At 65.1% G+C, this 115,343-nt stretch carries 92 protein-coding genes (2 of these 92 running past the window's edge); 53 read left to right on the top strand and 39 right to left on the bottom strand.

The window, feature by feature from the left end:
• Positions 1–256, top strand: partial view of a divergent PAP2 family protein gene (locus AACH87_RS21460; RefSeq protein ID WP_338796589.1) — the 3' portion only. Its footprint begins 176 nt before the window's first position; the window shows 256 of its 432 coding nt (coding positions 177–432); the start codon falls outside the window, past its left edge; the stop codon is at positions 254–256.
• A gap of 75 nt (positions 257–331) precedes the next feature.
• Here the strand turns inward: AACH87_RS21460 and moaC are convergent, their stop codons facing one another.
• Positions 332–844, bottom strand: a complete 513-nt coding sequence (gene moaC, locus AACH87_RS21455; RefSeq protein WP_338796588.1) for a cyclic pyranopterin monophosphate synthase MoaC — start codon at positions 842–844, stop codon at positions 332–334.
• A gap of 214 nt (positions 845–1,058) precedes the next feature.
• Between moaC and AACH87_RS21450 the strand changes: the two genes are divergently transcribed.
• Entirely contained in the window at positions 1,059–2,513 is a 1,455-nt protein-coding gene (locus AACH87_RS21450) for a M48 family metalloprotease (RefSeq protein WP_338799054.1), read from the top strand.
• On the opposite strand, the gene AACH87_RS21445 is transcribed toward AACH87_RS21450, so the two are convergent.
• The 3 genes from AACH87_RS21445 to AACH87_RS21435 form a co-directional block, all read right to left on the bottom strand.
• Positions 2,481–2,834 carry a phage holin family protein gene (locus AACH87_RS21445; RefSeq protein WP_338796587.1) on the bottom strand — a complete coding sequence of 118 codons (354 nt, stop codon included), beginning with the start codon at positions 2,832–2,834 and terminating at the stop codon, positions 2,481–2,483. The genes AACH87_RS21450 and AACH87_RS21445 overlap by 33 nt on opposite strands.
• 225 nt (positions 2,835–3,059) lie before the next feature.
• Positions 3,060–3,539, bottom strand: coding sequence for a hypothetical protein (locus AACH87_RS21440; protein ID WP_338796586.1), 480 nt, complete (start codon positions 3,537–3,539; stop codon positions 3,060–3,062).
• Positions 3,540–3,629: 90 nt separating this feature from the next.
• Positions 3,630–4,364, bottom strand: coding sequence for a TerC family protein (locus AACH87_RS21435; RefSeq protein WP_338796585.1), 735 nt, complete (start codon positions 4,362–4,364; stop codon positions 3,630–3,632).
• Positions 4,365–4,888: 524 nt separating this feature from the next.
• On the opposite strand from AACH87_RS21435, the gene AACH87_RS21430 reads away from it, so the two are divergent.
• From AACH87_RS21430 to AACH87_RS21420, 3 genes are all read left to right on the top strand, one after another.
• Positions 4,889–5,581 carry a TerC family protein gene (locus AACH87_RS21430; protein WP_338796584.1) on the top strand — a complete coding sequence of 231 codons (693 nt, stop codon included), beginning with the start codon at positions 4,889–4,891 and terminating at the stop codon, positions 5,579–5,581.
• Positions 5,582–5,898: 317 nt separating this feature from the next.
• The gene (locus tag AACH87_RS21425; RefSeq protein ID WP_338796583.1) at positions 5,899–6,327 is read left to right on the top strand and encodes a DUF3717 domain-containing protein; all 429 of its coding nucleotides are present in this window, start codon (positions 5,899–5,901) and stop codon (positions 6,325–6,327) included.
• Between the two features lie 244 nt (positions 6,328–6,571).
• Positions 6,572–6,877 carry a hypothetical protein gene (locus AACH87_RS21420; RefSeq protein ID WP_044395146.1) on the top strand — a complete coding sequence of 102 codons (306 nt, stop codon included), beginning with the start codon at positions 6,572–6,574 and terminating at the stop codon, positions 6,875–6,877.
• Between the two features lie 73 nt (positions 6,878–6,950).
• On the opposite strand, the gene AACH87_RS21415 is transcribed toward AACH87_RS21420, so the two are convergent.
• Positions 6,951–7,511: a YaeQ family protein gene (locus tag AACH87_RS21415; protein WP_338796582.1), complete on the bottom strand. Its 561-nt coding sequence runs from the start codon at positions 7,509–7,511 to the stop codon at positions 6,951–6,953.
• 101 nt (positions 7,512–7,612) lie between these two features.
• Positions 7,613–8,992: an adenylosuccinate lyase gene (purB, locus tag AACH87_RS21410; protein WP_338796581.1), complete on the bottom strand. Its 1,380-nt coding sequence runs from the start codon at positions 8,990–8,992 to the stop codon at positions 7,613–7,615.
• Between the two features lie 127 nt (positions 8,993–9,119).
• Between purB and AACH87_RS21405 the strand changes: the two genes are divergently transcribed.
• The 6 genes from AACH87_RS21405 to aroQ all read left to right on the top strand — a co-directional run bounded on the left by AACH87_RS21405 (position 9,120) and on the right by aroQ (position 14,406).
• Positions 9,120–9,737 (top strand): glutathione S-transferase N-terminal domain-containing protein, encoded by a 618-nt coding sequence (locus tag AACH87_RS21405; protein ID WP_338796580.1) that lies wholly within the window; start codon positions 9,120–9,122, stop codon positions 9,735–9,737.
• Positions 9,738–9,830: 93 nt separating this feature from the next.
• Positions 9,831–10,556 (top strand): TetR/AcrR family transcriptional regulator, encoded by a 726-nt coding sequence (locus AACH87_RS21400; protein ID WP_338796579.1) that lies wholly within the window; start codon positions 9,831–9,833, stop codon positions 10,554–10,556.
• Positions 10,557–10,731: 175 nt separating this feature from the next.
• Positions 10,732–11,343, top strand: a complete 612-nt coding sequence (locus AACH87_RS21395; RefSeq protein WP_338796578.1) for a TRAP transporter small permease — start codon at positions 10,732–10,734, stop codon at positions 11,341–11,343.
• A gap of 68 nt (positions 11,344–11,411) precedes the next feature.
• Positions 11,412–12,692, top strand: coding sequence for a TRAP transporter large permease subunit (locus tag AACH87_RS21390; protein ID WP_338796577.1), 1,281 nt, complete (start codon positions 11,412–11,414; stop codon positions 12,690–12,692).
• A gap of 84 nt (positions 12,693–12,776) precedes the next feature.
• Positions 12,777–13,781: a TRAP transporter substrate-binding protein gene (locus AACH87_RS21385; RefSeq protein ID WP_338796576.1), complete on the top strand. Its 1,005-nt coding sequence runs from the start codon at positions 12,777–12,779 to the stop codon at positions 13,779–13,781.
• Positions 13,782–13,962: 181 nt separating this feature from the next.
• Entirely contained in the window at positions 13,963–14,406 is a 444-nt protein-coding gene (gene aroQ / locus AACH87_RS21380) for a type II 3-dehydroquinate dehydratase (RefSeq protein WP_338796575.1), read from the top strand.
• A 38-nt stretch (positions 14,407–14,444) separates the two neighbouring features.
• On the opposite strand, the gene AACH87_RS21375 is transcribed toward aroQ, so the two are convergent.
• From AACH87_RS21375 to AACH87_RS21310, 14 genes are all read right to left on the bottom strand, one after another.
• Positions 14,445–14,906: a nuclear transport factor 2 family protein gene (locus AACH87_RS21375; protein WP_338796574.1), complete on the bottom strand. Its 462-nt coding sequence runs from the start codon at positions 14,904–14,906 to the stop codon at positions 14,445–14,447.
• A gap of 24 nt (positions 14,907–14,930) precedes the next feature.
• Complete coding sequence (locus tag AACH87_RS21370; protein WP_338796573.1) at positions 14,931–15,713, bottom strand: SDR family NAD(P)-dependent oxidoreductase; 783 nt, start codon at positions 15,711–15,713, stop codon at positions 14,931–14,933.
• Positions 15,714–15,721: 8 nt separating this feature from the next.
• Positions 15,722–16,264, bottom strand: coding sequence for a DUF3833 domain-containing protein (locus AACH87_RS21365; protein WP_338796572.1), 543 nt, complete (start codon positions 16,262–16,264; stop codon positions 15,722–15,724).
• Positions 16,265–16,311: 47 nt separating this feature from the next.
• Positions 16,312–17,619: an MFS transporter gene (locus AACH87_RS21360; RefSeq protein WP_338796571.1), complete on the bottom strand. Its 1,308-nt coding sequence runs from the start codon at positions 17,617–17,619 to the stop codon at positions 16,312–16,314.
• 15 nt (positions 17,620–17,634) lie between these two features.
• On the bottom strand, positions 17,635–18,189 hold the full coding sequence (locus tag AACH87_RS21355) for a chalcone isomerase family protein (protein WP_338796570.1): 555 nt from the start codon (positions 18,187–18,189) through the stop codon (positions 17,635–17,637).
• Between the two features lie 5 nt (positions 18,190–18,194).
• Entirely contained in the window at positions 18,195–19,448 is a 1,254-nt protein-coding gene (locus AACH87_RS21350; protein ID WP_338799053.1) for a cyclopropane-fatty-acyl-phospholipid synthase family protein, read from the bottom strand.
• 35 nt (positions 19,449–19,483) lie between these two features.
• Entirely contained in the window at positions 19,484–20,290 is an 807-nt protein-coding gene (locus AACH87_RS21345; protein ID WP_338796569.1) for a DUF1365 domain-containing protein, read from the bottom strand.
• Positions 20,287–21,594: an FAD-dependent oxidoreductase gene (locus AACH87_RS21340; RefSeq protein ID WP_338796568.1), complete on the bottom strand. Its 1,308-nt coding sequence runs from the start codon at positions 21,592–21,594 to the stop codon at positions 20,287–20,289. The genes AACH87_RS21345 and AACH87_RS21340 overlap by 4 nt, the downstream gene beginning before the upstream one ends.
• Positions 21,595–21,855: 261 nt before the next feature.
• Entirely contained in the window at positions 21,856–22,488 is a 633-nt protein-coding gene (locus AACH87_RS21335) for a glutathione peroxidase (RefSeq protein ID WP_338796567.1), read from the bottom strand.
• Between the two features lie 302 nt (positions 22,489–22,790).
• Positions 22,791–24,005: a phosphohydrolase gene (locus AACH87_RS21330; RefSeq protein ID WP_338796566.1), complete on the bottom strand. Its 1,215-nt coding sequence runs from the start codon at positions 24,003–24,005 to the stop codon at positions 22,791–22,793.
• 153 nt (positions 24,006–24,158) lie between these two features.
• The gene (locus AACH87_RS21325; protein ID WP_338796565.1) at positions 24,159–27,278 is read right to left on the bottom strand and encodes an efflux RND transporter permease subunit; all 3,120 of its coding nucleotides are present in this window, start codon (positions 27,276–27,278) and stop codon (positions 24,159–24,161) included.
• A gap of 11 nt (positions 27,279–27,289) precedes the next feature.
• Positions 27,290–28,459, bottom strand: a complete 1,170-nt coding sequence (locus AACH87_RS21320) for an efflux RND transporter periplasmic adaptor subunit (protein WP_338796564.1) — start codon at positions 28,457–28,459, stop codon at positions 27,290–27,292.
• Between the two features lie 53 nt (positions 28,460–28,512).
• Positions 28,513–29,943: an efflux transporter outer membrane subunit gene (locus tag AACH87_RS21315; RefSeq protein ID WP_338796563.1), complete on the bottom strand. Its 1,431-nt coding sequence runs from the start codon at positions 29,941–29,943 to the stop codon at positions 28,513–28,515.
• 74 nt (positions 29,944–30,017) lie between these two features.
• Entirely contained in the window at positions 30,018–30,677 is a 660-nt protein-coding gene (locus tag AACH87_RS21310; RefSeq protein WP_338796562.1) for a CerR family C-terminal domain-containing protein, read from the bottom strand.
• Between the two features lie 186 nt (positions 30,678–30,863).
• On the opposite strand from AACH87_RS21310, the gene AACH87_RS21305 reads away from it, so the two are divergent.
• Complete coding sequence (locus AACH87_RS21305) at positions 30,864–32,663, top strand: methyl-accepting chemotaxis protein (protein WP_338796561.1); 1,800 nt, start codon at positions 30,864–30,866, stop codon at positions 32,661–32,663.
• 187 nt (positions 32,664–32,850) lie between these two features.
• Here AACH87_RS21305 and glnE read toward each other — a convergent pair whose 3' ends face one another.
• Positions 32,851–35,610, bottom strand: a complete 2,760-nt coding sequence (gene glnE, locus AACH87_RS21300) for a bifunctional [glutamate--ammonia ligase]-adenylyl-L-tyrosine phosphorylase/[glutamate--ammonia-ligase] adenylyltransferase (protein ID WP_338796560.1) — start codon at positions 35,608–35,610, stop codon at positions 32,851–32,853.
• A gap of 259 nt (positions 35,611–35,869) precedes the next feature.
• Between glnE and AACH87_RS21295 the strand changes: the two genes are divergently transcribed.
• The 4 genes from AACH87_RS21295 to AACH87_RS21280 are packed head-to-tail and all read left to right on the top strand — an operon-like array spanning position 35,870 to position 43,576.
• The gene (locus tag AACH87_RS21295) at positions 35,870–40,087 is read left to right on the top strand and encodes a YhdP family protein (RefSeq protein ID WP_338796559.1); all 4,218 of its coding nucleotides are present in this window, start codon (positions 35,870–35,872) and stop codon (positions 40,085–40,087) included.
• Positions 40,087–40,905 carry a carbon-nitrogen hydrolase family protein gene (locus AACH87_RS21290; RefSeq protein WP_338799052.1) on the top strand — a complete coding sequence of 273 codons (819 nt, stop codon included), beginning with the start codon at positions 40,087–40,089 and terminating at the stop codon, positions 40,903–40,905. The genes AACH87_RS21295 and AACH87_RS21290 overlap by 1 nt, the downstream gene beginning before the upstream one ends.
• On the top strand, positions 40,902–42,941 hold the full coding sequence (locus AACH87_RS21285; RefSeq protein ID WP_338796558.1) for an ATP-binding protein: 2,040 nt from the start codon (positions 40,902–40,904) through the stop codon (positions 42,939–42,941). The genes AACH87_RS21290 and AACH87_RS21285 overlap by 4 nt, the downstream gene beginning before the upstream one ends.
• A 5-nt stretch (positions 42,942–42,946) precedes the next feature.
• Positions 42,947–43,576 carry a response regulator gene (locus AACH87_RS21280; protein WP_338796557.1) on the top strand — a complete coding sequence of 210 codons (630 nt, stop codon included), beginning with the start codon at positions 42,947–42,949 and terminating at the stop codon, positions 43,574–43,576.
• 27 nt (positions 43,577–43,603) lie between these two features.
• On the opposite strand, the gene AACH87_RS21275 is transcribed toward AACH87_RS21280, so the two are convergent.
• Positions 43,604–44,248 (bottom strand): OmpA family protein, encoded by a 645-nt coding sequence (locus AACH87_RS21275; protein WP_338799050.1) that lies wholly within the window; start codon positions 44,246–44,248, stop codon positions 43,604–43,606.
• A gap of 168 nt (positions 44,249–44,416) precedes the next feature.
• Positions 44,417–44,572 (bottom strand): hypothetical protein, encoded by a 156-nt coding sequence (locus AACH87_RS21270; protein ID WP_338796556.1) that lies wholly within the window; start codon positions 44,570–44,572, stop codon positions 44,417–44,419.
• Here AACH87_RS21270 and AACH87_RS21265 point away from each other — a divergent pair.
• Positions 44,571–45,728 (top strand): MltA domain-containing protein, encoded by a 1,158-nt coding sequence (locus AACH87_RS21265; RefSeq protein WP_338796555.1) that lies wholly within the window; start codon positions 44,571–44,573, stop codon positions 45,726–45,728. The two genes, AACH87_RS21270 and AACH87_RS21265, sit on opposite strands and share 2 nt — an antisense overlap.
• A 49-nt stretch (positions 45,729–45,777) precedes the next feature.
• Here AACH87_RS21265 and AACH87_RS21260 read toward each other — a convergent pair whose 3' ends face one another.
• The 4 genes from AACH87_RS21260 to AACH87_RS21245 form a co-directional block, all read right to left on the bottom strand.
• Positions 45,778–47,040, bottom strand: coding sequence for a hypothetical protein (locus AACH87_RS21260; RefSeq protein WP_338796554.1), 1,263 nt, complete (start codon positions 47,038–47,040; stop codon positions 45,778–45,780).
• On the bottom strand, positions 47,037–48,755 hold the full coding sequence (locus AACH87_RS21255; protein WP_338799049.1) for a DUF4384 domain-containing protein: 1,719 nt from the start codon (positions 48,753–48,755) through the stop codon (positions 47,037–47,039). Before AACH87_RS21255 ends, AACH87_RS21260 begins: the two co-directional genes overlap by 4 nt.
• 255 nt (positions 48,756–49,010) lie before the next feature.
• Positions 49,011–49,451 carry a hypothetical protein gene (locus tag AACH87_RS21250; protein ID WP_338796553.1) on the bottom strand — a complete coding sequence of 147 codons (441 nt, stop codon included), beginning with the start codon at positions 49,449–49,451 and terminating at the stop codon, positions 49,011–49,013.
• 172 nt (positions 49,452–49,623) lie between these two features.
• Positions 49,624–50,097, bottom strand: a complete 474-nt coding sequence (locus AACH87_RS21245) for a hypothetical protein (protein WP_338796552.1) — start codon at positions 50,095–50,097, stop codon at positions 49,624–49,626.
• A 526-nt stretch (positions 50,098–50,623) separates the two neighbouring features.
• Between AACH87_RS21245 and AACH87_RS21240 the strand changes: the two genes are divergently transcribed.
• The 3 genes from AACH87_RS21240 to AACH87_RS21230 all read left to right on the top strand — a co-directional run bounded on the left by AACH87_RS21240 (position 50,624) and on the right by AACH87_RS21230 (position 54,277).
• Positions 50,624–51,292 (top strand): response regulator transcription factor, encoded by a 669-nt coding sequence (locus tag AACH87_RS21240; protein WP_338799048.1) that lies wholly within the window; start codon positions 50,624–50,626, stop codon positions 51,290–51,292.
• 62 nt (positions 51,293–51,354) lie between these two features.
• A complete protein-coding gene (locus AACH87_RS21235) occupies positions 51,355–52,197 on the top strand; it encodes an ATP-binding protein (protein WP_338796551.1) in 843 nt (280 codons plus the stop codon).
• Between the two features lie 121 nt (positions 52,198–52,318).
• The gene (locus AACH87_RS21230; RefSeq protein ID WP_338796550.1) at positions 52,319–54,277 is read left to right on the top strand and encodes a phosphatase PAP2 family protein; all 1,959 of its coding nucleotides are present in this window, start codon (positions 52,319–52,321) and stop codon (positions 54,275–54,277) included.
• Between the two features lie 523 nt (positions 54,278–54,800).
• Here the strand turns inward: AACH87_RS21230 and AACH87_RS21225 are convergent.
• The 3 genes from AACH87_RS21225 to AACH87_RS21215 form a co-directional block, all read right to left on the bottom strand.
• Complete coding sequence (locus AACH87_RS21225; RefSeq protein ID WP_338796549.1) at positions 54,801–55,313, bottom strand: hypothetical protein; 513 nt, start codon at positions 55,311–55,313, stop codon at positions 54,801–54,803.
• Positions 55,314–55,370: 57 nt separating this feature from the next.
• Positions 55,371–57,149, bottom strand: coding sequence for an MFS transporter (locus tag AACH87_RS21220; protein WP_338796548.1), 1,779 nt, complete (start codon positions 57,147–57,149; stop codon positions 55,371–55,373).
• Between the two features lie 150 nt (positions 57,150–57,299).
• Complete coding sequence (locus AACH87_RS21215; RefSeq protein ID WP_338796547.1) at positions 57,300–57,788, bottom strand: Lrp/AsnC family transcriptional regulator; 489 nt, start codon at positions 57,786–57,788, stop codon at positions 57,300–57,302.
• A 334-nt stretch (positions 57,789–58,122) separates the two neighbouring features.
• Here AACH87_RS21215 and AACH87_RS21210 point away from each other — a divergent pair, with 334 nt between their 5' ends.
• From AACH87_RS21210 to AACH87_RS21190, 5 genes are all read left to right on the top strand, one after another.
• The gene (locus AACH87_RS21210; protein WP_338796546.1) at positions 58,123–61,701 is read left to right on the top strand and encodes an indolepyruvate ferredoxin oxidoreductase family protein; all 3,579 of its coding nucleotides are present in this window, start codon (positions 58,123–58,125) and stop codon (positions 61,699–61,701) included.
• Positions 61,702–62,090: 389 nt separating this feature from the next.
• Positions 62,091–62,423, top strand: coding sequence for a preprotein translocase subunit YajC (gene yajC / locus AACH87_RS21205; protein WP_338796545.1), 333 nt, complete (start codon positions 62,091–62,093; stop codon positions 62,421–62,423).
• A 104-nt stretch (positions 62,424–62,527) separates the two neighbouring features.
• Positions 62,528–64,414 carry a protein translocase subunit SecD gene (secD, locus tag AACH87_RS21200; RefSeq protein WP_338796544.1) on the top strand — a complete coding sequence of 629 codons (1,887 nt, stop codon included), beginning with the start codon at positions 62,528–62,530 and terminating at the stop codon, positions 64,412–64,414.
• An 11-nt stretch (positions 64,415–64,425) separates the two neighbouring features.
• On the top strand, positions 64,426–65,379 hold the full coding sequence (gene secF, locus AACH87_RS21195; RefSeq protein ID WP_338796543.1) for a protein translocase subunit SecF: 954 nt from the start codon (positions 64,426–64,428) through the stop codon (positions 65,377–65,379).
• Between the two features lie 55 nt (positions 65,380–65,434).
• Positions 65,435–67,813, top strand: a complete 2,379-nt coding sequence (locus AACH87_RS21190) for a DUF1631 family protein (protein ID WP_338796542.1) — start codon at positions 65,435–65,437, stop codon at positions 67,811–67,813.
• 133 nt (positions 67,814–67,946) lie between these two features.
• Here AACH87_RS21190 and dprA read toward each other — a convergent pair whose 3' ends face one another.
• Positions 67,947–69,161 (bottom strand): DNA-processing protein DprA, encoded by a 1,215-nt coding sequence (gene dprA / locus AACH87_RS21185; protein ID WP_338796541.1) that lies wholly within the window; start codon positions 69,159–69,161, stop codon positions 67,947–67,949.
• Positions 69,162–69,250: 89 nt separating this feature from the next.
• Positions 69,251–70,462, bottom strand: coding sequence for a LysM domain-containing protein (locus tag AACH87_RS21180; RefSeq protein ID WP_338796540.1), 1,212 nt, complete (start codon positions 70,460–70,462; stop codon positions 69,251–69,253).
• Positions 70,463–70,660: 198 nt separating this feature from the next.
• Here AACH87_RS21180 and def point away from each other — a divergent pair, with 198 nt between their 5' ends.
• The 11 genes from def (at position 70,661) to AACH87_RS21125 (ending at position 79,623) form a co-directional block, all read left to right on the top strand.
• On the top strand, positions 70,661–71,170 hold the full coding sequence (gene def / locus AACH87_RS21175) for a peptide deformylase (protein ID WP_338796539.1): 510 nt from the start codon (positions 70,661–70,663) through the stop codon (positions 71,168–71,170).
• Positions 71,170–71,724, top strand: a complete 555-nt coding sequence (locus AACH87_RS21170) for a hypothetical protein (RefSeq protein WP_338796538.1) — start codon at positions 71,170–71,172, stop codon at positions 71,722–71,724. Before def ends, AACH87_RS21170 begins: the two co-directional genes overlap by 1 nt.
• Positions 71,725–71,787: 63 nt before the next feature.
• Positions 71,788–72,849 (top strand): methionyl-tRNA formyltransferase, encoded by a 1,062-nt coding sequence (locus AACH87_RS21165; protein ID WP_338796537.1) that lies wholly within the window; start codon positions 71,788–71,790, stop codon positions 72,847–72,849.
• 50 nt (positions 72,850–72,899) lie between these two features.
• The gene (locus tag AACH87_RS21160; RefSeq protein WP_338799047.1) at positions 72,900–73,673 is read left to right on the top strand and encodes an AzlC family ABC transporter permease; all 774 of its coding nucleotides are present in this window, start codon (positions 72,900–72,902) and stop codon (positions 73,671–73,673) included.
• Positions 73,670–74,005 (top strand): AzlD domain-containing protein, encoded by a 336-nt coding sequence (locus AACH87_RS21155; protein WP_338796536.1) that lies wholly within the window; start codon positions 73,670–73,672, stop codon positions 74,003–74,005. The genes AACH87_RS21160 and AACH87_RS21155 overlap by 4 nt, the downstream gene beginning before the upstream one ends.
• Before the next feature lie 83 nt (positions 74,006–74,088).
• Complete coding sequence (locus AACH87_RS21150) at positions 74,089–74,232, top strand: hypothetical protein (protein WP_338796535.1); 144 nt, start codon at positions 74,089–74,091, stop codon at positions 74,230–74,232.
• Positions 74,229–75,425: a phosphoglycerate kinase gene (locus tag AACH87_RS21145; RefSeq protein WP_338796534.1), complete on the top strand. Its 1,197-nt coding sequence runs from the start codon at positions 74,229–74,231 to the stop codon at positions 75,423–75,425. The genes AACH87_RS21150 and AACH87_RS21145 overlap by 4 nt, the downstream gene beginning before the upstream one ends.
• A gap of 217 nt (positions 75,426–75,642) precedes the next feature.
• The gene (gene pyrF, locus AACH87_RS21140; protein WP_338796533.1) at positions 75,643–76,473 is read left to right on the top strand and encodes an orotidine-5'-phosphate decarboxylase; all 831 of its coding nucleotides are present in this window, start codon (positions 75,643–75,645) and stop codon (positions 76,471–76,473) included.
• Positions 76,474–76,518: 45 nt separating this feature from the next.
• On the top strand, positions 76,519–77,415 hold the full coding sequence (locus AACH87_RS21135) for a LysR family transcriptional regulator (protein ID WP_338796532.1): 897 nt from the start codon (positions 76,519–76,521) through the stop codon (positions 77,413–77,415).
• A 205-nt stretch (positions 77,416–77,620) separates the two neighbouring features.
• Positions 77,621–78,634 carry a tripartite tricarboxylate transporter substrate-binding protein gene (locus tag AACH87_RS21130; protein ID WP_338796531.1) on the top strand — a complete coding sequence of 338 codons (1,014 nt, stop codon included), beginning with the start codon at positions 77,621–77,623 and terminating at the stop codon, positions 78,632–78,634.
• Positions 78,635–78,636: 2 nt separating this feature from the next.
• Entirely contained in the window at positions 78,637–79,623 is a 987-nt protein-coding gene (locus AACH87_RS21125) for a succinylglutamate desuccinylase/aspartoacylase family protein (RefSeq protein ID WP_338796530.1), read from the top strand.
• Positions 79,624–79,649: 26 nt separating this feature from the next.
• Here the strand turns inward: AACH87_RS21125 and AACH87_RS21120 are convergent, their stop codons facing one another.
• The 4 genes from AACH87_RS21120 to adh form a co-directional block, all read right to left on the bottom strand.
• Positions 79,650–80,096 (bottom strand): hotdog domain-containing protein, encoded by a 447-nt coding sequence (locus AACH87_RS21120; protein WP_338796529.1) that lies wholly within the window; start codon positions 80,094–80,096, stop codon positions 79,650–79,652.
• Between the two features lie 216 nt (positions 80,097–80,312).
• On the bottom strand, positions 80,313–80,747 hold the full coding sequence (locus tag AACH87_RS21115; RefSeq protein ID WP_338796528.1) for a DUF779 domain-containing protein: 435 nt from the start codon (positions 80,745–80,747) through the stop codon (positions 80,313–80,315).
• A gap of 12 nt (positions 80,748–80,759) precedes the next feature.
• Positions 80,760–81,914: an L-threonine dehydrogenase gene (gene yiaY / locus AACH87_RS21110; protein ID WP_338796527.1), complete on the bottom strand. Its 1,155-nt coding sequence runs from the start codon at positions 81,912–81,914 to the stop codon at positions 80,760–80,762.
• Between the two features lie 127 nt (positions 81,915–82,041).
• The gene (gene adh, locus AACH87_RS21105; RefSeq protein WP_338796526.1) at positions 82,042–83,565 is read right to left on the bottom strand and encodes an aldehyde dehydrogenase; all 1,524 of its coding nucleotides are present in this window, start codon (positions 83,563–83,565) and stop codon (positions 82,042–82,044) included.
• Positions 83,566–83,871: 306 nt separating this feature from the next.
• Between adh and AACH87_RS21100 the strand changes: the two genes are divergently transcribed.
• Positions 83,872–85,947 (top strand): sigma-54-dependent Fis family transcriptional regulator, encoded by a 2,076-nt coding sequence (locus tag AACH87_RS21100; RefSeq protein ID WP_338796525.1) that lies wholly within the window; start codon positions 83,872–83,874, stop codon positions 85,945–85,947.
• Positions 85,948–86,017: 70 nt separating this feature from the next.
• Here AACH87_RS21100 and AACH87_RS21095 read toward each other — a convergent pair whose 3' ends face one another.
• Both AACH87_RS21095 and ompR read right to left on the bottom strand, forming a co-directional pair.
• A complete protein-coding gene (locus AACH87_RS21095) occupies positions 86,018–87,406 on the bottom strand; it encodes an ATP-binding protein (protein WP_338796524.1) in 1,389 nt (462 codons plus the stop codon).
• The gene (ompR, locus tag AACH87_RS21090; protein ID WP_338796523.1) at positions 87,403–88,146 is read right to left on the bottom strand and encodes a two-component system response regulator OmpR; all 744 of its coding nucleotides are present in this window, start codon (positions 88,144–88,146) and stop codon (positions 87,403–87,405) included. Before ompR ends, AACH87_RS21095 begins: the two co-directional genes overlap by 4 nt.
• Before the next feature lie 209 nt (positions 88,147–88,355).
• Here ompR and AACH87_RS21085 point away from each other — a divergent pair, with 209 nt between their 5' ends.
• Together AACH87_RS21085 and AACH87_RS21080 are read left to right on the top strand one after the other, a co-directional pair.
• Positions 88,356–88,952: a hypothetical protein gene (locus AACH87_RS21085; RefSeq protein ID WP_338796522.1), complete on the top strand. Its 597-nt coding sequence runs from the start codon at positions 88,356–88,358 to the stop codon at positions 88,950–88,952.
• Between the two features lie 53 nt (positions 88,953–89,005).
• A complete protein-coding gene (locus AACH87_RS21080; RefSeq protein ID WP_338796521.1) occupies positions 89,006–89,977 on the top strand; it encodes an alpha/beta hydrolase in 972 nt (323 codons plus the stop codon).
• A gap of 66 nt (positions 89,978–90,043) precedes the next feature.
• Here AACH87_RS21080 and uvrA read toward each other — a convergent pair whose 3' ends face one another.
• On the bottom strand, positions 90,044–93,100 hold the full coding sequence (gene uvrA / locus AACH87_RS21075) for an excinuclease ABC subunit UvrA (RefSeq protein ID WP_338796520.1): 3,057 nt from the start codon (positions 93,098–93,100) through the stop codon (positions 90,044–90,046).
• Between the two features lie 290 nt (positions 93,101–93,390).
• On the opposite strand from uvrA, the gene cysC reads away from it, so the two are divergent.
• From cysC to AACH87_RS21005, 14 genes are all read left to right on the top strand, one after another.
• Positions 93,391–93,948 carry an adenylyl-sulfate kinase gene (cysC, locus tag AACH87_RS21070; RefSeq protein ID WP_338796519.1) on the top strand — a complete coding sequence of 186 codons (558 nt, stop codon included), beginning with the start codon at positions 93,391–93,393 and terminating at the stop codon, positions 93,946–93,948.
• A 78-nt stretch (positions 93,949–94,026) separates the two neighbouring features.
• On the top strand, positions 94,027–94,884 hold the full coding sequence (locus AACH87_RS21065) for a choice-of-anchor U domain-containing protein (protein WP_338796518.1): 858 nt from the start codon (positions 94,027–94,029) through the stop codon (positions 94,882–94,884).
• A 322-nt stretch (positions 94,885–95,206) separates the two neighbouring features.
• Positions 95,207–98,647 (top strand): Ig-like domain-containing protein, encoded by a 3,441-nt coding sequence (locus AACH87_RS21060; protein ID WP_338796517.1) that lies wholly within the window; start codon positions 95,207–95,209, stop codon positions 98,645–98,647.
• A 93-nt stretch (positions 98,648–98,740) separates the two neighbouring features.
• Positions 98,741–99,796 (top strand): helix-turn-helix domain-containing protein, encoded by a 1,056-nt coding sequence (locus AACH87_RS21055; protein WP_338796516.1) that lies wholly within the window; start codon positions 98,741–98,743, stop codon positions 99,794–99,796.
• 280 nt (positions 99,797–100,076) lie between these two features.
• Complete coding sequence (locus AACH87_RS21050; RefSeq protein ID WP_338796515.1) at positions 100,077–100,847, top strand: choice-of-anchor U domain-containing protein; 771 nt, start codon at positions 100,077–100,079, stop codon at positions 100,845–100,847.
• 211 nt (positions 100,848–101,058) lie between these two features.
• Positions 101,059–102,249: an MFS transporter gene (locus AACH87_RS21045; RefSeq protein WP_338799046.1), complete on the top strand. Its 1,191-nt coding sequence runs from the start codon at positions 101,059–101,061 to the stop codon at positions 102,247–102,249.
• Positions 102,250–102,328: 79 nt separating this feature from the next.
• The gene (ssb, locus tag AACH87_RS21040; RefSeq protein ID WP_338796514.1) at positions 102,329–102,883 is read left to right on the top strand and encodes a single-stranded DNA-binding protein; all 555 of its coding nucleotides are present in this window, start codon (positions 102,329–102,331) and stop codon (positions 102,881–102,883) included.
• A 137-nt stretch (positions 102,884–103,020) separates the two neighbouring features.
• A complete protein-coding gene (locus AACH87_RS21035; RefSeq protein WP_338796513.1) occupies positions 103,021–104,169 on the top strand; it encodes a VWA domain-containing protein in 1,149 nt (382 codons plus the stop codon).
• A gap of 24 nt (positions 104,170–104,193) precedes the next feature.
• On the top strand, positions 104,194–106,338 hold the full coding sequence (locus AACH87_RS21030; RefSeq protein WP_338796512.1) for an SWIM zinc finger family protein: 2,145 nt from the start codon (positions 104,194–104,196) through the stop codon (positions 106,336–106,338).
• Between the two features lie 204 nt (positions 106,339–106,542).
• On the top strand, positions 106,543–110,355 hold the full coding sequence (locus AACH87_RS21025) for a DUF4132 domain-containing protein (RefSeq protein ID WP_338796511.1): 3,813 nt from the start codon (positions 106,543–106,545) through the stop codon (positions 110,353–110,355).
• Between the two features lie 256 nt (positions 110,356–110,611).
• Entirely contained in the window at positions 110,612–111,184 is a 573-nt protein-coding gene (locus AACH87_RS21020) for a hypothetical protein (RefSeq protein WP_338796510.1), read from the top strand.
• 76 nt (positions 111,185–111,260) lie between these two features.
• On the top strand, positions 111,261–111,977 hold the full coding sequence (locus AACH87_RS21015) for a Bax inhibitor-1 family protein (RefSeq protein WP_338796509.1): 717 nt from the start codon (positions 111,261–111,263) through the stop codon (positions 111,975–111,977).
• 131 nt (positions 111,978–112,108) lie between these two features.
• Positions 112,109–113,227, top strand: coding sequence for an AAA family ATPase (locus AACH87_RS21010; protein ID WP_338796508.1), 1,119 nt, complete (start codon positions 112,109–112,111; stop codon positions 113,225–113,227).
• Positions 113,224–115,343 carry the 5' portion of a DUF5682 family protein gene (locus AACH87_RS21005; RefSeq protein ID WP_338796507.1) on the top strand. Its footprint extends 616 nt past the window's final position, so only the first 2,120 of its 2,736 coding nucleotides appear in the window; it begins with the start codon at positions 113,224–113,226; its stop codon lies off the right edge, out of view. Before AACH87_RS21010 ends, AACH87_RS21005 begins: the two co-directional genes overlap by 4 nt.

The following is a 115,343-nucleotide window of genomic DNA, read 5'->3' as shown; positions in this document are numbered from 1 at the left end:
GGCTTTGAGGGAAGGGATTGGCCATCCTGCCTTTGGGGTGGCTCTGACGTTGGCATTTGTTGTCATGCTGGACGCCGCGAGCCTGCGTAGGCAGGTAGGAAAGCATGCCGAAGCCATCAACAAGCTCGCGCGCGAGCACCAACTCAAGCCCCTGCGCGAACGTGTAGGACACCACAAGATTGAAATCGCCGCAGGAGCGCTTGTGGGAATGTGCGTTGCGCTAGCAATAGATTGGATATCGCGGTATGGGTGGTGATGCTACCGACACACATTTACGCGTACAAAAATATCCCTAGGTTCACTTCTGTACATGCAGAATCTATTTGGCGCTTTAAGCAATAGAGTAATCTCCTGACTTCCCCCCCCGCTTCTCCCTCACCCTCACATCCCTTACCACCATCCCCCTGTCCGCCGCCTTGCACATGTCATAAATCGTGAGCAAAGCGATCTGCACTGCGGTCAGGGCTTCCATCTCCACGCCGGTGGGGCCTACGGTCTCTACCGTGGCTGAGCAAAATATGCCTGTAGCGCCCGGGATATGGGCGCTGGCAGCTTCAAATTCGATAGCAACGCGCGTCAGTGCCAGGGGGTGGCACAGCGGGATCAGATCGCTGGTCTTTTTGGCGGCCATGATGCCTGCGATGCGGGCGATGCCCAGCACGTCGCCTTTCTTGGCTGTGCCCGATTCGATCAGTGCCAAGGTTTCGGGTTGCATTTCGATGTGGCCTGTGGCTACGGCCACACGGTGGGTGGCGGCTTTGGCGCCTACGTCCACCATGTGGGCTTGGCCTTGTGCGTCGAAGTGGGTGAGGGGGCTGGTGGGGTGATCTGGTGTGTCGGACATGGCGAAATTCGGTGTGGTCTGGCACGCTTTGATGCAAGCCGTGCGAAACAATCTGCGGGTCAGGGCATCATACGGCTGCGCGCGCCGGGGTGGCGCTGCGGGGCCGGGCATTCTGGCCGGGAGATGATACGTGCTTAGATTCTGGAAGAAAAAGCCTCTGGCGCAGGTTGCTCAAGCGCTGGCAGCTACTTTTTTGATAGCTAATGGCGCAGTGTTGCCTCTGCCCGTGGCAGCCCAAGCCAGCCTTCCCACGCTGGGGGATGGCAGCGATCTGACCAGCAGCCAAGAGCGGCGCTTGGGCGACCGCATCATCCGCGAACTGTATCGGGACCCGGATTACATCGACGACCCGGTGATTGCCGAATACGTCCAAGGCATCTGGCAGCCTTTGATTGCCGCATCGCGTTCACGCGGGGAGCTGTCGGCTGAGCTGGATGAGCGCTTTGCCTGGGAGGTGCTGCTCGGGCGTGACCGCACGGTCAATGCCTTTGCCCTGCCGGGGGGCTATCTGGGCCTGCACCTGGGGCTGGTGGGAGTGGTGGGAACGCGGGATGAGTTGGCTTCGGTGCTAGCGCACGAACTCAGCCACGTCACGCAGCGGCACATTTCCCGCCTGCTGACCCAGCAAAGCAGGCAGACACCGCTGCTCTTGGGGGCGATGGTGCTGGGCGCATTGGCGGCCAGCAAGAACCCCGGGGCCACGCAGGCGCTGGTGGTGGGCGGCCAGGCTTTGGCGGTGCAGAACCAGCTCAACTTCTCGCGTGACATGGAGCGCGAGGCTGACCGTGTGGGCATGAGCCTGATGGAGCCCGCTGGCTTTGCGCCTCAGGGGTTTGTGGGCATGTTTGAAAAGCTGCAGCAGGCCAACCGTATCAACGACAACGGAAGCTGGCCCTACCTGCGCAGCCACCCCCTCACCACCCAGCGCATTGCCGACATGCAGTCACGCTTGCCTTCCGGCGGTCTGGCTGCCCACCCCCCGGCCCCCTTGCAGGCAGAGCACGCCATGGTGACGGCGCGGGCCCGGGTGCTCTCCAACCCCGGTGTGGATGTGCTGCGGCAATGGATGGCGGAGCCGCAGGGTACGGGTTTTGCGGCACTGCCTTCCGCCCGCAAGGCCGGGGTGCTGTATGCCGCAGCGCTGGCCAGCAGCCAGCTGCGCGATGCCGCAGGAGCCCGGCGCCTGGCACAGCAACTGCAGGGCGTCGTCAAGGGGGATGCGCCAGCCGCGCGTTTGGCGCAACTTCTGCTGGCAGAGGTGGAGCTGGCGGACGGCAACGCAGCCGCTGCCCGGGCCGCCCTGCCTGCGGGCGACACCCGCCGCCCTGAGCTACTGTTGCACACGCAGATTGCCTTGCGCACAGGGCAGGCGCAGGAGGTGACGGGACCCCTGCAGACCTGGCTGGCGGTGCATCCGCGCGATGCTGGCGCATGGCAGGCCATGGCCGGGGTGTGGAATGCGCAGGGCCAAGCCTTGCGCGCCGTGCGTGCCGAGGCCGAAATGCAGGTGGCTCGCTATGACTACGCTGCGGCGGTGGATCGCTTCAAGGCGGGGCAGGACCTGGCGCGGCGCAGTACCTCGGCAGAGGACCATTTCGAGGCGTCCATCATCGACACCCGCTTGCGCGACGTGCAGTTACTTCTGAGAGAACAGACCGCCGAGCGCTGATTCGATGACCAGCCCGACGGCGGAGTACAGCAGCGAGCCCAGCAGCGCAGCCCCGAAGCCGTTGACGTGGAAACCATCGAGCACGCTGGCCGCGGCCCAGAACATCAGCGCATTGATGACAAAGAGGAACAGGCCCACGGTGACGACGGTTACCGGCAAGGTCAGGATGACCAGCACGGGGCGTAGCACCACGTTGAAAAGCCCGATGACGAAGGCTGCAATCAGTGCGGAACCAAAGCTCTGCACCTGCACACCGCTGTAGACGTAGGCCACAAACAACAGCGCCGCGGCACTGAGCAGCCACTTCAGGAGGAGTTTCATCCGCACAGGATAGCACTGCAGGGTGTCAGCAGGGCTTCGCAGCCAAGGGTGGGAGTGTGTGATCCGGCTTTCGCCTGCCGAACCGCTCAGGCTGAGCCTACTGAAGTGCCGTGCAGGGTTTCGACAGGCTCAACCGGAACGGATGTTTCGGTTTCAAGCCTGCCCCGCAGCGTTTGGTCAGGCGGTATCCCCGCTGTGCGGAGTGCACTGCAGAGACCGCACCGTTCAATCCAGGCCCAGGGCCCAGAGGGTGCCGCAGCCTGTAATCACACTCCCCAGCATCCGAGGCCATGTAGACAGGCGAGGTGCGTGCTCCGCGCGCACGCTGGCGGGCGATGCCGTGTTGGCGGTATCCGTGCGTGGCTTGCGGGCGTCCACCACGGGGGCGGGTTGGGCCCCGGTGGCGCGGATCTGGGCCTGCAGCTCTTCCGTCAGCTCGGGCAAAGGGGTTTTGGCCAGCACGGTGGTGAACTGGCCTGAGCGCAGCCCTACGGCGGGCACCAGCTGGTCAAACAGCCGATCTGCCCACTTGCCGCGCCAGCTTTCACGGGCGCTGTGACTTACCCATTTGCTGATGCGGTGGGTCATCCGCGGGGCGCAGGCCACCAGCACCCAGTGCCTGCCAGCAGCTTGCTGGGCCACGAGGGGGGTGAGCAGCTGCTGTGCATGCTCGGCGTCGTCCACGTACACAATGATTTTGTCCATGTTGCAAACCACCTCGAAGCGTTTGGAAGGAAATGGTGGGCAGGCCCTCTGTCGGGCCCACCCATCCCGCCGTTGGCAGGGCAGAACCGATCAGCCGTGGGCCGCGCCACCACCGGCCGCAGCACGGCGGGCCAGGATGAGTTTGCCCACTGCCAGCACGATCAGAGCACCGGCTGCGCTGGCTGCGTACTTCACCACGTCAGACTGTGGCAGCTTCAGCATCCACTGCCACTTGTCGGGGTTGGCCAGTGCGGGGTCGGACACCAGCATGCCACCGGCAATCCAGCCCAGCAGCATGCCGCCGAGCGTGATGATGAGCGGGAAGCGCTCCATCAGCTTGATGACCAGCTGGCTGCCCCAGACGATGATGGGGATGGAGATCAGCAGACCCAGCACCACCAGCAGGAAGGAGTGTTCGCCCGAGTTCTGGGCAGCGCCTGCAATCGCGATCACGTTGTCCACGCTCATCACCAGATCCGCCACGATGATGGTCTTGATGGCGGCCAGCAGCCGGTCGCTGCCTTGCACATCGCCGTGGCCGTCTTCTTCAGGGGCCAGCAGCTTCACGCCAATCCACACCAGCAGCAGGGCACCCGCAAACTTCAGGAATGGCAGGGCCAGCAGGGTCATGGCAAATGCAATCAGCACTACCCGCAAAACGATGGCACCTGCCGTGCCCCAGATGATGCCCTTGGCCCGTTGCTCGGGCGGCAGCTTGCGGCATGCCAGCGCAATCACGACAGCGTTGTCGCCGCCGAGCAGGATGTCGATGATGATGATCTGGCCCAGGGCCAGCCAGAATTCGGGAGATGCCAAAAAGTCCATAAAGTCCTCGGTTTTCAGGGCTGCGGAATTTCCTGAGGCCAGCAGCCAGCAGGTCCGTCCGTGTCAATCGGTCCTGGAGCGAGGGGATCAGGGAGTGGGGTGGTCCGCAGGATCTGCGGGCGACAGACGACCTTGATCACCCCGCAACGGGGCCATCAAAGGTCTTGCCCAGCACACGCCGTACGTGTGCCCAACAGGCCGGGTGGCTGTGAACCACCGTACTGACGACCTGTTGTCAGTGCCCCAACCTTGGCAGGCGGTTGTGGGCATCTGGAGCTACTCCCCTTTGGAGTGGAGGGCATTGTAAGAATTTCCCTTCAGGTCTTGGTATTTTTCAAATACCCATTCCTGTCAAAGGGAAAAAGTTCCCGCCTGTACGAACAATTACGCATAGGTCAAAGGGATTTACCTGCCTACACTCACCGCCCATGGCGGCGAAGGTGCCGCCTTCCTCTTTTCTGGGGTCCGGATGTCTGTTTGTGACCTGGGCGCCTGGAATGCCACCTCTCAGGACGGAGACAACCATGGAAATTCTTTCGAGCCAGGAATTCTGGATCGGCCTGGCCCAGATCATCTGGATCAACATCATCCTCTCGGGCGATAACGCGGTGGTGATCGCGCTGGCCGCCCGCAGCCTGGAACCCCGCCAGCAGAAGCTGGCCATTTTCTGGGGCACGGCCGCAGCGGTGGTGCTGCGCGTGGTGCTGACGGTGGTGGCAGTCAAGCTGATGCAGCTGCCCTGGTTGCAACTGGTGGGCGGCGTGCTGCTGCTGTGGATTGGCGTGCAGCTGCTCAACGAGGGTGGCGACGAAGAAGGCGAGGAAGACCACAAGCAAAGTGGCCTGATGGCCGCCATCCGCACCATCCTGGTGGCTGACCTGGTGATGAGCCTGGACAACGTGATCGGCGTGGCCGCTGCTGCCAACGGCAACATGGTGCTGCTGGTGCTGGGCCTGGCGATCGCCATCCCCATCGTGATCTTCGGCAGCACGCTGATGATCAAGGTGATGACCCGTTTCCCCATCATCGTCACGCTGGGTGCGGCGCTGATCGGCTGGGTAGGTGGCGAAACCATCGTGTCCGACAAGATCATCGAGCCCATGATCCCTCACCATTCCGTGGGCTTCTACGCCGCCGCCGTGGTGGGTGCTGTGCTGGTGGTGGCGATTGGCAAGTTCCTGCAAAGCCGCAAGGAAGCAACGGCCACCCCAGCCTGATCAGGTAGAACCCTTGGGCGGGCCATGGCCCGCTGCCCCCATCCCCGCCCGGCCTCGGCCCCGGCGGGGATTTTCTTTTGGGGGCCCAAAGCTTGGAAAACGAATGGGCTCAACGCGCCATTGGGCGTCTCACGCCTTGTCGGAGCCTGATTTCCGTATTTGGGCAAAAAGTAGGCGCGTGCCAACTTTCGGATAAAGGCCATGTGCGCCACAGGCCGGTGGGTGGCGGCTATCATCCACCCCCCGTTATCGCGCCGCCTGCTCGGCGGCCCGGCTGCTGGCATTTTCCGGCGGCAATGCGGTGTGCCTCCCCTCCCATGACTGCCATCCACATCACTGACATCGAAGCTGCCATCAACCACTGGCGCCAGCGTGCGCCCGCTTGCGATCGCATGGGCCTGTCGCCCCAGGTGCAGGCGCTGGCCGAGGTATATGCGCTGATGGTGTACCGCCACGAGGATGCGGTGGAGGAGGATGCCCTGCCGCTGGATGCGCTGTCGGCATGGATGGGCTGGTACGACACCACGCCCGACACACCTTGCATCGCCATTTGCTCTACCAGCCAGGGGGACGACCTGTGCAAGGGCTGTGGCCGTACCTTTGATGAGGTGCAGCACTGGCCTGCCATGAGCCCGGCGGACAAGCGCCAGGTGTGGCGGCGCATCACGCTGGAGCACTCGGCCTGGCGCTTCAACCGCTATGCCGAGCGCGCGGCGGAAGGCGCTTCCAAACCGCCCGCGGTGTAGCCCGCTGCCCCTCTGCGGGGTTCCCTAGGGATGTCCTGCAGATGTCCTGCATAACCCTCGCGAGGCGGTGGTAGTGCGGATCGGGAGGGGCCGCAAGGCGTCTTTGTGCGGCCAATTGCCGAGCTATTGGCAAGAAAAGCAACGCAGCGGACTGCCCGAGACCGCGCTATCACAGACCGCAGGGAGCTATGCAGGTCATCCCCAGGGGCTGTACGCGAGGCAATCAAACCGCTATGGTGATCCCATGCTGCGCCTGACCCAAGCCCCCAACATCGCCATCGCCACGCTGTGGGCCGATTTGCTGTGCGAAGCGGGCATGACCGCCTCGGTGCAGCGGCAATATTTAGGGGCTGCGGCTGGGCACCTGCCCCCGGACCAGTGCCTGCCTGAAATCTGGCTGGATTACGACGAGCACGCCCCCCGTGCACGCGCGCTCCTGCAGGAGCTTCAGGACTTGCCACAGCGCCGCTGGGCATGCCGGTGCGGGGAGATTGTCGAGGGCGGGTTTGAGCAGTGCTGGCAATGTGGCGCGCTGATGCCGCGCGACTGAGTTATTGCTATTGATTCGATAGCTGCTGGCGCTTATCTGTAGGGCGCTAAAAGGCTTTTTGACTGATATTACGTCACTTCCAGCGCACAGGCTCCAGATGCACACTGCCCAGGTTGCTGCTCAGGGTCAGCGCGCCTTCTTGCACGGTGGCCTGCAGTTGCATGCTGCGTTCGGCCATGGCGGCCATGGCTTGCGATGCTTCGGTGGGGATGCGCCACACCTGCAGCTTGTCCAGCCGCGTCAGCTTGGTCTCGATGCCCTTCCACCACACTTCCGAGGCGTGGTTGAAGCAATACACCAGCACCGAGTCCGCCTTGCTGCAGGCCTTGGTGAGAGGTTTGTCTTCGGGCTGGCCCACTTCGATCCACACGCGCTTGCGGCCCGTGAAGTCGGTCAGCGATGCGTCCGGATCGTCCGGGTCTGACAGGCCCGCGCCAAAGGCCAGCGTGCCATCGCCCTTGCACAGCGTCTGCAGCTGGTGTGCCTGCAGGGCCAGTGCGGCCAGCCGCACCATCATGCGCTCGTCGGTCTCACTGGGGTGGCGCGCCAGCGTGAGGGCGTGGTCGGCGTAGTAGCCGTTGTCGATGTCGGCGATGGACAGGTTCGCCTTGAAGATGGTGGATTTGAGGGCCATGGCTGTATCAAAAACAAGAGCTGCCAGCGCAAGCTTTTGCTTGCTTTGGCAGCTCTGGAGGTGTCAAAAGCCCGTGCAACAAGCGCAGGCAGCTATCATTTTTATACGCGGCGTGCCAGCTCGGCCGCCTTGCCGGTGTAGCTGCCGGGCGTCATGACCAGCAGGCGGTCTTTCTCGGCCTGCGGGATTTCCAGCGACTGGATCAGCGTGTGCAGGGCTTCGGCGGTCACGGTCTTGCCGCGGGTGACTTCCTTGAGCTTTTCGTACGCACCGGGCACGCCAAAGCGGCGCATCACGGTCTGGATGGGTTCGGCCAGCACTTCCCACGAGGCGTCCAGGTCGGCCTGCAGGGCTTCTTCGTTCAGCTCCAGCTTGTTCAGACCGGTGAGCAGGGAGGCATAGGCCAGCGCCGCGTAGCCCAGCGCCACGCCGATGTTGCGCAGCACGGTGCTGTCGGTCAGGTCGCGCTGCCAGCGGCTGATGGGCAACTTCTCGGCCAAGTGCTTGAGCAGCGCGTTGGCCAAGCCCAGGTTGCCTTCGGCGTTTTCAAAGTCGATGGGGTTGACCTTGTGCGGCATGGTGGACGAGCCTATCTCGCCCGCCTTGAGCTTTTGCTTGAAGTAGCCCAGGCTCACATAGCCCCAGATGTCGCGCGAGAGGTCGATCAGGATGGTGTTGGCGCGGGCCACCGCGTCAAACAGCTCGGCCATGTAGTCGTGCGGCTCGATCTGGATGGAATAGGGCTGGAAGGTCAGGCCCAGGCCCAGGGGCTCGGGGGTCTCTACCACCTTCTTGCTGAAGGCTTCCCAGTCAAAGTCAGGCCAGGCTGACAAGTGGGCGTTGTAGTTGCCCACCGCGCCGTTCATCTTGCCCATGATCTTGACGGCGGCGATCTTCTCGCACGCGGTTTGCAGGCGCACCAGCACGTTGGCCATTTCCTTGCCCACGGTGGTGGGGCTGGCGGTCTGGCCGTGCGTGCGGCTGAGCATGGGCACGTCGGCGTAGTTGTGCGCCATCTCGCGCAGCTTGAGCATGATGCGGTCCAGGCCCGGCAGGATGACCTGGTCGCGGCCGGAGCGGATCTGTAACGCGTGGCTGGTGTTGTTGATGTCTTCGCTGGTGCAGGCAAAGTGCACAAATTCGGCCGCTTTTTCCAGCTCGGGGCGGGCTTCGAACTTGCTCTTGATCCAGTACTCCACGGCCTTCACGTCGTGGTTGGTGGTCTTTTCGATTTCCTTGATGGCGGCGGAGTCGGCCTCGGAAAAATTCTTGACCAAACCCAGCAAGTAAGCGCGTGCTCCGGTGGTCAGGGGCTTGAATTCGGCAAAACCCGCATCGGACAGGGCAATGAACCACGCCACCTCAACCTGCACCCGGCGGTGCATGTAGCCGTGCTCGCTCATGATGGGGCGCAGCGCGGCAAGTTTGGGGGCGTAACGGCCGTCAAGCGGCGAGAGGGCGGTGATGGTGGACAGGCTCATGGCGCGTCATTGTAGGTGGATGGCTGGCGCAACACCCGTCAGGCACGGGTGAGCGGGTGTCGATAGAATCGCGTCCCCGGCCGGTGCGAGCGGTTTTGCGTGCCGGTATTCACTTCCTGCCTTACCCATGAAACTGATCGGATCCACTACCAGCCCCTACGTGCGCAAAGTCCGCATTGTGTTGGCCGAGAAAAAGCTCGACTACCAGTTCCTGCAGGACAACGTCTGGGGAGATGACACCACGGTGTCGGCCTCCAATCCGCTGGGCAAGGTGCCTTGCCTGGTGATGGAAGGGGGCGAGGCCGTGTTCGATTCGCGGGTGATTGTGGAATACCTGGACACGTTGTCACCCGTCGGCAAGCTCATTCCTGCCTCGGGCCGCGAACGTGCCGAAGTCAAGACCTGGGAAGCCCTGGCCGACGGTGCCATGGACGCAGCCATCCTGGCCCGCATGGAGTCCACCTGGGCGCACCGCACGGACGAGCAGCGCTGCCAGGCCTGGATCGACCGCCAAATGGGCAAGGTGAACGCGGCGCTCAAAGCCATGAGCCAGGGCCTGGGCGACAAACCTTATTGCAGCGGCATCCACCTGAGCCTGTCTGACATTGCCGTGGGCTGCGCCCTGGGCTGGCTGGAGTTCCGCTACCCCGACATCGCCTGGCGTGCCGAGTACCCCAACCTGGGCAAGCTGCTGGACAAGCTGATGCAGCGCCCCAGCTTTGCGGAGACCAAGCCCGCAGTGTGACGGGGGCTTCGTATGGCGGCTCCGTACAGGGGCCGCGCCTTCGGGTAACCCGGTAGGGGCCGGCCGCAGATATTGCCTTATGCTATATCTGCTATGAACGAACTGGTTAGAACCCCCTCTGCGCCCGAGACGGCTGTGCCCCGGCGCAGGGCTGCGCGGTCGGCTGCGGCTGCAGCTTCCGGCCCAGCAGCGCCCGAGCGCGTCCGCGTCAACGACCCGGACCGCACCATGGCCAACATCCTGGAAGTGGCCACCGCCGAATTTGCCGACAAGGGGCTGGCCGGAGCGCGTATTGATGAGATTGCTGCGCTGACACACACCAGCAAGCGCATGATCTATTACTACTTCGAGAGCAAGGAAGGCCTGTATCTGGCCGTTCTTGAAGAGTCGTATCGCCGCATCCGGCAGATTGAAACCTCCCTGCGCCTGGAAGACATGGAGCCTGAAGCCGCTCTGCGCGCCCTGGTGGGTTTCACTTATGACTACCAGCTGGGCAACCCGGACTTCATCCGCCTGGTGATGAACGAGAACATGCACCGGGGCGAGTTCATCCGCCGCTCCACCACCATCCAGGAGCTGAACGTGCCCGTCATCAACGCGGTGCAGGCGGTGTACGAGCGGGGTGTGGCTGCAGGCGTGTTCAGGCCGCACATGGACCCGATTGATCTGCACATGTCCATTTCAGCCCTGTGCTTCTTCAACGTGGCCAACCGGCACACCTTCAGCGCCATCTTCAAGCGCTCATTTGACGAGGCAGAGGCCATTGCCAAGCGGCGCGAGTCCATCATCGAGATGGTGGTGCGTTTTGTGCGCTGCTGACGTGATGTCCGTGTGACCACCCGAGGCCAGTTCCATGCTGGCCTTTTTTGTTTCTGAACATCGGATTTCCCTGAAGGCTGGGCCTACCCCAACCCAAGGGTTTGCACCGATGATTAAAACTAACCAGTTCGTACAAAATTCCTCCGGCAAACGATAACGTTGACTGGAGACAAAGATGTTCGATATCGCAGACCGCCTGTTGCGAGGCTACACGCGGGTACTGGACGTGCTCGGTGGCCTGTTCCTCGCCATCATGGTGGTGCTGGTCTTTGGCAACGTGGTGCTGCGCTATGCCTTCAACTCGGGCCTGACCATGTCGGAAGAGGTGTCGCGCTGGCTTTTCGTCTGGCTGACCTTCATGGGGGCCGTGGTGGCCCTGCGCGAACACGGGCACCTGGGCACGGATGCCTTGGTTTCGCGCCTGCCCCGCGCGGGCAAGAAAGTGTGCCTGGTGATGGCCCAGGTGGCCATGCTGTACGTGTCCTGGCTGCTGCTCAAAGGCAGCTGGATACAGGCCGAGATCAACTGGGACACCGAAGCCCCGGTCACGGGCGCTTCCGTGGCCATCTTCTACGCCAGCGGGGTTCTGCTCGGTGCGTCTTCCATGGCCATCCTGCTGCGGGACCTGCTGCGCACCCTGTTCACCCAGACGAGCGACGGTGAACTCGTCATGGTGCAGGAGAGCGAAGAGGTTGCGGCCCTGGAGCAGCGCAACCTGGGCGACGTTGCACCCCACTTTGCCCATGGCCCTGGTGAGTCAGACGAAGCCAGGAAAGACCGTTCCTGAACCCAGGTTCGGCACGCCCCCGCCCCTTCTCTTTCTCAGCCCTGTTTCACTTTTCCGGATCGCACGCCATGACCGTCGCCATCTTCCTCGGATCTTTGCTCGTGGCCATGGCCATTGGCATCCCGATTGCCCACTCCCTTCTCATCAGCGGCATTGCCCTGATGTGGCATCTCGATCTGTTTGACGCGCAAATCCTGGCGCAGAACGTCATCAACGGGGCCGACAGCTTCCCGTTGCTGGCCGTGCCCTTCTTCATGCTGGCGGGCGAGATCATGAACGTGGGCGGCCTGTCCAAGCGCATCGTCAAGCTGGCGCTGGCCGTGGTGGGCCATGTGCCCGGCGGTCTGGGCTACGTGGCCATCATGGCAGCCGTGATCCTTGCTGCCGTGTCGGGCTCAGCTGTGGCTGATGCGGCCGCCCTGGCCTCTCTGCTGCTGCCCATGATGGTGGCTGCAGGGCACGACAAGGCGCGCTCTGCGGGCCTCATTGCCTCGGCCGGGATCATTGCACCCGTGATCCCCCCTTCCATCGGTTTCGTGATCTTTGGCGTGGCCGCCAACGTGTCCATCAGCAAGCTGTTCCTGGCAGGCATCGTGCCCGGCATCATGCTGGGCGTGGCGCTGGCGGGCACATGGTGGTGGCTGGTGCGCCGCGAAAAAGTGGCCCCACCACCCCGCGCCAGCCGGGCAGAAATCTTCAAGGCCTTGCGTGAGTCCGTCTGGGCCCTGGGCCTGCCTGTCATCATTCTGGTGGGGCTGCGCATGGGCGTCTTCACACCGACCGAGGCCGCGGTGGTGGCTGCCGTCTACGCCCTGTTTGTGGCCATGGTGGTGTACCGCGAACTGAGCCTGGGCCAGCTGGCCGAGATCTTCCAGGCATCGGCCCGCACCAGCGCGGTGGTGATGTTCCTGGTGGCGGCCGCCATGGTGTCGGCCTGGCTGATCACCGTGGCCGATCTGCCCAGCAAGGTGATCGGCATGCTGGAGCCCTTCATGGGCAACCAGACCCTGTTGCTGGTCGCCATCATGGTGCTCGTGATGATTGTGGGCACCGCCATGGACATGACCCCCACCATCCTCATCATGACCCCCGTGCTGATGCCGGTGGTCAAGGCTGCAGGCATCGACCCCGTCTACTTTGGCGTGCTGTTCATCATCAACAACGCCATCGGTCTCATCACCCCGCCGGTCGGTACGGTGCTGAACGTGGTGGCGGGCGTGGGCCGCGTCAGCATGTCTGATGTGACCCGTGGCGTCATGCCCTTCATGCTGGCCCAGTTTGCGGTGATGTTCCTGCTGGTGGCCTTCCCGTCCCTGGTGATGGTGCCGCTGCGCTGGCTGGGCGGCTGAGAAGCGGCTCGCTGACGTCTTCTCACTCCAACGCCTTCCCCTGTTTACCCATGGCCCCACGGCCATACTTTCAAGGAGCCTTTCATGACCCTGTTGAAATCCCTGCTGGCCACTGCACTGGTCGCTGCATCGCTGATCTCGGGGGCGCACGCCCAGGAGCGCACCATCAAGTTCGCCTTCCAGAACCAGAAGGACCATCCCCAGGCCCAGGGCGCGCAAAAGTTTGCCGACCTGGTGGCTGCCAAGAGCGGCGGCAAGATCCAGGTCAAGCTGTTCCCTGGCGGCACGCTGGGTGGGGACCTGCAAACCGTGTCGGCCCTGCAGGGCGGTACGGTGGAGATGACGGTGCTCAACGCAGGCATTCTTTCGGCACAGGCCAAGGAATTCGGCATCTATGACTTCCCCTTCCTGTTCGCCACGCCGCAAGAAGCCGATGCTGTGACCGACGGCCCCTTCGGCAAGAAGCTGCTCGACAAGCTCAAGGCCAAGAACCTGGTGGGCCTGGCCTACTGGGAGCTGGGTTTCCGCAACGTCACCAACAGCAAGAAGCCCATCACCAAGGCCGAAGACCTGGCGGGCCTGAAGATCCGCGTGATCCAGTCGCCCATCTACATCGACATGTTCAACGCCCTGGGTGCCAACGCCGTGCCCATGCCTTTCCCCGAGCTGTACACGGCGCTGGAGCAGAAGGCGGTGGACGGACAGGAGAACCCTGTCACCACCATCCTCTCGTCCAAGCTCAACGAAGTGCAAAAGCACCTGGCCATCACGCGCCACATGTACAACCCGCAGGCGGTCATCGTCAGCAAGAAGTTCTGGGACGGCCTCTCGCCCGCAGAGCAAAAGCTGATCAACGACGCCATGGCCGAAGCCACCACCTTCCAGCGTGGTGTTTCGCGTGTGCAGTCCGATGTGGCGCTGGACCAGCTCAAGAAGTCGGGCATGCAGGTGACAGAGTTCCCGGCTGCAGAGCTGGACAAGCTGCGCGCCAAGATGAAGCCCGTGATTGAAAAGCACAGCGAAAAAGTGGGGGCCGAAACCGTGAAAGAGGTGTACGACACCCTGGCCAAGCTGCGCGCAGCGAAGTAAGCCTGCGTCAACGGCCAGCCGCAGCGAGCCTGCGGCGGGGCCCTACCCCTACTCCTACCCCGACACCAGAGACAGCGCACCCTGCCTTCTCTGGTGTTGTCGTTTTTGCTGCAGCAGCACTGGCAGTTGCACTGACAATGCAGTATCCCTGCGTCTCACCCTTCACTTCAATCCACACGCCATGAGCATTCTTCTTCTGAACGGCCCCAACCTGAACCTGCTGGGCACACGCGAACCCCATATCTACGGCGCAGACACACTGGCAGATGTAGAGCGCCACTTTGCGGCAGAAGCTGCCAGGCTGGGCACCACCGCCACCTGCTTTCAAAGCAACCACGAAGGCCACCTGATTGACCGCATCCATGCCGCCCGGCTGGACGGCACGCGCGGCATCGTCATCAACCCCGGTGGTCTCACCCACACCAGCGTGGCGCTGCGTGACGCGCTGTCAGGCGTGGCGCTGCCCGTGGTGGAGGTGCACATCAGCAATGTGCACAAGCGCGAAGAGTTTCGCCACCACTCCTACATCTCGGGCATTGCCGACGGCGTGATTGCAGGCCTGGGCATTCAGGGCTATGAAATGGCGCTGCACTACCTGGTGCGCAAGCTCGCCAAAGCGGGTTGACGCCAAGGCAGCGTTGGCACTACGGCGCTTTTCGTGATCTAGCTGTTGGCGCGCCGCTTGAGCCAGCGCATCAGCCCGCCCACCACAGGCAGCTTTTCGTACAGCTCCTCGGCGGCGTCCCAGTAGTCGCGGTGCAGGGTGATGCGCCCGGCATCGTCCAGCACCAGATGCGATGCGCCGCGCACGGTTTGCGTCACGCCGGTGTGGAAGTTCTTGAAGGCGAACAGAAAGTCCCAAGTCAGAAAGCACTGGCTGCCCTGCACCACGCGGCCTGTGACCACAAAGCGCGGCTGCTCCAGCGCCTCAAACATGTGGCCGAAGATGCCCTCGATGGACGCAATGCCCTGCACATCGTTGAATGGGTCCTTGAAGCGTGCGCCGTCTGCGTAGAAGTCGCCAATGCGCCCAAGGTCTGCGGGCGACAGGGCTTCAAAAAACGCGACGATGCGGGTGACGGCGTCTTCCGTCGATAAGGCGGCGGTGGAGGCGGAAGGTGGCATGGCAAAAGGGCCTTGAAAAGGTTCTCACAGCCCGGTAAAGCGGCGTACTGCCGGAAAGTACCACCGATAGGGCAGCAGGCGCAGCAGTTTCATCACGCGCGTGAAGCGCTTGGGAAAGTGGATGTCAAAGTGGCCACGTTCCCAGCCCTGCACGATGGCGGCTGCGGCGGCCTCGGGGGTGATGAGGGCGGGCATGGTGAAGTCGTTGCCCGCCGTGAGCGGTGTGGCCACAAAGCCGGGGTTGATCACGCTCACACCCATGCCCAGTGCGTGCAGGTCCATGTACAGCGCCTCGGCCAGGTTGATGAGAGCGGCCTTGGTGGGGCCGTAGGCCAGGCTTTTGGGCAGGCCTCTAAAACCCGCCACACTGCTGATCACGCTCAGGTGCCCCGGCTTGCCTGCGCGGGCGGATTCGATCATGGCGGGCAGCACGCCTGCCAGCACCCGCAGTGCGCCGGTGTAGTTCACTTCCTCGTGCCGCAGGGCTTCCGTCAGGTCGAAATCGGTGGCGCGCATGTCGCGGTAGTGGCCCGCGCAGTAGCACACCAGGTCCAGCGTGCCGGTGGCCAGCACCTGCTGGGCTGCGCTACGCACCAAGGCCGCATCGGCCGTGTCCAGCGGCACGGCCATGCTGCCGGGGTGGGCGGCCACAAAGTCCTGCAGCGCCTGCGCATTGCGGGCAGAAACGATGACCTGCGCACCCCGTGTATGCAGCAGGGCCGCGGTGGCGCGGCCAATGCCGCTGGACGCGCCCACCAGCCAGACGCGGCGGCCGTGCCAGTGGGAAATGGGGGGGTTGAGGCTCATGGCGTGGCTCAGGTGCGTTTGGTGAACGACAGCGTGATCTCGCCCAGGCGAAAGCCGAACTTGCTCATGGTGGCGCGGTTAAGCATCACGCGCTCGTCGATCAGGTACATCCAGTCGTCCAGGTCCACGTGGTAGACGGTGCCGTCCACCGGCAAGGCCAGGGTGTAGTTCCAGCGAAAGGCGTTGCCCTGCGTCTGCCCGCTGGCCGTGCCGACCACATCGTCGGCGGTGCCGGTGTAACGGCCGTCGGCATGTTTGGTCAGCCGCCAGATGCGCCGCTGTGTGGTGCCGTCCGAATAGGTGAAGGCTTCGTCCAGCACGCCTTCGTTGCCCTTCCAGCTGCACTCCATCACCACCGTGAAGCGTTTGACGATCTGGCCGCTGCGGTCCTGGAAGATGCCGTAGGCATCCACCGTGCCGTTGAAGTACTGCGCCAGGTCCAGCACGGGCTTTTCGCTGGCATAACCGGCCAGGTTCTGGCTGGCGCATCCGGTCAGTGCCACCAAGGGCGTGGCCGCAGTGGCGGTCAGAAGGGTTCGGCGTTGAATCATGGGAATGCCTTGGCGATGGATGGGAAGCAGGATGGGATGAAGAACGGTCACGGGGCCTGAAACGCTGCGCTGCCCGGCGTGCGGCGCACCACCAGCACATACAGCGCGGCCGCCGCCGCCAGCTTGAGGGCGCAGGGCAGCACGGCGTAGGCCAGGCTCAGCGTCTGCAGGCCCGCCTCGCTGCGGGTGCCGGGGGTGTAGCCCAGCAGGGCCAGCAAGGGCAGGGCCAGCCCGGCAGCCAGGGCCAGGTTGAGCTTGGTGGCAAAGTTCCACCAGCCAAAGTAGGCACCTTCGTGGTGTCCGCTGTCGCCCTCGTAGGCAATCACGCCCGCCAGCAGCGCGCTGGGCAGGGCCAGGTCGGTACCCAGCGCCACACCGGAGAGCGCGCACACCACGGCAAACGCGATGGCATCGCCTGCGCCCAGAGCGGCCGTCCAGGCAAACACGGCCACGGACAGCACCATGCCCGCCAGCCAGGTGCGCGCCAGCCCCAAACGGCTCACCGCCCGCAGCCACAGCGGTATCGACAGGGCTGCGCAGACAAAGTACGTGCCCAGAAACAGCGGCTCTTGTGCCGCCGGGGCCTGCAGCCGGTCTTGCACAAAGAACAGCACCAGCGTGGCCGGTATGGCGCTGGCAATGCCGTTGAGCATGAACACCGCGAGCAGCCGCCTGAACGCGGGCCTGCCCCAGGGCCGCCACAGGCTGGCGTGCTGGGCGGGGTGGTAGATGCCGGGGGGCTCGCCCCCCTGGGCACCTGGCCGGGGCGCGCACGCCCAGGCCCACCACCCCAGCAGCAGTGCCACGGCAAAAGCGCCCAGCATGGCAGGCAGGCCCAGCAGCGTGGGCAGCAGCGATGCCAGCACCACCCCCACCAGGGCCGCCCCCTCGCGCCAGGCCACGATGCGGCTGCGCAAGGCCTCGTCTCCGCCCAGGCGCGCCCCCCACGACTGGTGGGCAATGCTGAGCTGGCTGTAGGCCAGATAGGTGACCAGCAGGCACAGCAAGGCCCACCAGGCCAGCGCCTGCTCACCCCGCACGGGCGGGAAGAACAGCGCCGCCATGCCCAATGCCAAGGCCACTGCAGATACTGCCCCCACGCCCAGCACGGTGCGTGCAGAGTGGCCAAAGAGTCGGTCACTCAGCCGCCCGAGCAGCGGGTCGGTCGCCGCATCGAACAGCCGTGCGGCCAGTAACACCGCCCCCAGCGTGGCCAGGGGCATGCCGTAGGCGCGTGCGTAGTGGTTGGGCAGCAGCACATACAGCGGCAGCGCCACAAAGGCCAGCGGCAGGCCCAGCAGGCCATAGGCCAGGCCCTCGCGTGCGGGCAAGCGGCTGGCGGCTGGGTGGTTCATGGCGATCATGGCGATCTATTGGCCACCGCTGGTGGTGCGGCTGGCCACCAAGGACTGGCGCAGCGCAGGTTCTGACGTGTTGGGCGAGAGCCAGATGCCGAAGAACAGGCGGGCAAACTCGGGGTCTGCCACCTCACCCACCACCTTGCTGCCCAGGCGGAAGACCGCACCGCTGCCCGGCTGGTACAGGCCCGTCAGGGTGTCGCCCGGCTTCACATCGGGCAGGGCCGTCTGCAGGGCGGCCTGCCAGCGCTCGGCCTGCTCGGCGCTGAAGGGGCCTACACGGCGCATTTCTTCGATGGAGCGCTTGGCAATGGCCTGCGCGGTGAAGTTGCGCTGGTAGGTCAGTGCCAGCGCCAGGGGCTGCTCGGCATAGCGCTCGGGCGCAAAGCCGGGGCTCACCCACAGCCGGGCCTGGTACACCTCCAGCCCAAAGAAGCGCATGGTGCCCTGGCCTGCCAGCACGGTGCCGGGCAGGGGCGGGGCATCGCTGCCCTGTGCGGCCACAGGGTTTACATAAAAAATGGCTGTAGCGCACGTCAATAAAGCGCGGGCAGCTATCTTTTTCATAGTATTCACCTGATGGCCGTGGCGTTCCAGGCAGCGCTGTCGTTGACCAGCGTGTACTGCACCAGGTCGATGTTCTGCATGGCGAACGCGGCTTCGCAGTAGGCCAGGTAGAACTCCCAGATGTGCATGAAGCGCTCGTCAAAGCCCAGCTTCAGGATCTCAGCGCGCTGCGCCAGAAAGCGCTCGCGCCAGCGCTTGAGGGTTTCGGCGTAGTCCTGGCCAAAGGCAAACTCGTCCACCACGCGCAGGCCCGCGGCCTCGGCCTCGCGGCGGAACTCGCGCGGGCACGGCAGGCAGCCGCCGGGGAAGATGTATTGCTGGATGAAATCGGTGGAGCTGATGTAGCGCGCAAACAGGTCGTCATCAATGACGATGCTCTGGATGCAGGCCTTGCCGCCCGGCTTGAGCAGGCGCTTGATGGAGGCAAAGTAGGTGGGCCAGTATTCGCGCCCCACGGCTTCCACCATTTCAATCGAGCAGATGGCGTCGTACGGGCCGTCGTGGATGTCGCGGTAGTCCTGCAGGCGCAGGTCGGCGTGCTGGGCCACCCCTTGCTGTTCCATGCGCTTTTGCGCGAAAGCGAGCTGCTCGGTGGAGAGCGTCACGCCCGTGAGGTCTGCGCCGAATTCCACCGCGGCCATCTCGGCCAGTGCGCCCCAGCCGCAGCCAATCTCCAGTACCCGAGAGCCCGGCTGCACGCCCGCCATGCGCAGCGCGCGGCGCACCTTGGCGTGCTGGGCGGTGCTCAGGTCGCCACCCGCATCGCCCTCAAACCAGGCGGACGAGTAGTTCATCGTGTCGTCCAGCCACAGCTCGTAAAACGCATTGCCCAGGTCGTAGTGGGCATGGATGTTTTTCTGGCTGTTGGCCTTGGTGTTGCGGTTGAGCAGGTGCTTGATGCGGTACAGCAGCCGCCCGGCCCAGGTGCCATAAATCACGGCCTCGACCTGCTGGCGGTTGGCAATGAAGAGCTTGAGCAGGTCGGTCAGGTGCGGCGTGGTCCAGTCGCCCGCGATGTAGCTCTCGGCAAAGCCGATGTCGCCCGACTTGAGGGCGGCGCTGCACACGTTCCAGTTCTTGAGTGTGATGGCAGCAGACGGGCCGCCGCCTTGGCCAAAGTGCTGCAGCGTGCCGTCGGGCAACTGCACCGTGAGGTGGCCGTGCTGCAATCGTTGCAGCAGCTTGAACGCAGTGCGCGCTGCGGCGGGGGTGCCTGCGGGCAGGGTCAGGGCAGAGCGTGGGGCGGTGGTGGAGTTCATGGCGGCGTTCTCGCGGGACAAGGTCGGCATGGAGGTCAACGGGTCACGATCGAGGCCGGGGCCTCGGGCTTGCGATGAAAGCGCACACGCTTGAGCCACAGCTGCAGCGCGTGCCAGTGAATGCGGGCGATGATGGCCAGCGTCATGGCCGGGTAGCCCCACAGGGCCTGGCGCAAGGTGCGGGCGGTGGCGGGTTGCAGGGTGCCGCTCACGCTGGTCTGGATGAGCGGGCCACTGGCGTCGTCATAGTCAATGCGCACCACGGTGCGGCCTGCGTCCTGCGGGCTGGGGGCTGTGCGCATGAAGCGGAAACGGTAGCCGCCCGTCACCTCGCAGAACGGTGACACATGGAACACCTTGCGCGCCCGCTGCTCCACGCCGTACTGCGGGGCGTCGAGCAAATAGCAATGGCGCTCGCCAAAGGTGTTGTTCACCTCGACCAGAATGGCGCGCAGGCTGCCGTCAGCGCGGTGGCAGTACCAGAAGCTCACGGGCTTGAAGGTGTAGCCCAGCACGCGCGGGTAGGTGTGCAGCCACACCTCGCCCGTGGCGTCGTTAATGCCTTCGGCGCGCAGCAGGCCATCGAGCCACGCCAGGGCACCGCCTTGCTCTGCACTGCGTCCGTCGCCATGGTCCACGTCGTGAAAGCTGATGGCACCGCGCCGGTTCACGGCCAGGGCGCACTCCCGCCCGCCCTGCGCCAGCGCACGCATGGGCAGCATCAGGAAGAATGTGCCGTAGGCAAACGCATGCTGGCGGGGGCGCAGCCGGGTGTGGCGCACCTGGCCAAAGCCCAGCAGTGGCTGGGCCGGGGTGGTGGTGGCGCGGGGCTCGGTGGTCATGCGGCCAGCCTTTGCGGTGCCTGCAGCAGTGGTGCCAGCTGGCGTGCCACGGCCAGGCCGGACTTGAGCCCGTCTTCGTGGAAGCCGTAGCCCGTCCACGCGCCGCAGAACCAGGTGTTGTGCTGGCCTTGCAGTGCAGGCACCTGCTGTTGCGCCGCAATCGCGCCCAGGTCAAACACAGGGTGGGCGTATTCGTACTCGCCAAGGATCTGGCGCGGGTTAATGGGGCGCACCGGGTTGAGCGACACCACCACGGGCTGTGCAAACGGAATCGGCTGCAACTGGTTGAGCAGGTAGTGCAGGCACACGCGTGCGCTCTCGCGGTCGGTCTGCTGGGCGCGTTCGTAGTTCCAGGCGGCCCAGGCGGCACGCTGCTGCGGCAGCACCGTGGTGTCGGTGTGCAGCACGGCTCGGTTGGGCTGGTAGCGGATGGCCCCCAGCACGGTGCGCTCTTGCGTCGTGGGTTCGGCCAGCAGGGCCAGCGACTGGTCGGAATGCGTGGCCAGCACCACATGATCGAAATGCTCGGTGCCCTGGTCGGTCACCACACGCACGCCTGCGGCGTCGCGCTCGATGCGGCGCACGGGGGTGTTCAGGCGCTTGTCGGGCAACCCGGCCAGAATCTTTTCCACATAGTTGCGTGCGCCCCCGCTCACCGTCCACCACTGTGGGCGGTTGGCCACCTGGATGAGGCCGTGGTTGTGGCAGAAGCGGATCATCGTCGCCACCGGAAACTTCAGCATCTGGTCCGTAGGGCAGCTCCAGATGCAGCCCAGCATGGGCAAAAAGTACCAGTCGCGGAAGGCCTCGCCAAAGCGGTGTTCCTTCAGAAAATCGCCCAGCGGCTGCATCAGCGCCTGCTCGGCATGGGCCTGGGCAATGCGGGTACACAGTTTGTTGAAGCGCAGCAGATCGGCCAACATGCCCAGGAAGCGGGGGTTGACCAGATTGCCGCGCTGCACGAACACAGTGGAGAGGTTGGTGCCGCTCCACTCCAGTGCCCTGCCCCCGCGCGCACCGGGCACCTGCACGGAGAACGACATGTCCGACTTGGCCGTGGCCACGCCCAGCTCGGCCAGCAGCGCAATCAGGTTGGGGTAAGTGCGCTCGTTGAAGACCAGAAAGCCGGTGTCCACGCCGTGCGTGACGGGCTTGCCCGCTGCGTCGGGCAGGGTCACGTCCACGGTATGGGTGTGGCCGCCAAAGTAGCTGCCGGATTCAAACAGGGTGACTTGCGCCTGGCTGCGCAGCTGGTGCGCCACCGAAAGTCCGGAAATGCCGGAGCCGATGATGGCGACTTTCATGGCCGACCCCCTCTGGTCGACTCAGCGAATAAAAAAGTTGCGAAGCGTCCCGAAACGAATAAGAGAGGGAGGGAGGAGAAGCGCTCCAGGAGGTCAGTCGGAACCAGAGGACCCGAAAGGCTTCGCAACGTTAAACCGGGTGAGCGCTCATTGCGCTCGTGCAGTAGATAGAGTGGGGACTCTATCCAGAAGTTCCAGAGCTTGTGGCGCATTTTTTTCAAAGAAAGGTAAAGAAAATTTTCAGTCAGCGTGTCGGCAAGCTCAGCGCGGCGTGGGCTGCGCCAGTTGCTGCTCAATGGCGCTGACCAGGCTCTTGCTGTCGGGGGCCGTCATGCTGGAGTAGTTGTCCACCACGCGTCCGTCGCGGCCCAGCAGGTATTTGTGGAAGTTCCACTTGGGCGCCGTGCCCGAGAGCTGGGCCAGTTGCCGGTACAGGGGCGAGGCATCGGCCCCGCGCACGGCGGTCTTGGCGAACATGGGGAACTTCACGCCGAAGGTGTTTTCGCAAAAGTCGGCAATTTCCTTGTTGCTGCCTTTTTCCTGGGCAAAGTCGTTTGACGGAAAGCCCAGCACCACCAACCCCTTGTCCTTGTAGCGGCTGTACAGCTCCTCCAGCCCCTTGTACTGACCGGTAAAGCCGCAGTAGCTGGCGGTGTTGACCACCAGCACCACCTTGCCCGCGTACTGGCACAGCGACTGGGGCTTTTCGTCCTGCAGGCGCAGGTAGGTGTGCTGGAGCGTGGCCGGGCAGGCGCTGCTGACAGGGGCAGCGGTGGGTGCCGGGGCGGGCGCGTCTGCAGCCTGTGCGGGCAGACAGGCCAGAGCCAGGGCTGTGCCCCAGGCTGGGAGTGCCAGCGGCGCCAGGAGAAAACGATGAACAAAGACTGCGGGCATGAAGCTCTCCCCGATGTGGTGGGCACAATTTAACCGCTTAATCATGTTTTGTCCATTGCGGTATTTATTTGTACTGATCGGTATACGGACGCCGTGCCGTATCGGATTCACGCTTTTTGTATCAAAGCGTGCGGGAGAGCAAGCGGGGAAACGTGAGGTCTAAAAATGGCTGTACCGCACATTCAGAAAGCGGTAGCAGCTATCAAATCAGGAGTGATCCGGCCGAGATCACTCTCCGTACGAAGGGCGTTCAGACTCGCCGTTCAGGAGTCGCTTGGCGCCAGCGTTCTCAGACGCTGCCGTCAGACCAGCGGAAGCAGCCGGTCCAGCGAGATCTTCACGCGCACGTCCTTGTGGGCGACCACGCCAGTGATCTTCCACTGCGGCACCCCTGTGTCGCGGGGAATGAGTTCGCCCGTGGGCATGCCCAGCCGGTTGGTGACCACGGCCACGCGCGGTGTGGTGGCGCTGACGCCGCGGCGCAGCACCACGCCCACCTCCTGGCTGGCCAGGCGCACAAAGGCACCGGGCGGGTACACCCCCAGCCCTTTGACCAAGGCCGCACCGGCCTCGTCCACCTTGTTTTCCTCGTCGTAGTAGCTGGCCTGCATGGCTGCCGTGACCGGCATGGGCCAGCGCGATGCGCGTGGAGAGATGCGGGCGCCGAACACATCGGCGCGCTGGATGAGGCGGGCCATCTGCTGGCCCTCGGTTTTCTCGTTGAAGGGGCCGGGCTTGCGGTGGTGGTGGTGGCGCACGGCCTCCAGCCACACCTCGTCCGTCACTCCCAGTTCTGCCAGCAGCAGGGCGGAGCGGTTGGCATGGTCTTCCACCGCGGCAATCTGGCGGGCGGTCAGCGGCTGGGTTTGCTGGGCGAGCTGGTCCTGCAGCTCGGTCATGGCAATGTTCATGCTCAGCCCGGCGCCGCCCAACTGGCGCACTTTGGCCGGAGGCCAGCGCAGCATCTCGCGCCCCACGATCATGCAGATGCAGCTCACCAGCATGGCATGGGTGGCGCTGTACATGCGCGTTTCCTGGGCAGAAAGAAAGATCAGCGCCAGCAAGGTGGCATCGGGGGCCTGCTCGCAGCGCTTGGCCAGGTCTTCATGGAGCTGCGCGAAGCGCTCCTTGAAGTCGAACGCCTTGGGCGCGCGCAGCACCTGCGTCATGCGCAGCTGCAATTCCGACCAGTCCAGGGGCCCGCGCTCTTCCCGCGCCCGGGCTGGCGGCGGCGCAGGGGCCGGGCCCGACATCTTGACGGCCGCCAGCTGGCCGAGGGAGGTGTCTGACGACAGCAGCATCTGCTGCAGCCGCCCCACAAAGGCGCGGTAACTGTCGCCCGACTCGTCCACATCCACGCACAGCTGAATCCCGCGCCCGACCATCTCCGACAGTTCCTTGGCGGTCTGCACCACAAAGCCCTTCTGGGCCAGCAGTGCGCCATTGGCAGCCCGCAGCGCAAATGGCAGGGGCTCACCCAGCGGGACGGATTCTGAATTGATGGGAACGAGGTTCATACGGTGCGTGTGTGCCGTCCCAGGAAAGGTGGTTTACAAAAACAAAGGCAAACCATTGCAAACCAATGCGGAACAGCACAGGGGGGCATTATCCAGACAACGCCCCCCTCTAAAAGCCAGCTAACCCCCGGGCTTGCCCGGTAGTTCCACGGTTTAAGACTCTGCTGAGCTCACCTTTTGGGCGGACGTTGCCGGGTCGGCAGGTTGGGCAGGCCCGCCCATCACGCGCCGCCAGAGCTTTCCGAACTTCAGCCCCAGGTCGTCCACCCCGGTGAACACGGCGGGAATGACCAGCAGACTCAGGAAGGTGGAGGTAATCAGCCCGCCAATCACCGCCACCGCCATGGGCGAGCGGAAGCTGCCGTCCGCTGCGCCCAGCCCCAGGGCAATGGGCATCATGCCCGCTCCCATGGCCAGGGTGGTCATGATGATGGGGCGCGCGCGCTTGTGGCAGGCGTCCATCAGCGCTTCAAAGCGCGTCATGCCCTGCTCGCGCCGCGCCAGGATGGCGTATTCCACCAGCAGGATGGAGTTCTTGGTGGCAATGCCCATGAGCATGATGAGCCCGATGAGCGAGGGCATCGAGAAGCTCTTTTGCGCAATCAGCAGGCCCACGAAGGCACCGCCCAGTGACAGTGGCAGCGCCACCAGGATGGTGGCCGGGTGCAGGAAGTCCTTGAACAGCAGCACCAGCACGATGTAGATGCACAGCACGCCGGTCAGCATGGCCAGGCCAAAGCTGGCGAACAGCTCGCCCATCATCTCGGCGTCGCCAATGGTGATCTGGCGCACGCCGGGTGGCAGGTTCTGGATGGAGGGCAGCGCAGCCACGGCTTGCGTCACGTCGCCCAGCGGCAGGCCCGAGAGTTCAATCTCGAAGTTGACGTTGCGGGCACGGTCGTAGCGGTCCACCACAGCGGGGCCGCCGCTGAACTCGAGCGTGGCCACCTGCCCCAGCATGACCGGGCCTTTGGCACCGGGCACCGACAGGCGCTCCAGCACCGACAGGTCCTTGCGAGCATCGTCTTCCAGCTTGACCACAATGGGCACCTGACGCGAGGCCAGGTTCAGCTTGGGCAGCGACACATCGTAGTCACCCACGGTGGCGATGCGCAGCGTCTCGGCAATGGCACTGCTGGTCACGCCCAGGTCGGCGGCACGGGCAAAGTCGGGCCGCACGGCGATTTCAGATCGCACCAAGCTGGCGGTGGACGAGATGCTGCCCAGGCCGGGAATGGTGCGCAGGTCTTTCTCTACCGCCAGCGCGGCCGTCTGCAGCGCCTGCGGGTCGTCGCCAGTGAGCACCAGCACGTACTTCTCGCCCGAGCCGCCCAGGCCGACCTTGGTGCGCACGCCGGGCAGGGTCTCCAGCGCGGTGCGGATGTTGGCCTCAATGCCCTGCTTGCGCGGGCGCTCGCCACGGGCGTCCAGGGTGATGGTCAGCGTGGCCTTGCGTGTTTCTGCGTTGGAGCCGCCCATGAAGGGGTCAGAACCCGCCGTGCCGCCGCCAATGGTGGTGTACACGCTTTTCACATGCGCTACTCCGGCGACGCGCAGGCGCGCATCTTCGGCCACAGAACGGGTCTGGGCCAGTGTGGCACCGGGGGGCAGCTCCAGGTACACCTGGGTCTGCGAGTTGTCGTCCGGCGGGATGAAGCCCGTGGGTAGCAAGGGGATGAGCGCGAGCGAACCGACAAAGAACGCAATGGTGGCGGCAAAGGTGATCCAGCGGTGCTTGATGCACCATGCCGCCCAGCGCAGGTACACGCCCATCCAGCGGGGCTCGTCGTGGGCGGTGACGATGGGCTTCAGGAGATACGCCGCCATCATGGGCGTGAGCACCCGTGCCACCACCAGGCTGGCAAACACCGCCAGCGATGCCGTCCAGCCAAACTGCTTGAAGAACTTGCCCGCAATACCGCTCATGAACGCGGTAGGCAAAAACACGGCAATCAGCGTGAAGGTGGTGGCCACCACGGCCAGGCCAATTTCGTCGGCGGCTTCCATCGCGGCCTGGTAGGGCGTCTTGCCCATGCGCAGGTGGCGCACGATGTTCTCGACCTCGACGATGGCGTCGTCCACCAGAATGCCCACCACCAGCGACAGCGCCAGCAGCGTGATCACGTTGATCGAGAAGCCCAGCCACTGCATGCCGATGAAGGCCGGAATGACCGACAGCGGCAGCGCCACCGCCGAGACAAAGGTGGCGCGCCAGTCGCGCAGGAACAGCCATACCACCACCACGGCCAGCAGTGCACCTTCGTACAGCAGGTGCATGGAGCCGTCGTATTCCTCCTGCACGGGCTGCACAAAGTTGAAGGCCTCGGTGATCTCCAGATCGGGGTGCGCGGCCCGCAGTTCGGCCAGCGCCACCTGCACGGCAGCACCCACCTCCACTTCGCTGGCGCCCTTGCTGCGCGAGACTTCAAACCCCACCACCGGTTTGCCGTTGAGCAGCGCCATGGCGCGGGGTTCGGCAATGGTGTCGGTCACGCTGGCCACCTGGTCCAGTCGCACATGGCGGCCATCAGACAGGGCCAGCGTCAGGCCTGCCAGCTCCTGCGCGGTCTGCACGGTGGCCAGCGTGCGCACGGGTTGCTCGCTGCCACCCAGATCGGTGCGGCCACCGGCGCTTTCGGTTTGCACCAGGCGCAGCTGGCGCGACACATCGGCCGCCGTGGCGCCCAGCGCCTGCAGCTTGAGCGGGTCGAGCGCCACCTGTACCTGGCGGGTAACGCCCCCCACGCGCGAGACCGCGCCGACTCCGCGCACGGTCAGCAGCTTCTTGGCAATGTCGTTGTCCACAAACCAGGACAGGGCTTCATCGTCCATGCGCGGTGACGCCACGGTGAAGGCCAGCACGGCCTGCGCCGCCAGATCCATTTTGGTGATGATGGGGTCGCGCACATCGCCGGGCAGGTCGGCACGCACCCGCGCCACGGCCGAGCGCACGTCGTCCAGCGCCTCTTGTGTGGGCTTTTCCAGGCGGAACTCGGCGGTGATGGTGGCGCCGCCGTCCTGCACCTTGGTGTAGATGTGCTTGAGGCCCTGCAGCGTGGCGATGCTGTTTTCGACCTTGCGGGCCACATCGTTTTCGAGCTGCGTGGGCGAGGCTCCGGGCAGGCTCACCGTCACCGAGATGGTGGGCAGGTCCATGTCCGGAAAGTTCTGCACCTTCATGGCGTTGAACGCGATCAGGCCGCCGAAGGTCAGCAGCACAAACAGCATCAGCGCCGGTATCGGGTTCTTGATCGACCAGGTAGAGACATTCATGCAAATGCTCCTTATTTGCTAGCTGCCTGCGCTTGCGGGGCGGGCGCTGGAGCCTGTTTTGGCTTGGAATCTGCGGTGTCGTTGGAAACCCGCACCAGATCGCCATCGTTCAAAAAGCCCGCGCCGCGCACGGCCACGGTGGCGCCCGCGTCCAGCCCGGCGGTGATCTCCACCCGGTCGGCCACGCGGCGGCCGGGCTGCACCTTGCGCTGTTGTGCGCGCTGCTGGCCGTCCACCACAAACACGTAGAAGAAGCCGTCGCGCACCACCACCGCCTCTTGCGGCAGGGTCAGCGCCTGGCCATCGCCCAGCGCAAAGTCACCGCGCGCAAACATCCCGGCGCGGATGTCGGCGTGGGCGGGTAGGTCCACATAGACCAGGGCATTGCGCGTTTGCGTATCTACCGTGGGCGCCACCATGCGCACGGTGCCTTCCACCGCCGCGCCGCTGGCTGCGGTGACCTGGACTTTGGCCCCGGGGCGGATGCGCGCCAGCTCGGCCTGGGTGACTTCGGCACGCCACTCCAGCCTGCCCTTGCGCACCATGCGGAACAGCTCGGTGCCCGAGCCCACCACCGCACCCACGGTGGCGGTGCGGGCGGAGATGACGCCGCTGTCGGGCGCCAGCACCTGGGTGTGCTTCAGCCGCAGTTGCTGTGCGTTGAGCTGTGCACGGGCGGCCTCCACGCGCGCCTTGGCGGTCTGCTCGGCGGTGGTGTATTGCTGGATCTGCTGCTGGCTCAAGGCGCCCGAGGCTTGCAGGCCGCGTGCGCGCTCGGCGTTGGCGGCGGCTTCGGCTGCGTTGGCCTCGGCTTCCATCACGCTGGCGCGGGCCTGGGCCACGTCGGCCTGCGCGGTGTCGGCGGCAAAGGTAGCCAGCACCTGGCCTGCCTTGACCACATCGCCTACGTTCACGTTCACGGCCGTCAGGCGCAGGCCGTTGCTTTCAGCGCCCACGCTGGCCTCTTGCCAGGCGGCCACGTTGCCGTTGGCCGACAGGCGCTGGGGCACGCTGGTGCGCTGGGGCTGGGTGGTGGTCACCGTGAGGGCCGGGCGGGGTTGCGCGGCGGCAGGCTTGTCGGCAGCGCGCGAGGCATCGGTGTGCAGCAGCGCGGCACCGCCGGTCAGCACGCACAGGGCCGTGAGGGCCAGGGCCACGGGAGAGAGTTTGAATGCGGGCATGTGCATCGTCCGTTTCTTCAAAAAGGGGTGTTCAAGCGCTGGGGCTGGTGTGCTCAAAGTGCCGGGGCGGCGGCGGGTGTTGTCTGGGCTGTGGGCTGGGCGGCATCAAAACCACCCCCCGCTGCGCGGTACAGCGCCACCCAGGCCGACTGGCGCTCGTGCTGCAGGGCCACCAGCGTGGTCTGCGCGGCCAGCAGCGTGCGGCGGGCGTCTTCCAGCTCGACCAGGCTGGCCAAGCCACCGCGCCAGCGGGCCTCGGTGGCGTCAAACGATGTCTGGTAGCCCTGCACGGCGGCGCGGGCACTGTCGGCGCGCTCGGCCGTGCTTTGCAGGCGTACCAGGGCCTGCTCCACCTCGCTCACGGCCTGGCGCACGCGGCCCTGGTACACGGCCACGGCTTCGTCGTAGCGGGCGCGTGCGGCATCCACCTGGGCCGTGCGGCGGCCACCGTCCAGCAGCGGCAGGCTCAGCGCCAGCGGGCCAAAGGACCAGGTGGTCAGGTCGGTGGTGGTGCCCGCAGCGCGGCTCCAGGCCGTGCCCACGGTGCCGGTGAGCGACAGGCGCGGCCAGCGCTGGGCCTGGGCGTTGCCCACTTCGGCACTGGCGGCAGCCACTTCGCGCTCGGCGTTGTACACATCGGGCCGCTGTGACACCACCTGCACCGGCAGCGCGGCAATGGTGAAGCGTGCCTCGTCATACCGGGGTGCGGGGGCGGCGGTGATCTGGCTGCGCAAGGCGGGCTCGGGCTCGCCGGTCAGCGCCACCAGGGTCTTGAAGTCCACATCGCACTGCATGCGCTGCTGGGCGGCGCGGGCCGTGGCCTCGGCCGCGCTGGCGCTGGCCAGGGCGGCGGTGGCGGGCGCGGTGAAGCCTGCGCGCTGGCTGTCTTGTGTGAGGCGTGCGGTGGCCGCGCGTGACTGGGCATCGCGCTCGGCCACATCCAGCTGCTGCAGGCAGGTGCGCAGGCTGCTCACCTGCAGCGCCACCTCGGCGGCCACGCTCACGCGGGCCTCGTGCCACAGGGCCTGGGCACCGGCCAGGCGCTCGGTGGCAGCATCGCGCGTGGCTTGGTTGGCGCCGAACAGGTCAATCTCCCACCCCGCCTGCAACCCGGCCTGGGCGGTAGTGGCGGGCGTGGTCACGGGGGCGGTCACGCCCCGGCTGGCGCTGGCCTGCGCATCCAGCGTGGGCAGCAGGGCAGCGCGGGCGGTGGTCTGCGTGGCGCGGGCCTGCTCCACCCGGCTGCGTGCCTGGGCAAGGCTGGGGCTGATGCGCTGGGCGGATTCAATCAGCCCCACCAGCACCGGGTCGTGGGTGCGGCTCCACCAGTCGGCGAGGTACTGCAGTTGCCCCTCGTGCGGCAGCGGGGCTTGCCATGCAGCGGGTGTGGGCGCGGCCACTTGCTCTGGGGGGCGCAGGGTGGTGCAAGCTGCCAGGGGCAGCACCAGCCACAGGCTGCGCAGCGCGCGGGCTGTGCGGCGCATGGGTTGGGATGGCTGGCGGGGTCGCGCCGCAGGTGCGCAGGCATCAGACAGACCGGTATGGGGCATGGGTGGGATCACGAGGCATCTCCTGCAAGGGCTTGGCGGCGTCGGGCTTCGCCAGCAATCAGGTGGTGGGCAAAGTCGATCAGCCTGCGGGTGGTGGCTTGCAGGCATTCAGGGTCGTCCAGCAGCTGCGGGGCCATCTGCTGGATGAGTTCGCGGTTGGCGTAGTACTGCAGCGGCAGGGCCGATATGGCCAGCGCCAGGCGGTGCACATCCTCATCGGGGCTGGCCGCGCCCACCGCCCGGCACAGCAGCCGCGCCAGCGTGGCATGCATGGGCTTGATCTCTTCCTCCAGCTCCTGCTGCCACAGGCCGGTCGGGTCGAGCATCTCGCGAAAGTGCAGGCGCATACACAGCTCCACCTGGTCGCCCATGTCCAGCGGGCGCATGAAGGCGGTAAGGAACTGCTCCAGAAAGATGTCCAGCGAGTCGCCGTCCGGCCCTGCGTCCACCTGCATGGGGCCGCCCAGGGGCTCGGCATAGGCCGCGTTGTACAGACCTTTCTTGTCGCCAAAGTAGTAGCTGATCAGGGCCGTGTTGGCGCCCGCCGCCTCGGCAATCTGGCGGATGGACGTCTTGGCGAAACCGTTTTCGGCAAACAGCCGCAGCGCGGCACTGAGCAGCCGCGCGCGCGAGTCGGCCGCTTCGGGGGTAAGAGGGGCAGGAACCATAGGCGCGGATTACACCACGATTTAATCAACCGATTAATTAACTTTTTGTATCGGAAGATGTCGCTGGTGTTTCGCACGCGTTGCGAGGGTGTTGCAGATGTCGTACAACACCGTTCGCCCGGGTCGCTTTCTGGCAGACTGGCTCGCTTCAACACGGACAAGCCCGGGCGGGCTGGAGGGGACCTTATGCTGCGCAATCTCTCGGTCAAGGCGGGCTTGCTCGCCGTCATGGGCGTTTTCACGCTGGCTTTGCTGCTGGCGGTGGCCGTCGGTTGGCAGGGCACCCGCACGGGGGCACTGGCTGCAGAGAGCCAGGAGCGCTTTGGCGATGCCATGCTTGCGCTCAAACAGGCTGAAATCCGCATGTGGGACAACCGCGTGGCCCTGGCCGTGGGGCACCGCAACCTGCTGCGGGGTGACCCGCCCGCCAGCGTGAAGGGGCAGACGGACCGTGCCGAGAAGGCCATGGTCGATGCCGAGAAGATTCTGGTCTCCGTGACCCAGAATCTGCCCCCCGAACTCGTCCAGCAACGCGCTTTGGCCGACTCCATGCTGACCAAGTTCCGCGCCTACACGGTACTGGTCAACCGCGGCGGTGCTGGGCTGGTGGGCGGCAATGAAGCCGAATACAGCGGCAAGGACATCGTGGCCGAACGCAACAAGCTGCTGGCGGAGATGGAGGAGCTGATGCAGCAACTCTTCAAAGCCGCCAAGGACCGCAGCGCGGAGCTGCGCGACGCCTCGGCCAGTCTGCTGCAGCGGTCGCTCTACCTTGCCTTTGGTCTGGTGGGGCTGGCCGTGGTGCTGATTGCCGCCAGCTGGACCTTCATCAACCGCGGGGTGGTGGCACCCCTGGGTGAGGCGGGTGAGTTGATGGACCGGGTGGCGCAGGGCGACCTCACGGCCCGCATTGACACATCATCCAACAACGAGATTGGCCGGCTGCTGCGCTCTGTCAGCACCATGCAGGCGGGCCTGGCGAGCATGGTGACCGAGGTGCGGCAGGGCGTGGAGGAGATCAACACCGGTGCGCGTGAGATTGCGCTAGGCAATGCGGACCTGAGTGGCCGCACCGAGCAGCAGGCAGCGTCTCTGGAGGAGACCGCCGCCAGCATGGAGGAGCTGTCATCCACCGTCAAACAGAATGCCGACAACGCCCGCCAGGCCAACCAGCTGGCCAGTGGCAGCATGTCGATGGCGGAGCGAGGCGGGTCGGTGGTGGGCGAGGTCGTGGTCACCATGAAGGCGATTTCCGAAAGCTCCGACAAGATTGCCGACATCGTCAACGTCATCGACAGCATCGCCTTTCAGACGAACATCCTGGCCTTGAACGCTGCCGTGGAAGCAGCGCGCGCCGGTGAGCAGGGCCGCGGCTTTGCGGTGGTGGCATCCGAGGTGCGTGCTCTGGCCCAGCGTTCTGCCACTGCTGCCAAGGAGATCAAGGGCCTGATCGCCGACTCGGTGGGCAAAGTGGGTGCGGGCTCGGAACAGGTGGAGCGCGCAGGCGCGGCGATGACCGACATCGTGGCCTCGGTGCGCCGCGTCACGGACATCATGGGCGAGATCACTGCAGCATCGCAGGAGCAGTCTTCGGGCATCGATCAGGTCAACCTCGCCATCACGCAGATGGACCAGGCCACCCAGCAGAACGCGGCCCTGGTGGAGCAAGCCTCTGCCGCTGCCTCTTCGCTGGAAGAACAGGCCCGCCGCCTGAACGCTGCGGTGGCAAGGTTCAAGGTGGACATGGGCAGCCAACCCGCCGCAGCCCCCCGACCTGCGCCCCGGCCTCGCGCGGTGACGGCACCTCAGCCCGCCATAAGCCCCAAGCCTGCCAACAAATTTGCGCCGAAACCCATCGACAAGGTCGCTGTGTCGGCACCCCCCAAGCCTGCTGCCCCCGCGCTGGGCCGCACGCCTGCCAAGCCCACGGCCTCTGCACCTGCCGCCAAGGCGGGGGGCGACGATGGGGACTGGGAATCTTTCTGAGCGCTGGGAGGGGGCGCGGTGGCGACGGCGTGCTGGCTGGAGTGGGGTGTATTACTCCTGATTTGATAGCTTTCTGCGCTTATCCATCAAGCGCCAGGCATTGATTTCATTGCAAGCCTCGCATTGACGGCGCAGGGAGCCTGCGCGGCCCGGCACCGCTGCCGGTGCCGTGTCGCAGAACAGGTTCTTAGCGCGCCGCCCCAAACACCGCCTGCCACAGCGCCAGCACTGCATCGCGTTCGGCCTGCAGCGCAGGGGGCTCTACCTGGGTGGGGGCTTCGTCCAGCCGGGCGCGGTGCTGCACGCGGCGCAGCTCGCGGTAGGCGTTGGCTGCGGCATGGCCCACGCCTGCGGGCAGCAGGCCGACTTGCTCGGCCCGCTCCAGCAGGGCGATGTTGCCCACGTTGGCGCGCAGCTCGGGGTGGGCGGCGGATTGCGACAGCACCAGGTACTGCACGGCAAATTCGGCATCGACCATGCCACCAGTGCTGTGCTTGACCTCGAACAGCCCCGCAGGCACGGGATGCGCGGAGCGCACCCGCTCGCGCATGGTCACAATCTCTTCCTGCAGCGCGCTGGCGTTGCGCGCCGAGGTGATGACGGCCTCGCGCACGGCATCAAAGCGGGCTTGCAGTTCAGGGCTGCCCAGCACAAAGCGCGCGCGCGTCATGGCCTGGTGTTCCCAGGTCCAGGCGGTGTTGCTGCCGCGCTGCTGCTGGTAGTTGGCGTAGGCCTCAAAACTGGTCACCAGCAGGCCGGAGTTGCCGTTGGGGCGCAAAGCGGTGTCGATCTCGTAAAGATCGCCCTCGCCGGTCTTCACGGTGAGCCAGTTGATGAGCTTGCGCACAAAGGCGGCGTAGACCTCGGGGGCGCGCTCGTCGTCATCGTCGAACACGAAGACAATGTCCAGGTCGCTGCCGTAGCCCAGCTCCTTGCCGCCCAGCTTGCCGTAGCCAATGATGCCGAAGCGGGGCTCGTCGCGGTGGCGGTTTTTCAGGCGGCTCCAGCACCACTGGGTGGTCACGCGCAGCACGCTGTCGGCCAGCGCACTCAGGTCATCGGCCACCTGCTCCACGGTGATGCGCCCACCCACGTCGCGCGCCAGGGTGCGGAAGGTTTCTGCGTGCTGGGCGCGGCGCAGCAGGTTCAGCAGGGTTTCATCGTCGTCTTCGCCGGTGGATTGCAGGGACTTGAGCCGCTGGGCCAGCTCGCGTTCAAAGTCGGCCGCCACAAAGCGCTCGGCCATCAGCACATCGCCTACCAGTTCGTCGATCACGCCGGGGTGCTGCAACAGGTAGCGCGCAGGCCACTTGGCCGCGCCCAGCAGGGCCAGCAGCTGCTGGTGCACGGGCGGGCGCTCGAGCAGCAATGCCAGGTAGCTCTCGCGGCGCATCAGGGGTTCGAGCCAGTTGGTCAGGCGCGCGGCGGCCTCCAGGGTGCAGCGGCCCTCGCCCAGCCACTGCGCCGTGCGCAGCACGATGCGGAACAGCCGCGCCCGCGCCTCGTCACGCAAATTGGCCACGCGCGGGTTGTTGCGCCACTCGGCCACCCGTTCGCGAAAGCCGGGGGGCAACTGCTCCAGCAGGCTCTCCAGCTCGGGGGGCGGCGGGGGCGCAGCCTTGGGACCGCCGCAACCTCCGCCGGAGCATTGCTTTTTCTCGTTGCCGCCCAGCAGGGTGTCAAATTCTTGTGCCACCAGTTCGCGGTGGGCGTCCAGTTCGTGCAGAAAGGCGCAGCAATCGGGGTAACCCATGGTGCTGGCAATCCAGGCCAGGTCGTCATCGCGCGTGGGCAGCACATGGGTCTGCTGGTCGTCCAGGTACTGGATGCGGTGTTCCACCCGGCGCAGGAACACGTAGGCGCGGGCCATGGCGTCGGCCGTTTCCTGGGGCATCAACCCGGCCTGGGCCAGGCGCTGCAGGGCGTCCAGTGTGGGGCGGCGGCGCAGTTCGGGGAATTGCCCACCGCGCACCACCTGCAGCAGCTGCACGGTGAATTCAATCTCCCGGATACCGCCGCGCGAAAGCTTGACGTCGTTGGCCCGCTCGGGGTGGCCCGCGCTGCGCTTGGCCGCATGGTCGCGGATCTGCCGGTGCAGGGACCGCAGCGCATCAAACACGCTGTAGTCCAGATAGCGGCGGAACACAAACGGCAGCACCACGTTGCGCAGCGCCTGCACTTCAGGACGGGCGATGCATTCCGTGGGGGCCACCACCCGGCTCTTGAGCCAGGCAAAACGCTCCCACTCGCGCCCTTGCACCTGCAGGTATTCCTCCAGGGCAGCCAGCGAGATCGCGGCCGGGCCCGAGTTGCCGTTGGGGCGCAGGGCCAGGTCCACGCGGAACACAAAGCCATGCTCGGTGGTGTCGCCCACCAGGCTGTAGATGGCCTTCACGGCCCGGGCAAAGTATTCGTGGTTGGAAATGCGGCCGCGGCCCCCTTCGATGCCCGCCGTCTCGCCGTCGTGCTCGTAGACGTAGATCAGGTCGATGTCGCTCGAAACGTTCAGCTCCCGTGCCCCCAGCTTGCCCATGCCGATGATCCACAACTGCACCGGCTGGCCCTGTGGCCCCTGGGGTGCGCCGTGGCGGCTGTCCAGCTCCTCGCGGGCGTGGCGGCAGGCATGGTCCAGCGCCAGTTCGGCCAGCTCGGTCACGGCGCGGGTCACTTCTGCAAGGCTGGCCTGCTGTTCGCATTCCAGCCGTATCAGCCGTTCCATGACCAGCTGCCGCACCATGCGCAGCGCACTGGGCACATCGGTGCCCCGGGCGCGCAGGGCGGCCAGTGCTTCTTCCATCAGGGCCCGGGTTGGCGCGCCGGGCGGCAGCAAAGGCAAGTCCTGTTCGTAGCGGCGGTGCAGACGCTGGAAAAACCGGGAGTGTTCGGCCAGACCCTCACTGGGTGCAATGGTGTGGCAGGGGGAAGATTCGGTGCTGGGGTTCTGCATGGCAGCCAGGGCAGTCAGGAGAGGCGAGAGATCGGAGCGGGGTCGTTACGGGCTATTGGATACAAAGCGCCATTCAGTGCAGGCAGGCGGGGCATTTGCCCCTGCACGCCCAAGGGAGTTGCGGCAGCGGGGCATGCCGCGCACCGCAGTTCAGTAATCTTGTATGAGTAACAGGTGATAACACCCTGGGAAAACCCGGCAAAGCTCGGAACCGCGCCCTGGAGGGCGGGTCATAATTCCGGCCATCTTCACGCGAAAAATGACCGAACCGACTCCTCGCCCTTCCCGCTTGCTCAAGATCGTTGCCGGGTTTGCGCGTTGGTCGTTGGGTTTGTTGCTGGCCTTCTGGTTGTTGCTGGCCTTGGCCTGGGGTGCCCTTCATGGCTGGATTGTGCCGCGAATCGGCGAGTTTCGCCCCCAGATAGAAAGCCGTGCCAGCAAAGCGCTGGGCGTTGCGGTCCGCATTGGCGACATCACGGCCCGCTCCGAAGGGCTGATCCCCTCCATCGAACTGCTGGAAGTCGCCCTGCTGGATGCGGAGGGCCGCGCCGCATTGCGCCTGCCCCGGGTGGTGGTGTCCCTGTCGCCCCGTTCATTGCTGCATTGGGGGTTTGAGCAGCTTTACATTGATTCACCCGACTTGGACGTGCGTCGCGGAGCCGACAGCCGCTTGTACGTGGCGGGCCTGCCGGTGGCGCAGAGCGCATCCGGAGACAGCAGTGCCGCGACCGACTGGCTGTTTTCGCAGGGTGAGGTCGTGATCCGCGGCGGCACCCTGCGCTGGAACGATGAGCTGCGCGGCGCCCCGGAGCTGGCCCTGAGCAAGGTGGATCTGGTGCTGCGCAACGGCAACTGGCGCCACAGCCTGCGCATTGATGCGACCCCGCCCGAGGCCTGGGGCGACCGTTTCACCCTGGTGGGAATGTTCCGTGCCCCCTTGCTGCGGGTTCGGGACAGCAACTGGCAGCACTGGAACGGCCAGCTGTACGCCAACTTCTCCCGCGTTGACGTTTCGCGTTTGCGCCACCACGCTGACGTGGGCATTGATGTAGCCCATGGCCACGGGGCACTGCGCGCCTGGGCGGACGTGCAGCGCGGCCAGATTGTGGGCGGCACGGCCGATCTGGCGCTGGCCGATGTGCAGGCCACGCTCGGCCCCGACCTGCAGGCGCTGGAGTTGCCCTCTGTTCAAGGTCGCTTGGGCGGGCGTCGTCTGCAGGGCGGGTTTGAGTTTTCCACCCAGGCGCTGCAGTTTGTGGCCGACGATGGGCTGCACTGGCCGGGGGGGAACCTCAAGCTGCAATACACCGAAGGTGCAGGCAAGACGCCTGCGCAGGGCGATTTCCGGGCCGACAAGCTGGATCTGGCAGCCCTGGCCCAGATTGCGAGCCGCCTGCCCTTGGGCAGCACAGCCCATGAAGCCATTACCCAATTTGCTCCCAAAGGCATGGTGCAGGAGATTCAGGCCAGCTGGAAAGGCCCGCTGGAAGCCCTGCAGCAATACCAGGTGCGGGGACGTGTGCAGGGCCTGACTCTGGCAGGTGCCACCCCCACCGAAAGTACCCGCACGCCTGGCCTGCGCGGTGCAGACGTGGACTTTGACCTGACCCAGACAGGCGGCAAGGCCAGTGTGTCCATGGCCTCAGGCGCGCTGGTATTGCCACGGGTGTTTGAAGACCCTGTGCTGCCGCTGGATGAGTTCAACGCCAGCGTGCGCTGGCAGATCGAGGGCGACCGGATTGCCGTGCAGGCCAACGACATCCGCTTTGCCAACGCGGACGCGCAGGGCCATGCCCGCCTTTCGTGGCACACCAGCGATCCGGCGCGGGTTCCCCATGCCTCCCGGTTTCCGGGCGTGCTGGATTTGTCCGGTGTGCTGACCCGAGCCGATGGCACGCGGGTCTACCGTTACCTGCCCTTGAGCGTTCCCGCCGAGTCTCGCAGCTATGTGCAGCAATCGGTGGTGGCAGGCGTGGCCAGCCACGTGGACTTCAAGGTGCGGGGGGACCTGCACGACATGCCCTTCAACGATCCGAAGCAGGGCGACTTCCGCATTGCGGCCAAGGTCAAGGATGTGACCTATGCCTATGTGCCGCCTGGCTTGCTGCCCAACGAAGCCCTGCGCTGGCCTGCGCTGACCAAGCTGAACGGCGAACTGATTTTTGAGCGTTCTTCCATGCAGGTGCGGGGAGCCAGCGGCACCTTCATGGGCCTGCCGCAAACCCGCCTGACCAAGGTGGAGGCCCAGATTCCCAACCTCGCTCACACCGTGGTGGGTGTGCATGCCGAAGCGCGTGGTCCCCTGCCGGAAATGCTTGGCCTCATGGCGACGTCGCCCCTGGCCCGCATGACAGGCAATGCCCTGGCCCAGGCCAGTGGTAGCGGCAATGCAGACTTGCAATTGCGGCTGTCCCTTCCCATCAGCGAGATCGACAAGTCCAAGGTGCAGGGCAGTGTCACCCTGTCGGGCAACGATGTGCGCATCACGCCTGACACACCTGCCCTGAGCCGCGCACGCGGGGTGGTGCAGTTTTCGGAAACGGGCTTTGCGCTCAGCGGCGTGCAGGCACGCGCGCTGGGGGGGGATGTGAAACTGGAAGGCGGCATGCGTTCCCTGCCTGCAGGGGCTCCCGCCACCGAATCCGCCATCCAGGTGCGTGCGCAGGGTGTCGCCACGGCTCAGGGCCTGCAGCAGACCCCCAGCCTGGGTTTTGTGGCGCAGCTGGCGCGCAGTGCCACCGGCAGCGCGCCTTACACGCTGGCCCTCACGTTCCGTCGTGGCGTTCCGGAGCTGCAGCTCACCACCAGCCTGCAAGGCATGGCATTGGACCTGCCGGCCCCGCTGGGCAAGTCGGCCGAGTCCGCACAACCGCTGCGCTACGAGCAGATGGTGGCGCGCGAGTCCCTGGTCAATGGCGGGGCGGGCCCATCAGCGCTGCCACTGCGTGACCAGATCACGGTGGATGTGGCGGGGGTGGGCAATGCCATGTACCTGCGTGACATTTCGGGCACCCAGCCCCGGGTGCTGCGGGGCTCCATCGCCGTGGGCCTGGGGGCGGGTGAGGCGGCTGCCTTGCCCGCGGAAGGCGTGGCAGCCAATCTGCGGCTGGGCAAGGTCGATGTAGATGCCTGGGAGCGGTTGCTGGACACATCGACCCGTGGCTTGGCCATTGCGGGGCCTGCAGCGCCCGCAGCATCTGCAGCGCCCAAACCTGTGCTGGGCCCGGGCCCCGCTTCGCATCCCGCCATGGAGTACCTGCCCAGCACGGTGGCCTTGCGTGCAGCCGAGTTGACGGCCCAGGGACGCACGCTGCGCAACCTGGTGGCAGGCGGTTTGCGTGAAGGCAGTCTGTGGCGCGCCAACCTGGATGCGGCGGAATTGAGTGGCTACGTGGAGTACCGCCCCCCCGCCGCCAGCGATGCAGGCAGTGGGCGTTTGTTCGCGCGCCTGTCGCGTCTGTCCATGCCTCAAAGCGAAGCGACCCAGGTGGAGGCATTGCTGACAGAGCAGCCCGGCGCCTTGCCCGCAGTGGATGTGGTGGTCGATGATTTTGAGCTGCGGGGGCGCAAGCTGGGTCGCATTGAAATCGAGGCACAGAACCGCAATGCCGAAGGTGCGCAGCGCGAATGGCGTCTGAACAAGTTCAACATCACCACCCCAGAAGCCAGCATGACGGCCACTGGCAACTGGGCCTTGCTCAACCAGAGCCGCGGCGGTGCGGGAATGCCGCGTGCGCAGGAACGCCGCACGGTACTCAACTTCAAGCTGGACATCCGCGACTCGGGCGACCTGCTGGGCCGCTTTGGCATGGTGAATGTGGTGCGCCGCGGCAAGGGCCGCATGGAAGGCCAGGTGGGCTGGATTGGCGCACCCTTCAGCCCCGACTACCGCTCCATGGCAGGCCAGGTCAACGTGAACATCGAGGCAGGGCAGTTCCTCAAGGCCGACCCAGGGCTGGCCAAGCTGCTCAGCGTGCTCAGCCTGCAGTCGCTGCCGCGGCGGTTAACGCTGGACTTCCGGGACGTGTTCAGCGAGGGCTTCGCCTTTGATTTCATTCGGGGTGACATGCACATCGAGCAGGGAGTGGCCTCGACCAATAACCTGCAGATGAAGGGGGTGAACGCGGCTGTGCTGATGGAAGGCAGCGCGGACATCGACAAGGAAACACAGAACCTGCGCGTGGTGGTGGTGCCAGAGATCAACGCCATGACGGCCTCGCTGGTGGCCACGGCCATCAACCCGGTGGTGGGGTTGGGCAGCTTCCTGGCGCAAGTGTTTTTGCGCGGGCCTCTCATCGAAGCGGCTACGCAAGAGTTTCATATTGACGGAGGCTGGGCTGATCCGCGCGTGGTGCGCGTTCCGCGCCGGGGGCGCGATGCCCCGCCTGCCGGGCAGAGCCCCGGCGGTCCCGGTGCCGCAGTGCCAGAGCCGCAAAATACCCGGTCTGAGCCCACCCGATCTGGAGACCCCTCATGATGAAAGTCGCTGCCATTCAGATGGTGTCCTGCCCCCGGCCCCTGGATAACCTGGCGCTTGCATACCAACTGCTCTCACAGGCTGCGCAGGCGGGGGCTGAGCTGGCGGTTCTGCCTGAATACTTCTGCATCATGGGCCTGCGCGACACAGACAAGCTGGCGCACCAGGAAGACTTCGGCAGCGGCCCCATTCAGGACTTTCTGGCCCGCAGCGCCCGTGAACTGGGCCTGTGGATTGTGGGCGGAACGCTGCCCCTGCGCACCCATGATCCGCAGCGGGTGCGCAACACCACCCTGGTGTTTGCGCCGGATGGGCGCTGCGTGGCCCGCTACGACAAGATCCACCTCTTCTGGTTTGACAACGGAAAAGACCAGTTCCACGAAGGCCGTGTCATCGAGCCCGGCGACAACGCCCCGGTGCAGTTTGACTTGCCCGCGCGTGATGGGCATTGCTGGCGTGTGGGGCTTTCGGTCTGCTACGACCTGCGTTTTCCGGAACTGTTTCGTGCCCATGCCAAGGCCGGAGCGGATCTGCTGCTGGTGCCCAGCGCCTTCACGCACACCACAGGCCAGGCCCACTGGGAGGTGCTGCTGCGCGCCAGGGCCATCGAAAACCTGGCCTATGTGGTGGCTCCTGCGCAGGGCGGTGTGCATGAGAACGGCCGCCACACCTGGGGACAGAGTCTGGTGGCTGACCCGTGGGGGCTGGTGCTGGCGCAACAGGCCCAGGAGCCGGGCGTAGTGCTGGCCGATCTGGAGCCTGAGCGTGTGCGCAGCGTGCGCCAGCAGTTGCCTGCTCTTTCGCACCGCATCCTGTGAGCGCCACATCCCGAGCCCTGTGGCGCCGCTGGCGCAGTGCGTGGCGGCGCTGGTCGCTGTGGACGGCGCTGATTGCACTGGTGGTGTCCATGCTGGTCACCATGGTGTGGCTGGCGGGGCGCTACGAGGCAAGCCAGGTGCAGGCCCGGCTGGAGCGGGACGCCGCTGATGCGGTGTCGGACATCCGCGCGGCGCTGAGCCGCAACCTGCAGAGCCTGCAGGCGCTCAACGCCGGAGAACCCGGCCTGCTGGCCTGGGAAGTGGAGGCTTCTGACGTGCTGCGCAACCAGCGCGAACTGGTGCGCATTGAGTGGCGCGACAGCGCGATGCGCCTGCGCACCCATGTGCAGTCGCCCTACCGGTCGGTGCTGTGGGACCGGGGCCTGCGTGACAACAACAATTCGGAAGCCAGCCAGGCCTGCGCGACGGCCAAACGCCTGAGCAGCCCGGCCTACTCGGCCAGCTATTACCAGCCGCATGTGGACGGACTGGGGTCGGAGCTGATGGAGCTGTGCCTGCCGCTGAGCAACAGTGGCCGCACCTCGGGTTATCTGGTGGCCACCTATGCCCTGCAGTCAGTGCTGGCAGACATGGTGGGTGCCAGCCTCACGCGCAGCCAGGAGGCCTCTTTTACGGAACCCGATGGCACTCGACTGGCGGTGCTGGGGGCATCGCGCCGCGGCACGCGCATGTTCACGGCGCAGCAGTTGCTCGATTTGCCGGGCACGACCCTGGTGTTGCGCATGGACAGCTGGCACACCGCGCCCAGCGTGTTTCCCAACGTGCTCACCGCCCTCGTGACGGCCATGTCGATTGCCCTGGTGACCGTGATGGTGGTGCTGGTGCGCGACAACCGCCGCCGCCTGCGGGCGGAGCGGGACCTGGGCGATGCGCTGGCTTTTCGCAAGGCGATGGAGGATTCCCTGGTCACCGGCCTGCGGGCGCGCGACCTGCAGGGCCGCATCACCTACGTCAATCCGGCGTTCTGCGAGATGGTGGGCTTTACCCCGCAGGAGTTGCTGGGGCACAGCGTGTCGGCGCCCTACTGGCCACCGGAGCGTGTGGAGGAATACCGCCAGCGCCAGGCCATCCGCTTTGCGGGCAACATGCCGCCGCGGGAAGGCTTTGAATCAGAGTTCATGCGCAAGGACGGCACCCGCTTTCCGGTGCTCATCATCGAGGCTCCACTCATCAACGCGCAGGGCCTGCACACGGGCTGGATGAGCGCGTTTCTGGACATCAGCGAGCAGCGGCGGGTGGAAGAACTCTCGCGCGCCTCGCAAGAACGGCTGCAGGCCACGGCGCGCCTGGCCACGGTGGGAGAGATGGCCTCGCTCCTGAGCCATGAGCTGAACCAGCCTCTGGCCGCCATCTCCAGCTACGCCACCGGTTCGCTCAATCTGCTGGACCCTTCTGCGGGGGGGCAGACACCTCCCAGCCCGCAAGACCTGGAAGATGTGCGCATGGCCATGCGCCAGATTGCGCGCCAGGCCGAGCGCGCAGGCCGTGTGATCAAGAGCGTGCATGACTTCGTGCGTCGGCGCGACCAGGCGCGTGAGGCCGTACCAGCCCAGCAGCTCATCGATGCCATCCTGCCTCTGGTCAACCTTCAGGCCCGCAAGCTGGGGGTGCGTGTGCACACCCTGGTGGAGCCCGGCCTGCCATCGGTCTATTGCGACCGCACCATGGTGGAACAAGTGTTGCTGAACCTGGCCCGCAACGCCATGCAGGCGATGGATGATCCTTCCATCCACACGCGGCTGCTGGACATTCGCGTCCGGCGTGCAGCCTCCAATCGGCACAACGGGTGGCTGGAGTTTTCTGTGACCGACGGCGGCGCGGGCATTCCCCCGGAGGTCGGAGAAAAGCTGTTCACACCGTTCTTTACCACCCGCAGCGAAGGCATGGGCCTGGGCCTGAGTCTGTGCCGCACCGTGGTGGAACAACACGGTGGATACCTTGGCTTTGCGCCCCACGAGCCGCGTGGTACGGTATTCACTTTCACCCTGCCCGCTTACCAACCTGCCAAACACTGATTCAGATGGAACCCGTATCCAACGCCACCGTGTACATCGTGGACGACGACGCAGGGGTGCGTGAAGCACTGGCCTGGTTGTTGCGCTCACGCAGGCTGCCCAGCGAGTCGTTCGAGAGCGCTGAAGCATTTGATGCGATGCTGCAGACCCGCACCGCGCAGCGCCAGCCCTGCTGCCTGCTGCTGGATGTCCGCATGCCTGGCATGAGCGGCCTGGCCCTGTTTGATCTGCTGGCTGCCCGGGGTGCCCTGCAGACCATGCCTGTGATCTTTCTTACCGGCCATGCGGATGTACCCACCGCGGTGGACGCCGTCAAACGCGGTGCCTTTGACTTTTGCGAAAAGCCGTTTTCGGACAATGCACTGGTAGACCGTATCGAGCAGGCGCTGGCGCAGTCAGAGGAACGGCTGGCCCAATTGCGTGAGCGCAGCGGCCTGCAAGAACGCCTGCGGGAGCTGACCGACCGTGAGCGCGACGTCATGGACCTGGTGGTGGCAGGCCTGCCCAACAAGCTCATTGCCGACCAGCTCGACATCAGCGTGCGCACGGTAGAAGTGCACCGCTCCCGCGTGTTCGACAAGATGCATGTCAAGTCCGCGGTAGAGCTGGCCAACCTGCTGCGGTCCGCGCAGTGAGCGCAGGTCGCTTGGTGTTGCCAAGGGTTAGCGCGCCCGCTCTCCCATAAAGATCTCCACCCGCCGGTTGCGGGCGCGCCCATCGGCCGTGTCGTTGCTGGCGATGGGATAGCGCGAGCCCACGCCGTCAATGGCAATGCGCCGTCCATCTACACCCCGCGCTACCAGATAGCTGCGGGTGCTGGCGGCGCGGTCCACCGACAAGGGGTTGTTCACCGCGTCGCTGCCAGTGCTGTCGGTATGCCCGACGATGCGCACGTCGGTGTTCGGGTTGTTGCGCAGGCCGGCAGCGAACTGGTCCAGCACCGGGGCAAAGTTGGATTGAATGTCCGAGCGGCCCACCGCGAAAGAGATGTCGCTGGGGATGTTGAGCATGAGCTGGTTGTCGGGCGTCTGCGTGACTGCGATGCCTGTGCCGCGCGTGGCCTGCTCCATCTCGCGCTTTTGGCGTTCCATGTTCTGCGACCAGATGTAGGTGCCCAAGGCGCCAACGCCCGCACCCACGACCGCTCCTGTGCCTGCGCTGCCACCCGTGGCTGAGCCAAGAACGGCGCCAGCTACGGCGCCAATACCCGCCCCAGTGGCGGTGCGCCTCTGGGTATCGTCCATGCTTGCGCAGCCTGTGGCCAGTATCACGGCGGCTGTCGCGCCCAGAAGAAGGTGTTTGCGGATGTGGAAAGACCTGTGTGGCATGTGTGCTCCTTGCGCTCTTGCGTTTCGTCATGCCGGTGGTGCAAAGCCTGCACACACCGTGATGGCTGCATCGTGAGCCACGCCGGTCCATCGCGCTATCGGCCTTCACGCTCCGCTGCTGTAGGACGGAAGCCGAAAAGCAAGGTCTCAGGATGAGGGCGATGAGGGAGGGCGTTTATCGTCGGGGTGGTCCTGCGGTGGCAGGTCCAGCTCTCCCCCCTTGCGGCCGGAAAACATCGTCCACCACACAATCGCAATCAGCACCACCAGCGCCAGCAGCGCTTCAAGCAAAATCAGCCCCATGAAATTGACACTCCTGCGCCTGGTTGCAACGGCGCTGATTGTAGGAACGCTTGTTGCGTGCTCCACCCCTCCTGCGCCATCCCCTTCGTACCCTGGGGGCTTGCCTGCACCTTTGCCCACCACGCCTTACGCAGTGCCCGGTGACACGGGGCCACTGCCACCTCCTTTGGCCCAACCCAAGAGCCGGTGGACTCCTGTGCGCTGGGCCGAACTGCCAGGCTTTGGCGACGATGCCTTGCATGAGGCCTGGAATGCCTGGATCAAGAGCTGCGAGCGCCCCGTGGCTCCGTTCACTGCGCTGTGCAGCGAGGTGCGCCAGCTCAGCATTGCCACGGCCGACGAGCAGCGTGCCTGGATGGTGGCGCGCCTGCAGCCCTACCGCGTGGAGGCCGTCGATGGCAACCCGGATGGCCTGCTGACCGCTTACTACGAGCCCATGATGGAGGCCTCCCGGGTGCCGGGCAATGGCTTCACCGTGCCCATCTACCGCCTGCCCGCAGGCTTTGGCGCCCGCAAGCCCTGGTACACCCGCCAGCAGATCGAGACCCTGCCCGAAGCCCAGGCCGCGCTGCAAGGCCGTGCCATTGCGTGGCTGCGAGACCCGGTGGAGTCCATGGTGCTGCACATCCAGGGATCGGGCCGCCTGCGCATCACCGAGGCGGACGGTTCCACCAGCCTGGTGCGGGTGGCCTATGCGGGCACCAACGACCAGCCCTACGGCAGCATTGGCCGCTGGCTGCTGGACCAGGGCTACACCCGCGACGCCACCTGGCCCGGCATTCGCGCCTGGCTGGCTGCCAACCCGCAGCGCACCAATGAGTTGATGTGGACCAACCCGCGCTATGTGTTCTTCAAAGAGGAACCGCTGGTGGGCATGGACGCGGCCTTTGGCCCGCGTGGCGCGCAGGGTGTGGCCCTCACGCCCGGTCGTTCGATCGCCGTGGACCGGCAGAGCATTCCCTACGGCACGCCGGTATGGCTGGCCTCCAGCGGCCCGCAGCTGCAACTCAATCGCCTTGTTCTGGCCCAGGACACGGGCAGCGCCATTCTGGGCGCGGTGCGCGCAGACTACTTCACCGGCTGGGGGCCTGAGGCTGGTGATATTGCCGGGCGGCTCAAGCAAAACCTGCGTCTGTGGGTGCTGTGGCCGCGTTGAGCGCCCGACCGCGGTTCTTCTTTGCCGTGTAGCGCAGCGTCCTGCGCTGTCATCGGTCTGCCATCCGTTGCCACTGCGGGGGAATCAGGTGGTATAGCGGCGTGGGGTCTTGCTGCCAGCCCTGCGGGCTCAGTGGTAGCGGAGCCGTGCGTGTGAGTCCCTGCGCCTGCATGGGCAGACTGGCGAGCTGCTGCATCCACGCCGGGTCCAGGCCGCCTCCGGGGGCGGGGCGGGAGAAGATCAGCTCCAGCATCTTGCGCGCACGGGCATCCCCGCGGCTTGCTGCAGCCTGGTACAGCCGCACGGCCTCGGTGTAATTCGACGGCACCCCGTCGCCCCGGTGATAGCGCTGGGCCTGGGTGTAGAGGTCTGCCCCGGAAGAGGCCCGGGCTTCCGTCCCAAGCTCTTTTTCGGATGCATTCGGTGCGGGTGGTTGTCCCGTGGTCGGCAGTGGCCCGCGGCGCTGCTGCATCTGGTCGGCCAGCATCTGGGCATTGGCAGCTGCAGCGCTGGATTGCTTGGCCGCAGCGCGAAACTGCTCCAGCGCCTTCTCGGTCTGCCCGCTGGCCAGGTATTCCAGGCCCAGCGCGTTCATGGCCTGTGCGTTGCCCGCTTGCGCCGCGGACCTGAGCAGCGGATGCGGTTCGGCGGCGGTGCGCGCAGCCCCTGCAGGGTTGCCCTGCACATTGCGAGGATTGGGGGTGCTGCCTGTGGTGGCTGTGGTGCCAACGCTCAGCGGCGCCAGGGCGCGGGCAACGTGCCAGTCCAGGTACTTGGCCAGACCAGGGGCCGTGCGCGCCAGCAGAGCAGTCCATCGCCCGGCAGCCGCAGGGTTCGGGGCGGTGACGCAACCGCTGATGTCGCACCACGCCAGCCCAGCCGGAGCCATGGGGTGCCCCAGCGCCTGTGCACGCTCAAACCAGTGCTGTGCCTGGCTGGTGTCCGGGCCCATGCCGATGCCGTGCAATGCCAGCAAACCCAGCCGCCACGCCGCCGTTGCTGCAGCAGAGGGCGGTGCTGCCGCCGATGAAGAAGAGAATGAAGGAGTTGGCGGGCGCTGAGGAGCCTCTGACTGCGCTGTGGCTCGCAATATCCGCAGCGCCTGGGCCAGGTCGCCCTCGTCGGCAGGTGTCCACTGCGGCGAGTGGACCCGAGCCTCGGATGGCTCTATGGCGGTGTGCGAGGGCTCCGCGACGGCCGCGGCTCCCGCATGGGCATCCGCGCCAGAAAAGGCCCACAAGCTCACCGCGAGTATCGCTGCCTGCACAACCCGGGCGCTGGGGTCAAAGGCAGGCACTGCCAGCGTGTTCATGGGCGTGCGGCAGGAGGGCCAGACTTGCCTGGTGCTGGCTGGGCCGCCGCACTGGCGCGCCGGGGCACCACGTTCCAGTAAATGGCGTTGCCGGTATAGCCGTTCGCTCCCAGGCTTGCCGCGAAGGCTTCGTTGATCTTCTCCAGGGTCCGGTACTTCTCGATGGGCTTGAGCGGCGGGCCGCGCAGGTCTTCCGGCAGCCTGGAGACGCTGTCTTCATCGGTCGCAAAGCAGGCCACTCCTTCGCGACCGGGGCTGGCGGCGTCCATCACAAATCCGGGGTTGGGGCTCATCCAGTCTGGAATGCGCAGTGCCTGGTTGGCCGAGACCCATCCGGTGGTGTTGGTCTGGTTGGGCAAAAGGCGCAACACCGTGCCCGTGGCATCTGCCAGGAAGCACTGCAGGTAAGAGGCCCGTGACACGGTGGCCGACAGGAATATCTGCTCGCCCACTTCAAAGGCCGTGCGGTCCAGCAGCACGTTTTCAATCTGCAGGTCAATGCTGCGCTCAACCGGTGCAGCCCCGTACATCAGGCTGCTGGTGGACACGGGCGGCAGCACAGCCTCTGCAGGGGGCACCGATGCGGTGGGAGCAGCGTGGGTGGAATCCCATCCGATGCGCGCCAGGGTGCCATCCGGCGAGAGGCCGACAAAGTTGCGCAGCGCGCGCTCGTAGGTGGGAAAGTCCACCACCCCCGTCACCACCATGCCATGGTCGGCCTGAAAGCGCGAGAGCGCGGTGCGCAAGGCTGCGCTGTGTGTGGCCGCGGGTTCTGCCCCGGCGCCCACGCCCGCCATGGCACCGGCGGGCAGGTAGCCCTGGCTGATGAGCGAGCGTGTGACCAGCTGCAGGCGTACTGCCGGCGATCCCTCGTTGAACCAGTCCCGCAGCTGGCGCTGGAAGTCGGGGTGGTTCTGCTCCAGCGTGAGGCATTGCCAATAGGGAATGCGCGCCCATTTGCCCACGAGTTCGATGGTGGCCAGATCGACCAGCGTGCGCACCGCGCTGCCAGAGCCCTGGGTGTAGTCGCGCCCCACGTTGAACTGCACGCCGTAGGTGCCGATACGCCCGGCCAGGTCCAGCCCCTGCCCGCCCGTGCTGACAATGACTTCATTGGCCGAGTCCAGCCCAGGGATCAGCGTGCGGGTGCGGAAGTCGCCCAGATGCATTTCCAGCCCGATGATGGTGGCATTGCGGCTTTGGCTGTAGCCCAGGTCCACGCGGGGGCCAGAGATGCCACTGTCAAACCGGTTGCTGGTGACGTTCTGGTCCACAAACGAGATGGCTCCGGAGATGTACAGCGCGGGCCGCTGCAGCTGGATCTGGTTGTTGTTCAGCAGGATGGTGGTGAGGTTTTGCACCGTGTCCTGGCGGGCAATGTCCACTTCGTAGTCCACATAGCGGAAGGCATTGCTCAGGCGGGACATCTGCGACAGCGCGGTGATGACCATGTCCTTGCTGCCCACTGCCACGCGGCCCGAATAGTCGGGAATCTGCTTGCTGGTGATCAGCGTGGTGGGCACCTGGGCGGCGCGCAGCATGTGGTCCATGCACATGAGCGAGTCGGAGAAGCTGGAGAACGACCGGGTGGGGCGCACCGTAGGCCGGTCGGTCACGGAAGCCTGCTCTGCAAAAGCCCTGTCGCGCCGTGGGTCCATGGGCGTGCTGCAACCGCTGAGTGCAAGCGCGCCGAGCACGAGCAGCGAAACTGTCATGCGCAGGCGGTGTGGTCGGGCCGCGCGGTGCGAGGGAGGGCAAGGCATGGAATCTCTCCTGCGGCGGGTGCCGATGACAGGGCGAATGACGGGGCGAATGACAGGGCCAGTGAACGGAAACAGTGAAGCCAGCGCAAGCAGCGCAGTGCGCCATGCGCGCAGGGCACGCGCTGTGGGGTGGGAAGCCAGAAATGCCATGGGTGCCAGGAACGATGCCCTCGGGTGCCGCACGGGGTGCACCTTTCGGGGTGATGCCTATCTGCAGATATTGACCAGATCTCCGCGCAACACCACCACCTGGGCGGTCTGGTTGGGACCGTATTTGGATGTGCCGGAGCCTGCCCCTGCCACCGTGTTGCTGCCCACTTCCTGCACGCATGTCTTTTGCATGCCTTGGGCGCTGGCGGTGGTCACCACATCGTTGTCGCTCAGGACACCGGAGGAGCCGTCGGTGGAAAAGGCTTTGGCTTCGTAGCGGGCGATGCGTGCGCGCAGCCACGAAGGCATGGAGCCATTGCCCTCGAGCTGGCCTGAGGTGGCTGCCGTGCCGGTGGGCTGCATCTGCACGGTGAGGTGTTTGGTCAGCACCACGGGGTCTTCGCCGGGTGCCTGGGCTTGTGCCAGGGGCCCGTGTGCCAGGCCCGCCGCAAGGGCTGCCATGGCGGCAAGGCCACGCAGAGCGTTGTGTGGGTTCATGGAGACGCCTCCTGGGGAATCAAAAACTATGGAGCGAGCCTGATCGGGCGCCGTGCGTGGCCCGTCAGGTGGACTCCTGTGTGAGAGCCTGTTCACGATCCCCTGTGAGATCGTGGACAGGCTCTCAAAGACCTTGCGGGGCTGGCTGGTGGCCAGCCCGGGCAAGAAGAGCTCAGTGAGGCCAGCCGCTGGTCTTGGTGGGCTGGCAGGTGAAGCAGGCGTTGTTGGTCGCCACGTTCTGAACGGCCTTGCTGTTGCTGCCAGCGGAGACGTTGGCGACGAATGCGCCGGCCAGCGTAGTGTTTTGCAGCGACAGGCCAGTCACGGTGACTTCGCCCACGTTGGTGGACAGGTTCTGGCTGGCGTAGGCATCGCTGCCGCTGGCAGTGTTGTTGATGTTGCTGCCAAAGCTGGTCACGACCTGTGCCGAATCACCGCGGATGGTGACGTTGCCCGTGTTGGTGGCCAGGTTCTGGAAGGCCTCGCTCTTGGAGCCAGTCGAGTGGTTGGTGGCTGCTGTGGAAGTCAGCGATGCGGACTGCAGAGACTTGCCAGAGATCGTGATGTCTGGCGTGGAGGACACAGGGCCGGTGGCCATGGCAGCGGAGGCGACGATGCTCAGGGCGATGAAAGCAAGGGTTTTCATGACAGATCCTTCAGGTATGTGGGTCTACAGGTCCGCCTTGCAGAAATGATGTTCTGCAAGGCAGTGGAGGGACATCACACAGCGGGTGGATCAGGCCCCGCGGGCCGCTTTCCGATCACCGCTGCGTGGTGTCTGACTGCAGTGTCTGTGCGGTGCGCCAAGTCACGAATACATCGCGTGCGCTACCTGAGAAAGTGGAGATGTTTGTTACCGATGTCTGTGCCAGCCCGCACCAGGACTGGCGTTGCGCCGCATTGTGCTGATGGCGCCCCAAAAAGAGCTTGGTAGTAACTAATTGTGAGATTTGCAAATTTTGTGCGATGCTGAATGTGAAACACACGTTTTGTTGCATCGTCAGGCCCGGAGAGCGGACACACGCCCCCGCAAAGATGGGGCATCGCAGGAGTTTGTAATCGTGAGCAACCTCGAACCACTTGATCTTTCTCAAGCAACCCCCTTGCAGCCCGGCCTGCCCGGGCAGTTCTCAACCTATGAAAACCCACCTTCCGTATGGCCTGCCTTCCTGATGGGCCAGGAGGCCAGCCCGGTGCGCGTGCTGCTGATTGATGACGATCCGCACATCCGCCGCGTGATTGCGCAGGAACTGATGGCCGACCCCCGCACCTTGCTGGTGGCACAAGCCTGCAGCGTGCGTGAGGGGCGGCGCGCCATTCGGCAGCATGAGTTCGATGTGCTGCTGGTGGACCTGAATCTGGGGGATGGCGAGGCGTTTGAAGTGCTGGAGTTCTTCAAGTCCTACCGCCCCACCGCGCAGGCCGTGGTGATCTCGGTGATGGAGAACGACGAGCAGGTGCTGCGCGCCTTTGAACTGGGAGCCGCAGGCTTTGTGGGCAAGAACTCGTGGTTTGGCAACTATGCGCAGACGGTGCTGCAGGTGGCCAACGGCGGGGCTTCCATCACGCCCCATATTGCGCGACGGCTGCTGCAGCGGTTTGACCGCTCCAACGCTCCGCAATCCAAGCGCCGCACGCCCGACGACGCCGACAAGCTCTCTGCCCGCGAGAAGGAAATCCTGCGCATGGTGGCCAGTGGCTACACCAGCACCGAGATTGGCGCCCGCCTGTTCATCAGTGCCATGACGGTGAACACCCACCTGCGCAACATCTACCGCAAGCTGCAGGTGCGCACCCGCGCCCAGGCGGTGCGCTTTGCTTCGCTGCGAGGCCTCTTTTGAGCCGTCGCTGTGGTGGCCATTCCATGATGGGATGGCTGTGGTTCTGAAATGAAGCGCTTCGCATGTTCGTAACCCGCCCGGCCTTGTTTGCCACGGCCTGCACCGGGCTGTGGCTGCTGCAGATGACTTTGCTGGGGGTGATGGTGGCAGGCTGGTGGGGGCCACTGGCGCTCAGCGGGATGGAGCTGGGCTGGTGCGGGGCCGCCCTGGCGGGGGTGACGCTGGTACTGGGGGTACTGCTGCTGGTGCAGTTGCCCCGTGCCTTGCGCTGGCAGCCGCGGCGGGCCCCCCGGGCCAGTTCTGAGCTGCGCATGGAGCGCAAACGCATTGCCCGCGATTTGCATGACAAGCTCGGCTCCCAACTCGTGAATGTGCTGGTGCTGCTGCATGCCCGCCCGCAGCCAGACCGTGAGGCCTTGTCCGCCCTGGAGCAATGCATGCTGGACTTGCGGCTCATCGTTGATTCGATGGACGCGCAGGACGAGCCGGTGACTGCCCGCCTCGCGCGCCTGCGCCACCGGGTGCAGCCCGTGCTGGAGCGCCGAGGCATCCACCTTGCGTGGGAAATGACCCTGCCCGAGCACCCACCCGAGCCCAATCCCCATAACGCCCAGCAACTGGTGGCCGTGGTGCAGGAGGCGCTGAGCAACGTGCTGCAGCATTCCGGGGCCACACAGGTGGGCATCAGTATGCGCTACCTGCCTGCCACCGACATCTGGCAGGCAGAGGTGTGCGACAACGGCCGCGGGGTAGACCCGCAGCAACTCACCACCTCCACGGGCATGGGCATTGCGGGCATGCACCAGCGCGCCCGGCTGGTGGGGGGGCAGTTGGTGCTGTCGCCCCAACCCGGCGGCGGCACACGCGTGCAGGTGAGCGTGCCTGGCGGCGAGCCAGTGGTCTGATTCTCCCTCTGCAACGCCACGCTGCGGCGTGGCGGCCCTGACCGCTCTCTGCGGTCTGTCACGCAGTTTTCACAACGGCTTTCTAGCATCCTGCGCTTTACTCTCTGACAGGTTGCCCTCCATGTTGCTCGCTCGTTTTGCTCCCGCCCAGACACCTGCCGGTGGCCGCTTGCGCTATACCTCGCTGGCCGTTCTGGTTGCCCTGGCTGCCTGCGGCGGCGGTGGGGGAGGAGACGAGCCTGCCACCCCCGCCATGCCCCAGGCGCTGGGCACGGTGGACACGGCCCCTGTGCCCTCTGCCACCGCCTTCGTAGACACCGCCGCCACCAACCAGCGTGGCGATGCCCGCTATGCCACCGTGGACACCAACGCCGGTGTGCGCGTGCTCTCGGGCTTTCTGGACATCTGGGAGCCCAGCACCCGTCTGGTGGATGCCGGGCAGACAGCGTCCGCAGCCAATGGCTTTCCAGCGGTTGTGGCCTCTACCTGGACAGGCATCCCCGGCGACGCCACCGATGGCAAGGTCAAGAACGCCGCTGTGCACAAGGAAAACATCGACTTTGTGGTGCGCACCACTACCGCCCGCACTGCAGCCCAATCGCAGGCCGCCTACTTTGACGACCGCCGCGGCAAGAACTACAGCGTGACCGATGGCATGGGCCCGCTCACCGATGCCTGGCGCAAGGCCGCCCGCCAGACCACCACCATCACCACCGTGCCCGCAGATGCCTCCACCACGCTCTACAACGACGGGGGCAACAACACGGGTGTGTCCGGCGATGCCAACCCCGAGTTTGGCCGCGTGATTGCCTTTGTGGAGAGCATGGGCGCCAACGCATCCACCGAGCCCGCCAAGCGCTTCTACAAATACGCGCGCCCCTGGCGCTGGAGCAGCGACGTGAAGGTGGAACCCACGCTGCTGCCCGCGCGCAGCACCACCCCCGCCACCGACGGTGGCTACCCCAGCGGCCACAGCGCCGAAGCCGTGCGCAATGCTGTGGCCATGGCCTACCTGGTGCCCGAGCGCTTCCACGAAATGCTCTCCCGTGGCCTGGAGCTGGGCGAAAACCGCATCATGGCGGGCATGCACTCGCCGCTGGACGTGATCAGCGGCCGCATCCTGGGCCAGGCCTCGGCGCTGGGCAACATTGCCGCAGCCAGCAAGGAAACCCGCCAGGCCACCTATGACCAGGCCCACCAGACCCTGATGGCCGCCGTGGGGGCCAGCACCCCCGCCCAGTTCGCGGCCTTTGCGCGTAGCCAGGGTGCGGACAAGGACCGATTTGCCGACTACGCCACCAACCAGCTCAACTACCAGCGCCGCCTGGTCTTCGGCTTCACCCCCATCGGCAGCACCACCCTGCCCGCCGTGGTGCCCAAGGGGGCCGAGGTGCTGCTGGAAACGCGCCTGCCCTACCTGAGCGACGCGCAGCGCCGCGTGGTGCTCAAAACCACCGCCCTGTCATCCGGCTACCCCGCCATGGACGATGCCGAGGGTTTTGGCCGCCTCAACCTGTTTGCTGCGGGCAGCGGTTACGGGGCTTTCAACGGGGATGTGGACGTGACCATGGACGCAGCCTTGGGCGGCTTTCATGTCCTGGACGTGTGGCGCAACAACATTGCCGGTGCGGGCAAGCTGACCAAGCGCGGCACGGGCACGCTGGCCCTGGCGGGCACCAGCACCTACAGCGGCGGTACTGAAATTGCCGGCGGCACCGTGCGCGCCGACGCCGCCAAGGCCCTGGGCACGGGTGCGGTGTATGTGGCCGGTGGCACGCTGCTGACCAACACCACCGCCCCTGTGGAACTGCCCGGTGGCCTGACCCAAACCGCCACTGGCACCTTGGCCCTGCAACTGGGCGCAGGCGATGCAGGTACGATCAGCACCGCAGGCGTGGCCACTTTGGCAGGCCCTCTGTCCGTCACTTTCCGCGCCGGTTACACGCCCAAGGCGGGCGACACGCTGACGCTGCTGCGCGCCAAGCGCGTGCAGGGCACGTTCAGCACCATCACCGTGGCGGGCTTCAAGGCGACCGCTGTGTACAACGGCGACAGCGTGCAGCTGGTGTTGAGCAACTGAGGGATCTCACGCGCCGGGGGGCTTGGGCTCCCTGGGCCTGCAGGTGGGGTGGCTGGCCCCTGCGCTGTTGGCGTCTTGAGGGCTGCTTGCCTGTGCAGGTGTGATGGTTTTTCAGTGTTTGTGGCTGTGGTGCTTATGAAATAAGCGTAAGCAGCTATGAAATTGATAGTGATTGCGTGGTTTTTCTGCCTCGGCCACCTCCAATCCGTTCGGGCTGAACCTGCCGAAGCCGGGGAGTGCGCCCGGCGGCGCAGTAACTTTCTTTCGCGTCGCCGAAAGAAAGTCACCAAAGAAAGGGCGACCCCACTGTCTGCGTCCCCTGCGCTTCGCTACGGGGCAACCTGCGGTGCTCGCGTCCAGCGGGGTCTCGCTCAAACTCGCTGCGCTCAGACAGTCGCGAGCCCTGATCCGCTGGCCGCTGCGCTCCTCGGCGCATACAGAGGGGAGGGGACAGCCGGACAGCCGAACAGCCATTCGGGCCATCGCTGGGCTCGGCCTGGCGGGGGGCAGGCTACACCGGTGCTCAGGGACAAGCTACCTTGGTGGCGTCGGCTTCTGTGCGTGCGGTGGCTGCTGATGCTGCCGGTGCCACCGTCGGGGGCGCGGTTTCGGTGTGCAGCTGCTCGCCTTCGATGCGGTAGGCGTACTCGCGCGTTGCGCTGGCCATCTCCGTCCTGACCGTGCTGGCAGCCAAGGTGGTGGCGTACACCTGTGGGCGTACGACCTGGTAGCGGTACGTGGTGGTTGCCAGGCCCTGGGTGGTTCTGCAGGTCGATTCGAGCTGCTCCTCTTTGAACTGCAGGGTACAGCGGCCCGATCGGTCTTCCAGTTTGGCACCGTCTGCCGTATGCAGCACGATGGTGTCGGCGCGCCAGCAGCCAAGCAATGCGGGTCTGGGGCTGCGGCGTGCGCCCAGGATGCGGTGCACAAAAGGCTGATGAGCCAGGGTGTGTATGCGAGGCGGTTCATGGGCCGTGATTTTCAACGGGGTGTCGGTGCTCAATCCATCCGACGAGGCAGATACTTTGCTATGCAATCCATAGCTGCTTGCGCTTGCTGGATAAGCACTAGAGCCGAAAAACCTTGAGTCCCTTCACCGCTCCACCGTCCACCGCGTCACCTTGGGTGGCGCGTCCCCGGTGTGGAAGGCCAGCTTGCGCTCGCGCAGGGCCACGTCCGATGCCGTGACGCGATCAAAGCGGCGCAGGTGTTCGGTCCACGATTCGTCTTCAATGCGTTCCACATAGCGCGTGGGGTTGCTGATGTCGTGCAGCAGCTGCCAGTCCAGCGCGCCCTGGCGCAGGCGGCTGCGGCGGCTTTCCTGCATCACGGCGCGGAACTCGGTGGCGCGGGTGGGGTGGATGAAGTACTCGATGGTGACGACCACATGCCCGGCCTCGGGCGGTGTGTGGGCCACGGGCCGCTTGAAGGCGCTGGAGGGGCTCAGGTCCTCCTCGATGGCGCGGTCGGCCACCAGATGCTGCACCACGGCCATCACCACGCCACCGCTCACGGCGGCCATGGCCAGGCTGGCATGCACATTGGTGAGTGACGCCACCTGCCCCCACAGCGCGGCCCCGGCCGCCGTGGCACCCATGATGCTCATCTGGTAGATGGACATGCCGCGTGCCCGCACCCAGTTGGGCAGCGCCAGCTGGGCCGACACGCTGAGCGTGTTGGCCGTGGTGATCCACGCCATGCCGCCCAGCACCATGGCGGGCACGGCCACATACACATTGGGCGCCCAGGCGATGACGCCGGTGGCAGCGGCCTGCAGCAGCGTGCCGCGCAGCACCAGCACATCGCGCGGCATAGCCTGGCGCAGCCGGGGCAAAAACATGGCTGCCACGATGGCGCCTGCGCCCATGCTGGCCAGCAGCAGCGTGAAGGTGCCCGCGCCGCCGCCCTCCAGCCCCTTGGCCACCAGCGGCAGCAGCGCCATGAGGGCCGTGGCGTGCAGGAAGAACACGGCAATGCGCCACAGCACAGCCCGCATGCGCGGCGACTGGCGCACAAACTGCACGCCGACGCGCATGGCGCTGGGCAGGCGCTCGCGCCCGAGCGGGCTGGGCACATGCTCGCGCTTCCAGCGCATGATGACCAAGCCCGAAAGCACCGACAGCACGGCGTTGAGCACAAACACCCAGGCGCTGCCCGCGCTGGCGATGATGGCGCCCGCCAGCAGCGGGCCCATGATGCGCGAGGCGTTCATGGCCACGCCGTTCAGGGCCAGGGCCGCAGGCAGTTGCGGGCGGCTGACCAGCTCCGGCACGATGGCGGCAAACACCGGCCAGCGCATGGCCAGCCCGATGCCGTTGGCAAAGGTAAGCGCCAGCAGCAGCGGGGCCGACATGCCGCCCGAAACGATGGCGATGGATAGCACCACGGCCACCGCAGCCACCCAGAACTGCGTGGCCATGAAGTAGCGGCGCCGGTCCAGGATGTCGGCCAGCGCGCCGCTGGGCAGGCCCAGCAAGAACACGGGCAGGGTCGAGGCCGATTGCACCAGCGCCACCAGCACGGGTGAGGTGGTGAGCGTGGTCATCAGCCAGGCGGCGGCCACGTCATTCATCCACATGCAGGTGTTGGCCGCCACCCAGGTCAGCCACAGCATGCGAAACACGGGCACCGACAGCGGGGCGAAGGGCGAGAGCGAATGGGCCGTTTGCGCTGCGTGGGCAGCTTCGGCGCTTTGGTCCAGGCTGTGCTGTGCGGCTTCTTCGGTGCCCTGCGCCAGCGCTGCGCGCTCGGCGGCGCTGGGGCTTGGGGTGGGAGGTGGGGCGGCGCTTGCAGGATGTGCGGGGGGCTCGGTGCCTGCCGTATCCGCAGGCGTGATGCTGTGGGGGCTGTCGTGGTGGGGCTGGGGTGGCATGTGCGCTGATTGTGCGATGTCTGACCTCATTGTGCCCGGCCCGCATAGCGCAACCCGGTTTGCACCATGGGCTCTGGTTGGGTTGAAAACCGTCGCTAGCGTCCGTCCATCCAGCGCAAGAAGCTATAAAAATAGGAGCAAAAAGATCGCTCAGCGCGGCTTGAGCGGCGACAGGTGCGCCAGCGGCAGCGCCCCGCTGGCCTTGACCTCGCCCAGCGAGAAGCTGGTGTGCATGTCTTTCACGTTGGGCAGGTTCAGCAGCACATCGCGCGCAAACTGCGAAAAGCTGTCCAGGTCGCGTGCCACCACCTGCAGCTCGAACGTGCCGGTGCCGCTGATGTAGTGGCAGGCCACCACTTCGGGAATCTGGCGGATGGCTTCTTCCATGGCGCGGGTGAGGTTGCCGGTGCTGCGGTCGGCATCCAGCCGCACAAAGGCCAGCACGCCCAGGCCGATCTTGTGGCGGTCGATTTCAGCGCGGTAGCCCTTGATGAAACCGGCTTCTTCCAGCGCCCGCACGCGCCGCCAGCAGGGCGCGGCCGACAGGCCCACGCGCTGGGCCAGTTCGGCATTGGTCAGACGCGCATCGGCCTGCAATTCTTGCAGGATCGCGACGTCGTATTTATCAAGATTGTTCATTTTTCGGTCATTTTAAGAAAGATCCTTTCTAAAACAAGGGTAAACACGGCATAACAACGAAAGCACATATCCGGCGCGCGTGCCTAAACTGCCTGCAAGGGATGTCCTGCATCACCCTCGCGAGTCGGTGGTAGTGCGGATCGGGACAGGCCGCAAGGCGTCTTTTTGCAGCCAATAGCGGGGCTATTGGCAAGAAAAGCAACGCAGCGGATGGCCCGAGGCCGCGCTATCACAGACCGCAGGGAGTGATGCAGGACATCCCAAAACATCCATTTCGACGCCCGCTGCTGCCCACAAGGCGGTGGCAGGGCCGCCATTCCCCACGGAGACAGCCATGAACGCCCCCTTGCCCGAATCGATCCGCAAAGCGCTGGAAACCGTCACGCTCGACGACAAATACTCTTTAGACAGTGGCCGCGCTTTCATGAGCGGTGTGCAAGCCCTGGTGCGCCTGCCCATGCTGCAGCGCCAGCGCGATGCGGCAGCGGGGCTGAACACCGCGGGCTTCATCAGCGGCTACCGCGGATCGCCCCTGGGCACCTACGACCAGGCCCTGTGGGCTGCCAAGAAGCATCTGGCTGAAAACCACATCGTCTTTCAGCCCGGTGTTAACGAAGAGCTGGGTGCCACGGCAGTGTGGGGTACGCAGCAGCTCGACCTGTACCCGCAGAGCAAGAAGTACGACGGCGTGTTCGGCATCTGGTACGGCAAGGGCCCAGGTGTGGACCGCTGCTCGGACGTGTTCAAACACGCCAACATGGCCGGCACCGCAAAACACGGCGGCGTGATCGCGATTGCGGGCGACGATCACATCAGCAAGAGCAGCACGGCCGCGCACCAGAGCGATCACATCTTCAAGGCCTGCGGCACGCCGGTGTTCTTCCCCAGCAGCGTGCAGGAGATTCTGGACATGGGCCTGCACGCCTTCGCCATGAGCCGTTTCTCGGGCGTGTGGTCGGGCATGAAGACCATTCAGGAGGTGGTGGAGTCGTCCAGCAGCATCAGCGTGGACCCTGACCGCGTGAAGATCATCCTGCCGGAAGACTTCGCCATGCCGCCGGGCGGCCTGCACATCCGCTGGCCTGACCCGCCGCTGGAGCAGGAAGCGCGCCTGATGGACTACAAGTGGTATGCGGCCCTTGCGTATATCCGCGCCAACAAGCTCAACTACAACGTGGTGCAGGGCCCGCAAGACCGCTTTGGCCTGATTGCCAGCGGCAAGGCCTACAACGACATGCGCCAGGCGCTGGTGGACCTGGGCCTGACCGACGACGTGTGCCGCCAGCTTGGCATCCGGGTGCACAAGGTCAACGTGGTGTGGCCGCTGGAAGCCACCATCACCCGCGACTTTGCCGAAGGCCTGCAAGAGATTCTGGTGGTGGAGGAAAAGCGCCAGGTCATCGAATACCAGCTCAAGGAAGAGCTGTACAACTGGCGCCCCGATGTGCGCCCCAACGTGCTGGGCAAGTTCGACGAGCCCGAGGGCGATGCCACGGGCGGCGAATGGAGCATGCCCAACCCCAGCCAGAACTGGCTGTTGCGCGCCAAGGCGGACCTCACGCCCGCCCTCATTGCCAAGGCCATTGCCAAGCGCCTGAAGAAGCTGGGCGTGCCGGATGATGTGGTGGCCCGCATGGATGCGCGCCTGGCCGTCATCGAGGCCGCAGAACGCGGCATGGCCGAGCTGAAGGTAGAGACCGGCGACCGCACCCCCTGGTTCTGCAGCGGCTGTCCGCACAACACCAGCACCCGCGTGCCCGAAGGCTCGCGCGCTGTGGCGGGCATTGGCTGCCACTACATGGTCAACTGGATGCCCGACCGCCGCACCAGCACCTTCACGCAGATGGGGGGCGAGGGCGTGACCTGGGTGGGCCAGCAGCCCTTCACGACCGACGCGCACATCTTTGCCAACCTGGGCGATGGCACCTACTTCCACAGCGGCCTGCTGGCCATTCGCCAGAGCATTGCGGCGGGGGTGAGCATTACCTACAAGGTGCTCTACAACGACGCCGTGGCCATGACCGGCGGGCAGACGGTGGGTGAGCGGCCCGAGGGGCACAGCGTGCTGCAGATCATGAACAGCCTGAAGGCCGAAGGCGTGGCCAAGCTGGTGATCGTGACGGACGAGCCGCACAAGTACGACGGCGTGGCCCTTGCCAATGGCGTGACCGTGCACCACCGCGACGCGCTGGACGATATCCAGCGCCAGTTCCGCGAGATCAAGGGCTGCACGGCCATCATCTACGACCAGACCTGTGCGACGGAAAAGCGCCGCCGCCGCAAGCGCGGCAAGCTGGCCACGCCCGACAAGACCGTGGTCATCAACGACCTGGTGTGCGAGGGTTGCGGCGATTGCTCCACCAAGTCGAACTGCCTGAGCGTGGAGCCGGTGGAAACCGAGTTTGGCCGCAAGCGCCGCATCAACCAGAGCACCTGCAACAAGGACTATTCCTGCGTCAACGGCTTCTGCCCCAGCTTTGTGACGGTGGAAGGCGGCCAGCTCAAGAAGCCCAAGAAGGAAAAGAAGGGCGACCTGTCGGCGCTGCCGAACATTCCTGAACCCGTGCTGCCCGTGGCCGAGAGCGCCTGGGGCATTGTGGTGGGCGGTGTGGGCGGCACCGGGGTCATCACCATCGGTTCGCTGCTGGGCATGGCCGCGCATCTGGAGGGCAAGGGCGTCATCACGCAGGACGCAGGGGGCCTGGCCCAGAAGGGCGGCGCCACCTGGAGCCACATCCAGATTGCCAACCGGCCCGACGCCATCTACACCACCAAGGTCGACACCGCCAAGGCCGACCTGGTGATTGGCTGCGACGCCATCGTGGCCGCGCACAAGTACACCCTGGGTGTCATGCAGCCGGGCCGCACCTTTGTGGCGCTGAACACGCACAGCACGCCCACGGCCACGTTTGTGAACAACCCGGACTGGCAGTTTCCAGGCGGCAGTTGCAACGCCGCCATCGCCGCTGCTGCAGGGGCTGCGGGTGTGGGCAGCTTTGACGCCGAACAGGTGGCTACCCAGTTGCTGGGCGACAGCATCTACACCAACCCGCTCTTGCTGGGCTACGCCTGGCAAAAAGGGCGCGTGCCGCTCAGCCATGCATCGCTGATGCGCGCCATGGAATTGAACGGCGTGCAGGTGGAGAACAACAAGGCCGCGTTTGAATGGGGCCGCCGCTGCGCGCACGATCTGGCGGCCGTGCAGGCGCTGTTCCAGGCTGCGCAGGTGATTCAGTTCGTCAAGAAGCCATCGCTGGCCGAGATGGTGGCCAAGCGCGTCGAGTTCCTGACCGGGTACCAGAACGCGGCCTATGCCGCGGACTACCAGGCCTTTGTGCAGAAGGTGCAGGCGGCCGAGGCGCGGGTGGGCTCCACCACCCGTCTGACTGAGGCCGTGGCCCGCTATCTGTTCAAGCTCATGGCCTACAAGGACGAGTACGAAGTGGCGCGTCTGCACACCGACAAGGCCTTCACCGACAAGATTGCTGCCCAGTTCGAAGGGGACTACAAGCTGGTGCACCACCTGGCCCCGCCCATGATGGCCAGGAAGAACGCCAAGGGCGAACTGGTCAAGCAAAGCTACGGCCCCTGGATGCGCAAGGCGTTTGGCCTGCTGGCGCGCATGAAGGGCCTGCGCGGCACCGCGTTGGACATCTTTGGACGCACCGAAGAGCGCCGCACCGAACGCGCCCTGATCGTGGAATACCGCGCCTGCATCGAAGAACTGCTGGCTACGCTGAACGCGAGCAATTTGGCTCTGGCGGTGGAGATCGCGCGCATCCCTGAGGGCATCCGTGGTTACGGCCACGTCAAGGAACGCCATCTGAAGACTGCTCGCACCCAATGGAGTGGCCTGATGGCCCAGTGGCGCACCCCCGGTGCGCCCGGACAGGTGCAGCGGCGGGCGGCGTAAAAGCGGCTGACACAGCCCCCGGCGTCGTTGTCCCGTCTTGTCGTACCTGATGTACTGCCTGCGACGGAACGCCCGGCCAGGGCCGCTTCGCTGGGTCGTGTTAGGGCTCTAAAAGCCTGTTATCCCCACCTGCTGCTTAATGGGTAGGCGGGGTTCGCTCTTCATTTGATAGCTTCTTGCGCTTATAGGATGGGCGTAAGAGGCTATTTTCTTGGGGTATCCAAGTCGCGCTCTTTTCCGTTCGCAGGGGTTCCAACTCCCCCATGCACATCAGGTCTTGGGGCTGGGCAGGGGTGCCGCATACAATGCCCGGTTACCCCACGGCGGGCGCTTGCCGCTGGCCGTGTGGATTTCGACTGTTTTGACCATCCGCTTGTGGAGTCCCTGCCGTGTTTATTTCTTCTGCTTTTGCCCAGACCGCTCCTGCCGCTGCAGGTGGTGGCGACCTGATGTCTTCGCTGACCGGCATGCTGCCTCTGGTGCTGATGTTTGTGGTGCTGTACTTCGTCATGATCCGCCCCCAGATGAAGCGCCAGAAAGAGCACCGCGCCATGATCGACGCCATCGCCAAGGGTGATGAAGTGGCCACGGCCGGCGGCATCATCGGCAAAGTGACCCGCCTGTCTGAAGGCTTCCTGCACATCGAAGTGGCCAACAACGTGGAAGTGCAGATCCAGCGCAGCGCTGTGGTGCAAGTGCTCCCCAAGGGCACGATCAAGTAAGTCAAAAACCGGCCCTGGGCCGTTGTTGGGGCTGCTGCCGCTTGCCTGCCGTTGTGGGGTAGGGGGCCGGTCCCGCAAGCTTTCCGTGAGGTAAGAGCGCGATCATGAACCGATATCCGGTCTGGAAGTGGGCGATCCTGGTGGTCGTGCTGCTGGTGGGTGCCTTGTACAGCCTGCCCAATTTCTTTGGTGAAACGCCTGCGGTGCAGGTCTCCGCCGTCAAGAGCAGCGTCAAGATCGACGCCGACGTGGTGCAGAAGGTGGAGCAGGCCTTGCAGGCCGCCAGCCTGACCGCCGAAAAGGTCGCGGTGGAGGGCACTTCGGTGCGCGCGCGCTTTGAATCGCTGGAAACCCAGCTCAAGGCCAAGGACGTGATCCAGAAGGCCCTGGTGCCCGACGCAAGCGACCCGAATTACGTGGTGGCGCTCAACCAGATCTCGCGCACACCGGCCTGGCTCAGCGCCATCCATGCCCGCCCCATGTTCCTGGGGCTGGACTTGCGCGGTGGCGTGCACTTCATGCTGCAGGTGGACATGCAGGCGGCTCTCACCAAGAAGGCCGAGGCCTATGCCGGTGACATCCGCACCGCACTGCGTGAGAAGAATGTGCGCCACAACGGCATCTCGCGCGACGGCCAGATGATTGACATCAAGGTGGCTGACGAGGCCACGCAGACCACGGTGCGCAACATCATCAGCGACCAGTTTGCTGACCTGCAGGTGGTGAGCCAGCCCGATGGCGATGGCTTGCGCCTGCGCGCCAGTGTCAAGCCCGAGGCGGCCCGCAAGGTGCAGGAGCAGGCCGTCAAGCAGAACATCGTGACGCTGCACAACCGGATCAACGAACTGGGCGTGACGGAGCCCGTGATCCAGCAGCAGGGCCTGGACCGTATCGTGGTGCAGTTGGCAGGCGTGCAGGACACCGCCCAGGCCAAGGACATCCTGGGCCGCACGGCGACGCTGGAAGTGCGCATGGTGGACGAAAGCACCGAAGCCCGTGCTGCCGAGCAGGGCCGGGGCCCCGTGCCGTTTGGTACCGAGCGCTATCCCGAGCGCAGCGGCCAGTCCGTGATCGTGAAAAAGCAGGTCATCCTGACCGGTGAAAACCTGACAGACGCGCAGCCCGGCTTTGACAGCCAGACGCAGGAGCCCACGGTGAACCTGACGCTGGACGCCAAGGGCTCGCGCATCTTCCGTGACATCACCCGCGAGAACATCGGCAAGCGCATGGCCATCGTGCTGTTTGAAAAGGGCAAGGGCGAAGTGGTGACTGCGCCTGTGATCCGCTCTGAGATTGGCGGTGGCCGTGTGCAGATTTCGGGCCGCATGACCACGGCAGAGGCCAACAACACTGCGCTGCTGCTGCGCGCCGGCTCGCTGGCAGCTCCCATGGAAATCATCGAGGAATACACCATTGGCCCCAGCCTGGGTGCAGACAACATTGAGCGCGGTATCCACAGCGTGGTGTGGGGCCTGGCTGCCATTGCGGCATTCATGTGCGTGTACTACCTGCTGTTCGGCGTGATCTCCAGCATCGCGCTGGCGGTGAACGTGATGCTGCTGGTGGCGATTCTGTCCATGTTGCAGGCCACGCTCACGCTGCCGGGCATTGCCGCCATGGCGCTGGCCATCGGTGTGGCCATTGACTCCAACGTGCTGATCAACGAGCGTGTGCGCGAAGAACTGCGTGCCGGAGTCTCGCCCCAGGCGGCCATCCACACGGGTTATGACCGTGCCTGGGCCACTATTCTGGACTCCAACGTGACCACGTTGATTGCCGGTCTGGCGCTGCTGGCCTTTGGTTCGGGCCCCGTGCGCGGTTTTGCTGTGGTGCACTGCATCGGCATTCTGACCAGCATGTTCTCGGCCGTGTTCTTCTCGCGCGGCTTGGTGAACCTCTGGTACGGCCGCCAGAAGAAGCTCAAGAGCGTTTCCATCGGTCAGGTCTGGAAGCCTGAGTCAGACGCCACTGCCGTGGCCAAGTCGCAATAAAGGAGGAAGACATGGAGTTCTTCCGCATCAAAAAAGACGTTCCCTTCATGAAGCACGCGTTGGTTTTCAACGCGATCTCCTTCATCACCTTTGCGCTGGCTGTCTTCTTCCTGTTGACGCGGGGCCTGCACCTGTCGGTAGAGTTCACGGGTGGCACGGTCATGGAAGTGGCTTACAGCCAGCCCGCAGAACTTGCCAAAGTGCGTGAGACGGTGGCGGGCCTGGGTTATGCCGATGTGCAGGTGCAGAGCTTTGGTACGCCCCGCGATGTGCTGATTCGCCTGCCCGTACAAAAAGGGGTGACATCGGCCCAGCAAAGCGAACAGGTACTACAGGCCCTGAAGTCCTCGGATGCGAGTGTCACCCTGCGCCGCACCGAGTTTGTGGGCCCGCAGGTGGGTGATGAGCTGGTGCATGGTGGCCTGATGGCGCTGGCCTTTGTAGTGCTGGGCATCGTCATCTACCTAGCCTTCCGCTTTGAGTGGAAGTTCGGTGTGGCTGCCATCATCGCCAACCTGCACGACGTGGTGATCATCCTGGGCTTTTTCGCCTTCTTCCAGTGGGAGTTTTCGCTGTCGGTGCTGGCGGCGGTGCTGGCGGTGCTGGGTTACTCGGTCAACGAATCGGTCGTGATCTTTGACCGGATTCGCGAGGCTTTCCGCAAGTACCGCAAGATGACCACGGTGGAGGTGATTGACCACGCCATTACCAGCACGATGAGCCGTACCATCATCACCCACGCCTCGACCGAGGCGATGGTGCTGTCGATGCTGTTCTTTGGCGGCCCCAGCCTGCACTACTTTGCCATGGCGCTGACCATCGGCATTCTGTTCGGTATCTACTCCTCGGTGTTCGTGGCTGCCGCCATCGCCATGTGGCTGGGGGTGAAGCGCGAGGATCTGGTGTCTGCTCCGCGCAAGGATGCCGGTGATCCGAACGACCCCAACGCCGGGGCCGCTGTCTGATCTCCGCTGTGTGAACGGGACCATCCGATCCGGTAATACCCGGTAATATCTACGCATGCAGACCAACGCCCCGCTTGTAGCGCAACGTCGTCTGGCGCGCCAGGCACGCCAGAACTTCGTTGAGGGCCTGTGCTCAAGTCTGCCGGACCTGGACAAGACGGTCACCGAGTTTCTCTCCGCGCTGCTGGCCCAGGTGGGCACCCAGCGCGAAATGCAGTCCCGGCGCGACGCCTGGCTTACTTATCAGAACCACCACACGGCCTGGCTGGAGCGCACGGCCAAGGTCTGGCGTGACGCTCTCGCCGCTCATTCGAGCACCAGCCAGACCCAGCCTGTACTGGGGGGCAGCCTGGAGCTGCTGAGCGACGATGTCGTCGAAAACAAGATTGTTGCTTCCCGCATGGCACTGACAGTGGCCGAGCAGGTCGGCCCCCAATTCGACTCTGTGCGCCAGCGCACGCAGGTGCTCGAAGGCCAGGATATGGACAGCACCGACATCCTGCGGGTGGAGACGGTGTGCCTGAAGCTGGTGGAGCAGTGGGTGGAGTCGGGGTTGCCCCGCACGGACCTTTTGACGGTGGTCGACCCACTGCAGCGTGAGTTGGCCAAGCAGGTCCAGAAGCACTATCAGGCCGTGAACGTGTTCTATGTGGAGCAGGGTGTGTCCGCTCCTACAGACTTGCGAGGGCGGGTACGTCGCACGGCTTCAGGGGGCGTGGGCGCCTCAGCATCTGGGGCTGAATCGGGTGCTGCAGGGTTGGCGTCCCAGGCTCTGGCACAGTCCCGGGACGCGGTGGCTGCTGCAGCTGCGCAAGGCCGATGGGGTGGATCTGGCCCTCCATCGGGGCGTGGTGCACCGATGCCATCGGCAGGCTACATGGCGGGCCCCCGTCCTGCCATGGCGGCTGGAGGTTACGGTGCGGCGACCGCCATGACGCCGTTGCTGCGCGCGCGCCAGCGTGCACAAGGGGTGATGGGCCAGCTGCGTCGCCTGCTCACGCAACCCGCAACTGGTTTCGATATGGTGAAGGCGCCCCCTGCTTCGGCTGCGTTGGCCCACGCCCTGTCCGCGCACCGGGTACAGGCAGATACTTTTTACAGCGGTGTGGCAACCCTCATGGAAGATTACAGTCCTGCCGCTGTGGTGCAGGTGGCCGGTGCGGTGCGGGATCGCTCGGCAGAGCTCAAGAAAAAGGCTGCAACGCCAGGTGAGAAAGCCATCATTGAAGTGGTGGCCCTGATGTTTCAGAGCATTCTGGCGGAGGATCGGATTCCTTCGGCAGTGCGGGTATGGTTTGCGCGTCTTCAGGTGCCTGTGCTGCGGGTCGCTTTGGCAGAGCCCGAGTTCTTCAGCAATCTGGACCATCCTGCGCGCCAGCTGATCGACCGCATGGGGGCGTGCGTCATGGGGTTTGACTCCACGGCCATCAATGGCAGTGCCCTGGAGGCAGAAATCCGCCGGGTCGTGCAGGTGATTGAGCAATATCCCGAGACGGGTCGGCGTGTTTTCCAATTGGTGTACGAGGAGTTTGAGCGCTTCCTCTCCAAGTTCCTGACCGAGAAGCAGGCCACTTCGCGTCTGGTGAGCGTGGCCCAGCAGGTGGAGCAACGCGAAACCCTCGCCATTCAGTACACCATCGAGTTGCGCACCATGCTGCGTGATATGCCAGTGCGCGACGAGATCCGCGAGTTCCTTTTCAAGACCTGGGCTGAGGTGTTGGCCTTGTCTGCCGTGCGCGATGGTGCGCAGCATGCAGACACGGCCATGTTCAAGCAGACGGCTGCGGATCTGGTGTGGGCGGCCAGTGCCAAGCCTAATCGCACCGACCGCGCGCTGGTGATCCAGCAACTGCCGGGCCTATTGCAGCGCCTCCGTCAGGGTCTGACGCTGATCGGGGTCACGGACACTGAGCAGGATGCTCGCATCAAGGTGCTGACAGATACGCTGGCCGAGGCATTCCTTTCCAAGACCGCCAGCATCCCGCAGGCCCACATCGATGCGATGTCCAGGCGCCTGGCGAATCTGGAAGACTTCATCAACGATGCCACGCTGGGCGATATGCCGCTCAACTCCGAGAGCATTGAGATGATGCTCGGTATTGATGCGTCGTCCATCCACGTGATTGCCGACAACGGGGCACCCGTGCAGGACGATATGGTGGTCTGGGCCCAGGAGCTCAAGCCGGGCACCTGGTACACGCTTGACCACAATGGGTCCTCTGCGCAAGTCCAGTATGTGTGGCAGAGCAAGCGCAAGCAGTTGCATCTGTTTGCCGCCACGGATGGCAGCAGCTACCTGATCCAGCTCCATCGCCTCGCGGCCTACCTGCAGACGGGCTTGCTGGTGGCCCAGGACGAAGAGGGTCTCACCATGCGCGCCACCCGGGATGCCTTGGCCAAGCTGGATGCCAACCCTGAGCGCTTGCTCGATTGAGAGCACTTCACATCACTCTCTTGGCTACGTTGTTCCCCTTTTCATCGCATCGGCATTGCTTTCTTCGGAAAGTTCAATCAGTCCTCAAAGGGTGGTTTTTCAATGAAGGCTGTGCGCATCAGCCCGCATGCCATCAGCTACGCCCCATGCGCTGGAACAAGCTGCCTGGCAGCCGGGCGATAGCGCCGTCCAGCTCCAATTCCAGAAGCTGAACCTGCAGGCTGGCTGTGTCCATGCCGGTACGCTCTACCAAGGTGTCGAGACCCACGGGGTCGTAACCCAGGGCCTTCAACAGGGGATGGTCTGAAGGGGCTCCGGATGTGGTGTCGGCTGGAGTGTCTATGGTCTGGACTACGGGCCCATTGAGGACATTTGTGAGCACAGACTTATCAGCAGAGTCAGGGCCGATGGCCCAGCAGCATTCTTCCAGCACGTCCTGAGCCGACTCGACAAGCTTGGCCCCCTGCTTGATGAGCGCGTGACATCCGCGGGACTGAGGTGCATGAATGGAGCCTGGGATGGCAAATACCTCGCGGCCCTGTTCCACCGCCATCCGCGCCGTGATCAGTGAGCCTGACGCCAAGGCTGCTTCTACTACCAGTGTGCCTTGCGATAGCCCCGAGATGATGCGGTTGCGCTTGGGAAAATTGGCGGCCAAAGGGGGTGTCCCCAGCGGGTATTCACTCACGAGCAGACCATGTCGCGCAATCCTGTGGGCCAATGCCAGATGTTTGCCGGGATACACCCGGTCAAGCCCCGTGCCCACCACGGCAATGGTGGCTGCGGGTTGCTCAGCAGCAGCTTCTGGACCGCAGGCTGCCAATGCTCCTTCGTGGGCTGCGCCGTCCACTCCCAGTGCCAGCCCAGACACGATGGTCAGACCGGCAGTTTGAAGGGCCTTAGAAAACTCATAGGCGTGGTCTGCTCCTTGGGCCGTGGGGTTGCGGCTGCCGACGATGGCCAGACAACGCCCTTCACAGAAAGGTTTGCCATGCACTCGTTCAGGGGAGCCCACCACATACAGCATCAGCGGAGGGTCTTCAGTATCCAGCAGCAGCCTGGGATAGCGAGGGTCGCCCAAGGTCACGATATCGCGCGCAGTGCCTGCCGGGGTGTCCGCGGCATGCAGCCATTGCCAGGTGGTTTCCAGCAGGGTCTGCCACTGCGGCGGGGGTGTGAGCAGTGCCTGTGCCTGCTTGGGTGTGATGCAGCGTGTCAGACTGGCTTCGCTCTGCGTGAAGATGGCAGAGGGCCATTCGAAAGCTGCCAGCAGTTTGCGCGCGGCCAGGTTACCCACCCCTGGCGTGGTGGCCAGTCGCAACCAAGAGCCCAGTTCGTCCCGGTCCATGGGAATCGATCACAAAATGAAAAGATCTGAAAAAAAGGGGCCTCTGGGGCCCCGTTGCGCAGTGGTCGCCAAGCGCCTTCGCGGCGTACTTATTGCGGGTTGACGAGGCGATCGCCCACACGCACGCCGGTGCGCACTTCCAGCAGAAGCGCGTACGACACGCGTTCAAACGTCAGAAACACCATGGCCAGGCCATTGTGTTCGCTGGGCAGCTTGATCGTGTCACGATTGCCATCCGCAGTGGCGTCCTTGACGCGGTCACCCTGGGTCAGCAAAGTCAGCACGTGGCCTGGCTCCATACCCTGTGCGCTACCCATGTTGATGGCAACCACCTGGTGCTGGCCGGCCATGGCAATGGGCGATGAACCGTAGATGGAGACGACACGCGCATTGACGTTGGTCTGAGGTTCGTGCGGAATGTAATTCTTGAAGCCGCGAGCAGGCTCGGGCAGCATGCGGTCGCCAGCACGGATTTCTTCCTTGTTGGCCGTGATGTCAACCGTGGCGGGCACGGGCTCCTGCTTGAAGTTGCCCTTGCCATCGCTGGTTTCTTCCGTGGTCTCGCTGCGTGCCAGCTCGGCGTTGCCCAGGTAACGGGCTTCGTAGCCCAGCACTTCGCCCGTCACGGGGTCCTTGAGCGCGATGGCATCACGGAAGATGCGGTAACTGCGGGGCTGGCCCGCCTGGGTGCTCAGCTTGGGCCCGCCTTCGGTGCTGCGGGCGTATACCCGGTCGCCGGTGGCCATCAGCACCCGTTGGTCTGGCGTGGCCACCAAGCGGGGCGCTTTTTCGATGGTGGCGGCATCTACCACCAGGGGCTCCACCAGGAACGGCGCAATCAGATGCGTTTTCAGAGTGGGCAGTGCCAGACTGGCCACAGAGTCGTTGCGGGTGCGGGGCGACAGGCGTACGGTGTCCGATCCACCAGCCGTGGACGTGGTGCGGAGCTTCGCGTAGCCATCCGTCTTGTCGAGATAAAGGGTCTGTCCGGGGAAGATCAGGTGCGGGTTGGGCAGCGCCTTCAGGTTCATGCCCCACAACTCGGGCCAGCGCCATGGGCTCTTGAGGTACATCTTGGAGATGTCCCACAGTGTGTCGCCGCGCTTGACGACGTATGTGTCGGGCGCATTGGGAGCCAGTTCAGAGACAGGAATACCCTTTTCAGAAACTTGCTGGGCAGTGCTGCGCTGTGCATCGGTAATGGGATATTTCTGCGCCATGGCGGGCGTGCATGCCAAAGCGGCGGCCACAATTGTCAGCGCGCCCACGGCGGTGCGCTGCACGCTGGTAATGGCCATCATGTTTTTCCTTTTTTGATGCATTGAGAAACGCCCCCTCACTGACGTCGGCCGCATTGAATCCATGCACAAACCGACAAGTACATTACAAACCATCTCAGATTCTCTGCTCAAGCCCTTGATTCGGCAATGAATATTGGCTTGAGGGGCGACGCGTTTGCCCAAAAGTGGCGAAAATAGCGACACTTAATATCTGGTTACATGGCAATCCTTCCTATTCTCTGTTATCCCGACCCACGGCTTCACAAGGTGGCAAAACCGGTGGCGGCTGTGGATGAGCGCATCCGTACCCTGGTGGCTGACATGCTGGCCACCATGTATGACGCCCATGGCATCGGCCTTGCCGCCACCCAGATCGATGTGCACGAGCGAGTGGTGGTGATCGATGTTTCGGAAGAGCGCGATCAGCCCATGGTGTTGATCAATCCGGAAATTACCTGGGCCAGCCCGGAAAAGCAGGTGGGAGACGAGGGATGTCTTTCTGTGCCGGGTATTTACGACGGTGTTCAGCGTTCTACTTCCGTGCATGTCAAAGCCCTGAATGAAAAAGGCGAGACATATACGATCGAAGCCGAAGGTTTGCTGGCGGTCTGCATTCAGCATGAGATGGACCACCTGCTGGGCAAGGTGTTTGTCGAATATCTTTCCCCACTCAAACGCAACCGCATCAAAACCAAAATGGTCAAGCAGCAGCGGGGAAATCGGGAGTGATGTTCTCCCGGTCTGGTTCTCTCTCCGGGGGGCTGTTCAGGGTCTCTGGGTTGCTGGGCTTCCTTGCCCGCCCCGTTCTGCTTGTGGCCACGGGTCTCGTTGCGCTGGCGATGGCGGGATGCGCCATGCCGGGGCGCGCACCTCTGGGCGCTTCCAGCCAGGACATTGCGCACCGCCTGGGCAAGCCCACCTCGGTCTACCCTCGTGCTGAGGGCGGCGAGCGCTGGCAGTATTCCGAGCTACCTGCCGGGGTGCAGGTATACAACCTCGATTTCGACGCTTCGGGGCGTCTGGTGGCTAACGCTCCGGCCCTGACGCCTCAATGGCTGGAGCAGATTCCCGTTGACCGCTGGACGGTGTACGACGTGCGCTACTGGCTCGGTGCGCCACAGCGTGTGGAGCGCGTAGCCCTGTTTGATGGAGAAGTGTGGACTTATCGCTTCCTGCAGATGTCAGATCCTCGGCTGGCCTACATCCATATCGACACGGCAGGCGTGGTGCGCAAGGTTCTCTTCGCCGACGATATTCCCAACACCCAGGACGACCGCCCCTGAGCCGCCTGGGCACTGCTGTGCAACGCCAGGCGCGCCGGGCGTTCTGCTTTCAAGAGATTGCCGATGAGAGTCATTTTTGCCGGAACCCCCGAATTCGCCCGCGTGGCCCTGGCCCGCTTGCTGCAGGCGGGGTTCACGGTGCCGCTGGTGCTGACCCAGCCCGACCGCCCCGCAGGCCGGGGCATGAAGCTGCAGGCGTCCCCCGTCAAGCAATGCGCTCTGGAGCATGGCATTGCCGTTGCGCAGCCGCGCAGCCTCAGGCTGGACGGCAAGTACCCGGAAGACGCCGCTGCCGCGCGCGATGCCCTGCTGGCCGCGCAGGCCGATGTGATGGTGGTGGCCGCCTACGGGCTCATCCTGCCCCAGTGGGTGCTGGATGAGATGAGCGCCGCACGGCCGCCCGAAGGCGCGAAGGCCCCCTTGGGGGGCAGCGAACCACGCGCAGCGGGGAGCGTGGGGGCCCATAGGTGGGGTTGCCTCAACATCCACGCCAGCCTGTTGCCCCGCTGGCGTGGCGCTGCGCCCATCCACCGCGCGATTGAGGCGGGCGATGCCGACACCGGCGTCACCATCATGCAGATGGATGCGGGCCTGGACACCGGCGACATGCTGTTAATGGAAAAGACCCCCATCCAGCCCACCGACACCACCGCCAGCCTGCACGACCGTCTGGCCGAGCTGGGCGGGCGCATGATCGTGGAGGCGCTGGAGCTGGCGGCCTGCGGCGGGCTGCGGCCTGTGCCCCAGCCTGCGGAAGGTGTCACCTACGCGCACAAGATCGAGAAAGCTGAGAGCGAGATCGACTGGTCTTTGCCTGCAGCCGTGATCGGCCAGCGCATCCGCGCGTTTGACCCCTTCCCGGGTGCCAGCACCCATCTGCAGGGTGAGGCCATCAAAGTCTGGTGCTATGAAATTGATAGCTGCTCACGCTTATCCAATGAGCGCTATGGCCAGATTTTGGCATCAGGCCCCGAGGGGGTGACGGTGGCCTGTGGCGCAGGCACGGCCCTGCGGCTCACCACCTTGCAGCGCGCTGGTGGCAAGCGTTTGCCTGTGGCAGATTTTGTGCGGGGCTTTCCTTTGCCGGTGGGCCAGGTGCTGGGCGCTGGCGCGGTGGCTTCGTGAGCGACAGCCAATCGCCCTTGCGGGCCATCGTCCGCCACCCGCACTTTCGCATGGCTGGCAAAGACATGCTAGGCACCTCTCTGGGCATTGGGGCCTGGGGCCTGGTGACCGGCGTGGCCATGATCAAGAGCGGCATGTCCCTGCCCATGGCCGTGTTCATGTCGCTTGTAGTGTATGCAGGCAGCGCCCAGCTGGCCGTCATCCCGCTGCTCACGGTGGGCGCACCCCTGTGGGTGATCTGGCTCACGGCGGCCTGCGTCAACCTGCGTTTTGTCATCTTCAGCAGCATGTGGCGCAACTACTTTGCCCATCTACCCTTGCGCTGGCGACTGGCCACGGGCTACTTCAGTGGCGATGTGATCTTTGTCGCGTTCATGAAGCGGTTTCCGCAGCAGACGCCCGAGCCTGAGCAGGTGCCGTACTTCTGGGGCGCAGCCTGCACCAATTGGCTGTCGTGGCAGGTGCCCTCGCTGCTGGGCATTGCGCTGGCCAACGTGGTGCCACTGTCGTGGGGCCTGGGCTTTGCGGGTGTACTGGCGCTTTTGGGGGTGTTGCTGTCCCTGCTGTTTGACCGCGCTACCTGGCTGGCCACAGGCGTGGCCGCCACGGCAGCCATCGCGGCTTTTGCGTTGCCGCTCAAGCTCAACATCCTGGTCGCCATTGCGGCGGCGGTGGCGGTGGGCTTGCTGATCGAGGCGGTAGAGCACCACCGCAACCCCCCTGAGCTGCTGCTGGTGCCCGCCGACGAACAGCTCCCGGCCGACGAGAAACAGCATGTGCGCGACGGCGATGTGGTGCCGGTACGCGAGGAGCGCCATCCATGAACTGGTCCTGGGTTGAGCCCGTCATTGCCATCCTGGGGCTGGCGGTCATCACCGTCATCTCCCGCTCGTTCTTCATGATCCCTGAGCGCGAAATGTCCATGCCCGACTGGCTCAAGCGCGGGCTGAAGTACGCACCCCTAGCCGCGTTGACCGCAGTCATCGCCCCCGAAATCCTCATGACCCAGGGCGAGCTGATCCACACCCTCAAGGACGCACGACTGCCCGCAGTGCTTCTGGCCAGCAGCTACTACTTCTGGAAGCGCGGCATTCTGGGCACGATCGTGGTGGGCATGTGTGTGTACCTGCCGCTGCACATTGGCCTGGGGTGGTAGAGCGGACACCAGAGTTGCCCTTGGCACTTCCCCCCTCCAGCGAAGCCAGTCGCACAGACCTCGCTCACCAGGGAGTGGGCCTCATGGAAATTGAAACCACCGCTCGGGCTGAGCCTCTCGAAGCCTCGCGCGGCGCTTCGGCCCAGGTGAGCGGCTTCAAGTCGATGGCTGCCGAATCCATAAAATGGCGGGCGACAAGACCGATTCACTCCACCCTCTCGCCATGAACATCCTTCGCTTTTCCGATCTGTGCGCCCAGGGCAAGGCCCGCAACCAGCGCGTCTTCATCCGTGCCGACCTGAACGTGCCGCAAGACGACGCAGGCAACATCACCGAAGACACCCGCATCCGCGCCTCCATCCCCGCCATCCGCATGGCACTGGACGCCGGTGCCGCCGTCATGGTGACCAGCCACCTGGGCCGCCCGACCGAAGGCGAATTCAAGCCTGAAGACTCTCTTGCCCCCGTGGCCAAGCGCCTGGCCGAGCTGCTGGGCCGTGAGGTGCCTCTGGTGGCCAACTGGGTGGATGGCGTGCAGGTCGCGCCCGGCCAGATCGTGCTGCTGGAAAACTGCCGCCTCAACGTGGGCGAAAAGAAGAACAAGGAAGAGCTGGCCCGCAAGATGGCCCAGCTCTGCGACATCTTTGTGAACGACGCGTTTGGCACCGCCCATCGCGCCGAAGGCACCACCTATGGCATCGCGCAGTTCGCCCCCATAGCCTGCGCAGGCCCGCTGCTGTCAGCCGAGATTGACGCCCTGACCAAGGCCCTGGCCCAGCCCCAGCGCCCCCTGGCCGCCATCGTGGCGGGCTCCAAGGTGTCCACCAAGCTCACTATCCTGCAAAGCCTGTCCAGCAAGGTGGACCAGCTCATCGTGGGGGGCGGCATTGCCAACACCTTCATGCTGGCGGCGGGCCTGCCCATCGGCAAGAGCCTGGCCGAGCCCGACCTGCTGGACGCCGCCAAGGCCGTGATGGCCGCGATGAAGGCCCGTGGTGCCGAAGTGCCCATCCCCACCGATGTGGTGGTTGCCAAGACCTTTGCAGCCGATGCCCCCGCCACCGTGAAGGCTGCCACCGACGTGACCGCCGACGACATGATTTTGGACATTGGCCCCGAGACGGCAGCCCGTCTGGCAGCCCAGCTCAAGTCGGCAGGTACCATCGTCTGGAACGGCCCCGTGGGCGTGTTCGAGTTTGCGGCCTTTGAAAACGGCACAAAACAGCTTGCCAAAGCCATCGCTGAGTCTTCGGCTTTCAGCATTGCGGGCGGTGGCGATACGCTGGCGGCCATTGCCAAGTACGGCATCGAAAAGCAGGTGGGCTATATCTCCACTGGGGGCGGCGCTTTCCTGGAAGTGCTGGAGGGCAAGACCCTGCCCGCGTTCGAGATTCTGGAAAAGCGCGCAGCCGGAAACTAAGAGCGGCCAACACAACCCCCCCTGGCGTCGTTGTCCCGTCTTGTCGTACCACTCGTACTGCCTGCGACGGAACGCCTAGCCAGGGCCGCTTCGCTGGGTCGTGTTAGCCGCTCTAAGCGCCTTCTGTGCTCGCTCAAGGCCGCCCGCGGGGTGGCCTTTTTCATGGGCGGCTTCATCCGCGGCCTGTTTCTGCAGCACCCACCTAAAATCACCCCTCATGACCTTCATCGACACACTGCGCGCTGCCACCACGCAAAACCAATCCATGCTGTGCGTGGGCCTGGACCCTGAGCCCTCCCGCTTTCCCGCCCATATGAAGGGTGATGCCAGCAAGATCTACGACTTTTGCGCAGCCATCGTCGATGCCACGGCCGATCTGGTGTGCTCCTTCAAGCCGCAGATTGCCTACTTTGCCGCCTACCGGGCCGAAGACCAGCTCGAACGCCTGATGGAGCACATGCGGCGCACGGCCCCGCAGGTGCCTGTCATCCTGGACGCCAAGCGTGGCGACATCGGCTCCACCGCCCAGCAATACGCCAAAGAGGCGTTTGAGCGTTACGGCGCAGATGCGGTCACGCTCTCGCCCTTCATGGGTTTTGACTCCATCGAGCCCTACCTGGCCGCTTACCCCAGCAAGGGGGCTTTCTTGCTCTGCCGCACCTCCAACCCCGGTGGCGACGACCTGCAAAACCAGCGCCTGGCCAGCATTGAAGGCCAGCCCCTGATGTACGAACACATTGCCAGACTGGCCCAAGGCCCCTGGAACCTGAACGGCCAGCTTGGGCTGGTGGTGGGTGCCACTTATCCGCAAGAGATCGAGCGCGTGCGCAGCATTGCGCCCACGCTGCCGCTGCTGATTCCCGGTGTGGGTGCGCAGGGCGGTGATGCGGTGGCCACCGTGCGTGCGGGGCTGCGCAGTGATGGGCCCATCATCGTGAATTCTTCGCGTGCGGTGCTGTATGCATCACAAGGGGAAGACTTTGGCGCCGCAGCCCGCACTGAGGCGCTGCGCACCCGCGCCGTGCTGGAGGCTGCGCGCAGCGCCTGAGCGCTGATGAAAGGCGCATGAGCTGTTGAGCAGGCCCGCCCCACCATGCAGCTCAAATGGCTTGAAGACTTCATTGCCCTGGCGCATGAGCGCAGTTTTACCCGCGCTGCCGAGGTGCGCCATGTCACCCATCCCGCATTTGGCCGCCGCATCCGCGCGCTGGAGACCTGGGCTGGCACCCCGCTGGTAGAGCGGGGCGCAGGCCCGGTGCGCCTCACGGCCGCCGGGCAGGCCTTTCTGGATACCGCCGAGCAGATGGCGCGCAATCTGGCCCAGTCGCATGATGAGCTGATGGCCATTGCGGGGCGGCAAGCCCGCACCGTCACCCTCTCCACTGGCCGTACGCTGGCCCGTACCGTGGTGGCTGACTGGCTGGTGCGCTTGCGCCCCCATCTAGCGGACGGAGAGCTTCGTATCCTGACGCGTTCGCTGGCCGATGCTGTGCTCGATCTGCAGCAGGGCGTGGCGGACTTTTCCATCCTCTATCACCACCCTTCCCTGGTTGTGCCGCTGGACGGGCGGCAGTTCACCCACCTGGCTCTTGCCACCGACCGGCTGGTGCCTGTCGCCAGAGCTGATGCCCAGGGGGCTCCGCGTTACAGCCTGGGGGCAGGGCGCGCCCCTGTGCCCTACATCGCGTTTGGTCGCACGCTGGCGCTGGGGCGGCTGGTGGAGGATCTGCTGGCCCACCACCCGCAAGCTGCCCGCCTGCAGAAACTGGTGGAATGCGACTCGCCCGATGCCAACTACGAATACGTGCGCAAGGGGCTGGGCGTGTCGTGGCTACCGTGGTCCATGGTGCATGCCGATTGCAAGGCGGGTGTGCTGGCGCTGGCGGCAGGCAAGGGGCTGGAAGTGAAGTTCGATGTACGGCTGTACCGCCCCAAACGGCGGTTGAGTGCCTTTGCCGAATCGCTCTGGGCGCACATCACCCATTCTTGAATACGCCGCCAGTTTGCCGGGCAAGGCAGGTAGTGCCTGCCAAAGGCGCTGCGAAAAGATCGGCCACGGGCCAGAAATCCCCGCGTGTCCTCGTTGAGAAAGACCATGCCGGAGGATGCAAATGGCACCGCCTTGTGCCATTTCGGCACCACAGGCCGTGGTGGCGCTTCGCACAATGAACGCACAGCCCCACCGAGGAAAAACCATGCGCACTCCTGCTCCTTCCCTTGTCCCTTCACGGGCCCCAGCCCGTCGTTATGCCCTGGCGGGCCTGGCCTTGGCTGCCCTTGCCTGCCTGGCAACCGCGCCCGCAGCGGCAGAAGCCACCTATCCGTCCAAACCCATCACCATTGTGGTGGCCTACCCACCCGGTGGCAGCACGGACCTGATGGGGCGCATGCTGGGCACCGAGCTGTCCAGCCGACTGGGCCAGCCAGTGGTCATTGAGAACATTGGCGGTGCGGGTGGTGCCATCGGCGCGGCCAAAGTGGCCGTTGCCCAGCCTGATGGCTACACGCTGCTCGTCGGTGCCAGCAATGAACTGGCCATCAACAAGCTGGTCACCAAAAAGGTCAGGTACGACATCAAGGACTTCACCGCCATCGGGCTGATCGCCTCCCAGCCGCTGGTGCTGGTGGCGTCGCCCGCATCCGGCGTCAAGAACGCGGCGGACTTCGTGCAGCGGGTGGCCAAAAGCCCGGGCAAGTACAGCTACGGCAGCTCGGGCGTAGGCACCTCGCTGCACCTGGCGGGCGAGATGCTCAAGGACCAGGGCAAGCTGTTCATGACGCACATCCCCTACCGCGGCGTAGCCCCCCTCACCAATGACCTGGTGGGCAACAACCTTGAGTACGGCGTGTTTGTGCTCTCCAGCGGTCTGCCGCATATCAAGAGTGGCAAAGTGATTGCGCTGGGCACCACAGAGGCCAAGCGTTCGCCACTCACCCCCGATATTCCGGCCCTGGCAGAGCTGCCCCAGTTCAAGAACGTGGACATTGGCGTGTGGTTTGCGCTGATGGCCCCGGCCCAGCTGCCCAAGCCTGTCTACGACAAGCTGCGCAAGGCCCTGGTAGACACCCTGCAGTCCGCCGAATTCCGCAAGAAGATGGAAGCCACCGGTTCCGTCGTGGCTTCCCCCGCCGTGGACACCGACAAGTACATTGCCAGCGAGATCGCCAAGTACCAGAAGATCGTGCAGTTCGCGAAGATTGAAGAATGAACATGACCCAGAACAACGTGACCCCATCCCCTGCCTTTTTACTGGGCGTTCCAGACATCGGGGCATGGCGTGCCGGCAATACCGGCGTGGAGGGGGTGTGGCGGTTTGAAAGCGGCACGCCAGGCCGCAACGTGATGGTGAGCGCGCTGGTGCATGGCAACGAGCTGTGCGGCGCATGGGCCCTGAAAGGGCTGCTGGAGGCGGGCGTGCGGCCCGAGCGGGGGACGCTCACGCTGGCGTTCTGCAACCTGGAGGCGTTCGACCGCTTTGATCCACAGCGGCACGATGCCTCTCGCTTCGTGGACCACGACATGAACCGCCAGTGGGTGGATGAACGCATGGACGCGGGCGATGGCAGTGACCGCCGTCGCGCTGCGGCCCTGCGTCCTTTTGTCGCGCAGGCCGACTGGCTGCTGGACATCCACTCCATGCACGAGCCCTCCGCCCCTTTGCTGCTGACAGGAATGCAACCGCGCAACCTGCAACTGGCGCGTGCCATGCGCTCGCCAGAGTACATCGTGGTGGATGCGGGCCACAAGGATGGTGTGCGCATGCGCGACTACGGCCGGTGGGGGTTGCCCGACGCACAGGGCGGAGATACCCGGTCACTGTTGATCGAATGCGGATTCCACGGCGACCCGGCCAGCCTGGAGGTAGCGCGTGACCAGTGCGTGCGCTTTCTGGAGCAGTCTGGCGTGGTGGGTGCGCTCTGCCTGGAGCGCCAATTGCACGGCTGGCGCATGGCCGATGCACCGCGCCAGTGGGCGCTGGAGGTGACCGAACCTGTGGTTGCCAAGAGCAGCGGGTTCCGCTTTACCGAGCCGTTCACGGGGCTGGAATGCATTGCCCGCCAAGGCACCGTCATCGGGGACAACGATGGTGAGCCTGTGCTCACTCCCTACGATGACTGCGTCCTCGTGATGCCATCGACCCGTCAGGCCCAACAAGGGGTGACGGTGGTGCGCTTTGCCCGCCGCACATTGCTGTAGCTGGAGGAGGCCCGGGCGGCAAGCGCTCAGTGCGAAAGCCGGGCTGCCTCGACCTGCCCGCGCACCAGCTGGGCCAGGGCCACATCGCCCGGCGTTTCGGGGCTCCAGCGGTCCACGGGGCGGGGGGTGCCAGTCTCGTCGGGCGAGACGAACACGGCCACGCAGTGCGTCACTTCCTGAAATGCCTCGCCCGGCTGGGGGCCGCTGCGCACTTCAATGAAGATGTTCATGCTCGACGTGCCGGTGTAGGCAAGGCGGGCTTCCACCTCCACCATGGCACCGGGGTTGATGCCATGCATGAAGCGCATCTTGCCAAAGCTGGCCGCCACGCAGGGCGATTTGGCCCACTGGCTGGCCACCACGCTGGCGGCCTCATCAATCCACTTCATGACGGTGCCCGCAGCAATGCGGCCCGCGGGGTTGTCCGTGGAGGTATCGGCCAGAAAACGCAAAACGGTCGAAGTCGTGGTCATGGGCAGCCGCCGGCAGGAGCGAAGGGAAAAGATCTGGAAAAGATTTTTCGTCCCATTATTCATGAGAGCCGCAGCCCCCGTGTCACCGTTGCAGTCCTGAATGTGACCTTTTGTAGTGATCGCTTTCCCGGTGCTGTGCACCGCAAGGCATCATTTGCTATGTTTTTAGTAGCTGTTTGCGCTTATCCATAAAGCGCTAGAGCTGATTTGTGTCATTCATGGCGGCGCAGTAGCCCCTGTGGGCGGGGGGGCCTGCTCCAGCGCAGCCAGCTCGGTCGCAGTGAATACCCGGGACCGCGTGTGGAAGGCTTTGCCCTCCGGCCCCTCCAGCGAGAACGTGCCGCCGCCGTGCCCGTCTATCACATCGATGATGAGCTGCGTGTGCTTCCAGGTTTCGTACTGGGCTTTGCCGATGTAGAAACGGCAGCCCCCGATATCGCCCAGGTACACATCGCCCGCACCCATGGTGATCTCGCCGGGCAGGTAGCAGTTGGCGGCGCTGTTGTCGCAGCAGCCACCGCTTTGGTGAAACATCAGCTCTGGGCCATGCTTGGCCTTCAGCACGGCCACCAGCTCCAGCGCCGCAGGTGTAGCCACCACCCGTGGGGGTGGCAAGGGCGCGGAGCCCTGGGGGAGCACGGCGGTGTCCATGGCCTTCGGGCGTCAGGCCGTCATGGCCCCGCGGAAGATGCCTTCAATGTCGGCCTGCGTGGCGCGGCGCGGGTTGGTCAGGCCGCAGGCATCCTTGAGTGCATTGGTGGCCAGCAGCGGAATGTCGGATTCCTTTACGCCCAGATCGCTCAGGCACTTGGGAATGCCAATGTCCAGCGCCAGCTGGCGGATGGCGGCCAGGCACGCCTGTGCACCGGCCTCGGCGTCCAGCCCCGCCACGTTCACACCCATCGCATGGGCCACATCGCGCAGGCGTGCGGCGGATGTGGGCACGTTGAACGCCTCCACATGCGGCAGCAGCAGCGCATTGCACACGCCATGGGGCAGGTCATAAAAGCCGCCCAGCTGGTGCGCCATGGCATGCACGTAGCCCAGCGATGCGTTGTTGAACGCCATGCCTGCGAGGAACTGCGCATACGCCATCTGCTCGCGGGCGTTCAGGTCGTCGCCATGGTTCACGGCGGTGCGCAGGTGGCGGGCAATCAGCTCCACCGCCTTCAGCGCGCAGGCATCGGTAATGGGGGTGGCGGCGGTGGACACATACGCCTCCACCGCGTGTGTCAGCGCATCCATGCCGGTGGCGGCGGTCAGGCCCTTGGGCTTGGCCAGCATCAGTTCGGGGTCGTTGACGGACAGGATGGGCGTGACGTTGCGGTCCACGATGGCCATCTTGATGTGGCGCGTTTCGTCGGTGATGATGCAAAAACGCGTCATCTCGCTGGCCGTGCCTGCGGTGGTGTTGATGGCCACCAGGGGCAGCTGCGGCTTGGCCGAGCGGTCCACCCCCTCGTAGTCGGCAATCTCGCCGCCGTTGGTGGCGCACAGGGCAATGCCCTTGGCGCAGTCGTGGGGCGACCCGCCACCCAGCGAGATCACAAAGTCGCACTGCTCGGCCTTGAGCTGCGCCAGCCCGGCGCGCACATTGCCTACGGTGGGGTTGGGCTGGGTGCCATCAAACACCACCGATGCAATCTGCTGCTCGGCCAACTGGGCCTGGATGCGCGCTGCCACGCCCAGCTTGCTAAGCACCGCATCCGTCACGATCAGGGCCTTGCGAAACCCGTGGCCCTTCAGCGCTGCCATGGCCTCCTGCAGGCAGCCTGCACCCATGATGTTGACACTGGGCATGAAAAACGTACTGCTCATCGTGAACCTCCTTGATGGATCAAACGACGGCCTGGGCTGCAGGGCCTGCAGCGGGCCGCTTCGCCAAAAATCGTACGCCCGTCAGGACGCGGTGAAGCGGCCAGGCCGCCTCAACCCTTGATGCCCGTCAAAAGAAGCCCAGCTTGTTCTCGCTGTAGCTGACCAGCAGGTTCTTGGTCTGCTGGTAGTGGTCCAGCATCATCTTGTGCGTCTCGCGGCCAATGCCCGATTCCTTGTAGCCGCCAAACGCTGCGTGGGCAGGGTAGGCGTGGTAGCAGTTGGTCCACACGCGGCCAGCCTTGATGGCGCGGCCCATGCGGTAGGCAACGTTGCCATTGCGGCTCCACACACCGGCACCCAGGCCGTACAGCGTGTCGTTGGCGATCTGCAGAGCCTCGGCTTCGTCCTTGAAGGTGGTCACGGCCAGCACGGGGCCGAAGATTTCTTCCTGGAAGATGCGCATCTTGTTGTGGCCCTTGAACAGCGTGGGCTGCACGTAATAGCCGCCTTCCAGGTCACCGCCCAGGTGGGCCTGGCCGCCGCCGGTCAGCACTTCAGCGCCTTCCTGCTTGCCCAGGTCCAGGTAGCTCAGGATCTTGGTGAGCTGCTCCTTGCTGGCCTGCGCGCCCATCATGCTGTCGGTATCGAGCGGGTTCTGGTGCTTGATGGCGGCCACGCGCTTGAGCACCCGTTCCATGAAACGGTCGTAAATGCTTTCCTGGATCAGCGCGCGCGATGGGCAGGTGCACACCTCGCCCTGGTTGAACGCAAACAGCACCAGGCCTTCAATGGCCTTGTCCAGGAACGCATCGTCTTTGTCCATCACATCGGCAAAGAAGATGTTGGGGCTCTTGCCACCCAGCTCCAGCGTGGCGGGGATGAGGTTGTTGGCAGCGGCCTGTGCAATCACGCGACCGGTGCTGGTGGAGCCGGTGAAGGCGATTTTGGCAATGCGCTTGCTGGTGGCCAGCGGCATGCCTGCCTCGCGCCCAAAGCCGTTGACGATGTTGAGCACACCGGGCGGCAGCAGGTCGGCAATCAGTTCGGCCAGAATGAGGATGGAAATCGGCGTGCTCTCTGCGGGTTTGAGCACCACGCAATTGCCTGCGCCCAGGGCCGGCGCCAGCTTCCACGCCGCCATCAGGATGGGGAAGTTCCACGGAATGATCTGACCCACCACGCCCAGCGGCTCGTGGATGTGGTACGCCATGGTGTTCTCGTCAATCTCGCTGATGCCGCCCTCTTGCGCCCGCACACAGCCTGCAAAGTAGCGGAAGTGATCGACGGTGAGCGGGATGTCGGCGTTCAGCGTCTCGCGGATGGCCTTGCCGTTGTCCACCGTCTCGGCGTAGGCCAGCAGTTCCAGGTTCTGCTCGATGCGGTCGGCAATTTTGAGCAGGATGTTGGCGCGGGTGGCGGCATCCGTCTTGCCCCACTTGTCGGCCGCGGCGTGTGCGGCGTCCAGCGCCAGCTCAATGTCTTCGGCGGTGGAGCGGGCGGCCTGGGTGTAGACCTTGCCGTTGACGGGCGAGATCACATCAAAGTACTGGCCCTTGACCGGGGCCACGAACTGGCCGCCGATGAAGTTGTTGTAACGGGGCTTGTAGACGATCTTGGCGCCAGCGGCGCCGGGGGCTGCGTACACGGTCATGTTTGTCTCCGAACGTTGTTGTGGGCACCGGGCCTGCGCCGCCGTAGCGTGCGGACCCGATGGCAGCCCCTAATCAAGAGCCGTGCCAGCGCAGCGGCAGCCCACTGCGATGGGTAAGTGCTTGATTTCATTGGGTTGTGGGGTGGCGCATCTCCTGTCCGCTGTCACGCCTGGCATCTGCCCGTGTGTTCTGTACAGCGACACCTGTCACACAATGGAACACCTGCGCACGGTTTCACGGGGTTTGCGCCAACGCCCTTGCGGCGGGGCCTTCGGCCCCTCATACTGGTCGCCAAGCGGGGCACCATGACCCTGCACGGAGACAAGCGCGTGCGACCTACCCATCCGACGGTGGCCCTGCGACAGGCCCGCCAGCACCTGATCGAATCCGGCCAGTGCCCCAGCGGCCTGGTGGATGAGCGCCTGGCCCGCTCCTGGGCTCGCAGCATGGCCGCTGGCCTGGCCCCTACGGGGCGGGCGCAGCCGGTAGAGCACCCCAGCAGCGGCACCCTGCGGCAGGTGCTGGCCAGCAACCCTGAGCTGCTGGCCCACTCCCGCCCGGTCATGGAATACCTTTTTGAGCAGGTGCGCCACAGCCAGAGCGTGGTGGTGCTGGCCGACCGGCACGGCATGCTCATGCACACGCTGGGCGACCCGCAGTTTGTGAGCAAGGCCGAGCGCGTGGCGCTGACCCGGGGCGCGTCGTGGCACGAAGCCCACCGCGGCACCAACGCCATCGGCACCGCGCTGGCCGAAGGCATGGCCATCGAGGTGCACGGCGGCGAGCATTTTCTGGAACGCAACAGCTTTCTCACCTGCGCCGCCTCGCCCATCCTGTCGGCCACAGGCGAGCTGCTGGGCATTCTCGACATCTCGGGCGACTGCCGCGCGGGACACGCCCACACGCTGGGCCTGGTCAGCACCGCCGCCCGCATGATCGAAAACCGCCTGCTGGTGGCCACCTGCAAGCGCCACATCCGGCTGCACCTGCACCGCGACCCCGAAGGCATCGGCAGCGTGGCCGAAGGCGTGCTGGCCGTCTCGCCCGATGGCTGGATCGTGGGGGCCAACCGCGCCGCCCTGGCCCAGCTGGGCCTGCGCAGTGCCGATGTGGGGGCCACACCGCTGGCCCAAGTGCTGGATGCGCGGCTGGACGACCTGCTCTCACACCACCGCCGCCGCCCCCAGCAGCCCCTGCCTTTGCGCGAGCGCGGCGGCAGCCTGCTGTTTGCTCTGGTGCAGGTGGATGCTGCGCTGTGGCCGGGTACCAGCCCGGCAGGCCCTGCGCGTTTGCAGGCCCAGCCGGTGGCCGATGCAACACCATCCCTTGCCGACGCCCTGGCGCGGCTGGACACGGGCGACGCCCGCTGGCGCGCCGCTGCCGACAAGGCCCGGCGCGTGGCGGGCAAGCCCATTGCGGTGCTCATCCAGGGCGAATCAGGCGTGGGCAAGGAAGTGTTTGCGCGGGCCTTGCACGCCAGCGGCCCCCGACACGCTGGGCCTTTTGTGGCCATCAACTGCGCCGCCATCCCTGAGAACCTGATCGAGGCCGAGCTGTTTGGCTATGTGCCCGGGGCCTTCACCGGCGCACGCAAACAGGGCAGCCCCGGCCGCCTGCGCGAGGCGCATGGCGGCACGCTGTTTCTGGACGAAATTGGCGACATGCCCCTGGCCCTGCAAACCCGCCTGCTGCGGGTGCTGCAAGAGCGCAGCGTGACCCCCGTGGGCGGCAGCCAGGCCGTGCCGGTGGACTTTGCCCTGGTCAGCGCCACGCACTGCCAGCTCATGCAGGCGGCAGAGCAGGGCCGGTTTCGGCAAGACCTGTACTACCGCTTGAACGGCCTGACGGTGCACCTGCCCGCCCTGCGCGAGCGCAGCGACTTTCTGCCCCTGACCGAGCGCCTGCTGGCCGACCTGGCCGCCGAGCAGGCCCTGCCCCAGCCCGCGCAACTGGCCCCCGAACTGATTGCCCCGCTCGCCGCCTACGCCTGGCCCGGCAACCTGCGCCAGTACGCCAGCGCCCTGCGCACCGCCTGCGCCCTGCTGGCCGAGGGCGAGGACACCATCACCTGGAGCCACCTGCCAGACGACTTGCAACACGCGCTACAGGCGCTGCAGGCCGCACAGGTCGGATCTGCCATGCCGCCAGAGGTGGACATGGGCGCTGAGCGGGCGGACGCGCCTACCCGCCGCGCTGCTGCAGCGGTCTCGGGTTCCGTGGCTGGTGCCGGGGCAATGGTCCCCCTCAACCTGCAGCAACTCTCCCGCGCCGCCATCGACCAGGCAGTGCAGGCCGCAGGCGGCAACCTGTCGCAGGCCGCCCGCACGCTGGGCATCAGCCGGCAAACGCTGTACCGCAAGCTGGCGGCTCAAAAAGCCTGAATTTGCTACCAATACGATAGCTGCTTGCGCTTGATGGATGAGCGCTGCAGGCTAATTGGGCTCAAACTTTTCAATGTGCAGGCAGCACCAGCTTGGCCCGCAGGCCCTGGCCCGGTGCGCTGTGCAGCTCCAGGCGTCCCCCGTGGGCACGCGCCACGCGGTCGGCGATCGCCAGGCCCAACCCCGCGCCGGGGCGGCCACTGCGGGCGGCCTCGCCGCGGGCAAAGGGCTGGCGTATGCGTTCCAGCTCGGTGGCGGGCACGCCGGGGCCGTGGTCTTGCACTTCGATCCACACCCCATCTGCCCCTTGGCCCGTGCGCAGCACCACGGGTGCCGCACCGTGGCGCCAAGCGTTCTCTACCAAGTTGTCCACCGCGCGGCGCAGGGCTTGGGCCTGCACGGGTGTGGAGGGCGGCGCGCCCAGCTCCAGCGCCACGCTGCGGCCATGGTCGGCCTGCGCTTGGGCTATTGCGTGGGCCAGGTCGTCCAGCGCGGCGGGCTGCGGGGGCTCGGCCTCTTGCATGCGGGCAAAGTGCAAGAACTGGCCGAGGATGGCGTCCATCTCGTCCATGCTGCGCACCATGCGTGTGGACAGGTCTGGCTCGATCTGCGGCCCGGCAATTTCCACCGCGAGGCGCAGCTTGGTCAGGGGCGTGCGCAGGTCGTGCGATACGCCAGCGAGCATCAGCGCCCGCTCCTGGTCGGCCTGGGCCAGGCTGTGGGCCATGTGGTTGAAGCTGCGGGCCACGGTGGCGATCTCGGTAGGGCCGTCCTCGGGCAGGGGCTCGGGCGGCTGGCCCCGGGCCAGGCGCTGCGCGGCCTGCACCACGCGCTGCAGCGGCTGGTTGAGGTGGCGCTGCAGCCACCACGCGCCCACCAACGCCAGCACCATGCTGGCCAGCGTGGCCATGAGCCAGGCGCCAGTGAATTCGCGTGTGGGGAACACGCTGGGCAGGTTGAGCCAGTATTCCGTGCCTTCATGCACCACGCGCAGCGACAGCACGCCGCTGCTGTCGCGCCGCCAGACAGGCTCTGCCGACGGGGCGGGGCGCGTGCCTTGTGCCTCATCCAGCCGCTGCGTTACGGCGCGCACAAACTGCCGCTCCATGGGCGAGAGCACGGCACGCCAGGTGCCCGGTGCGGCGGCCCGTGCGTGGGCCTGTGTCTGCGCGGCCTGGTCGTTGAAGGCCTGCACAAACGCCTGCCGCTGCGCCGGTGGCAGCACTTGCAGCCCGGCGCGGATGGCGGCCACATTGCGTGCTACGCCATCGGCCACCTGCACCACGCGGGGCTGGAAGATCATCTGCCGCACCAGCACCGCTGCCACCAGCTGGCCCAGCACGATGAGCACGGCCATGAGCAGCAGGTTGCGGCCCAGCAGGCTGCGGGGCCACAGCCCACGCGGAGCATGCGCAATGGAATGGGGTGCGGGTGCGAGTGCGGGAGTGGAGGCGTTCATGGCTTGCCCTCGCTGGCGGGCGCCGCGCCGTCAGGCACAAACACATAGCCCACACCCCACACGGTGCGGATGTGGCGCGGCTGGGCCGGGTCGGCCTCGATGAGCTTGCGCAGTCGCATGATCTGCACGTCAATGCTGCGGTCGGTGGCGGTGTGGTCGGGGCCATAGGCCAGGGCCATGAGCCGGTCGCGGCCCAGCGGGCGCTGCGGGTTTTGCGCCAGCGCCAGCAGCAGTGCGAATTCACCCGTGGTGAGGGGAATGTCCGCCCCCGCCTTCTCCAGCCGCCGCTCGGTGGGCAGCAGCACAAAGTCGCCAAACGCGATTCGCTCGTGCACACCCTGCGGCCCGGTGTGCGCGCCCAGCATGCGCTGGCGGCGCACCATGGCCTGGATGCGGGCCAGCAGCTCACGCGGGTTGAAGGGCTTGGGCAGGTAGTCGTCCGCGCCCATCTCCAGGCCCACGATGCGGTCCACCGGGTCGCCGCGGGCAGTGAGCATCAGGATGGGAATGGTCTCGCCCTGCGCCCGCAGGCGCCGGCAGATCGAAAGCCCGTCTTCGCCCGGCATCATCACGTCGAGCACCAGCACGTCAAAGCGCTCACGCGCCAGCAGCACATCGAGCGGCCCGGCACCCTCCACCGTGCGCACGGTGTAGCCCTGGTCGCTCAGGTAGCGCTGCAGCAGGGCGCGCAGGTCGGGCTCGTCATCGGCGACCAGGATTTTGGCCAGGGTGTCGGTCATGGGCTGGGGCAGCGTTGGAAGGTGAATTGTGGCAATGGTAGGCGTTGGCGCGGCTTGCGCCTCGGCAGCCATGACAAGGCATGACGGGGGCACTGGCGTTTGTCATGGTTTGTCATACATCGGCCGTTTTCTGCCATCAATGGCTCACACCTGGGGGGCACAGTACAGCCATGCCGCATTCCGATGCATACCTCAAGGAGTTGACTGCCATGCCTTTGCTGCCCCGCCCCGCGGACCCTGACCTGCTCCAACGCCCTGTGCTCGCCGCCGGTGTGTTTGTGTTCTCAGCGCTTGCCGCACTGGGCCTGAGCGCCGTGTTGACACTGGCCGCCCCCGCCGAAGTGCAGGCCCGCACCCGCCACAGCGTGGACCACAACGCCGATGGCAGCACGACGGCCCACACCGGCGTGGCCCGCAGTGGCCCCAACGGCGCGGTGCTGCGCGGCCGCACCGCCACGGCCGATGGGCAAGGCAACGCGAGTGTGAGCAGCCGGGGTGCCGCCGTGGGCGCGCAAGGGGGCGTAGCCGTGCGCCAGGGCAGCACCACGCGCAGCGCAGATGGCAGTGCCAGCCACAGCGGCACCGTGTCGGCCCAGAACGCCCAGGGCAGCCTGCAAAGCAGCGGCGGGGCTACCCGCAATGCCGACGGCACTGTGACGCAGGCCCGCACGTCCACCGCCACCAGCGCAGCCACCGGCAACAGCGTGCAGACGCAAAGCAGCTACAGCAAAGACAGCGGCCTGAGCCGCAGCGCCACCTGTTACGACGCCAGCGGCACGGCCATGGCCTGCCCTGCGCGGCCTTGACGTCACCGCATTTCCCCACCGATCCCTACCGTCCCCATCCCAGGAGCTTTGCCATGTCCCTGCGCCAACTTTTCACAGTGACTGCCCTCGCCGCGCTCACGCTGGCCACCGCCAGCGCGCACGCCCAGACCACCCCACAAAACGGCGGCCGCCTGCGCGCCCTGATCGCCCAAAAGCAGGCTGCGGCCACCGAGGCTGCCCTGCCTGCGGGCGTGCAGCGCATTGCCGACGTGCCCTACGGCGTGGACCCGGCGCAGCGCATGGATGTGTATGTGCCCACCAGCCCCTCTACGGGCAGCAACAGCCTGGTGGCCAGCGCGGTGCGCGCACCGGTCATCTTCATGGTGCATGGCGGTGGCTGGCGGCATGGTGACAAGGCCATGGGCCGCGTGGTGCAAGAGAAGGTGAACCGCTGGGTGCCCAAGGGCTTCATCCTCATCTCCATCAATTACCGCATGCTGCCCGACACCCCCGTGGCCGTGCAGGAGCGCGATGTCCAGGCCGCCCTCATGACCGCGCAGCAGCGCGCTGGCACCTGGGGGGGTGACCCGAACCGTTTCATCCTCATGGGCCACTCGGCGGGTGCCCACCTGGTGGCGTTGCTCAACGCCCGCGCACCGCAGGCCCTGCGCGAAGGCGCCTGGCCCTGGCTGGGCACTGTGTCGCTCGACAGCGCCGTGATGAACGTGCCCGCCTACATGCGTGCGCCGCACATGCCGCTGTACGACGACGCCTTTGGCAGCGACCCGGCTTACTGGGTGGCGCTGTCGCCCTTCCACCAATGGACGGTGGGTGCGCCACCCATGCAGATGGTGTGCTCCACTGAGCGGGCAGACCAGCCCTGCACCCAGGCCGACGCCATGGCCCGCCACGTGCGCAACCAGGGCGGCCGCGCCGAGATATTGCCGCAGGACCTGAGCCACGGCGAAATCAACGCCCAGCTGGGCCTGGACAGTGACTACACCCGCGCTGTGGAATCCTTCATGGGATCGCTGGACGCCGAGGTGGCCCGCCGCCTGCAGTGATTCAAGTGCAATTGCTGCATTTTTGATAGCTGCTTGCGCTTATGGATCGGGCGCTAGAAGCCATTTTTATTCAGACTTTGACTGAAGGTAAGGCGCCAGATACCGTCCCGTGTGGCTCGCCGGGTTGGCCGCCAGTTCCTCCGGCGTGCCCACGCCCACCACGGTGCCCCCGCCCGCGCCGCCTTCGGGGCCCATGTCGATGAGCCAGTCGGCGGTTTTGATCACATCGAGGTTGTGCTCGATGATGACGATGGTGTTGCCCGCATCGCGCAGCTGGTGCAGCACCTTCAGCAGCAGGTCGATGTCGGCAAAGTGCAGCCCGGTGGTGGGCTCGTCCAGGATGTAGAGCGTGCGGCCGGTGTCGCGCTTGCTCAGCTCCTGCGCCAGCTTCACGCGCTGCGCTTCGCCGCCTGAGAGCGTGGTCGCGGCCTGGCCCAGGCGGATGTACGACAGGCCCACATCCAGCAGCGTCTGCAGCTTGCGGGCGATGGTGGGCACGTCCTGGAAGAAGGCCGCGGCGTCTTCCACCGTCAGCTCCAGAATCTGCGCAATGTTCTTGCCCTTCCACAGCACTTCCAGCGTCTCGCGGTTGTAGCGCTGGCCGTGGCAGATGTCGCAGGGCACGTACACGTCGGGAAGAAAGTGCATCTCCACCTTCACCACGCCATCGCCCTGGCAGGCCTCGCAGCGGCCACCGCCCGAAGACTGCGACACGTTGAAGCTGAAGCGCCCGGGGCCGTAGCCGCGTTCCTTGGCCGTGTTGGTCTCGGCCATCAGCTCGCGGATGGGCGTGAACAGGCCCGTGTAGGTGGCGGGGTTGCTGCGCGGCGTGCGGCCAATGGGGCTCTGGTCCACATTGATGACCTTGTCGAAATACTCGATGCCCACGATCTCCTCGTGCTCGGCCGGTTCTTCGTGCGCACGGTGAATCTGCCGCGCTACGGCGGCGTACAGCGTGTCGTTGACCAGCGTGCTCTTGCCCGATCCCGAGACCCCCGTCACGCAGGTCAGCAGCCCCACGGGGAAGTCCACCGTCACGCCCTTGAGGTTGTTGCCCGTGGCACCCACGACGCGCAGCGCCTGCACGGCGCCTTGGCGGGCGTGGTGCTCGGCCATGCGCTCGGCGCGGCGCTTGCTGGCCTCGGTCTGCGGAAAGCGCGACTTGGCCTTGGCCTCCACCACGGGCGCAGGCTGGTCCAGCACCGGCAGCCAGGGCGTGCGGCGCTTGGGCACGGCAATCGTGCGCGTGCCCGACAGGTACTGCCCCGTGAGCGACTGCGCATTGGCGCGCACTTCGTCATAGGTGCCCTGCGCCATCACCCGCCCGCCGTGCACACCCGCGCCGGGGCCCATGTCGATCACATGGTCGGCGGCGCGCATCATGTCCTCGTCGTGCTCCACCACGATCACGCTGTTGCCAATGTCGCGCAGGTGCTGCAGCGTGGCGATCAGCCGGTCGTTGTCGCGCTGGTGCAGGCCGATGCTCGGCTCGTCCAGCACATACATCACGCCCGTCAGGCCCGAGCCGATTTGCGACGCGAGGCGAATGCGCTGCGCCTCGCCACCCGAGAGTGTTTCGGCGCTGCGGTCCAGGCTCAGATAGCTCAGGCCCACGTCGTTCAAAAACTGCAAGCGCGTGGCGATCTCGCGCACCACCTTGTCGGCAATCTCGGCCTTGGCGCCGGTGAGCTTCAGCGCGTGGAACCACGCGTGCGCGTCGCTCAGCGTGGCATGGCTCACTTCGTAGATGGCGCGGGCCTGTTCGCCCTCGCCCACCTTCACATGCCGGGCCTCGCGGCGCAGGCGCACGCCGTGGCACTCGGGGCAGGGCTGGGTGCTGCGAAAGCGCGCCAGGTCTTCGCGCACCACCACCGAATCGGTCTCGCGGTAGCGGCGGGCCATGTTGGGAATGATGCCTTCGAAGGGGTGCTTCTTGGTGACGGTTTTGCCCTTCTGCGCGCCACTGTCGAGGATGTAGCTGAAGGCAATCTCTTCCTCACCCGAGCCATGCAGGATAGCGTGCTGCACGGGGGCAGGCAGCGATTCAAACGGCGCTTCAATGTCAAACGCGTAGTGCTTGGCCAGGCTCTCCAGCATCGCAAAGTAGTAGCCATTGCGCCGATCCCAACCTTTGATGGCACCGCTGGCCAAGCTCAGGGACGGGAAAGCCACCACCCGCACCGGGTCGAACACCTCGCGCTGGCCAATGCCATCGCACGCGGGGCACGCACCCATAGGCGAGTTGAACGAGAACAGGCGCGGCTCCAGCTCGGCCAGCGAATAGCTGCACACCGGGCAGGCGAACTTGCTGCTGAACAGGTGCTCCTGCCCCGTGTCCATTTCCAGAGCCAGCACGCGGCCATTGCCTTCGTGACCACCCACGCGCAAGGCCGCTTCGATGCTCTCGGCCAGGCGCTGCTGCAGGTCGGCGCGCACCTTCACGCGGTCGATCACCACGTCAATGTCGTGCTTCTCGGTCTTCTTGAGTTGCGGCAGGCTCTCGTGCTCGTAAATCTGCCCATCCACACGGAAACGGATGTAGCCCAGCGCCTGCATTTGCGCAAACAACTCGGTGAATTCGCCCTTTTTCTCGCGCGCCACGGGGGCCATGATCATGAGCTTGGTGTCTTCGGGCAGCGCCAGCACGGCGTCCACCATCTGGCTCACCGTCTGCGCGGCCAGCGGCAGGCCGTGGTCGGGGCAAAACGGTGTGCCCGCCCGGGCGTACAGCAGGCGCAGGTAGTCGTGAATCTCCGTCACAGTGCCTACGGTGGAGCGCGGGTTGTGGCTGGTGGCCTTCTGCTCGATGGAAATCGCGGGAGACAGCCCCTCGATCAGGTCCACATCGGGTTTATCGAGCCGCCCCAGAAACTGCCGCGCATAGGCCGACAGGCTCTCCACATACCGGCGCTGCCCCTCGGCATACAGCGTGTCAAACGCCAGACTGGATTTGCCCGACCCCGACAGCCCCGTGATCACCACCAGCTGGTTGCGCGGAATGTCGAGATCAATGTTCTTGAGGTTGTGCGTGCGCGCCCCCCGGATGCTGATGCGCTGCTCGCGCAGGGCGCGGGCGAGGTAGATGCCATCGGCGGGAGCGGTGGTTTCGTCGGGGCGGGTCACGGGTGGGATTTGAAAGCGAAACCCTGCATCATAGGCCGCTCGGTTTGTCGCTGTCCCTGACCTGCCTTTGTGGTCTCAAGGCCTTGGCAGTGGGCCCGTTGTTTGGAGCGAGGCACCTTTATTAGAGGCGCTAGGTCCGTTGTCGGCAGCTGGGTGGAAGATTTTGCGCTGTTTGGTCTTTGGGTGTTACCGCTTGGATCGTTACGATAAGCGTTCTCTTTCTAAATTGGTGTTGACCTCTGACTTCAAGCAACCCTCCCCTTTGTCCACCTGCGCTGACGCTGACCCGTTTGGATCGCGAGCGATTGGCGGGTCACCCTGGCCGTGTGGTCTGGCTGACGGGCCTGTCCGGCTCGGGCAAGTCCACTATTGCCAATGCACTGGAATGTGAACTACACCGTATCGGTATGCGCACCTATGTTCTGGACGGAGATAACGTTCGGCAGGGCTTGAATAGTGATCTCGGGTTCTCTGATGAGGATAGGGCTGAGAACGTTCGTCGCGTGGCGCATGTGGCTCGTCTTTTCCTGCAGGCCGGTGTGATCGTCATCGTTGCATTGATATCCCCATTCCGGGCAGACCGTGACATGGCGAGAGCACTGTTTGCCCACGGAGATTTTGTGGAGGTTTACGTGAACGTCCCGTTGGCTGTGGCAGAGCAACGGGATACCAAAGGCCTCTACAGGAAGGCGCGTCAGGGACTTTTACCTCAATTAACAGGCGTGGGCTCTGCGTACGAACCTCCGCTTTCCCCTGAGCTGGTTTTATGCACCGACAAGGAGACCCTGTCTACTTGTGTGGACTTGATGATGCCCTTTTTGACGAACGTTCCGAGTGCGAAGAACTAGAGCGTAGCCTTTGACTGCAGACCTTGGAAATCGTCATAAAAGGGTGTTGATAGTCGCTCTCCAAGGAATTTTTGACCCATGCCCCGCAACCGCGTGTCCACGACGGCTTTTGTCTTGCCGGCTGCCCTCTTGGCTGGCGGCTGGGGTGCCCTGCGCGCGGGGTTAGTGATTGCCATCGCTGGCCTGTGCCCCTGGATGGTGGTCAAAGCCAAGGATGCGGTTCCTGAAAGCCCCTTCTCGGCCTCAGCGCCACTGTTTTCCCAGGCTGCCAATCCCCTGGCCCAGGGCGGCCCCCCGTCAGCGGTGCCTGAAACCTCCCGCCGTACGTTGACGGGTGGACTGGAGGGCATGCAGGGGGATGCCCGGGTGGTGATTTCTGGGGGAGGGCCAAACTGTGCGCTGGAGCCGGGCGGCGGATTTGGTCGCCCGCCAGTGCCCCAGCCCCAGGGTGTGCGCATGCCCTACGGCGTGCTTGCGTTCAGTGCTTCAGGGTGTACCGGCAGCGTGACGGTGCGCCTGACCTACCCCGAGCCCTTGCCCCCCAGTGCCCAGCTCTGGAAGCTGGGGCCAGCCACCAAAGGGGCCCGCACATCCACCTGGTTTGCGTGGAGTGGTGCGGATTTCAGTGCCGACCGCCGCACGGTCACCTACACCGTGGAGGACAACGGAATTGGTGACTCCGACCCCGCTCTAGGCCGTATCCTGGACCCGGCCACTGTTGCGCTGGTGCCGGTGGTCGCCGTGCCCATGCCTGCCGATAACACCTGGGCCTTGTGGGCTGCGGCTGCCATCCTCGGGCTGATGCTCTGGCTGGATTTGCGCAGCAGGCCTCGCATCATAGGCCTGATGGCCCTTCGGGCGGGCTGCGTGGCCTCTGGATTTGCGTACTTGGAGCGATGCCAAAAACAAATTGCAGCTTGGCCTCACCTTTGTTAGCGTGACGACTTGATGCAGAAACAAGGTCCATCGCTCCGATCGGCCTGCCAATGCCCTCTGCGGGGGCTTCCTTCTTTGAGTCTGAACAATGGTGAATTTTTCTTTTCGTCCCTGGGGGCGGTTCGGCTCTGCTGTGGTGCTCACCGGGGTCTTGGCAAGCGGCCTGTGCCACGCCTCAGCGCCCGGGTCTGAACTCTTTGACTCATACGTTTTCCCTGAGAACGATACCTTCATATCCGTGGGACATCCGTATGTCGTCAACAATTGGCGCTTCTCGGTGTTGCGCTCCGACGGTCAAGTGGATACCAAGGCTACGCTGTATATGACGAACTTTTCTTTCGTCACTGTGTTGGCAGACACTAGCGATGGCGCCCTATGGATGGACGGTACCGGAAGCGCCGATGCAGCGGTGATCTCGCTGAAGGCCAATACCGGTGAAAAATTCAAGTTCATCAGCCTGACGCTGGAAAATCCCCAAAACAACAGTCAGGCTTACCGCATCCTGGGCCTGCGCGATGGCTTGCCTGTGAGCGGGGCCAGCAAAGACTTCACTCTTCCCTCGTATGGTTCTACAACCAGCGGCACCATTGTCTCCGTCGCTGGTGCCGCCTGGGCTTATGTTGATGAGATCCGGATCGTTCGGCAATCGGGTGGCACAGGTCTCGGGCTGTACATTGATGACATCATTGTCTTCGCAGGCATTGCGCCCCCCACCACCACGATCACCAGTGCTGCCCTGTCTGCCGATACCGGCACCTCCAGCACCGACTTCATCACCAACGTGCCAGCACAAACCCTCAGCGGCACCCTGTCTGCCAATCTGGCAACGGGAGAGACGGTGTCCGTGTCACTCGACAACGGAGCGAGCTGGACGGTAGCCAGCGCCACAGTCGGGCAAAGCACCTGGTCGCTCAGCGGCGCCACCTTGACCGGCAACGACACCCTGCTAGTCAAAGTGGTCGACTCCAGTGGCGCCAGTGGCCCGGTGTTTTCTCAAGCCTACGTGCTCGACACCACGGCCCCGACAGTCACGTTCAGCGTCCTTGCTCTCAGTGCTGACACCGGCGTCAGTAGCAGCGACTTCATTACCAACACGGCTGCCCAAACCATCACCGCCACTTTGAGCAGTGCCTTGGCCGGCGGCGACACGGTGTACGGCTCCCTCGATGGCGGCGCAACCTGGGCGGACATCACCAGCAAAGTCAGCGGCACCAGCTTAAGCTGGAATGGCGTGGTGCTGTCCCCTGGCAGTCAAACCCTGCAACTGAAGGTGGTCGATGTGGCCGGCAACAGCGGCAGTGTGAGCAGCCAGGCCTACACCTTGACCACCTCCATCCCCAACACCCCTAGTACGCCCGTGCTGGCAGTGGACACCGGCATCTCCAGCACCGATCGACTCGTCAATCTGGCCAACCCCACCCTGCAAGGCACGGCCGACGCGGGCGCCACCGTGACCCTTTATGAAGGCGCTACCCCCCACGGCAGCACGACGGCCACCGGCGGGGTGTGGAGCCTGGCGGCCAGTGGCCTGGGCAGCGGGGCGCACACGCTCAACGCCCGTGCCAGCGACGTGGCGGGCAATGTCTCGGCCGCCTCGGCCACGGTCTCCATCACCATCGACACCACGGCCCCTGCGGTGACCGCCGTGACGGTGCCCCCCAACGGCACCTACCATGCGGGCGACACGTTGTCCTTCACCGTGCAGCTGGACGAGCCTGTGTATGTAGACACCAGCGGCGGCATGCCCCGCATCGCCCTCACCGTGGGCAGCACCACCCGGTATGCCAACTATGTGTCAGGCTCTGGCACCAGCACCCTTCAGTTTGGCCACGCCGTGGTCACTGGCGACAGCGACAGTGACGGCATCACCGTCGGCGCCTTGGGCGCCAACGGCGGCACCATGATCGACGCCGCAGGCAATGCGGCCAGCACCACACTCAACGGCGTCGGCAGCACCGCAGCCGTGTTGGTCGACGCCCTGGTGCCCACCGTGGCCGGCGTCAGCTCCAGCACAGCCAATGGCAGCTACGGCGTCGGCCAGACCATCGTCATCACCCTCACTTTCAGTAAGGCGGTCAACGTCAACACCACCGGTGGCACGCCCACCTTGACGCTCAACAGCGGCGGTGTGGCCACCTATACCAGCGGCTCGGGCACCAACACGCTCACCTTCACCTACACCGTGGGTGCCGGTCAAGACAGTGCTGATTTGGACTACACCAGCACCAGCGCCTTGGCCCTGAATGGCGCCACCGTGACAGAAACCGGGGGGGCGCATCAAACGGCCTCACTCACACTGGCTGCACCCGGCGGAGCGGGCTCGCTCGGGGCCAACAAAGCCATCGTCATCGACACCACTGCGCCCAGCACCACCGTGGCGTCGGCCACCTTGTCGGCAGACACCGGCAGCAGCAGCACTGATTTCATCACCAACGTAGCCTCCCAAACGCTCAACGGCACCCTGTCGGCACCACTGGCCACGGGCGAATCGGTGCTGGTGTCGCAAGACAATGGCAGCACCTGGGGCAACGCTTCTGCCACCGTGGGCAGCGTGGCATGGTCGGTCTCGGGCATCACCCTCGCTGGCACCAACACCTTCAAGGCGCGGGTGCAAGACGCCGTAGGCAACGTCGGCACGGCGTGGTCGCAAGCCTATGTGCTGGACACTGTGCCGCCGCTCACACCGACGGTGGGCACGCAAACCGTGCACAGCTTGACCCCCACCCTCACTGGCACTGCCACTCTGTCAGCGGGCGAGGTGCTGACTGTAGCCGTCGGTGGCGCTACATACCCAGTGGTCCCGGTTGCGGGCAATTGGAGCTTGAATCTGGCTTCGGCCAGCCCCTCCAGTGGAACCCTGGCACTGAGCTACAGCACGACTTACAGCGTGACCGCCACAGCCTCCGATTTGGCTGGCAATGCTGCGGTGGACGTTACGGCCAATGAATTGGTCATCGGCACCGCGCCTGCGGTACCGGATGCGCCCTCCTTCACCTCGGTCACAACTGCAGACCGTTCTGTGACACTGGTCTGGACCGTCCCTGCAGCCAACAACAGCGCTATCTCGGGTTACCAGGTGACGGGTAGTCCCTCTGGCTCTTGCAATGTCAATAACGGCACGACCACCACTTGCACCATCGGTGGGCTGACCAACGGCACCAGCTATACCTTCAGGGTGCAGGCCGCCAACGGCGTTGGTAGCAGCGCTTTGTCTGCAGCTTCGGCACCCGTGGTGCCCAGGCTGCTGGAGGTCACTTCGCCAGCGCCCGGCATGACAGGTATGGCCAAGGCCACGCTCAGTGGCGGCGGCAGCACCTGCACTCTGGCGCCGTCCAGCGGATTTGCCGGACTGTCTAACCCTGCACCTGCTGGCAAAACGATGCCCTACGGCGAATATGCTTACCGTGCCACTGGCTGTGCGACTTCAGTCACCATGACGCTCGAATACCCACAGCCATTGCCCGCAGGAATACAGTTTTGGAAATATGGCCCAGCAACGGCCGGTGCAACGACCTTTGGATGGTTCCAACTGAGCGGTGTATCGGTCAGCCCAGACCGCCGTACGGTCAGTTACACCATACTGGACAATGGCGCAGGCGATTCCGATCCTGCTGTGGGAAGCATCGTGGATCCGATTGCTCCTATGTTGGGGCCTGTGGACCCTGCCGGTATTCCAGTGGACAACCCCTGGGCCCTGGCTTCACTTTCCACGTTGTTGACGCTGCTTGCTTGGCGTACGCGGCGTTATGTGGCGAGCGCTTGAGCGATGATTGGGAGAGACTCCTGAATTTGGCGCGGCGGGTGTACTTGTGCAAGGGCATGGAGCAAGTTTGAGGGCTACATAATCACCCCCGCCATGCCTGCCTCCCAGCCGCTTCCATCCACCGTCTTCTCTACCGATCCGTTTGAGGGCGAAGAGCGCTTTGAGGCGTGGCGGCAGAGTATTTCGGTGGTTTTTGATGTGGCTCCCCTGACTCCACAGGATGCGCAGGTGTTCGATGCCTCTGTGGAGGCGACCCATCTGGGCATGCTGCTGCTGGGCGATACGCGGTTCAGTGGGCAGCAGTTTTCGCGCCAGCGTGCCAAGGTGGCGCGTGATGGCATGGACCATTACCTGGTGCAGTGGTATCGCGAGGGGGGCTTTGTGGGGCACTGTGATGACGGGCGAGACATGGAGGTGCGGGCCGGGGATGTCTCTGTGCTTGACCTGTCCCGCACGCTGCGGACCTTTGCCAAGCCATCGCATGTGCTTTCCATGATCGTGCCGCGGGTGCTGGCGGAGGAAGCCTTTGGCAACCGTTCCCCGGACCTGCACGGTACGGTATTGCGCAGGGAAACCGCGCTGGGTGGGCTGTTTTGCGACCACTTGCGCTCCCTGCAGCATCGCCTTCCCTCCATTGACCTGGAGGACGCCCCGCATGTAGCCCGTGCCAGCGTGCAGATGCTGGCAGCCTGTGTACGGCCCAACGCCGATACGCACGCGCAGGCGCGGGATGCCATGGAGGGGGTGACGCTGGATCGAATCCAGCAGCACATTGCCCGCAACCTGGGTTCGGCCATCAGCCCGGAAGGCTTATGCAACCATTTCGGGTTGTCGCGCAGCCAGCTCTATCGCCTGTTTGAGCCATTGGGTGGTGTGGCCAATTTTGTTCAACAGCGGCGCTTGCTGCAGGCTTTTCACACGCTGGTCAATCCGGCCAGCCGGAGGTTGCGGGTGGCGGAAGTGGCGGCGCGGGTGGGTTTTTCCAGCAATGCGCATTTCAGCCGGGCCTTTCGAGCCGCGTTTGGGGTGTCGCCCACCGATGCACGGGCCATGGCGCTCGCCCAGACGGCGTCTGCCGCGCTGGCTGAAGCCGAGGGGTTCTCATCGGTCGAATACGCGGCGTGGATGCGCACCCTGAAGGTGCGATGACTTAGAGCGGCTCACAAAACTCCCTTGGCGTCGTTGTTTCGTCTTGTCATACCCGGCGTACTGCCTGCGACGAAACGCTTAGCCAAGGCCGCAGCGCTGAGTTTTGTCAGCCGCTCTTGGCGTAGGCGTGCCCGCCCATCGTTCGCGTGGGACTTGGGACGCTCAGTCAACAAATTGCAGACGCACAGACAAATGCCGCGGTGCAAGCTGCCTACGATTCCCAGCAGGGCGCATCCGTGCATAGCACGGGTCGTTTCGCTCTTCAAGGAATTTTTGACCCATGCCCCGCAACCGCGTGTCCACGACGGCTTTTGTTTCGCCGGCTGCCCTCTTGGCTGGCGGCTGGGGTGCCCTGCGCGCGGGGTTAGTGATTGCCATCGCTGGCCTGTGCCCCTGGATGGTGGTCAAAGCCAAGGATGCGGTTCCTGAAAGCCCCTTCTCGGCCTCAGCGCCACTGTTTTCCCAGGCTGCCAATCCCCTGGCCCAGGGCGGCCCCCCGTCAGCGGTGCCTGAAACCTCCCGCCGTACGTTGACGGGTGGACTGGAGGGCATGCAGGGGGATGCCCGGGTGGTGATTTCTGGGGGAGGGCCAAACTGTGCGCTGGAGCCGGGCGGCGGATTTGGTCGCCCGCCAGTGCCCCAGCCCCAGGGTGTGCGCATGCCCTACGGCGTGCTTGCGTTCAGTGCTTCAGGGTGTACCGGCAGCGTGACGGTGCGCCTGACCTACCCCGAGCCCTTGCCCCCCAGTGCCCAGCTCTGGAAGCTGGGGCCAGCCACCAAAGGGGCCCGCACATCCACCTGGTTTGCGTGGAGTGGTGCGGATTTCAGTGCCGACCGCCGCACGGTCACCTACACCGTGGAGGACAACGGAATTGGTGACTCCGACCCCGCTCTAGGCCGTATCCTGGACCCGGCCACTGTTGCGCTGGTGCCGGTGGTCGCCGTGCCCATGCCTGCCGATAACACCTGGGCCTTGTGGGCTGCGGCTGCCATCCTCGGGCTGATGCTCTGGCTGGATTTGCGCAGCAGGCCTCGCATCATGGGCAAATAGAGAAAGCGGAATCGACTGGCGGTTTTCGCATCGCCGATGGCGCCTGTGGCCGCTTCGCGGGCAGCATTCCTCAGGTCTGAGAGCGAGGTGAGCGCCAATCGGTGAAAATCGCTGTTTGCTTTACGAGCCTCAGCGCACCACCGTGCCGGATTCCTCATCTCTCCTGTCGGCAACCTCCAACATGGCCCGACCCGATGCTTCTGCCCAGCGTATGACTGCGTTGGAGCGCCGCTCCAGCGTCAGCCTGGCGCTGATCTTTGCCTTGCGCATGCTGGGCCTGTTTCTTGTCTTGCCAGTTTTCGCTCTGGAGGCGCGCAAATACCCGGGCGGCTCTGATCCGGCGCTGGTGGGCCTGGCCATGGGCATTTATGGCCTGACCCAGGCCGTGCTGCAGTTGCCCTTGGGCATGGCGTCTGACCGCTTTGGGCGCAAGCGGGTCATTGTTCTGGGCTTGTTGGTGTTTGCCGGGGGCAGTCTGCTGGCTGCGCTGGCCGATACGCTCATGGGCCTGCTGGTCGGGCGTGCCCTGCAGGGGGCCGGGGCGGTGTCGGCGGCAGTCACGGCCTTGCTGGCGGACCAGACACGGGATACGGTGCGCACCAAAGCCATGGCCCTGGTGGGCGGCAGCATTGGCCTGATGTTTGCTGTGGCCTTGGTGGCTGCGCCCGTGCTGACGGCTGCGGTGGGGCTTTCTGGCCTGTTTGCGCTGACCTGTTTGCTCGCATTGGGCGGTGTGGCCGTAGTGCTGTGGTGGGTGCCGCCGGAGCCCGCCGAGCTGAAGAATGCACCCCGCGGACGCCTGGCAGATGTATGGGCTCACCCGGATCTGCTGCGGTTGAACCTGGGAGTTTTTGTGCTGCACACGGTGCAACTGTCCATGTGGGTGGCTGTGCCGGCCCTGCTGGTGCAGGCAGGTGTTGCCAAGGACCACCACTGGCAGGTGTATTTGCCAGCGGTGGTGCTGTCTTTTGCTGCCATGGGTGGCCTGTTTGCGCTGGAGCGTCGTGGGCATCTCCGCGTGGCCCTGCTGGGTGCCATTGGCCTGGTGTTGGTGGTGCAGGCGGGCCTTGGTGTGCTGGCTGCCAGTGGATCTGAGCCCACGCTGTGGGTGCTGGGGCCGCTGCTCTTTGTGTTCTTTTGCGGCTTCAACGCGCTGGAGGCCACGCAGCCCAGCCTGGTCTCGCGCATGGCTCCTGCGCCATTGCGTGGCGCGGCACTGGGCAGCTACAACACGCTGCAGTCCATGGGTTTGTTTGCGGGTGGGGCGCTGGGCGGCGCACTGGTCAAATGGGTGGGCCCTGCCGGACTTTTCGCCACCACCACGGCCTTGATGGCGGTGTGGCTGACACTGTCCTGGAAGCTCCAGCCCGTGGGCCGCAGTGGTGCAAGCGCCGGACATTGACGGGGTTGCGGCACAATGGAGCGTTTGGCGTTCGGAAATCCTCCCCAAATCCGGCGCTGTTTTAAGTGAAGGCAAAGCCATGGCATCCATCAACAAAGTCATCATCGTCGGCAACCTGGGCCGTGACCCTGAAATGCGCACCTTTCCCAGCGGGGATCAGGTGGCTAACGTCACGATTGCCACCACAGACAAGTGGAAAGACAAGCAGACCGGTGAAATGAAGGAAGCCACCGAGTGGCATCGCGTGGTCTTCAATGGCCGTCTGGCCGAAATCGTGGGCCAGTACCTGCGCAAGGGCTCGCAGGTGTACGTGGAAGGCAGCCTGCGCACCCGCAAGTGGACCGACCAGAACGGCGTTGAAAAGTACAGCACCGAAATCCGCGCCGACCAGATGCAGATGCTGGGCGGCCGGCAGGGCATGGGCGGCCAAGGTGGCGGCCAGCAAGGCGGTGGCTATGACGAGGGCGGCTACGGCGGTGGCGACCAAGGCGGCTACGAACAGGCTCCTCGCCGTGCAGCCCCCGCACCACGCCCCATGGCCGCACCGGCCCCGCGTCCCGCACCAGCGCCTGTGGCGCAGCCTCCCCGTGCGGCTTCGGGCTTTGACGACATGGACGACGACATTCCGTTCTGACTCTTGGCCAGCGTGCGTACCCGCACACCCCAGAAAGCCTGCCCGCGTTCGCGCTGGCAGGCTTTTTTGTGACCGCATGCGCTTTGTGCGTGAGCACCTGTGGTTGGTATGGTTGATCCAGACACCGCGTTTCCTTCATGACCGCTCCACCCGATTCGCCTGCATCTGACGACGCCCTGCGCCGCTGGCGGCTCATTCTGGGCCGCTATGCCGCGCGGCCCATGGGGGGCGTGGGTATGCAGGGCGAGGACTGGAAGCTCGACCAGGCGCTGGAGTACCTGTATGGGCGCGAATACGATGGCCGGGGCTTGGCCAAACCTGCGGGCGGGCCTGGGTCGTTGGACCCGACGCAGCTGCGCGCCATTGACTGGCTCAACCGTTCGCGCAAGCTGTTTCCGCAAGAGGTGTTTGAGCGGATGCAGACGCAGGCGATCGACCGCTACCAGCTCACCAGCCTGCTCAATGACCCCGAGGTGCTGCGCTCGATGGACGCCACCCCCGGCTTGGCCAAGGCCCTGCTGGGCATGCGGGGCCGTTTGTCCGGGGAGATGCGTGACGCCGTGCGCGATGTGATTCGCAAAACGGTGGACGAGATCACCCGCCGCCTCAAAAGCGACTTTGTGAACGCGCTGGTGGGCCGCCGCAACCGGCAGCGCCGCTCATTGGTGCCCAATGCCCAGACCTTTGACGCGCGCGCCACCATTGCCGCCAACCTCAAAAATTACAGCGCCGAGCGCGGTCAGCTCGTCATTGAGCGCCCACTGTTCAATGCCCGCATCAAGCGCAACCTGCCCTGGGATGTGGTGCTGTGCGTGGACCAGAGCGGCTCGATGATGGACTCGGTGATCTACAGCGCCGTGGTGGCGGGCATCATGAGCTCGCTGCCCGCCGTGCGAGTGAAGCTGGTGGTGTTTGACACCAGCGTGGTGGACCTGACCCACCTGGCACATGACCCGGTGGAGGTGCTGCTCACGGTGCAACTGGGTGGTGGCACCGACATCGGCCGCGCCGTGCGCTACTGCGAATCGCTCATCAGCAACCCGCAGCGCACGGTGTTCACGCTGATCAGCGACTTTGAAGAAGGCGCATCGCCTGGCCCCTTGCTGGCAGCGGTGCAGCGCATGGCGCAGTCGCGGGTCAAACTGCTGGGGCTGGCGGCGCTGGATGAATCGGCCAACCCTGTGTACGACAGGCAAATGGCCCAGCGCCTGGCCAGCCAGGGCATGCATGTGGCCGCCCTCACGCCCACCCACTTTGCGCAGTGGCTGGCCGAGGTGATGAACTGAGCTGCCTGAGTCGACTGAAACCCCATGACCTGGACCCACGCCTACCGCGCCTACGACGACGACACCTTGGCTACGCTGGCCAATGCGGGCCTGCTGCGCCGCGCAGCCAAAGATGTCGAGGCGGGCAAGGTGCAGTGGCAGCGCCAGGGCGAAGCTGACGGCGTGCTGCTGGCCGATGGCCAGCAGGTGCAGTTGGATGCGCGCGGCCCCCAGAAGGCGCAATGTGACTGCCCCGCACCGGGTTTGTGCAAACACATTCTGGCGGCTGCACTGTGGCTGCGCGCACTGCCGGAGGGAGGCGCGAACACCGATGCTCCTGAGGCTGCGCCCGCTGGTATGGCACCGCCGGATACCAGTGCAGAGGCCTCCGCTCCACCGTCGCCCTTGGTGCAGATGGACCCCCTGGCAGAAGTGCTGGCGCTGGACTCCGCAGCCCTCTTCAAAGTCGCAGGTGTGGCCGCGCAGCGGCGGGCATGGCAGGCCCTGCCCTGCGGGGTGGAGTGGCGCGTGCAAGGCAGCGCGTTGGTGATGGACTTGCCTGCCCTGGGTGTGAGCTGCCGCTGGGTGGCGGGGGCAGGGTTTGACGGCATGGTGTCCGAGGTGCCCGCACGTGAGCGGCGAGCGGTGCATCTGATGGCCCTGGCCGCTGTGCGCAGCGCCGCAGGGCAGCCGCTGATGTGGCCCGATGGAAAAACGCCCCAGGCAGCGCCCGTCACCGAGGCACCACGCCCCTTGGGTGCCAGCGAGCGCATGTTTGTTGGCCAAGTGCAGGCGTTGTTGGGAGAGCTATTGCGCGGCGGGCTATCGCATGTAAGCCGCCTGTCGAGCGCGCAGCTGCTGGCGCTGAATATGTCGGCCCGGGGCGAAGGTCTGCCCCGCCTGGCTGCATTGCTGCGTAACCTGGCGGGCATGGTCGATGGGCTGGAGCGGCGTGACCACCGCATGCTGGAAGCCGATGCACTGGCTCTGATGGCCCGCACACACGCGCTGTGTGTGGCCCTGACCGCACCTGACCCTGTCCATGACGTCACGTCTGACATGCTGGTGCGGCTGCGTGGCCGCATACGGCGTGATTTTGATGAGAGCGCCAGCTTGGCGCTTTTGCCCTTGGGCGCTTACTGGTGGCAAACGCTGGGCGGCGCACGCGGGCTCACCTTGGGGCTGTGGGATATCGATGGCCGACGCCTGCTGCAGGCCACACTGGCGCGGCCCGATGGCAGCGACCTGGGCTTTTCGCGCCACACCGCCTGGGCAACCCTCGCCGTGTGGCCAGGAGCCGGTTCTGCACAAAAGCTGTGCCACACGCCATTGCAATTGGAACAGCCCCGCCTGGCTGACGATGGTCGTCTGGCCGTGGGTGGCTCCAGCCGCGCCAGTGCAATCCCTGTCTGGCGGGCTGACGACCCGCGTCTGACCACGCTGGGCTATGGCCGCTGGGCCGATTTGCGCGAGCCACTGCAGGCTGCCACTGGCCTGGGCGGTGAGCCGGTAGACATGCTGCTGCTGCGCCCCTCTCGCACCTACCCCCCGGTGCTGGACGAGACGCGCCAGCAACTGCACTGGCCATTACAGGATGACGTTGGCCAGTGGTTGCGTCTTACGGTTCCCGTGAGCGACGAGACCGCGCTGCGTCTCGATAACCTGGACCGCCTCACTGCCCGGCAGGCACCCATTCATGCCGTGCTGGTGCGTGTGGAGCGCACTGGCGCAGAGACCTTGCTGGTGCCTGTGGCAGTGCTCAGCAGCGGCGTGTCTGCAGGTTCTACCGGTGATGCGGTGCAGGCCGTATCGCTGGACTTTGCCACGGAGCCTGCGCGCCCTACGCCTTTGGCGCAGCGCATCTTGCGGTTGATGCAATGGCGCAAGGAGCAACAGGCCGCTCCCGTGCTGATGCAGCCTACGCTGGCCCAGCGCCTGCTGCAGCCGGTGATGACTGTGCTGGAGACCCAGGCCGCCACGGGCCGCATGGCGCTGACGGATGCGCAGCGTGCGGCCCTGGTCCAGGCGCACGCCGCCCTGGCCTCGGTGGGCCTGCGGGCGTTGGAGGCGGCCTTGCGGGCCCACCTGCAAACACCCAGCAGCGACAGCCTGCTGTCCCTGGCCTGTCTGGCGCAATGGGCGCAGGAGCTGGATGGTCTGCCTTTGTGCGCTGAATCCGATACGCATTGATACACATCCGCACGCAAATGCGGCGAACGCGCGACATATGCCACACAGGTCGCAGGCAACTGTATCGAGAGGGCTCCGAAGCCGTTGCATCGCCACGGTCTGCTGCCAGAATGCTCGGTTTTCGCACCGAGACTCTTCAAAAGAGATCTTGAACAGGTTCCAGGGTCTCGGCGCTCCTCTGCTCACAACCTACAAGGGATGCCCATGGGATTGCTCGACAAGATGGTGAAGGCCGTGCTGGGATCGACCGCCAACGATGCGGGTGCATTGACGTCCGGCCAGGTGAATCTGCTGCGCCAGGTCGTCGAGCCATTGGCCACCTTGTCCGCCCCGCGAGTGGCCGAGCGAGCGCTGGCTTTCATCACCGAGGGCACCGAAGAAGGCGTGCTGCAGGACCTGGCTTCCGTCACACCCGCTGATGTGAGCAGCAACCTGCTGGGTCAGCCGGGTCGGTTGCGCTGGGGTTTTCATCTGGGGTATGGAGCCCAGTCGAAGGGGCAGAGTGAAGGCGCCAAGAGCATGGCGGGCCGTGCTGCGTTTTACGACAGTGTGGCCACGCATCCTGTGCCGCTGGATGTGATCGTTCGGCTGGGCAAGGTACTGGCCGCGGGCGATCAGGGCAAATCGCTGGATCATCCTGGCGCACCCATCCCCGATTGGTTGCAATACCTCGTCAATGACGCGCTGCACGCTTCTTTCAGCGGACATGGTCAGCACAACCTGACCCAGCGCCGCGCCTGGAGAGTCCCCCTGTTTGCCCAGCTGCTGGCGCATGAGGGGCTGGACGAAACCCTGGTGCTGCAACTGGTGTTTGAGCGCAAGGGGCTCGACAGCTTCTACTCTGACCACCTTCGCGGATTGGTGGAACCCACCGAGGTGGCCGACTACATGCGAGGCCACCCTGAGGCCGTGCGAGCCTTGCTGCAGCAGCTGTCTGCCAGTGGCAAGGTAGAGCTGGCAAAGCGTATCGGGCAGTCCCCAAGCCTGGCCACAGAATTTGCAGCCGAACTGGTCGCTTTGGCAGTAGACGGCGCCAAGACCGCGCGCGTCGAGGCTATCAAGCACCTGGAATGCATTCCTACCGAAGACCGCCAGCGCCTGCTGGGCAACCTGCTGCGCGAGGGCGAAACGGCCCAGCGCACGCAGGCTGCCGAACTGCTGGCCCGCTGGCCTGTCGACAACACGGCCCCCCTGCTGGAGGTAGCCTTGGAGAGCGAGAGCAGCAAGCCTGTGCAGCAGGCCATTCGTGCTGCCTTGAACCGCTTGGGGGCGGCCAGTGATGCGCAAGAGCAGACCCTGCCCCCCGCGCCCGAGTGGACGCCCTTTGCCGACGCCCCCTTGGGCGACGCTGCACTGGCACTGTTTGAGGCCAACCGCAAAGAAGTGCTGGAGCGTGCCCGCAAAGCTGCGGAAACCGAAATCGAAGACAACAAGAGCGCCAAGCACACCTACACCTGGAGTCAGCAGCATTACGCCAAATTGGGCAAGGTCACGACCGAGGATCTGCAGGCAGCCCTGGATGTGCTGAACGGCGCAGGCGACAAGAAGACTGCGCAGCGGGTGCGCAATGGCGAAGTTGCCAACGTGGTGAGCGCAGGCAATCGTATGTACACATTGCCTGGTTTTAGCCCGGTTCACCTGGTGCGCTGGCTAACGGCATCGCACCACTGGCGCAGCTTCTGGGCCGATGATGGGTTTCAGAAATGGCTGGGCCAACAGCCCGCCGGCAGCGTGGATCTGCGAGCCCTGGCGGCCGTTTTTCAAGGTGCAGGCCTGCCGCTGGAAGATGTGGCCCGCGCAGCGCTGTGTGATTACTGGAGCACCCCCAACGCTGTGGATGTGCTGCCGCCCGAGCAGATCTGGCCCTTCTTTGCAGAACACCCCGAGTTCATCGACGAAGGTCTGGGCCTGGTGGCACCACCCAAGCGGGAGCGAACCCAATGGCCGATGGACATGGGGGCCACCATGCGTGTGCTGGCCGTGTTCCCGTACATCCCTGCGCGCTGGATGCCGCGCCTGATGGAACTGGCGCTGGGCGAGGGCAAAACCCACCGCGCGCTGGCCCAAAAGGCCCTGGCCCGCGTGCCCGATATTGGCCGCAGCGTGATCGACTCACTGGCTCACACCAAGAGCGAAGTGCGTATCGAAGCCGCCCGCTGGCTTGCCGACCTCAAGCACACCGCCGCAGTGCCCTCCCTGACCCAGGCCCTGGACAAGGAAAGCCGCGAAACCGTGCGCGCAGCCTTGTTGACGGCACTGGAGGCGCTGGGTGAAGACATCGCGCCCCGTCTGGCCCCTGCACTGCTGCTGGCCGAGGCCAAAAAGGGTCTCAAGGCCAAGCCCCCCGCGGGGTTGGCCTGGTTTGCCATGGACGGCCTGCCTGCCGCCCGCTGGGCTGATGGCAGCGCGGTGGAGCCCGAGATCATCCGCTGGTGGGTGGTGCTGGCGTGCAAGCTCAAAGAGCCCGGAGGCAATGCCTTGTTGACCCGCTACATGGGGCTGCTGGATGCCGCCAGCCACCAGGCACTGGGCAGCACGGTGCTGCGCCAGTTCATTGCGCAAGACACGCGCCACCCCCCGCTGGAAGAAGGCATTGCCTACGCCAATCAGCACGCTGCGCAGCGCTACCAGAACTACCAGCGCGGTTACCAGAACGCCAAGCCCGAGTACCGCCAGTACTACGAGGCCAACTATGCCAAGTCGCCAGAGCAGGTGTTTGAGGAATGCAAGCGCGAGAAGATGGGCGAGTACCTGGGCAGCGCCATTGGCGAAAAGGGCATTCTGGCCCTGGCCGCCCACGCGCCGGGCCACGAGATCGTGACCCTGCTGCAGCAGTACATGCGTGACCATTACCAGCGCCGTGCACAGATTGAAGCCATGCTCGAAGGGGTGGCTCCGGGCAACGACCCGCTCGTCATCCAGTTGATGCTGAGCCTCTCGCGCCGCTACCGCACTGCCTCCGTCCAGACCAAGGCCCGCGCCCTGGTGCAGGAGATTGCCGACCGCAACGGCTGGACGCAGGATCAATTGGCAGACCGCACCATTCCCACCGCGGGCCTTGACGACACGGGTGTGCTGACGCTGCCTTACGGCGACCGCATCTTCACCATGGTGCTGGATGCCGCCATGAAGCCCGAGCTGCGCAACCCCGAGGGCAAGGTCATCAAGGCCTTGCCTGAGCCGCGGCAGACCGACGATCCGGCGCAGGTCAAGGAGACCAAGGCCCTGCTGTCGGGCAGCAAAAAGGAACTCAAACAGGTGGTGGACTTGCAGACCGCCCGCCTGTTTGAGGCCATGTGCACAGGCCGTCTGTGGCCGGTGGGGGAGTGGCGCGAATACCTGCAGCAGCACCCGGTAGCCGGGCGGCTGGTGCAACGCCTGGTGTGGATGGAGCTGGACGCGCAAGGCGAGCTGCTGCAAACCTTCCGCCCCACCGAAGACGGCAGCCTCATCAACACCGAGGACGACGAGGTCAGCCTGAGCGATGGCAGCAGTCTGCGTCTGGCCCATGCCTCGCTGCTGGCCGACGCGCAGAGCGCTGCATGGGTGAAGCACTTCAAGGACTACAAGCTTGCGCCCCTGTTCGCGCAAATGGCGCGCAAGGCCCCCGATCTGGCACAGGTAGACGCGCAGGGTACGGCCGTGCGCGAAATTGCCGACCGCCAGGGCTGGGTGAGCGATACCTTTACCCTGCGGGGTACCTTCACCAAGCTGGGTTACCAGCGCGCTCAGGCCGAGGATGGCGGCTTTTTCTACCAATACAGCAAAGAGTTTTCGAGTGTTGGCGTGCGCGTAGTGATGGAGTTCTCGGGCAATTGCCTGCCTGAGGAGAATGTGGCCGCAGCGCTGAAGACCCTGAGCTTTGAAGACACGCGGCAGCGTGGCTGGGGTGACCACCGCATGGCGCTGGCCGATGTGCCACCCGTCCTGCTTGCAGAGGCCTATGGCGACTACCTGGCTGTGGCCAAAGTGTGCGCAGGCTTCGATGCCGACTGGGAAAAGAAAATGCCTTGGTAGTGGTGGGGCCGTCGGGGCAGGTGCGGGAGGGGCTTTGGACCTTGGCAGAGGTCCCTTTGGCAGGCTCTACACCACCTTGCAGCGGGCGCACCCTGCCAACTTGTCAAGTGCGGTAGCGCAGCGACACAAACGCATTTTTTTACCCCTGACTCAGCCCATTTCGCGGATCATCGCGGCCTTACCGCGCCATGGCGCCCAAGCGCGATGGCGCTGGACCAACATTGATTTCACAACCACAGAAAGAGAGAGGGAGCTTATGCCCGGATTCATTCGCAAAATTCTGATTTTCATCACTGGCTACGCGTGGCTGCTTTTGCTGCTGGGCCCCGGCATGATCGCCATGTCCGTCTACAGCGGCTGGAAGGCCGAAGGCGACCATGCCTACACAGCCCGTGAAAAGCTCACCACCGTGACCGGCAAGGTGGTGGAAGCTTCAGAAGTCACCGTCAAGCGCAAGCGTCGTGCCACCAAGCACTATTTCCAGATCAACGTGCAGCCCGATGCAGGTGGCGAGGTGCAGAAGCTGCGCATTGACCAGAGCACCCCCAAGGCCGTGGTGAGTGCCATGATCGACGAGAAGGTGACAGCGCTGGTCGACAAGAGCGACAACGACGTGGTGTATGAGGCCACTGTCAACGGACAGGCGCTCATCAGCTACGAAGCCACCAAGCAGCGCCTGATGGCAGAGGCAGAGTCTTCGGCCAAGTCGATGAGCGGCGCGGGCATGTGGATTTTTGCGATTTTCCTGACCCTGATCGGCGCGGGCGGAGTGTGGTCCAATCGCAAACTGCGGGCTGCTGACGAAGAAGCGCAAGCCGCTGCAGCCTGACATTCAGCGAGAGAGAGGGGGAGTGGAAAGCCTCGCGCATCCACTCCCGACAAACCAACCACCAACGGAGGAATGAATGACGAATCCCAACGTATTGACCCCTGACTCGCCCGAAGGCGCACCGTTTGAGCGGAGCGACTTCATCATCTCCACCTACAAGCACCTGGGCGCTGCTATCCTGGCGTTCGTGGTGTTGTCGGCTGTGCTGATGATGACCGGCTTCTCGGGCACCGCTGCCAAGATGCTGCTGGCCAGCGGCAACAAGTTCCTGTGGCTGGGTGTCATGGGCGCCTTCATGCTGGTGGGCTGGCTGGCCTCTCACATGGCCGATAACTCTGAAAACCCCCAAACGCAACTGATGGGCCTGGGCCTGTATGTGCTGGCCGAAGGCCTGATCTTCGCGCCCATGTTCGGCATCGCGCAGATCGTGGCCCCTGGCGCCATCGGCGCTGCGGCCTTCATCACGCTGCTGCTGGTGGGCGCGCTGACCTGGACCGCCTTCACCTCCAAGACCGATTTCTCCTTTCTGGGCGGCACGCTCAAGGTGGTGGGTCTGGTCGCTTTGGGCACCATCATTGCCGGTGCCATTTTCGGCTTCAAGCTGGGCATCTGGTTCTCGGGCCTGATGGTTGCTTTTGCTGGTGCCTGCGTGCTGTACGACACCTCCAAGATCATCCGTGACTACCCTGTGGACCGCCCCGCCGGTGCTGCCCTGCACCTGTTTGCGTCCATCGCGCTGATGCTCTGGTACGTGCTGCGCATCCTGATCAGCCTGGCCACCAGCGACGATTGATCGCCCCCTGCTGTGTCTGCCAAGCCGGAGCCCTTCACGCTCCGGCTTTTTTCATGGCGCCCCCGATTTGAAGTAAAAAGGGGCTCCAGCGCTTGATGAATCAGCGCAAGCAGCTCTTAAATTCATAGCAAATGACCGCCTCTGCCCCCATCCCTGCACAGGCCGTGCGCCTGGCCCCTGAGCACCGCTTTGCCGACGAGCTGGCCCGCCTGACCGCTGCCGACACCCATGCCCGCCCGCCGGGCTGGCGGCTGTCGCCCCGCGCGGTGCGGCAGTTCATCCTGGGCGATGCGGGGCTGAAGGTCAGCCAGAAATTCTTTGGCGACGATGCCCTGGTCGACCGCGCCATCGTCACCCTTATGGGCCACCAGGGCCTGATGCTGGTGGGCGAGCCGGGCACGGCCAAGTCGCTGCTGTCCGAGCTGCTGGCAGCCGCCATCAGCGGCGATTCGGGCCTTACGGTGCAGGGCACCGCAGGCACCACCGAGGACCACATCAAATACAGCTGGAACTACGCCTTGCTGCTGGCCGAAGGCCCCAGCCAGCGGGCGCTGGTGCCCTCGCCCGTGTACCGCGCCATGCAGGCCGGGCAGATCGTGCGGTTTGAAGAAATCACCCGCTGCCCGCCCGAGATCCAGGACGTGCTCATTTCGCTGATGAGCGACAAGCAGCTCATCGTGCCCGAGCTGGCCAGGGACGAGCAAGACGGCTCGCGCCTGTTTGCGCAGCGTGGCTTCAACATCATCGCCACCGCCAACCTGCGCGACCGGGGCGTGCACGAGATGTCGTCCGCCCTCAAGCGCCGCTTCAACTTTGAAACCGTGCGCCCCATCCGCGACCACCAGTTTGAGGTGGACTTGGTGATGGCCCAGTTGCAGCGCGAGCTGGCAGGCACCGAGGCCCCCGTGCAGGTGCCGCGGGATGTGGTGGGCTTGCTCGTCACCACCTTCCAGGAACTGCGCGCAGGCCAGACGCAAGAGGGCACGGCCATCAAGGGGCTCGACGCCGTGATGTCCACCGCCGAGGCGGTGAACGTGGCCTACGCTGCCGCGCTGCAGGCCCGGCATTTCAACGGCGGCGAGCTGACCCCGCGCGAGATTGCGGGCCAGCTGCAAGGCGTGGTGCTCAAAGACAGCTTGGACGACGCCAAGCGCGTGCGCCACTACTTTGACACCGTGGTGCGCGAGCGCGCCCGTCGCGACGCGCTGTGGAAGCAGTTTCACGACGCCGCCCGCAGCCTGTGGCAATGAGCGTGATGCCTGCAGGCACCGTTGCAACGCCTACCGCATTGCCCGATGCGGTGGCCCAACAATTGCCGCAGCTGCTGGGCACCGAGGGCGATCCCGCCCGCATCGTCTTTGTGCCCGTGCGCCACCACAGCCCCGCCTGCGCCTGGGCCCTGCGCGAGTTGCTGCGTGAGCTGCGCCCTGCCGCCATCCTGATTGAAGGCCCGGACGATGTGAACAGCCTGCTGCCGCTGATGAGCGAGCCGCAAACCCGCCCGCCCGTGGCCTGGCTGTGCCAGGCGGTGCGCGAGCGGCCTTCTGCGCCCTCCGATGTCACTGATGACGCTGCGCCCGAAGCGGGAGCCGACGCCGATCCCGCGGCTCCCCGTACTGACACCAGCAGCTCCTTCTACCCCTTTTGCGACTACAGCCCCGAGTGGATCGCCATTCGCGAAGGCGCAGCGCTGGGCGCGCAGGTGGCGCTGATCGACCTGCCCTGGCAAGACAAGGCCTGGGAGCGCGAGGACGGAGAAGGCGATGCAGAGACCCTGGGCACCGCCGCGCGCAGCCAGATGGAAGAGCGCCACTTTGCCCACAGCCGCTACCTCACGGCCATGGCCCGCCAGCTTGGCTGCGCCGACCACCACGACCTGTGGGACCGCTTGTTTGAGCTGCGCAGCACCGCCCAGCGGGACGACTGGCGCAGCCTGTTCACCGACGTGTTCCACTGGTGCGCCATGGCCCGGCTGGACTATGAGCCCGAAGTGCTCGAGGCCGAGCTGAGCCTGCCCCGCGAGCGCCACATGGCCGCGCACATCCAGCGCTGGCGCGCGCAGGTGCAGGGCACCATCGTGGTGGTGACCGGGGGCTTTCACACGCCCGAGCTGCTGCGCCTGTGCGCTGCCAACGCCGATGCCAAGCCCACCAGCAAGGCCCGTAAAGCCAAAGCCATCCCCACCGCCAGAGCGGCCAAGGCATCCGCAGCCGCTGCCCCTAACGCCTGGTTGATCCGCTACAGCTTTGAACAGCTCGATGCGCTGAACGGCTACAGCGCTGGCATGCCTTCACCCGGCTACTACCAGCGCGTGTGGGAAGCGTGGAACAGCAGCGAGGCTGACGCATCGGCGTTGTCGGCATCCCGGCCCAAGGGGTCACCCCCACCCGTTCAGGCTGAGCCTGTCGAAGCCCAGCATGGCGTTAGCACGCCCAGCCCCTTCACCGCCGTAGCGCTCGACGTGCTCACCGGCTACGCCCAGCAAACCCGCCAGCAAGACCAGGCCGACGCGATCTCCACCGCCCTGGTGCAGGCCGCCGCGCTGCAAGCCCAGCGCCTGGCAGACTTGCGCGGCAACGCCGGGCCGGGGCGGCAAGACCTGCTCGACGCCATTCGCTCGTGCTTTGTCAAAGGCGCCATCGACGAAGGCACACGCGGCTTTACGGCAGACCTGCGTGCCTACCTGAGCGGCACGCGCATGGGTGAGGTGCCGCCCAGCGCAGGCTCACCCCCGCTCATCGAAGACGCCCGCCGCTTGGCTCGCGCTGCCGGGGTGCGGCTGGACGACACCACCGCCCGCACCACGCGGCTGGATCTGTACCGCAAGCCCACCCACCGCGTGCGCAGCCGCTTCTTTCAGGCCATGGCCTACCTTGACACCTGCCTGGCCCGCTGGGTCAACGGTCCGGACTTTCTGGCAGGCACTCAGCTACACCTGATGTTTGAAGAATGGCACGGTGCCTGGAGCCCGCTGGTCGAAGCCCGCCTGATTGCTCTTGCCGCCGACGGCGCTAGCGTAGAGGCCGCCTGCCTGGCCAAGCTGCAGCGCGAAGAAGCCGCCCTGGCCGACGAGGGCCGGGGCCGCAGCGCCAGTGCCGCCGTCATGCTGCTGCTGCGCGCCTGCCTGGTGGGCCTGCAGCACCGCCTGCCCCAGTTGCTGGGCATGCTCTCCACCCACCTCCACGAAGACGCCTCGCTCGGCTCCGTCATCGACTGCGGCCACCGCCTCGTCACCCTGTGGCGCGCCCGCGAGCCGCTGGGCGTGCAACAGCACCCCGAACTGCGCCGCCTGCTGGCCCGCGCGTGGCCCGCCGCGCTGTTCTTGCTGCCCAACCTGGAGCACAGCCCGGCCGATGCCGAGGCGCA

This window comes from Acidovorax sp. DW039, from assembly GCF_037101375.1.
In the GTDB taxonomy this organism is placed as follows: domain Bacteria; phylum Pseudomonadota; class Gammaproteobacteria; order Burkholderiales; family Burkholderiaceae_C; genus Acidovorax.
Note: the sequence above shows the minus strand (reverse complement) of the source record. Positions and strands in the feature narration are given on the sequence as shown.

Excerpts from the sequence above, each read along its gene's own strand:
- moaC (WP_338796588.1), bottom strand. The coding sequence starts at position 844 with ATGTCCGACACACCAGATCACCCCACCAGCCCCCTCACCCACTTCGAC.
- AACH87_RS21445 (WP_338796587.1), bottom strand. The coding sequence starts at position 2,834 with ATGAAACTCCTCCTGAAGTGGCTGCTCAGTGCCGCGGCGCTGTTGTTT.
- AACH87_RS21440 (WP_338796586.1), bottom strand. The coding sequence starts at position 3,539 with ATGGACAAAATCATTGTGTACGTGGACGACGCCGAGCATGCACAGCAG.
- AACH87_RS21435 (WP_338796585.1), bottom strand. The coding sequence starts at position 4,364 with ATGGACTTTTTGGCATCTCCCGAATTCTGGCTGGCCCTGGGCCAGATC.
- AACH87_RS21430 (WP_338796584.1), top strand. The coding sequence starts at position 4,889 with ATGGAAATTCTTTCGAGCCAGGAATTCTGGATCGGCCTGGCCCAGATC.
- AACH87_RS21425 (WP_338796583.1), top strand. The coding sequence starts at position 5,899 with ATGACTGCCATCCACATCACTGACATCGAAGCTGCCATCAACCACTGG.
- AACH87_RS21420 (WP_044395146.1), top strand. The coding sequence starts at position 6,572 with ATGCTGCGCCTGACCCAAGCCCCCAACATCGCCATCGCCACGCTGTGG.
- AACH87_RS21415 (WP_338796582.1), bottom strand. The coding sequence starts at position 7,511 with ATGGCCCTCAAATCCACCATCTTCAAGGCGAACCTGTCCATCGCCGAC.
- purB (WP_338796581.1), bottom strand. The coding sequence starts at position 8,992 with ATGAGCCTGTCCACCATCACCGCCCTCTCGCCGCTTGACGGCCGTTAC.
- AACH87_RS21405 (WP_338796580.1), top strand. The coding sequence starts at position 9,120 with ATGAAACTGATCGGATCCACTACCAGCCCCTACGTGCGCAAAGTCCGC.
- AACH87_RS21400 (WP_338796579.1), top strand. The coding sequence starts at position 9,831 with ATGAACGAACTGGTTAGAACCCCCTCTGCGCCCGAGACGGCTGTGCCC.
- AACH87_RS21395 (WP_338796578.1), top strand. The coding sequence starts at position 10,732 with ATGTTCGATATCGCAGACCGCCTGTTGCGAGGCTACACGCGGGTACTG.
- AACH87_RS21390 (WP_338796577.1), top strand. The coding sequence starts at position 11,412 with ATGACCGTCGCCATCTTCCTCGGATCTTTGCTCGTGGCCATGGCCATT.
- AACH87_RS21385 (WP_338796576.1), top strand. The coding sequence starts at position 12,777 with ATGACCCTGTTGAAATCCCTGCTGGCCACTGCACTGGTCGCTGCATCG.
- aroQ (WP_338796575.1), top strand. The coding sequence starts at position 13,963 with ATGAGCATTCTTCTTCTGAACGGCCCCAACCTGAACCTGCTGGGCACA.
- AACH87_RS21375 (WP_338796574.1), bottom strand. The coding sequence starts at position 14,906 with ATGCCACCTTCCGCCTCCACCGCCGCCTTATCGACGGAAGACGCCGTC.
- AACH87_RS21370 (WP_338796573.1), bottom strand. The coding sequence starts at position 15,713 with ATGAGCCTCAACCCCCCCATTTCCCACTGGCACGGCCGCCGCGTCTGG.
- AACH87_RS21365 (WP_338796572.1), bottom strand. The coding sequence starts at position 16,264 with ATGATTCAACGCCGAACCCTTCTGACCGCCACTGCGGCCACGCCCTTG.
- AACH87_RS21360 (WP_338796571.1), bottom strand. The coding sequence starts at position 17,619 with ATGAACCACCCAGCCGCCAGCCGCTTGCCCGCACGCGAGGGCCTGGCC.
- AACH87_RS21355 (WP_338796570.1), bottom strand. The coding sequence starts at position 18,189 with ATGAAAAAGATAGCTGCCCGCGCTTTATTGACGTGCGCTACAGCCATT.
- AACH87_RS21350 (WP_338799053.1), bottom strand. The coding sequence starts at position 19,448 with ATGAACTCCACCACCGCCCCACGCTCTGCCCTGACCCTGCCCGCAGGC.
- AACH87_RS21345 (WP_338796569.1), bottom strand. The coding sequence starts at position 20,290 with ATGACCACCGAGCCCCGCGCCACCACCACCCCGGCCCAGCCACTGCTG.
- AACH87_RS21340 (WP_338796568.1), bottom strand. The coding sequence starts at position 21,594 with ATGAAAGTCGCCATCATCGGCTCCGGCATTTCCGGACTTTCGGTGGCG.
- AACH87_RS21335 (WP_338796567.1), bottom strand. The coding sequence starts at position 22,488 with ATGCCCGCAGTCTTTGTTCATCGTTTTCTCCTGGCGCCGCTGGCACTC.
- AACH87_RS21330 (WP_338796566.1), bottom strand. The coding sequence starts at position 24,005 with ATGAACCTCGTTCCCATCAATTCAGAATCCGTCCCGCTGGGTGAGCCC.
- AACH87_RS21325 (WP_338796565.1), bottom strand. The coding sequence starts at position 27,278 with ATGAATGTCTCTACCTGGTCGATCAAGAACCCGATACCGGCGCTGATG.
- AACH87_RS21320 (WP_338796564.1), bottom strand. The coding sequence starts at position 28,459 with ATGCCCGCATTCAAACTCTCTCCCGTGGCCCTGGCCCTCACGGCCCTG.
- AACH87_RS21315 (WP_338796563.1), bottom strand. The coding sequence starts at position 29,943 with ATGCGCCGCACAGCCCGCGCGCTGCGCAGCCTGTGGCTGGTGCTGCCC.
- AACH87_RS21310 (WP_338796562.1), bottom strand. The coding sequence starts at position 30,677 with ATGGTTCCTGCCCCTCTTACCCCCGAAGCGGCCGACTCGCGCGCGCGG.
- AACH87_RS21305 (WP_338796561.1), top strand. The coding sequence starts at position 30,864 with ATGCTGCGCAATCTCTCGGTCAAGGCGGGCTTGCTCGCCGTCATGGGC.
- glnE (WP_338796560.1), bottom strand. The coding sequence starts at position 35,610 with ATGCAGAACCCCAGCACCGAATCTTCCCCCTGCCACACCATTGCACCC.
- AACH87_RS21295 (WP_338796559.1), top strand. The coding sequence starts at position 35,870 with ATGACCGAACCGACTCCTCGCCCTTCCCGCTTGCTCAAGATCGTTGCC.
- AACH87_RS21290 (WP_338799052.1), top strand. The coding sequence starts at position 40,087 with ATGAAAGTCGCTGCCATTCAGATGGTGTCCTGCCCCCGGCCCCTGGAT.
- AACH87_RS21280 (WP_338796557.1), top strand. The coding sequence starts at position 42,947 with ATGGAACCCGTATCCAACGCCACCGTGTACATCGTGGACGACGACGCA.
- AACH87_RS21265 (WP_338796555.1), top strand. The coding sequence starts at position 44,571 with ATGAAATTGACACTCCTGCGCCTGGTTGCAACGGCGCTGATTGTAGGA.
- AACH87_RS21270 (WP_338796556.1), bottom strand. The coding sequence starts at position 44,572 with ATGGGGCTGATTTTGCTTGAAGCGCTGCTGGCGCTGGTGGTGCTGATT.
- AACH87_RS21260 (WP_338796554.1), bottom strand. The coding sequence starts at position 47,040 with ATGAACACGCTGGCAGTGCCTGCCTTTGACCCCAGCGCCCGGGTTGTG.
- AACH87_RS21255 (WP_338799049.1), bottom strand. The coding sequence starts at position 48,755 with ATGACAGTTTCGCTGCTCGTGCTCGGCGCGCTTGCACTCAGCGGTTGC.
- AACH87_RS21250 (WP_338796553.1), bottom strand. The coding sequence starts at position 49,451 with ATGAACCCACACAACGCTCTGCGTGGCCTTGCCGCCATGGCAGCCCTT.
- AACH87_RS21245 (WP_338796552.1), bottom strand. The coding sequence starts at position 50,097 with ATGAAAACCCTTGCTTTCATCGCCCTGAGCATCGTCGCCTCCGCTGCC.
- AACH87_RS21240 (WP_338799048.1), top strand. The coding sequence starts at position 50,624 with ATGGGCCAGGAGGCCAGCCCGGTGCGCGTGCTGCTGATTGATGACGAT.
- AACH87_RS21235 (WP_338796551.1), top strand. The coding sequence starts at position 51,355 with ATGTTCGTAACCCGCCCGGCCTTGTTTGCCACGGCCTGCACCGGGCTG.
- AACH87_RS21230 (WP_338796550.1), top strand. The coding sequence starts at position 52,319 with ATGTTGCTCGCTCGTTTTGCTCCCGCCCAGACACCTGCCGGTGGCCGC.
- AACH87_RS21220 (WP_338796548.1), bottom strand. The coding sequence starts at position 57,149 with ATGCCACCCCAGCCCCACCACGACAGCCCCCACAGCATCACGCCTGCG.
- AACH87_RS21215 (WP_338796547.1), bottom strand. The coding sequence starts at position 57,788 with ATGAACAATCTTGATAAATACGACGTCGCGATCCTGCAAGAATTGCAG.
- AACH87_RS21210 (WP_338796546.1), top strand. The coding sequence starts at position 58,123 with ATGAACGCCCCCTTGCCCGAATCGATCCGCAAAGCGCTGGAAACCGTC.
- secD (WP_338796544.1), top strand. The coding sequence starts at position 62,528 with ATGAACCGATATCCGGTCTGGAAGTGGGCGATCCTGGTGGTCGTGCTG.
- secF (WP_338796543.1), top strand. The coding sequence starts at position 64,426 with ATGGAGTTCTTCCGCATCAAAAAAGACGTTCCCTTCATGAAGCACGCG.
- AACH87_RS21190 (WP_338796542.1), top strand. The coding sequence starts at position 65,435 with ATGCAGACCAACGCCCCGCTTGTAGCGCAACGTCGTCTGGCGCGCCAG.
- dprA (WP_338796541.1), bottom strand. The coding sequence starts at position 69,161 with ATGGACCGGGACGAACTGGGCTCTTGGTTGCGACTGGCCACCACGCCA.
- AACH87_RS21180 (WP_338796540.1), bottom strand. The coding sequence starts at position 70,462 with ATGATGGCCATTACCAGCGTGCAGCGCACCGCCGTGGGCGCGCTGACA.
- def (WP_338796539.1), top strand. The coding sequence starts at position 70,661 with ATGGCAATCCTTCCTATTCTCTGTTATCCCGACCCACGGCTTCACAAG.
- AACH87_RS21170 (WP_338796538.1), top strand. The coding sequence starts at position 71,170 with ATGTTCTCCCGGTCTGGTTCTCTCTCCGGGGGGCTGTTCAGGGTCTCT.
- AACH87_RS21165 (WP_338796537.1), top strand. The coding sequence starts at position 71,788 with ATGAGAGTCATTTTTGCCGGAACCCCCGAATTCGCCCGCGTGGCCCTG.
- AACH87_RS21160 (WP_338799047.1), top strand. The coding sequence starts at position 72,900 with ATGGCTGGCAAAGACATGCTAGGCACCTCTCTGGGCATTGGGGCCTGG.
- AACH87_RS21155 (WP_338796536.1), top strand. The coding sequence starts at position 73,670 with ATGAACTGGTCCTGGGTTGAGCCCGTCATTGCCATCCTGGGGCTGGCG.
- AACH87_RS21150 (WP_338796535.1), top strand. The coding sequence starts at position 74,089 with ATGGAAATTGAAACCACCGCTCGGGCTGAGCCTCTCGAAGCCTCGCGC.
- AACH87_RS21145 (WP_338796534.1), top strand. The coding sequence starts at position 74,229 with ATGAACATCCTTCGCTTTTCCGATCTGTGCGCCCAGGGCAAGGCCCGC.
- pyrF (WP_338796533.1), top strand. The coding sequence starts at position 75,643 with ATGACCTTCATCGACACACTGCGCGCTGCCACCACGCAAAACCAATCC.
- AACH87_RS21135 (WP_338796532.1), top strand. The coding sequence starts at position 76,519 with ATGCAGCTCAAATGGCTTGAAGACTTCATTGCCCTGGCGCATGAGCGC.
- AACH87_RS21130 (WP_338796531.1), top strand. The coding sequence starts at position 77,621 with ATGCGCACTCCTGCTCCTTCCCTTGTCCCTTCACGGGCCCCAGCCCGT.
- AACH87_RS21125 (WP_338796530.1), top strand. The coding sequence starts at position 78,637 with ATGACCCAGAACAACGTGACCCCATCCCCTGCCTTTTTACTGGGCGTT.
- AACH87_RS21120 (WP_338796529.1), bottom strand. The coding sequence starts at position 80,096 with ATGACCACGACTTCGACCGTTTTGCGTTTTCTGGCCGATACCTCCACG.
- AACH87_RS21115 (WP_338796528.1), bottom strand. The coding sequence starts at position 80,747 with ATGGACACCGCCGTGCTCCCCCAGGGCTCCGCGCCCTTGCCACCCCCA.
- yiaY (WP_338796527.1), bottom strand. The coding sequence starts at position 81,914 with ATGAGCAGTACGTTTTTCATGCCCAGTGTCAACATCATGGGTGCAGGC.
- adh (WP_338796526.1), bottom strand. The coding sequence starts at position 83,565 with ATGACCGTGTACGCAGCCCCCGGCGCCGCTGGCGCCAAGATCGTCTAC.
- AACH87_RS21100 (WP_338796525.1), top strand. The coding sequence starts at position 83,872 with ATGACCCTGCACGGAGACAAGCGCGTGCGACCTACCCATCCGACGGTG.
- AACH87_RS21095 (WP_338796524.1), bottom strand. The coding sequence starts at position 87,406 with ATGAACGCCTCCACTCCCGCACTCGCACCCGCACCCCATTCCATTGCG.
- ompR (WP_338796523.1), bottom strand. The coding sequence starts at position 88,146 with ATGACCGACACCCTGGCCAAAATCCTGGTCGCCGATGACGAGCCCGAC.
- AACH87_RS21085 (WP_338796522.1), top strand. The coding sequence starts at position 88,356 with ATGCCTTTGCTGCCCCGCCCCGCGGACCCTGACCTGCTCCAACGCCCT.
- AACH87_RS21080 (WP_338796521.1), top strand. The coding sequence starts at position 89,006 with ATGTCCCTGCGCCAACTTTTCACAGTGACTGCCCTCGCCGCGCTCACG.
- AACH87_RS21065 (WP_338796518.1), top strand. The coding sequence starts at position 94,027 with ATGCCCCGCAACCGCGTGTCCACGACGGCTTTTGTCTTGCCGGCTGCC.
- AACH87_RS21060 (WP_338796517.1), top strand. The coding sequence starts at position 95,207 with ATGACGAACTTTTCTTTCGTCACTGTGTTGGCAGACACTAGCGATGGC.
- AACH87_RS21055 (WP_338796516.1), top strand. The coding sequence starts at position 98,741 with ATGCCTGCCTCCCAGCCGCTTCCATCCACCGTCTTCTCTACCGATCCG.
- AACH87_RS21050 (WP_338796515.1), top strand. The coding sequence starts at position 100,077 with ATGCCCCGCAACCGCGTGTCCACGACGGCTTTTGTTTCGCCGGCTGCC.
- AACH87_RS21045 (WP_338799046.1), top strand. The coding sequence starts at position 101,059 with ATGACTGCGTTGGAGCGCCGCTCCAGCGTCAGCCTGGCGCTGATCTTT.
- ssb (WP_338796514.1), top strand. The coding sequence starts at position 102,329 with ATGGCATCCATCAACAAAGTCATCATCGTCGGCAACCTGGGCCGTGAC.
- AACH87_RS21035 (WP_338796513.1), top strand. The coding sequence starts at position 103,021 with ATGACCGCTCCACCCGATTCGCCTGCATCTGACGACGCCCTGCGCCGC.
- AACH87_RS21030 (WP_338796512.1), top strand. The coding sequence starts at position 104,194 with ATGACCTGGACCCACGCCTACCGCGCCTACGACGACGACACCTTGGCT.
- AACH87_RS21025 (WP_338796511.1), top strand. The coding sequence starts at position 106,543 with ATGGGATTGCTCGACAAGATGGTGAAGGCCGTGCTGGGATCGACCGCC.
- AACH87_RS21020 (WP_338796510.1), top strand. The coding sequence starts at position 110,612 with ATGCCCGGATTCATTCGCAAAATTCTGATTTTCATCACTGGCTACGCG.
- AACH87_RS21015 (WP_338796509.1), top strand. The coding sequence starts at position 111,261 with ATGACGAATCCCAACGTATTGACCCCTGACTCGCCCGAAGGCGCACCG.
- AACH87_RS21010 (WP_338796508.1), top strand. The coding sequence starts at position 112,109 with ATGACCGCCTCTGCCCCCATCCCTGCACAGGCCGTGCGCCTGGCCCCT.